Origin of the sequence: Stieleria neptunia, from assembly GCF_007754155.1 — a bacterium.
Taxonomy (GTDB): domain Bacteria; phylum Planctomycetota; class Planctomycetia; order Pirellulales; family Pirellulaceae; genus Stieleria; species Stieleria neptunia.
The window spans coordinates 8534095-8649437 of record NZ_CP037423.1 but is presented as its reverse complement, the minus strand read 5'-3'; the positions used below and the strand labels follow the sequence as shown (position 1 = coordinate 8649437).

Genomic DNA, 115343 nt, shown 5'->3' with positions numbered 1-115343 from the left:
TAACGATCTGTTCGATTGTCCAACGCCCCGACGGGTGTTTTCACCAACCATTCCACTGCAAGAAGAAGTCATGTCCATTCAAAAAATCATTCGTGCCGGATTGTTGCTGGCCGCGGCGATCTGCCTGCTCGATTGCCACACCGCGTCGGCCATCGGCGGCAAGCTGCTCGATCAAACCGGCTGTGCGTGTTGCCCCGTGTGCGACCATGTTTGCAAACTCGACGCCGAACAGGTCGAAGAAGAGAAGAAGTGCTTCACGGTCGAATCCAAAGCGATCTGCATTCCCCGTGTCGTCTTTCCTTGGCAGAAGGCCAAGAAAGCCGCCTGTGCGTCGTGTGACGCCTGCGACGGGCTCGGCTGCACCGCCTGCGTGCACAACGGCGCCCGCGTCCGCAAGGTCTGTGTGTTGAAGACAGAGACGTACAAGTGCCCCGCCTGCAAATACACTTGGACGGCGGAAAAGAAGGATCGCTGCGGCTGCTGCCCCGGTTCGTGTGCGGGTTCCTGCGGGGGCGGAGCGGGCTGCGATAGCGGATGTGCCGCCGCGCCGATGGCCTTGCAACCGACCAACGCAGCGGTTCTGCCGGCACCGGTCGCCGAGCCCGGCACCGATGCAGCCGTCGATGCGGCGGACTATTATCGTCAACCCGGCCAGGCTTTGCCGACACCGGCAGCGACACCGACACCGACACCGACACCGGCCCCGCCGGAACCCGTCGCCAATTGATCGCGATTCCGATTCTCCCGGCTGTTTCATGGCCTCGCCGTTGCCCGTTGGCAACGGCGAGGTTTTTTTTTTGATGAACTCAGTCGCGGGCCTGGTCATCAAGTCCCCTGAGAACGCAGGCAACGCCTACATTATTCACTTCTTTCATCCGGGATCTGTCAGGAGACCACAGCATGTCGCGAGCGTTATTGGTGATCGATGTTCAACGCGAGTACTTCGACGGAGCACTGCCGATTTCTCATCCCGCCGGACACCTCGAGCGAATTTTGGAGGTGATGGATCGAGCGGCCGAAGCGGGCGTGCCCACCGTCGTCATTCGCCACCACCAAGCCGACCCCCAGTCGCCGATTTTTCGCAAGGATTCCGAGATGTGGCAATTGCACCCCGAAGTCCAATCGCGGCCCCGTGACGTGTTGATCGACAAGCAGTTGCCCGGATCGTTTACCGGAACCAACTTGGACGCGTGGTTGAAAGAAAACGGCGTCGACACCCTCAGCATCGCCGGATACATGACCCACATGTGTTGTGACACGACCGCCCGCCAAGCCTTTCATCGCGGTTACAAGGTGGAGTTTTTGCGTGACGCGACCGGTACGTTGACGGTGGAAAACGAAGCCGGCAAGGCGACCGCCGAACAGCTGCAACAATCGATTCTCGTCGCCCAGCAGATGTTCATCAGCGAAGTGATCGGCAATGACGTCTGGAAGCAGCGCGTGGAAGGCAGCTAACGGAAGGCAGAATGATTCGGGGCAGAATGATGGGGAAGGCTGAATGATTCATGCCTCGTTCCCGGGCTCCGCCCTACGTCGTGAACGATATGTTAGCGGCAGGGCGCGAGCCCTCCGGTCTGTTGGCAAAAATGCGCAAGCCGGAGAGTTCGCGGGCTGTCGATCGAGTGGGATTGGTCGAGCCAATGGTGAGCCGCTGGCCGTCAGGCCTCGGGCGGGCGCCTGGATGCCCGGCCGCTTACGCGTCGCGGCTCACTCACCAAACCGGCATCCCGCTTGCGCCCTGCCGCTACAACCTCGTCAAAAACAGAAAAGAAATCGTTCACGGCGTAGGGCTTCGCCTGGGAACGGGGGGCGGATGCTCCGCCTCCGGTCGCAGCGTGTGTGGCGGGGGCCACAGCCGCAGTGCGTTCCAAGGCGTGGGACGTCAATTGTATCTGTGGCGGAGTTGATCGTAGCGGAAGTCGTCAACACTTTCGCAAGCCGCCGGCCCGTGTCGGCGGAGGGTCGTTTGAACCGAGCGTTTGTCCTCGCTCTCCCCATTCGGACATCGCAGCAATGCCTCGAAAAACCTGGGTCCTGAGCGATTAGCCGCTAAAATCCACGAAGAACCCGAAAACAGTGACGATTCCGTCCGATTCTAGGAACTGTTCGGATCCCGGTGTGAATCGGCGGACGAACGCCCTGTTGTCGCGGAGGCCGTCGAAGCGATTTGAGCTGCGGTCAATCGCCATCGGGGCGGGGCGACGGCGTCGGTTTTAGGTCCGCTCGTCGCAGTTTGAGCCCGGAAAAAGCGGGGTGCAACGCCGCGGAGGTGTCCGGGCTGAACCCCGACCGGGACACTGCTGTCTGTTCGCACACCGGCTCCCCTCTGCCCGGGTGCATGGTGCACGGAGCTGGCCGGAGATCAGGCCCTTGCTGGTCTGACCTCGCAAAATTATCCTACCGGGCTCAAATTTCAGGACTTTCTTTCCCCTTCACGGTCAAAACCGGACTGATGCCCAGCCCCACTCAGCGACACGTTCTCTCCGCTCTGGTCCAGAACGTTCCCGGGGTACTCGCCCATATTTCTGGGATGCTTGCCTCGCGTGGCTTCAACATCGACTCGCTCGCAGTCGGTGAAACCGAAAACAAGACGCTCTCTCGCATGACTTTTGTCGTCGTCGGTGACGATCGAGTGCTGGAGCAGGTACGCAAGCAGTTGGAGAAGATTGTCACGGTCGTCCGTGTCATCGATGTCAGCAGTCGCGATTTCGTCGAACGGGATCTTTTGCTGTTGAAGGTCCAAGCCCCCTCGGGGCCCAAGCGGGCCGAGATTCGTGAGCTGGTCGATATCTTTCGCGGACGCATCGTCGATGTCGGGCCGGAAGAGCTGATGATTGAGATCAGTGGCCGAGAGAACAAAGTCCAGGCGTTCATCGAACGCGTCCGCCCCTACGGGATCACCGAATTGGTCCGAACGGGTCGCGTCGCGATGGTGCGAAGCGATTCGGACGTCTCGATCGCTGACGAAGCCGCCAAGGCGGCCGGCTGATTTCTCCCTCGGAACTCCTTACACACCACCTTTCCAATCACCTCGAGACCATTCCACCATGGCAGCCACCATCTACTACGACAACGACGCCGATCTTTCGCACCTCAAGGGCAAGACGGTCGCGATCCTCGGCTACGGATCCCAAGGCCACGCCCAGGCTCAAAACCTGCGTGACAGCGGCGTCAATGTCATCATCGGCCAACGCCCCGGTTCGGCCAACTATGACTTGGCCGTTTCCCACGGTTTTGACCCCAAGTCGATCGCCGACGCCACCAAAGAAGCGGACGTGATCAACATTCTGCTGCCCGATGAAGTGCAGGCCGATGTCTACCGCGAATCGATTCTGCCCAATCTTTCCAAGGGCAACGTGCTGATGTGTTCGCACGGATTCAACATCCACTTCGGGCAAATCGCCCCTCCCCAAGGGATCGACACGCTGCTGGTCGCACCCAAGGGGCCCGGGCACCTGGTCCGCAGCGAGTATGAAAAAGGCGGCGGCGTCCCGGCCTTGATCGCGTTGGGCGACGACGCTTCGGAAACCACCAAGCAGATCGGTTTGGCCTATGCCAAGGGGATCGGCGGAACCCGCGGCGGTGTGATCGAAACCTCGTTCATGGAAGAAACCGAAACCGACCTGTTCGGCGAGCAAGTGGTGCTCTGCGGCGGCGTCAGCGAACTGGTCAAGGCCGGTTTTGAAACGCTCGTCGAAGCCGGTTATCAGCCCGAGATGGCGTACTTCGAGTGCATGCACGAGCTGAAGCTGATCGTCGACCTGCTGTACCAGGGCGGACTCAGCTACATGCGTTACAGCATCAGTAACACGGCCGAATATGGCGACTACGTCACCGGCCCCCGCATCATCACCGATGAAACCAAGGCCGAGATGAAACGCGTTTTGGAAGAGATTCAAAACGGCACGTTCGCCCGCAACTGGATCCTGGAAAACCGTGGCGGCGCGGCATTCTTCAAAGCCACCCGCCGACGCGAACGAGACCACGGTGTCGAGCAGATCGGTCGTGGGCTGCGAAAGATGATGTCCTGGATCGACGAAAAAGAAGTCTCCTGATCCACCCAGGACCTGGCGGGCAACGCTGTGAAGCATTTTTTCCATGTGTTTGTTGAGGTTTTAGCGGCAGGGCGCGAGCCCTCCGGTTCTTCATCTCTGCCAAAACACCGGAGGGCTCGCGCCCTGCCGCTAAAAATGCTTCACAGCGTTGCCTGACGGGGTTCCTCCATCTGGCGATGACAACGGCTCGGGTTTCCTGACAGCAGGGGACCCGAGCTTTTTTGATGCCGTCGGATTGCTCTCGCAATGACCGGCGAGAATCCGCACAATGGGACCGCTCTCGTTCGCTCCCTCGTTCGCCTCGGCTTCCCGCCGGACTCCCGCACCATGTCAGCATCCACCCTCGCAGCAACGCGTCTGCCATCGGTTTCGGACATCACCCAACTGCAAATCGACACCGTCGCCGCCTGGCACCGGGGGCCGATCGAGAATCCGTATGACGGATTCAAGCAGCTGGTTTGCAAGCAGCACGAATACAACTATCGGCTTTGGCACCAAGAGGACATCGCCCGCAGCCCGACCGCCGATGATGTCAAAATCGCCGCGGTGAAACGGGCGATCGACACGCTGAATCAACAGCGAAACGACATGATCGAAAAGCTGGATGATGCGATCACCGAACTGCTGGGCACCTTGCATGTCCGCCCCGCCGACGGCGCGCCGATCAACACCGAGACCGCCGGCAGCGCGATCGATCGTTTGTCGATCATGTCGCTGCGGCTGTATCACTACCGCGAGCAACTCGATCGCGACGACGCCGATGCCAGTCACCGTGCGATGGTCGCCGCGCGAATCGATCTGTGCCAACAACAGCACACGGATCTTTCCAATTCGCTGCAAGCATTACTGGTCGACATCTTCGACGGCAAGAAGCAGCACAAGACGTATCGTCAAATGAAAATGTACAACGATCCGTCGCTCAACCCGGAAATCTACCAGTCGTAGGCAGCGACCATCCGCCCCGGGGCCGATCGCCGATTCACACCGTCGACGGGTCGCCGGAGGGTTCGGTCTGTGGGTTCGCGGGCAGGATCACTGCGCCGTCGCGGAACTTTCCGGTCGGCCGGGGTTTGTTGTTCGGCGTGCCGTTGATCCGCTGGTTTGGTGGGACGACGACGCCGCAACTGACGACAAACTGAATCGCTTCGTCGATCGTCATGTCGATGTCGATCGTATCACTGCGGCGGACCGTGACGGTGAACCCCGTCATCGGCATCGGGCTGGTCGGCATCAGCACGCTCATCATTTCCTCACCCGTGGCGTCATGCAACTGGCGGACGCTGTTGCCGGTGACGAATCCCAGCGACCAAATGCCTTTGCTGGGGTATTGAACCGCGACGACGTTGTTGAACTCGATTTCACGTTCGCTGAACGCAAAATCGGTGACTTGTTTCACGCTGCCGTAGACCTTGTTGACGAAGGGAATCCGCAGGATCGCCCCGTCGAAGCCGCGGAAAAACCAGCGACCGAGTCGAAATGTGAACAGGCGTCCCATGAAATACAGGACGGTCAAGAACACGATCAGAAAGACGGGGACGACATACTTGCGCTGCATCCAGGAGATCTGGATGTAGCGATGCCAGTAGGCGTTCGCCGAGACCAGCGGTTTTGCATCGATCCCGAACTGGTCCGCGTTCTCGTTCACCGTGTCGACGATTTCTTTGGGCAAGTAACGCCGCCCGGTCGGATCCGGGACGTACTTGCTGTAGCCGAACAGCGTGTAGGTGCTGAAGCCGCCCCCCGGTTCGGGCACCGCCCCTTCCGGGACCGTGCTCAGGGTGCCGTCAAAATATTCTGCGCCCCAGACCAGTCCCTCTTGGACGACCCACTCGGTCGGCCTCAGGACGTACGTTTCGATCGTTTTCCACGCCCAGATCAGGACCAGAATGGTCAACAGTGGCGGCAGCACGACCCCCAGGCCGCGAACCAAGATGTTTCGCACGCTCACCGTTCGAGAAGCATGAAGGTTATCGTCGTGATCGGTCACAGCGGGTGTGGTTGAGTCAGGCAAAGCAATCGAAAAGGGTTGTGAGTAGAACTGTACGCTACGGGGTCAAGTCTGGATTGGAATTCCGTTGGCGGCCATCAGACACGGCGGCCGATAACCCTCACAGTACGCACAATCGGCATGTTCGCAAGAATCATCGCATTGAAAAACCCGACTTCCAGCCCGCAACACCTTCGTCAGGCTTTGAAAGTGCCGAAACCCCGCGAACTGCCAGCAACAGTGCGCTTCGGCCCGCCGGTGGAATTCTTTGTGGTCAATTCGTCGAAAACTCGACACTCGGTCATCCCGAGCAGGCGCGTGCAACGACCGCGACGGTCACGCGGCGCGCCCCGGCTTGCTTGAGCACCCTGGCGATCTCTCCCGCCGTGGCGCCCGTTGTCATCACGTCGTCGACCAACAGCACGTGTTTTCCGGCCAGCGACCGCCGCCGCCAGGTTCGACAGCGCGGCCGCCAGACGCGAAACGCGCCGCGCACGTTCGCGATCCGCTCCTTTTCGCCCAGCCAGGCCTGTTTGTTGATTTTCCGTGTCGTCGCCAACAGCTCCGCGTAGGCGACGTCCGGCCAGCCCTGGCGGAGGACGCCGGTGACCGATCGGGCCAGGACACGGCTGCCACCGGCCCCACGCTGAATGCGACGCCACAGATGCGACGGGACGGGGGTGATCAAGTCGGGGAGATCCGCTGCCGTTTCACCGGTGGCATCGGATGGCGGTTGGATGACGTCGCGAATTCGACGGGCCAATCGTCGTCCCAACGCGTCGGCGAGCGAAATCTGGCTGCCATACTTCGCCGCCACGACCGCACTGCGCACCAGCCCATCGTAGCTCCACAAGGCGACACAGCCGTCAAAGGCGTGGGTTTCTCGTTTGCAACGCAGGCAGCGGTCCAGCGGAGGGGCTTGGTGAGCTTGGGGATCCGCCGAATCCAGGGTGAAAGGGTGGGCCCCCGGCAGGACGGATCCCGCCGGTCCTGCCCCGGGGTGCCCGCATCGCAGGCAAGCGGATCGCATCCGTGCTTCGCTCGACTCGAGTTGGGGGCGGCAATCGGCACAAAAGTCTCGCTCGGGCGCGATGCAGGCGTCGCACAAGCGACAGGTCGACGGCAGGACGAGTTCCAAGGCTTGCCGCCCCAATTGGGCCCCGAAACGGACGCCCCGTTCGACGATCCGCCGCGATCGGGCGTCCGGGGCGGCGTTCGGAGGGGAACTGTCTGTACCCATTTTCAGGCAGGGGCAAAAAAAATGATTTCTTTTCGCGCGAACCTTTCGTTGGGGGCCCGCTCTGTACGATCAACTACCACAGGTCGGTGAGTTTTCACTGGCTTTTGGGGTCGACGTGCGTTACCGTTAACGCAGGTCGGCAGACCCTCCACCAGCGGCATGTTAATGCATCCGCAGCATCTCGTTCCCGTCGGGCGAAATGTTTGGTCGGTCCGCCCTTTGAATTTTATTCTTTGCTCCACGCCGCACCACGAACGGTGCCGGGAGGTTTGAAATGCGTATCAATCAAATCATCGCAGCTGTCACACGTAGCCTGAATTTTGCAGGTGTCCGTGAGATTCTGAGCGCCGATGCATTTGCACACGCAGCAGACCTCCAGCTCTGTATGGCGTGTGTATCGCCCGGGATCGGGATGTATTCGGGACCACAACGATTGCTGATGCAAGATCAGCCCCGTTGCGGCCATCCGAGTCATCCGACCTCCCACGCTTGGCTAGCCAGCGTTGTCCAGACGGCCGTCGGTAAACGGAAACGTTTACCGCTCACCGTCCGGCGACTGGGACTTGCCGAACGTGGCTCCGCCGCTCTGCGACAGAGAGGCTGAGGTTTGGAAGCCTGTCGAGGCAGGTCTCCCAATCCCACCGCGAATGCCAAGCCGATGGTGCGTGCCGAAACAGGCGTCGATGCGACGCAGGTTTCCACCCCCAGGCAGCTTCGGAGATGTGTTTGACGTTCTGACCTGAAATCCACCGATTTCAAGTCTTTGCCCGTTCTCGATCGACACGCCAATTGGCCTGTTTCGAGAAGCAAGTGCATCGATCCGATTCGGAATCGAGACGTTTGGCAGTCGCGACTGATACATCCAAGCCGATCGCGTGAACACGGCCTGCTCCGGCAGCCCACCTCACACGCTCAGCCTCGCCTTACCCCGACGATCAACCTGGCTTGATCACCTTGCCGCGACCGCGGAGCGCTGCGATACAGCGCGACGCAACAACGCGGCGATCAAGTCGACACCCGAAGACGCTGATTTTCCCCGTGCGGAATCAAACCGCCACACCGGTCAGCTTTCGGAAGGAACCGAGCGATGAACCTCACCACTGAAACCCTGTTTGATCTCCGAGAGCTGACGGTCGCTGAACTGGTCGTTCGCGCCCAGGGCGGCGATCGCGATGCCTTCGGCGAATTGTTTGACCGATACCGATCCGCGATCGTCGCCGGTGCGATGAGCCGGGTTCGCAACGCGGACGAAGCCGACGAGCTTGCCCAAGACGTCTTCATCCAGGCGATGCAAAAGATCGACCAACTGCGTGTGCCCGAAGCGTTCGGTGGTTGGTTGCGACAGATCGTGCACCGCATGGCCATCAATCGCGTGACCCGCAATCGATCGGCCATCGCCTGCGATCCGGAAACCCTGGAAGCGACGTGCGTCAGCGAAGACGCTCCCGACCGAGTGGCCGAGCATCGTGAACAAGCCGAAGCGGTTCGAAACAGCATCGACCGTCTCGGCGCACTGGATCAAGAAACGTTGACCGCGTTCTACTTGAACGGTCAAACCTTGATCGAGATGAGCGACGCGTTCCAAGCCCCGATCGGAACGATCAAGCGGCGATTGCACGTCGCGCGAAAGCGACTGGCCAAGGAGATGGACTTGCTGGGCGCGGCCGTTTGAGGGGCCGTTCAGCATGAGGCGTCCGCTTCTCCGAGTACGACGGCCCTTCCGGGCCGTCGGCTGAACGGGGACAACCCGGAAGGGATGTCCTACAGAATTGATCGGAATGAACGTACGACGGCCCTTCCGGGCCGTCGCCTGAACTCATCGGTTCAGCCGATGGCTGAACCGATGGCTGAACCGATGGCTGAACCGATGGCTGAACGGGGACAACCCGGAAGGGATGTCCTACAGAATTGATCGAAATGAACGGACGACGGCCCTTCCGGGGCGTCGTCCGGAGGACTCCCCTCGACGACCTCGTTCGCACGCGTTTTTTTCAGTCCAGTTCGCGTTGATTCAGTTCGTCGCGCAACTTGGCCGCCAACTCATATTGTTCTTGCTCGACCGCGGCGGTCAGTTTTTCACGCAGCGTCTGGCCGACTTCATATTCGCTCCGCAGCGTTTCCCGCAATTCGACCAGGCGGACGACCAATTCGTCCTCTTCGAAGTGCTCGTCGGCTTCGTGTTTTTCGAAGAATTGTCGGATCGTTTCCAGGCCGGCGTTGATCGCCATCACCGCGTCTTCGCCCGACTCCTCCTCTTCCAAGGCGCCCAACGCGGCCGCTTGCGTGCGATGGAACAGCACGAACGGTCGATACTGCTCGTGCGATCGTGACCATTCCTCGTCCGGGCTGACCCGCTCGCTGACATCCATCAGCCGCAAGGTGTGATCGGCATCCATCACGGCGCGGTTGTAATACTGCAACCGCAACCAGCAGATGCGGCGGTGGTAGAACTGCATGAACTCCCGATCGACCTCCATGCACTGATCTTCGTCCAACTCCATTTCGGGGTCTTCCAAGACCGCTTCCTGCAGGTATTCCAGATAGGTCGGATGCCCCTCGACCACGGTGCCGTCGGGGCGGCCGGTCGTCTCAAGCTGCAGGACACCCATGTCGACTCGCATCTGGATCACATCGCGTCCGTCGTTTCCTTTCACCATGCGGACATTCAACGTGTGCGGGTTGAATTCCCATTCCTTGAGTAGATCGTCTAGATGCATCGTTCGTTTCATCGGTCTCTTCTGAATCGGCAAGCTGTGCTTGGATGGATCAGCCAGGCCCGCCCTGCAATTGGAGTATAGCACCGGACTTGTCGCGGTCGAATGACCAGCCGTGTCAGGCCCGGCGCAGATAACTCTATCAGCGTCAGGGAAACAAGCCGACCAGGGCAGACGTCTCATTTCGCGACAAGCATTCCAGGATGAGTTACCGAAGCACGGTCGAAAATTGCCAGCAATGGCAATTTCGTCCCGTGGTGGTACAGAAAAGTTCGACTTTTTTCAGCGGATTTTCTAAAGTTCGCCGGCGTTTCGGATTGGTTGACGCGTTTTAGACTGGTGATTGGCACACGGTTTGTACTCCGTTTCCGCTAACGAATCGTTTCAGACCCCATAGATCAAGGAAGTAAGCTCATGTTGGTTCTCAGTCGCAAAGTCGGTGAAAAGTTGATGGTCGGCGATGACATTGTTCTGACCGTCAATCGAATCTCGGGAAACCGAGTCGCCATCGGCATCGAAGCGCCCCGGAACGTCCGAATCGTGCGAGGCGAGTTGCAAAAAAATCAAGTCGCCCCTTCCGGATCCACCCCCAACACCGCGCCGATGGGCGAAGCAGCGATCGCCGTTGCTAGCAAAGCTGAGGCGTGAGGGGTGTCGGTTCCGTGCGGTGTGTGTCTGCGCCGGATCACGTGCGTCGGCGCCGGATCGCGTGCGTCCGCAACCGGGGTTATCGGCCCAGGTGGACCCCGAGTTTGCTGACCGTGATGCGGCCGTCGAAGCAATGTTGGACGTCACGTCCTTGTTCGCGCGGCCTGTCGTGAAAATCCAGCTGGAATCGAACGCGTCCCCCCGGCTCGATCGTTCCCGTTCGATCGATGGGGCAACGATCGACCTCGCATTCGATGATGTCTGGTCGCTGATCCGCGTCGGGAATCACGGCGGGCAGGTTGACGTTCCAAAGCGGCGGCGGATCGCCGTCAGACGGATTGTCCACTGCCGCACGAAAAAAGGCTCCAATCGTCGGTTCCAGCCAAGTCGGCGTGTGGTCCCAGGTGCGCGGAACATCGGGCCGGCGATAATGCGACGCCGCCAGCGCCGGAATCCCCAACAGACTTGCCTCGCGGGCTGCGGCGAAGGTGCCGCTGACCATCAGGTTCACCCCCAGATTCGCCCCGGCATTGATTCCTGAAAACACGAGTTGCGGTTTGAAATCCATCGCGTAGTGGGCGACCCGGATGCAATCGACCGGCGTCCCGTCGACGCTGTACCAGTTCTCGCGAACCGTGGTGACGTTCAGCGGCCGCGTGGTCACGATGCTGTGCCCGCACTCGCTGCGACAACGGTCCGGCGCAACGGCGACGATTTCGACGTCTTCGTTTGGCCGGTGGACCTGGATCGCATGGCGGACACTCTGATCCAGGGCCTGCAGTCCCGGCGCATCGATGCCGTCATCGTTGGTCAATAGGATCTTCAGCATTTCGTCGCGATGATGGCGTCCAGTTCCTGTCGCAGCCGCGGCAGGATCTCGTCGTAACCGAACGCACCCAGGGCTTCGGTGCCCCGTTTCAGATTCACCTTGGCCGGGCCGCACCACAGACCCAGGTCGGCATCATCGGTCTCGCCGGGGCCGTTGACGCGACACCCCATCACCGCGATCGTGATGTCGTGGTCTTTGGCGTACTCGGTCATTTCCTTGACGCTTTGCGCCAGATCGATAAAGGCTTCGTTCTCCACGCGTGAGCAGCTCGGGCAACTGATGATGTTCAGCGATTTTTCGTTCAGCTTGACCACCGTGCGGACGCGTCCGGCATAGATGTCGGCAACAATCTCGCGTCCCGCCGCGATCTCTTCGGGTTTGCGATCGTTGGGAAGGGTCAGTGAGACTCGAACGGTGTCCCCGATGCCCTGGCCGATCAACTGTTCGAACGCGATCCGTGTCTTGATGATCCCCTCGGGCGGCATCCCGGCTTCGGTGACGCCCAGGTGCAACGGAATTTCGGGCCGCCGTTGGGCGAAGCGCCGATTGCCCTCGATGACCTGCTGCGGATCGCTATCTTTCAGCGAGACGACGTAGCGGTGGAAGCCCAGCGAGTCGACGAAGTCGCAGTGTTCCAACGCGCTTTCGAGCATCGGCGTGATCGAGTCTGACGGATCGTACTTGGCTTTTTTGTCGGGGTCGACGCTGCCGCAGTTGACTCCGATCCGGATCGCGCAGTCGTGTCGTTGGGCCTGCTCGATGATGAACTGCACCTTGTCTTGCCAGGGCTTGTCGCGCTGGTGGTGGTAAAGGTGCCCGGGGTTGTAACGAATCTTGTCGACAAAGGGCGCGACCTTTTCCGCCAGCCGAAAATTCTCTTGCAAGTCGACGGCCAGGTTGGCCTTGGTTTGCGTTCGGATCTCGGCCAACGCTGCGGCGTCTTTGTCGCTGTCGACCGCAATCCGCACGACGCCCGCACCGGCCTCGCGATAGGCTTCCGCCTGAGCGACGGTGGCGTCGATGTCTTGGGTCTTGGTCGCGGTCATGCTCTGCACGGCGATCGGATTGCCATCGCCGACGACAAGATCGCCGATCGCGACCGCTCGAGTTGGATTTCGCTGAATTGCCATAGGAACTTTGTGGGGGTGAATGGGGGGCGGGGCGTTCCGCCTGCGCCTTCCGAATGGCCCGCCGGCAGGAAACCGTCGTCGCTGGTGGGCAGCAACCGGCCTTCCTTTCGGTGATTCGGCCCTGGGATTGTACGCCCAGGGGTACTGAGACGGGAACCGGCGAGCAGTGTAATCCAGCACCAATCGCAATTGGCGAGACGCGTCACTCCAGTCGGTTGGTCCAACTTCGGCGTTGAAGGGGCCCGCGTTCGATAGGACCATTAGGACAGATGGGCCCCATACGTCCTATGTGTCCAGTCGAGCAACAAAGACTGACAACTGATGTCACGGCGGGTGCATCGACCGAAGTGAATTCGGCTGGAGGTCATCGCTGAGGAAACGCTCGCAGCGTCTTGATCTCGTGCGACCCATCGTGTGATCCGCAGACGCATGACTCCCCCGTCACTCGCGTCGTGTGGTCCGAGCGCGCTTTATCGGGATCGCAACGACTCGTACAACGCTTCGTAACGTTCGATCATCTGGCGGTTGGAAAACTCGGCCGCGACGTGCTGCTGATTCGCTGAGCCGATCGTCTGGCGTAACTTTGGGGAACGAAAGAAGGCGTCGGCCAGGCGTGCCATTGCGACATCGTCACCCGGTGGGAACCCCTGAGATTGGCCGCGTTGTGTGGATGCGTCACCGAGCAGTTCGATGCTGCCTTCGACGCGGCTGCAGACGGTCACACAGCCGGCGGCCATCGCCTCAAGGACGATGTTGGGCATGCCTTCGTAATGGCTCGGCAGCAACAGCATCGTGGCGGCTTTCAGGAACGGTGCGACGTCGTTTTGCCAGGGCAGAATCTGGACGCGGTCTTCACCGATCTCGGCTGCCCATTGCGACAGCGCTTCTCGCAGCGGACCGTCACCGATCATCACCAGACGCCGGTCGTTGGCGTCACCGAACAGCTCGTTGAACTGTTGTTGAATCAACTCGATCCCTTTCTGATGATGCAGTCGGCCGATGAACACCGCGACTTGGCTTTCACTCGGCCAACCGATCTGGGACCAGTCCAAAGGCACGGCGTCGCGATAGGTCGGCACATCGACGCCGTTGGAGATGACCGAACACGAATGAGGGTTGACGGACAGTTGCTCGATCGCAAACGAACGGACTTGTTGGCTGACGCAGACGAGGTGACTCATGCGGCGGATCGCTTGGGATTCCAGGGTCAAGCGAACGCGTTTGGCTTCGGCGACGCGGAGTCCGCCGACCACGTGCTGCACGCCGGCACGCTTGGCCGCCAGGGTTCCCAGGCAGTTGGCGTGGAAGAGAAAGGTTTGGCAAACATCCGGCGGATCGGCGCTGATCCGCCGTGACAGCCAGCGTGTTGCCGAGACCATGCGACTCCAATGATCGAAGCCGCCGAATTCAACGGTCACGTTCTCTTCGGCTAAACGATCGACCAGTCGACGTCGGTCCGGCAATGGTTCTGAACCGATGGAGAGGACGCGGGTGCGGTGTCCGCGGTGTTGCATCCCGATAGCCAATTCGGTTAACGCTTTCTCGGCGCCGCCGACGTTCAACTCGGTGATGATAAAATCAACTTTCATGGGATGCGCTACGCATTGGAATCGGTCTTGGTTTTTCCGTCAGATTGCATGTAAGGTCCCTGCAATCGTCTCAATCACCCGTTGGCGCGAAACTTGATCGACTGGAACGTCAAATCAAACCCAACTCCATCGGATCGATGGGCGAAGTTGTTGGCAGTACACCGCTGTTCGATTCCGCTCGCAACTTCAGGGCGAGCCTGTAGCAATAGGTAAAGAGATGCTCACTCCATCTAGCTGGTCTGTCGCACCAAGCTTAACGATCGAGTCCGTTCACGGACTGAAAGAAACGTTGGTCGTGGGGCCTAGCGGCATTTGGCCATCGACATCATCGGCTGCTTCCCGCGATGGCTCGCGTGGCCATTCGGGAAACGTCGCCGATTCGGCCGGCGAACCTCCCGCCCCGAACGGCCCCAGCGGTCGCCAGGGCCCCGGCCGGGAAAACTGAGTTTCGCCACTGGTTGGCTATCGACTCCCCCGCGGGCGACTCTCCGTCGTCCGTCACCGCTGAGTCCTCGGGGCACCCGACCGGTGCTTGGACCAATTCAGGAAGGTTGAGCCTGGTGCCGAACGATCCGAGCGGTCTCAACTGACGCCGCCGGTCTGCGCAACTGGTGTTGCCCTGCGGGTTCAATCGCGCGTTCAAGGGTGCGTTCAATCGTGGCGACATGCTTGCTCGCCCGGAGTCTTTTGATTCGGCTGGGGCGTTCCGCTCCGGCCATTCGGCGTCCGCTTTGTAACGGCGACGTAATAAATGGGGCGAATTGTCGTCACCGCGGCGTGGCATCATCGATCGTAAACCGTTAACCTATCACGGGTTTGGGGCTTCCAGGCCGAGAGGTCTCCGATTTGACGGCGTGGTGAAATTTGCCATGCTTTTCGCCACAGACTAGCCGAAAACATCGGGTGGGTCGGTGCGTTCGAAGCGATCAGGTGTCGCTGCTGGCCGGCCAACCCTACCACCCGGCGTTCGTCGCCCGAGAGCAATTGTTGATGAGCACTGCTACGCCGCACCAGCAAGATTCAAAAGACAAGTCCGATTCCGAGCAGAAACGGTCGCGTGTCCCGCACGCGGCCAAGCTTTACCACAACCTTGTTCCCGCCTACCAAGCGTTCTGGCCGGCCGTGGCGGGGAAGAACATTCGTGCCGAAGTCGGCGCCATGCAGCTGGCAAACGACGCCAAGGTTCTGGAGGTCGGTGTCGGCACCGGGCTCTCGTTGGCGAGCTATCCCAGACACATTCGTTTGACGGGCATTGATCTGTCCGAATCGATGCTGGCCGAAGCCCAGACGCTGATCGACAGGAAGGGTTGGGACCACATCACGGTTCAACCGATGAATGCCGAAGAATTGGAGTTCGACGACGACCAATTTGACGTGGTGACGTCGTTCCACACCGTCAGCGTCGTGTCCAATCCCGCCAAGATGATGCGTGAGCTGGTCCGCGTTTGTCGACCCGGCGGGCAGATTCTGATCATCAATCACTTCCGCAGTGATAATCCCATCATCGCCCGGGTGGTCGATTCGGCCGGCAACGTCACCAAGCGACTCGGCTGGCGAACGGATTTGGAGCTGGAGGAGGTGTTGCGCGAATTGCCCATCCGCATCGACCAACGCTACAAGCCCAACCCGTTTTCATTCTTCACCATCATGAAAGCGACGGCGAAACCGGATCGGGTTTAGGGGCGGGGCTTGGGGGCGTAGGGCATGCTGTGCATGCCATCTGTCACGCACAGCGTGACCCACCGCTGCTGTCACGCACAGCGTGACCTACCGCTGCTGTCACGCACAGCGTGACCTACCGCTGTTGTCACGCACAGCGTGACCTACTCGGATTTCTCGAGGTACTCGGCGTAGACCTTGGCGATGTCGCCCATGTAGTTTCGCGGCGAGTCTTCGGCGGCGAGGGTGAGGTGTTGCTTGGCCGTTGCGTCATCGCCCAGGGCGTCGGCGTAAAGCCCCAGGTAGAAGTGGCCATAGAACTTGGCCGACTTGGCCGCGGTTGTTCCGGGCGTGAACGAATTCATGCGCTGTTTGACCGGTTCGGGGTCGCCGCTGCGAAGCATCTCTAAAACCTCCGCCATCGGTGCCCTGGAATCGTTCGGTGCCGGCAGCAGTAACTGCTGTGCCTTTTCGGGAGATTCGTTTTTGGCGACGCACAGAAAATGCCACGCCGCGTTTTCAACGTCGTGCGGATTCACTTCGCGGTGGATTTCGAACAGTTCGGCGCCCGCTTTGAATTTTCCGTCGAAGTAAAACGCGATCCCCAGTTGCCACAAATAGGGGCGGTCGTCGGGGCGTTTGGCCAAGTAGCCTTCAAACATCTCGATCGCGCGTTTCGCTTCGCCGCAGCGCAGCAGCGTATCGCCGGCGACGCGTTGAAACTCAACTGACGCCGGTGCCTTGGCCAGTTTGTCGGCTGCGGCGAGCGCCGTCTTGTAGTCCTGTCGGTCGAGGGCCTGGCGTGCTTCGGCGGCCCATCGCTGGTTCTCCACGATCGATTGGCTGTCCTGGCCGGATTGACCTGGGCAAGGGGCGGGGACGCAGAACGAGAGACAGAGCGAAAGGCAGAGCGAAAGGCAGGCCAAAGAGACGATTCGAGGTGGAGTCATCGGTGTGCCGTTGGATGGTTATTTGGCGACCACTTCCAGCAGTTCGATGGCTGGTTCGCCGTCGCAGTAGATCAGCGCGGTTCGTCCATAAACAGTTTCACCTTCTTCGGCATGGAGTAGGCCTGCCAGGGCCGGGCCCGCTTGGATCTGCCACAACTCGCAGAGTTGGACTTCCCGCAGCACGTTGTGTTCGATCAAGACGCGCCCCAGCGGTGTCTGTCGTGCTTCGATGCGTTCCCAGACTTTGGGGTCGAGTGCGGCGACGTTCAGGCGAACGATTCCATACTGAACGACTTTGCCGGTCTCGTGAGTCTTGAGCGTGATTTCGCGGACGTACCAATCACCGTGGTCGTCGGTGTAGCGGTGATGTCGATGGACGACGACGTCGACCTTTTCGCCGTGGTGCGATTCGACGGTCACGGTCATGTGCGAATGGTGATTGACCAGTTCGTCATAGGGCGCCGGCAACCGTAGCGTCGACGTGCATTGCCCCCACTGGGAGAACCCCGTTTCGGGCTCGTAGAACTCCGCCAATAGCGTTTCGATTTTTACGTCGGCGTCGTCTTTAGAAAGCCCTACAACCATTTTTCCGCTCGGGGAACTCTTGAATGTTGAAAGTGGTGATTCTTGAATCCGTCGATTCAAACCGCGGGTGCGGCAACGCCGAGTGCGACCACGTTGGGGGTCTTGATTTCGGGGCGTTCGAGCACGGTATCGACGAGGAAGTACATCAAACGCCGCAAGGCGTCGGGTTCCAGCGTGTCGGCGACCTGTTCGGCTCGTTGTTGATGTTTATCAACCAGGCGAAACGCGGTTTCAAACACGCCCGCTTTTTCGTACAGCCGGCGCACCGCGGTCAAACGCTCGCCGTCGCTCAATTCGCAATCGGCGCGTGCAAGCCCCAGTAACTCTTGTTGTTCTTGGTCGCCCAGCGATTCCAGGGCCAGGGCCCACAGCAACGTCGGTCGTCCGCCGAAGATGTCGCCGCCGGCGGAGAGTTTGTTGTCGTCGTCGCCGGCAAAGTCACCGAGGTCGTTGAGGATTTGGAAGGCGACGCCGAGGTTGCGGCTGAACGTTCGGATCGCTTCGCGGTACTGGTCCGCTTTTCCGTCGGCGTCATCGCCACAGCCCAACCGAACGCCACTGAATAGCGCGGCTTCGAACGCCGGAGAGGTTTTCAGCGAATAGATTTTCAACGCATCCAACGGCGTCAATCGGCGGTCGGTGCCGTCGCGCCAGAGCAATTCGGCGCCTTGGCCTTCGCCGAGTCGCATGTGCGCTGCGGCAAGGCAATCCATCACATCGATTTGGGCGCTGGCACTGGTGTCGCCCATCGCGGCGCGGTCGCTGATCAGCCGATATCCCATGCCGACCAGAAAGTCACCGACGTTGATCGCCGTGGGCACTCCGAACGTCTTGTGCAGGGAGGGTTGGCCGTAACGATAGGCGTCATCGTCTTCGATGTCGTCGTGGACCAGACTTGCTTTGTGAAAGGTTTCGATGCTGAGGGCAGCCCGGCGGACGGCGTTGGGGAGTTTGGAGATCGCACGTGCGGCGTCGCTGCCGGTGCAATCGCCGCCCGTCATCGCATCGTAGGCTGCCAGGGTGATAAACGGCCGTGAATGCTTACCGCCACGAGCCAAGAAATCGTAGGCGATGTGTTCGGTGGCTTCGATCGCGTCCATCGCCGCCACACTTTGTGCACTCAGATCCCCCGTCCCGAACGGCGCCTTGCCACGCAGTCGCGGTGCGATGGTGTCGAGCGTCTCGGGCGCGAATAAATCGCCCGCGGCCCGCATCAGGTGGACGTAACTGCGCGTCTCTTGTTTGGCCGGCGAGTAGGGCGTGCGAATCATCTGGTCGACCCACGCTTCGTCGACCTTGGTGTTGCGGCAATCGCTGCTCAACAACGGGACGGCCATGCAGGGGATTCCCGCCAACAAGACCTTGTCGATTGCTTTTTCCAAAACGTTCAAACAGGCCACGCCGACCACCGCATCGACGTACCCTCCGACGATGATTTTCATCACCACCGGAGAACCTTCGGCGACCAGCACGCGGTAGCCCATCTCTTCGGCCAGTCCGCGGAAATCGGCGATGCTGCAGGCCCCGCACTCTTTGCAGTTCATGCCGAACTCGTCGTATTCCGCCGGACAGCCCTCGGCGTGTTTCAGGCAATGGGGCAGCAGGAACAACCGTCGTTCCGGCGGAACCCCTTCCAGGGCATGACGCCAAAACGAGGTGCTGATCATCACCATCACCCAGCCGACCAGGGATTCGGGTAAATCAGCCTCTTGGAGTGTCCGCCGGGCGACTTGTTCCAATTCATCCTTGGTCATCGGAACGCTGCGGTCCAATCGGTCGGCGACCTGTTCGCAGCGGGCGCGCAGACTCTCACGCAACTCCAGCGTTTCGGGGACCTCCTTCAGATGACTCGTCTTCCGCCGCTTACTGCGTGAGACGGTTCCGGCGTCCGGTGACGCAGGGTCCGAGGGAGATTGGGTGACGGTTTGGCTGGCAGGGGTATCGGTGGGGCTGAATCCGGTCGACAAACCGATTACCTCGGGCAAGAAATGGTGCGGAAATCTAAGGTGGGTTCACTGTAGCCTGAGGCCGGAAATCCGGTCGTCATCGAGGCCAATTCGGGTCGTGTTCTTCATCAATCGCACGGAGGAATTTCCCCAGTGCGGCGGCGGTGAAAATCAGCGGATACAAGCGTTCATGGTACCAGAGCTTGGCAAAGTAAAATCCAATCGGCCAAGCCACTTGATGCCGCCGATCCTCGACGCTCTGCATCAAGAATTCAACCCCGCGTAGTATAGCCGCCAGCAAGGCATCGTTCACAGCGGCAGGGCAGACAGCGGCAGAACATTCTAGCCGTTGTTCTGTTAACCCGGCATTTGCCCGATCGGATCGCTGATTCGACGACACGTTTCCAGATTGCGGCATCTCAGGTTGCGGCGAAGACGACTCGGTTTGATCGCGTGTCCGTAGAATGACCGTCGCCAGGGCTTCAACCGCCAACGCGGTTTCTTCCACGCTGCTTTGCAGATCGTCGGGAATCTCGGGCGCGATCGAGGCGTACTGGGGATCGGATTCGATCAGTTCGCGAATTTTTTCCGCCACCGAAGGCCCCCCGCCCCAGCCGCCGTCCGTGTTTTGGGCGTTGAGGAGAAAGTCGCAGGCCGCCGCTTCCGGGCGGGTGCCGATTCCGCCTGCGATCAGGACTTTCGCCGTCCCGTAGATCGGATTGGACTCGTCATCGCGGTCTTGGTTGCCGAACCAGAGCGGCATCCAGGAGCCGTCGGGTTGCTGCTGACGCCACAGAAAACGAATCGCCTTGCGCTCGGGACGCTCAAAGTCCGCGCGGCTCGGTCCCGCCCCCCGAGAGTCTGTGGGGCGACAGGGGATCGATTTCAAGGCCCGCAGGGCGTGCGCGGTCAGGTCGGTGCTGCTGCGATCGAAGGGCAGTTTTCCCCAGCCACGGCAAAACGTCGGCCAGCCGCCGTTTCGATTTTGCAGCCGGATCAGCCAACGGCCGCCTCGGATCATCGCGGCGTGCATTTGAGTCTGACGGTTTTCGTCGGCGTGGGGACGCATCAGGCCGAGCGCCAAGATGGCCGCCGGCGTGTCATCGCTGTCGGGTACCGCCCCGCTCAAATCGGTCCATCCCCAGCCGCCCGGTTCGGCGCCGGTAAACGGATGTCGCGTCAAGTGCTGGCAACCCAAGTGCCAATCGGCCAAGCGTTCGCTGTACCAGCGGCCGTCATCGTCCGGGTCGCAACAGAGCGCGTGAATCGACAACGATGTCGCCCAGGTCGCCAGGTTGGTGTCGATCGGCCAGCATCCGCCGTCGAGCATCGACTGTTTCAGGGAACGCAGCCCGTTGCGAACCACTGGCAAGTCACATCGTCCCGTAGCGGCCAGACTCATCACGACAAACGCCGTCAACGGAGTCGCTTCTAAGTAGCCTCCGCTGGCCGGCTGCATTTTCTCAAGCACTGAAAGGGTTCGCTGGATGCTCAGTGACCGAATCAGGCGAATCGGGGCAAACGCGCGGCGGCCGAGGAAGTGACGGGCTTGGCCGATCGCGACCAGCGCGGGGATCGCGTAACTGACCACCGGCATCTGCAGGAAGCGATACATCGATTGTGGAAACACGGCCGCTTCGAACGGCAGGGCTGCGACGTCGTCCCATGAAATCAACCCGGCGATCGCCATGTTGTTCATGATCGGCACCACGAACGTCTTGTCCGTGCCGTAGCGGCGGCGAAGTCCGTCCAGTCCTCCCGCGCGGTCGATGTACCGCTGCAGTTTCTCGATCGCCGTCGACGGCAGCGGTGGTTGGCCGACTTTTTCCGCCAGCGTCGAAGCCGACAGCACCAGATAGCTGGTCGCGATGTTCGAGTGGCTGCGGTCGGTGTCGCCGAAGCCGCCATCGGTGTTTTGTTGGCGTTGTAAATACCCCATCCCCTGCCCGATCAGCGATCGCAGCGATTCCCGCTCCTGGGGTTGCGTTGGTTCGCTGTGCTGGAGGGCCGCCGCCATCGCGCTGACGGCCGTCGCCGTGCTCAGGGCGCTGGCGGCCAATTCGCCGGTCCAGTGTCCGGCGTCGGTTTGGGCCTGGAGCAATTCGCCGCGAACTTGGTCGAGCGTTTGCCTACATTTCCGGCGCGTCGCATCGATGGCGTCGGAGGGGGGAGGCATCGTAGTCAAATCGATCGGGGCCCAAGAAGTGTCAGGGGGGAGAGGCTGTGCCGGCGCGGCGGTGGGGCGTGTCAACAAGCGGGTGGTGGAGGCGGGGCGTCGGGGGCGCAGCACCAGTATAACGGTCGGGCCATGGCACGAGATCAGGCCGGCGACAGCATCGTCGGCGACCATTGATCGGTTATTTCGTAACTGGTACGCTCGGTTCCAGCAGGCAAGGACCAGCAGGCATCGATTTGTACGCACGCGAAACCCGACCGACCAGACCGACCCCACCCCAGCAAACACGTGATCGCTCCCAATCTCGCTTCTGAATTGCCCGACGACCAGCGAATCGTCATCACCGGAATCGGATTGACCGCCCCCAACGGAAATGATTGGGACAGCTTTCGGGAAGCGTTGCTTGAAAAACGTAGCGGCGTCAAACCGTACGAAATCCGCTACTTCGGCAAGACACTGGCGGGGATCTGCGATTTCGAAACCACCCGCTATCAATCCAAAAAAGACCTCCGTCGCGGGACACGCGCCGGCAGCGTCGGCGTTTATGCCGCCAACGAGGCGATCAAGCATGCCGGAATCGATTGGGAAAACACCGACAAGTCTCGCGTCGGCATCTATGTCGGCGTGACCGAACACGGGAACGTGGAAACCGAGAATGAGATCTATGTGATCAAGGGGTTCGACTACGACACCAGTTGCTGGTCGCACCATCACAACCCCCGAACGGTTGCCAACAACCCGGCCGGCGAGATCGCGTTGAATTTGAAAATCACCGGTCCGCACTACACGATCGGCGCAGCCTGTGCGGCCGGAAACGCGGGGATCATTCAAGGTGCCCAGATGCTGCGTCTGGGCGAATGTGATTTGGCGATCGCCGGTGGCACCAGTGAAAGCATTCACACGTTCGGGATTTTCGCCAGTTTCAACAGCCAAAACGCATTGGCCAGCCACGAGGACCCCGCCAAAGCCTCGCGGCCGTTTGACGTCGACCGCAGCGGCATCGTGGTCGCCGAGGGCGGCTGCCTGTACACGCTCGAACGGCTCAGCGATGCGAAAAAACGCGGCGCGGAGATTTACGGCGAACTGGTCGGGTATGCGATGAACACCGACGCGACCGATTTCGTCTTGCCCAACCCCGAGCGTCAGGCACAGTGTGTCCAAATGGCCCTGGATCGAGCCGGATTGCAGCCCGACCAGATCGACATCGTCAGCACGCACGCGACCGGGACTTCCAGCGGCGACGCCCAGGAATGCTCCGCGCTGCGGTCGGTCTTTGGCGATTGTGAGACTGTCCGGATCAACAACACCAAGAGCTACATCGGACATGCGATGGGCGCCGCCGGAGCCCTGGAGCTGGCCGGAAATCTCGCCTCCTTCCGCGATTCCGTCGTCCACCCGACGATCAATGTCGACACGCTCGACGAGGACTGTCGGCTTCCGGGGCTGGTGCTCAACGAAGTCCAGGAAACCCGAAAAGTCGACTACATCCTGAACAATTCGTTCGGAATGCTCGGAATCAACTCCGTCGTGATCATCGGCCGAATCTAATGGGGGGATCGGGGTGAGGCGAGGCACCAACGGTTGCTGAATCCCACTAACTCGTTCCAGGGCTCCGCCTTGGAACGCGAGGTCGGTGTGGCTCTCGCCACACGCGGTTCACGCTCGAGAGGCGGGAGCCTCCGAGTTTCCAACTCGTTCCAGGGCTCCGCCTTGGAACGCGAGGCGGGTGTGGCTCTCGCCACACGCGGTTCACGCTTCGGAGGCGGGATTCCGACTCGTTCCAGGGCTCCGCCTTGGAACGCGAGGCGGGTGTGGCTCTCGCCACACGCGGTTCATGCTCCGGAGGCGGGGGCCTCCGAGCGCATTGTGTCCCCAGGCGGAACCTGGGAACAAGTGGCAGTTGATCGCATCGCCCGCCAGCCTCTCCGGTCCGGGCAGAGCGAAAATCAAACAGCGACAAAAAACCTGGGTTTCGGGCACTTCGAAATTTGATTGCCAGGCGGTAAGATGATCGGCCCGGCAATTTCTGTTTCGCCCCGTTTCTTTCCAAATCCCAGATAGCAATGACGCCTGCTGAAATCCGCGACGAAATCCTGGACATTCTCGAAGACATTTCGCCGGACGAAGACCTGGACGATTTGAAAGACGAGGTGGCGTTCCGGGAGCAGTTGGAACTCGATAGCATGGACTTTTTGGACATCGTCATGGAGCTGCGCAAGCGGCACCGTGTCCAGATTCCCGAGGAGGAGTACGGGGAGCTGGCCAGTATGGCGTCCACGGTGGCGTATCTTGAACCGAAGATGCGTGACATCGTCAAAACCTGATCCTGCGGTCCGTCGACTCGAGACGCGTCGAATCATCCGTGACCGACCCAAACGCAGAAAAGAACAGCATCGACCACTACGACACGATCATCATCGGCGCCGGGATGAGTGGCTTGGCTGCCGGGATCCGTCTGGCGCACTATGACCAGCGTGTCTGTATTCTCGAGCGTCACTACACCATCGGCGGTCTGAATTCGTTCTACCGCATGGGCGGACGCGACTACGACGTCGGTCTGCACGCGATGACCAACTTTGCCAAACGCGGGACCAAGAAAGGTCCGCTGGCCAAGCTGATTCGCCAGTTGCGTTTCCGCTGGGACGACTTCAAGCTCGCCGAGCAGATCGGTTCGTCGATCCGGTTCCCCGGCGTTTCGCTCGATTTCAGCAACGATATCGGGTTGCTGGAAAACGAGATCGCCGAGCGGTTTCCCGGCCAGGTCGATGGCTTCCGGTCGTTGTGTGATTCGCTGTTGGATTATTCCGACATGGACGGGGCTGATCAGCGTTTCATGCGATCGGCGCGGGAGGTGATGGCCGAGCACATCAGCGAGCCGTTGTTGATCGAGATGTTGCTCTGTCCGCTGATGTGGTACGGCAACGCCCGTGAGAACGACATGGACTTTGGTCAGTTCTGCATCATGTTCCGGGCCTGTTATCTGGAAGGGTTCGGGCGTCCGTTCAAGGGCGTGCGGGTGATCTTGAAAAACCTGGTCCGCAAGTTTCGTGGGCTCGGCGGTGAATTGAAGCTCCGCAGCGGCGTGTCCAAGATCCATGTCGACGGCGGTCGTGCCGTCGGTGTCGTCTTGGATGATGGGACGGAATTGACGGCAACGCGCATCCTGTCGTCGGCCGGCAATGTCGAGACCATGCGGATGTGCGACGACATCACCGAAGTCGACGTCGCGCGTGCGGGAAAGCTGTCATTTATCGAATCGATTTCGATTCTGGATCGGATGCCGCAATCGTTCGGGTTTGATCGCACCATCGTCTTTTACAACGACAGCGAGGCGTTTCATTGGAAGCGCCCGGACGACGAACTCTGTGACCCGCGGACCGGCGTGATCTGTTCGCCGAACAATTACATCTACGAAGACGACGAGGGTGATTTGCCCGACGGCGTGTTGCGGATCACGACGCTCGCCAATCACGATCGCTGGTGCGAGTTGCCTGAGGCGAAGTACCAGGCCGAAAAAGTGCGACAGTATGATTCGGCGGTCGCGTCCTCGGTGCGTTTCATGCCGGATTTTCGCCAGTACGTTGTCGACACCGACGTGTTCACGCCCAAGACGATCCGTCGCTTCACCTGGCATGACAACGGCGCCGTCTACGGGGCGCCGACCAAACAGCTCGATGGCACCACGCATCTGCCGAACGTCTTCTTGTGCGGCACCGACCAAGGGTTCGTCGGCATCGTCGGCGCCATCGTCAGCGGCATCAGCATGGCCAATCGGCACTGCCTGCAGCCCTATTAGTCTCTCTCCCTCTGGGAGAGACGGCGTTTTCGCAGCAAGCAAACGCCAGAGAGGGCCGGAGCTTTGAAAGTTTTAGCGTTTTCCGCTACGATCAAATCCGTCACTTACACGTTCGACGTCCCACGCAGCGGCAGTGGGCGGCTAACCCGGATATTGCATCCGCTGAGTGGTTGACTGTGATTTTGGACTGAGTTACGGCGGCGTTGCCTATTATGGCCGATTTTCGCTGCAATTGATTGGCTTTGGGCAGAGGCCCCCCACCCCCAGAGGACAAAATTGTCGCTGGGTGATGAATCGCGATGCGATGGGGGTAGCTAGTCGCTACGACAAAGACGCGTCAGCACCTGATTGAACAGCGGTTCCCAGGGGCAGTGGCTGCAGAGATGAAAGATCACACGACGGCAAGTCACACGCACGCGTGCTGCAATTTTCAATAGACGCAATCGAATTGTGTCCACGCGTAGACGACTATGTTTCGTTCCACTCAGGCCCAGGCGACGCACCCCATCGAGTAGAACGTAAGCAAATGATGAAAGCATCACGCGGAACTGATTGGCAATAAAACGGGTGCAACTGGTGCGATCAGCGAACAGGCAAAGCTGTTGTTCTTTGATCCGATTCTCCATCTCGCCACGCATGCAGTAGTGCTCTCGATAAAACTTCTCCGGGTCAAAGGCGACAGAACACCATGTTCCTGGAGTCTTAACTTGCAACGGTTGCCTTTTGCCGTTGACCATCGGTCGATGGTAGGTCGTGTCGACAATGCCATCACTTGAGAAACGGTTTGTTACGACGAAGCGAGGATTGGGGCCTTTGCCAGTGTACTCTGCTTTGCCGACCACCCAGCGATGGCGGTCCCAAGTCCTGCCGGTGCGATAGCGAAACCATTTGAAGCAGGCTTGTTTCCCACCCCGGTGTGATCGAAGGATTCTTGCCCGTGTCATTTCGCAAGCAATTTCCTTGACTAAAACCTTATTCTTGGGCAAACCAAAGATGTAGTGGACATCGTTTTTGTCGCACCAACGCATCAGGCGTTCGATCGCAAAGCCTCCGTCACCACGAAGGGTAATTTTGACCTGAGGCCATCGTTTGCGGATCCTTGCGACGAGTAATTTTGTGATCCCGCGTGCGTGGTGTGCATCACCGAGATTGGCCGTACGAAGATAAGAGACGAGAAGTTGGTCGCCGCAAAATACGTACAGCGGTTGGAAGCAGTAACTGTCGTAGTAGGCATTGAAAGCCCTTCTTTCTTGCTCGCCGTGTACCTTGTCGTCCGTTGCGTCTAGATCGAGCGTGATTTCACCAGGCGGGGTGTCGAAGCTGTCAAGGAAAATATCAACGAGGATCTTGCTGAGCTCGAAGAGTTCTTTTTTGCCGATTCGATTTTCAAATCGCGAATGCGTCGAGGGACTTGCCAGAGTGGGATCTTCATCGTCGTCCGCCCCGGCATTGATTCGAGGGGTCCGTCCGGCGGCGACTTGAAAGGCGGCATCGTTGCGAAGATGCTGTTGATCGTTTGCATCTTCGTATCCTGCAGCGATCGCAAAGATTCGACTGATGAGGATTTCCGCTTGCGAATGCTTGGTGTGAAACGGATCACGTGGGTCGTCGATGGCTTGGTCAATCCGCTCGATCAAATTGAGCTTTTTGTCGACTTCACGAAGCAGGACGAGGCCTCCGTCGGAGGTGAGCGATCCGCCGTTGAAATCCACCTCAACGGCCTGCCTGCGGAGGCGTTTCAATGCGGGACGTTTTCGATTACGCTTTGTCATTGCCGAAAGCCTTGGTTTCGTGTTCTGTGAAGTGTCGTAACTCCAATAGATACACGAACTAAGGCTTTCGCGCTATAGGGGGAATCGTATCAGCGGATGCAATATCCGGGCTAACCCGGATATTGCATCCGCTGAGTGGTTGACTGTGATTTTGGACTGAGTTACGGCGGCGTTGCCTATTATGGCCGATTTTCGCTGCAATTGATTGGCTTTGGGCAGAGGCCCCCCACCCCCAGAGGACAAAATTGTCGCTGGGTGATGAATCGCGATGCGATGGGGGTAGCTAGTCGCTACGACAAAGACGCGTCAGCACCTGATTGAACAGCGGTTCCCAGGGGCAGTGGCTGCAGAGATGAAAGATCACACGACGGCAAGTCACACGCACGCGTGCTGCAATTTTCAATAGACGCAATCGAATTGTGTCCACGCGTAGACGACTATGTTTCGTTCCACTCAGGCCCAGGCGACGCACCCCATCGAGTAGAACGTAAGCAAATGATGAAAGCATCACGCGGAACTGATTGGCAATAAAACGGGTGCAACTGGTGCGATCAGCGAACAGGCAAAGCTGTTGTTCTTTGATCCGATTCTCCATCTCGCCACGCATGCAGTAGTGCTCTCGATAAAACTTCTCCGGGTCAAAGGCGACAGAACACCATGTTCCTGGAGTCTTAACTTGCAACGGTTGCCTTTTGCCGTTGACCATCGGTCGATGGTAGGTCGTGTCGACAATGCCATCACTTGAGAAACGGTTTGTTACGACGAAGCGAGGATTGGGGCCTTTGCCAGTGTACTCTGCTTTGCCGACCACCCAGCGATGGCGGTCCCAAGTCCTGCCGGTGCGATAGCGAAACCATTTGAAGCAGGCTTGTTTCCCACCCCGGTGTGATCGAAGGATTCTTGCCCGTGTCATTTCGCAAGCAATTTCCTTGACTAAAACCTTATTTTTGGGCAAACCAAAGATGTAGTGGACATCGTTTTTGTCGCACCAACGCATCAGGCGTTCGATCGCAAAGCCTCCGTCACCACGAAGGGTAATTTTGACCTGAGGCCATCGTTTGCGGATCCTTGCGACGAGTAATTTTGTGATCCCGCGTGCGTGGTGTGCATCACCGAGATTGGCCGCACGAAGATAAGAGACGAGAAGTTGGTCGCCGCAAAATACGTACAGCGGTTGGAAGCAGTAACTGTCGTAGTAGGCATTGAAAGCCCTTCTTTCTTGCTCGCCGTGTACCTTGTCGTCCGTTGCGTCTAGATCGAGCGTGATTTCACCAGGCGGGGTGTCGAAGCTGTCAAGGAAAATGTCAACGAGGATCTTGCTGAGCTCGAAGAGTTCTTTTTTGCCGATTCGATTTTCAAATCGCGAATGCGTCGAGGGACTTGCCAGAGTGGGATCTTCATCGTCGTCCGCCCCGGCATTGATTCGAGGGGTCCGTCCGGCGGCGACTTGAAAGGCGGCATCGTTGCGAAGATGCTGTTGATCGTTTGCATCTTCGTATCCTGCAGCGATCGCAAAGATTCGACTGATGAGGATTTCCGCTTGCGAATGCTTGGTGTGAAACGGATCACGTGGGTCGTCGATGGCTTGGTCAATCCGCTCGATCAAATTGAGCTTTTTGTCGACTTCACGAAGCAGGACGAGGCCTCCGTCGGAGGTGAGCGATCCGCCGTTGAAATCCACTTCAACGGCCTGCCTGCGGAGGCGTTTCAATGCGGGACGTTTTCGATTACGCTTTGTCATTGCCGAAAGCCTTGGTTTCGTGTTCTGTGAAGTGTCGTAACTCCAATAGATACACGAACTAAGGCTTTCGCGCTATAGGGGGAATCGTATCAGCGGATGCAATATCCGGGCTAAAGCCTGCACACCAACACGCTTGCCTGTGCCATGCGGGTCGCGCACCCTGATTTTTAGATCTGAAATCTGGGGCGGGTGGGCCTATAAAAAAAGACCCGGCTGAAAAAGCCGGGTCTTCTCATGGCGCTGGTCGGGTGCCTGCGGCCTAGCTGTTGGTGATCGCAGCTTGGGCGGCGGCCAAGCGGGCGATCGGCACGCGGAACGGGCTGCAGCTGACGTAGTTCAGTCCCACTCGGTGGCAGAACTCGACGCTGCTCGGATCGCCGCCGTGTTCGCCGCAGATGCCGATCTTCAGGGCCTTCTTGGCGGAGCGGCCTTTGGTGACGCCCAGTTCGACCAGTTGTCCGACACCGGTTTGATCCAGGGATTGGAACGGGTCGACATCCAAGATTTCTTGCTCCAGGTAATCGGGCAGGAATCCGCCGATGTCGTCGCGGCTGTAGCCGAACGCCATCTGGGTCAAGTCGTTGGTGCCGAAGCTGAAGAAGTCGGCGTGCTCGGCGATCTCGTCGGCCGTCAAGCAGGCGCGGGGGATTTCGATCATGGTGCCGATCGAGATGTCCAGGTCGCCCTCGAACTTCTTCGCCGCGACCGTCTTGGCGATCGTCTCTTCGACCTTCCCTCGCAGCAGGGCGAGTTCTTTGTAGGTTCCGACCAGCGGGATCATGATCTCGGGGTGAGCCTTGATCTTTTTCTTGCCGCAGTTGATCGCCGCTTCGGTGATCGCTTGGACCTGCATCTCCAGGACTTCGGGGTAGGTGATGCTCAATCGGCATCCCCGGTGTCCGAGCATCGGGTTGGCTTCGTGCAGCGCTTCGATGCGTTTTTTGATGTCGGATGCTTTGACGCCGAGTTCCGCGGCCATCTCTTTTTGAGCGGCCGTTTCGTGGGGCAGGAACTCGTGCAACGGCGGGTCAAGCAAGCGGATCGTCACGGGCAATCCGGCCATCGCTTTGAAGATGCCTTCAAAGTCTTTGCGTTGGAACGGCAGCAGCTTGGCCAGTGCCTGGCGGCGATCTTTTTCTTCTTCGGCCAGAATCATCGATCGCATGTGGATGATGCGATCCGGCTCGAAGAACATGTGCTCGGTGCGGCACAGTCCGATGCCCTCGGCACCGAAGTCACGGGCTCGCTTGCTGTCGGCGGGTGAATCCGCGTTGGTGCGAACGGCCAGCGTTCGGTACTCGTCGGCCCATTTCATCAGCTTGGCGAAATCACCGGACAGCTTGGGCTCCTGTGTTTCCACGGCACCGAGCATGACTTCACCGGTGGTTCCGTCCAGGCTGATCACGTCGTTGACGCCCAGGGTCTGGCCGTGGACCTTCAGACGTTTCTTCTTTTCATCGATCTCGACGTCGGAGGCACCTGCGACACAGCATTTGCCCCAGCCTCGAGCGACGACGGCTGCGTGGCTGGTTGCACCGCCGGTGCTGGTCAGAATGCCGACCGCGGCGCTCATGCCATCGACGTCTTCGGGGCTGGTCTCGCGACGAACCAGGATGATGTCTTCGCCGGCGTCTTTCCGTTCGCGGGCCTCTTCGGCCGTGAAGGCGGGTTTGCCGACGGCGGCACCCGGCGATGCGTTGATGCCCTTGCAAAGCACTTCGGCGGCGTTGCGGGCGGTGGTTTTGAAGCTCGGCAGCAGCAGCTGCGTCAGCGCGTTCGGGTCGACCCGCATGACGGCTTCTTTTTGATCGATCAGCTCTTCTTTGACCAGATCGCAGGCGATTTTGACCGCGGCGATGCCGGTTCGTTTGCCGGTTCGCGTCTGCAGCATGTACAGCGTGCCACGTTCGATCGTGAACTCGATGTCCTGCATTTCGGCGTAGTGATTTTCCAGCGTCTTCTTGACCTCAAGCAGTTCCTTGTGGATCGCGCGGTTCCACTTCGGCATTTCGGCGACCGGTTGCGGGGTGCGGATCCCCGCGACCACGTCTTCACCCTGAGCATTGATCAGGAATTCGCCGTAAAACTTGTTCCCGCCGGTGTTGGGGTTCCGTGTGAACGCGACGCCGGTGCCCGAATCGTCGCCCATGTTCCCATAGACCATCGATTGGACGTTGACGGCGGTTCCGAGCAGGTGGCGGATCCCTTCGATCTCGCGGTACTTGACCGCCCGATCGGTGTTCCAGGAGCCGAAGACGGCTTCGATCGACAGTTCCAGTTGTGCGACCGGGTCCTGTGGGAACATCTCGCCGGTGTGCTCTTTGTAGACTTCTTTGTAAGCCTCGCAGAGTTCTTTCAGGCCCTCGGCCGGCACTTCCGTGTCGTCGCTGACGTTGTACTTTTTCTTGATTTTGTCGAACGCGATTTCGAACTGGTGGTGGTCCATCCCCATCACGACGTCGCCGAACATGTTGATCAGGCGGCGATAGGCGTCGTAGGCGAAACGTTCGTTTTTCGTCGCCTTGGCCAGCCCTTCGGTGGAGATGTCGTTGAGGCCCAAGTTCAGGATGGTGTTCATCATCCCGGGCATGCTGACCGCCGCGCCGGAGCGGACGCTGACCAGCAGCGGGTTGGAGTCGTCGCCGAACTTCTTGTCGAGTTCTTTTTCGAGTTTTTTGATCGCTTTGCCGACCTCGTCCATCAGGCCCGACGGCAATTGCTTGCCGGCCTTGTAGTACTGGTCACAAACTTCGGTGGTGATCGTAAACCCGGGGGGGACCGGAAGTCCGATCGAGGTCATTTCGGCGAGGTTCAGTCCTTTTCCGCCGAGTAGAGCTTTGGGTTTGCCTTTGCCTTCGGTTTTTGATTTACCGAAGTAATAGACCATCTTGTTCGCCATGGTTGTTCTCTATCGAAACCGTCTCAGAAGGGGCGTGAGCAGGCGGTGGGTTCGTCGCTATCCGTCGTCAAAACAAGGACTTACGTCTATCGGCGCCGCTTTAGCTCGTGGAGAATTTAGGAGTCACTCGGGAGTCATCGGGGGCGTGGTGGCTCGGCATGGTGACGCCGCGAATCGCCTGTGCGATTCGCCTGGGAGGCCCGATCTGTTTCACCTCGATTCGGCCAAGCGGGCGTAAATCTATTTGCGACAAGCGGTTTGGTCAATGAGAGGGGCACCAGGAACCTGGAGAGGGCCGCGGTTTCTTTCGACCGTTGGGACAACTGGCGGGATGATGGGGGCAAAACGATGGGGCAAAACGATGGGGCAAAACGATGGGGGCAAAACGATGGGGGCAAAACGATGGGGGCAAAACGATGGGGGCAAAACGATGGGGGCAAAACGATGGGGGCAGAACGATGGGGGCAGAACGATGGGGGCAGAACGATGGGGGCAGAACGATGGGGGCAGAACGATGGGGGCAGAACGATGGGGTGGGAGAATGATGGGGTGGCAGAATGATGGGGTGGCAGGTGCGCCGGGATAAAACCGGTTTGGAATAGGAATTGAAAGTGTTCTACGAAAAAGGTTTAGCCTACCATTTCGGCCTCCAGCGGAGGTGCGACCGCGGTAACAACGTCGTGCTGAGCGTCCGCCCCGGAGGGAAACGCAGGCCAGAAATTGAGCTCCGAAATCAATGTAGTCTCGTGTGTCGACCTTGTCTGCCTATGGGGAAGACAACATCCGGTGCGTCGTTATCTCTGGCGAGACGCAACGGAACACGGCGGAGTCTGAGAACCTGTGCATGCGTGGATATTCCAAACACGAGAACCGGGAGATCCCAACAGTTCCTTGGTCCGCCCACGGGCGAACACAAGGACGGTCAGTTAACCTCTCCGAGGGTACGGCTGACATGAACGCTGATGGGAAGTCGGATGAGTCCGTAGTACCGCTGACTCAGGCGAACAAAACTACGACCGTAGCGGCGGAGTCTGATGAGGGAAGGGATCTCACTGAAGGGAAGTATTGCCGAATTGTTACCGATGCTCCGAACTCAGAGTCGGGCCAAGCATCAATTAGAGCAACACGGGAAATCACGACGGGTAGCAACGTTCTGCGCTGTGATCGTTTGACCCAACGGAGGAGCCGTATGAGGTAGTTCTTCATGTACGGATCTGTGCGGGGGGCGGCTGGCAACAGCCGTCCCTACCGCGACAATGATGGGGTGGCAGAATGATGGGTGGGAGAATGCTGGGTGGGAGAATGCTGGGTGGGAGAATGCTGGGTGGGAGAATGCTGGGTGGGAGAATGCTGGGGGTGGCGGTTGGCTGATCTTGGCATTGTTTTGCCCCCATTGTTTTGCCACTTTCTCCACCCCAAACCCGGTTGCTCCGGGCGTGTCGTACGAATCGGGCTCGGCGAGATCCGCTTGCGTCCCTACAATTCGCGTCTTTCCCCGAGTCACTCCACTTTGCCCGCCGACCGATCGTGACAAAGCCAGCCAGCCAACTTCGCGTTTACAACACGCTGACGAAAACCAAACAGCCGTTCGAGCCGATCGCGCCGCCCGCGGTCGGGATCTATTTGTGTGGTCCGACCGTTTATGCCGAATCCCACATCGGTCACATGGTCGGCCCCGTCATTTTTGACACCGTCAAACGCTACTTGCGGTACAGCGGCTACCAGCCGACTTGGGTCGTCAACATCACCGATGTCGATGACAAACTGATCAACAAGAGCAAGGAGCGGGAGTTGCCGGTTTCTCAGATCGCCACGGAAATGACCGCCGACTACATGGCCAACCTCCGCGAGCTGGGCGTCAACCAAATCGACTACATGCCGCGGGCGACCGACCACATGCCCCAAATTATCTCGTTCATCGAGCAGCTGATCGAAAAAGATCACGCCTACGAGGTCGATGGCGACGTGTTCTTCGATGTGGTCAAAGACCCCAACTACGGCCAGCTCTCCAACCGCAGCGTCGATGACCAGCAGGGCGAGGGCGGCGGTGCAGCGGCAAAAAAACGCTCCGCCGGCGATTTTGCACTCTGGAAATCCGCCAAACCCGGTGAAATCTCCTGGGACAGCCCCTGGGGCCGCGGCCGACCCGGCTGGCACATCGAATGCTCGGCGATGAGCCACGAAATCCTCGGCAAAACCTTCGACATCCACGGCGGCGGGTTGGACCTGATGTTCCCGCACCACGAAAACGAACTGGCCCAAAGCGGCTGCTGTCACGACGCCCCGATGGTCAAGTACTGGATGCACAACGGCCTGATGCGTTCCGAAGGCAAAGGCAAACTGGGTGGCAAGGGCGATCGCGAAGAGTCGGCCGAAGAAGCGGCCGCGGGAAAGATCAGCCGTTCCAAGGGCGACGGCGGTCTGAGTGCCCTGATCCGGCGCCACACCGGAACCCGGATTCGGTTCTTTCTGCTGCGAACCCACTATCGCAGCACCATCCTGTATAGCGAAGAAGGGCTGGAGGAAGCCGGCGCGGCGCTGGAGGGTTTTTATCGGCTGTTTGATCGGTTCCATGAGATCTCGGGCCTCTCCTTCTACGGCGACGGCGATCTGAAACCGGCCAAAACACGTGCCGGCGGCGAGTTCGATCCCGGAAAGGATGCCTTGCTCGGGCAGGTGCACCAGATCCGGGAAAAGTTCATCACCGCGATGGACGACGACTTCAACACCGGGGCCGCCATCAGCGTGCTGTTCGATGGGTTGCGGCTGCTGAATCGATTCATCGATGAAAAATCACTCGCCGCCGGGGCGGATGCGTCCTCGCCCCAAGTCGTCTCGCTGATCGCCGCCATGCGATCGCTGAAAGAACTGACCAACGTGTTGGGCTTGTTCGACAAGCCGCCGGTCGCCGGCGGAGGTGATGAAGTCGCACAAGAGTTGCTCGACAAAACGATCCACCTGTTGATCGATCTTCGCAAGGAAGCCCGAGAACGCAAGGACTACGCGACCGGTGATGCCATCCGCAATCGACTCGGCGAACTCGGCGTGGCCCTGTTGGACAAGAAAGAAGGCACCAGCTGGGAACTGACCTCATGAGTTCGCGGGCGGCGGTCAAACTGGGCGGCGCCGCGGCCAGCCAAACGCCCGTCACGATTCTGGGCATCGACCCCGGACTGAACACGACCGGGTACGGTGTCATTCGCGTCAGCCGGGGGCAATTCCAGTTGATCGAAGCCGGGATCGTCCGCAGCAAAGCCAAAGCGTCGATCGAAGAGCGGCTGCTGGAGATTCATACCGGCGTCACGGAGGTCTTGCAGCAGCACCGGCCGGATTTTCTCGCGCTCGAACAACTCTTCTCCCACTACTCGCGGCCCAAGACGGCCATTCTGATGGGGCACGCGCGGGGCGTGATCTGTTTGGCCGCGGGCACCGCCGGCATTCCTGTCAAAAGCTTCGAACCGACGAAGGTCAAGAAAGTGATGACGGGCAATGGGCACGCCCCGAAGCATCAGATTCAATTGGCGGTAAAACTGCAATTGAACCTGTCCGAAGTCCCCGAGCCGGCCGACGTGGCCGACGCCTTGGCGATCGCCGTCTGCGGTTTTCACCTCAGCCACAACCCGCTGTTGGCATGAGCGACTCGGGTTACCATACCTCGTTCCAAGGTACCTCGTTCCAAGGCTCCGCCTTGGAACGCAAGGCCGGTGTGGCTCCCGCCGCACGCGGTATGCGGCCCGGAGGCGGGAGCCTCCGAGACATCCCGTTCCCAGGCGGCCCCTGGGAACGAGAACTTCATTGCCCCCTTTTAACTGGCACACCTCGTGATTCTGAACATCGCCGGAAAACTGACGCAAGTGACCGAGACATCGATCGCGATCGAGTCGGCACCTTTCGAGTACGAGGTCTTGGTCGGCGACTACACCCGCCGGCAGTTGCAATCCAAGGTCGGTCAGTCGATCCGATTGCACACGATGGATTACATCGAAGGCAACGCCCAGGGTGGCGGCCGGTTGACGCCGCGGCTGGTCGGGTTTGCGACCGAGCCCGAACGCCAGTTCTTTGACCTGTTTTGCAGCGTGGACGGCGTCGGCGTGAAGAAGGCGCTCCGCGCGATGGTCCGGCCGGTCAAAGAGCTTGCGGTGATGATCGAACAGCAAGACGCCAAGGGGTTGTCGGCGCTGCCGGGGATCGGGCCGGCGACCAGCGAGCGGATCATCGCCAAATTGAGGCGAAAGATGCCGCGATTTGCGTTGATGGTCGACCAGGCCGGCCCGGCGGGCGAGGCCGACTCGGAAAGCAACCACGTCGTCAGCGAAACCTTCGACGCCTTGATCACACTCGGCCATGCCGAAGCCGAAGCGAGGCGATTGATCGATGAAGCGTTGGCGACCAAGAAGAAGTTCAAGGACACCGAAGCGCTGCTCACGGCGATCTATCAGAAGTCCGTTTAACGACCCTCGTTGGACCTTCGTTCCCGGGCTCCGCCTGGGAACGGGATGTCCCGGAAGGCTCCGCCTTCGGGCCGGCGTCTGTGTGAGGCGGAGCCACACCTACCTTGCGTTCCCAGGCGGAGCCTTGGAACGAGATGAGGGCTCGCGCCCTGCCGCTAACAAATCGTTCGCGGCGTAGGGCTCCGCCTGGGAACGAGGTGAGGCCTACTTGGCGACTTCGGTGAACGCGGTTTCGCGGAGCACGGTGACTTTGATTTCGCCGGGGTACAGCAGTTCGCGTTCGAAAGCTTTGGCGATGTCGTGGCAGACGACCGCGGCTTGTTCGTCGCTGGTGGTCGTGCTGTCGATGATCACACGCAGTTCGCGTCCGGCGCTGATCGCGTAGGCTTCACGAACGCCGTCGAACCGTCGCGCGATCGACTCGAGTTCTTCCATGCGTTTGATGTAGCGTTCCAGTGATTCGCGCCGCGCACCCGGTCGACTGGCGCTGCAGGCGTCCGCGGTCGCGACGACCATCGTGTAGGGGTGTTCGACGACGATTTCATCGTGATGTCCCAGCGCCGCGTGAACGACTTCGGGACCTTCGTTGTGGCGCCGCAGCAGGTCCGCTCCGATCTTCGGGTGGCCGCCTTCGAGTTCGTGGTCGGCTGCTTTTCCGATGTCGTGAAGCAATCCGCAGCGGCGGGCCAAGTCGCCGCGCATGCCCAGCATCTCGGCGATCATCCCGGACAGGAACGCCACTTCGACACTGTGCCGCAACACGTTTTGGCTGTATGAGGTTCGAAAGTGCAATCGGCCGAGCATTTCGATCAGCCGGTCGCTCAGCCCCGGGACGTCGACTTCATCGGCCGCCTCACGTCCTTTTTGAACGATCAGTTCATTGATCTGTTGTTTGGTTTCTTCGACGACCTCTTCGATCTTTGACGGATGGATGCGGCCATCGGTGATCAGGTTGGCCAGGGAGCGACGGGCGATTTCGCGGCGAACCGGATCGAACCCGCTGACGATCACCACGCCCGGGGTGTCGTCGATGATCACGTCGATGCCGGTCGCTTTTTCAAACGCGCGGATGTTGCGGCCTTCGCGGCCGATGATCCGGCCCTTCATGTCGTCGGTCGGGACGTCGACCGTGCTGGTCGTCGAGTCGGCGGTGAAGGCCGAGGCGTAGCGCTGGATCGCGGTCAGCAGCATTTCGCGGCTTTGTTCTTTGATCGTCTCGTTGATCTGCTTCTTTTTCCTCAGCAACAGTTTGCCGCGTTCGTGTTCCAATTCGTCGTCGAGCGCCTTCATCAATTGCTCGGCGGCTTCGGCACGGGTCATCCCGGAGACCGCTTCGAGGACTTTTTTTTGCTTGTGTTCGAGCGTTTTCAACTCGTCGCGCTGCTCGGCGAGTGATTTGAGCCCCGCGTCCAACCGTTGTTGGCTGTTTTCCAGACCGCGTTGTTGTTTGCGTAGGTCCGCTTCCTGGTTTTCCAGTTGTTCGGCTCGGCGATCGAGCGTCTGTTCGCGGCTCAGTTGCAGACGCCGAGCTTCGGTCAGTTCCGCCTCGCCCCTGGTTTTGATTTCCAGTGCTTCCTCCTTGGCCTCCAGCAAGATCTGCGTCTTCAGCGCCTCGGCCTCGCGATTCGCTTCGTCCATCAATTTGTCGGCTTTTTCCGCCAGACGAATTTTGTAGGCGGCGGCTTTCCAGCGTTGATACCCCATCATCAACACTGCACCGGCGAGGACTCCGGCGAGTGAATACAGAAAGAAAAAGTCGTCGAGGAATGAAGCGAGGGGCAGGACGTGGGGCAAGGGAGCCTCGGATAGCATATGAATTGCGCAGTCGCGTGGCGGAATCGCGCTCGTGCAGTTGCGCTCAGGTGGATGGAGGAGACCGGTCGACGAGGTGACGATCGCGGGTGAAAACTCGGCGACGGTTCGAGGAAGATCCTACCAAATTTCCTTTCGTCGTGGGGGGGCGGTTTGGCAACCACACCGGTTGTGATCGCCGGCCGTGATTTTGCGGCGGAGTCGCCGGGGGTCCCCCTGAATCGGATTGTTTTTTACAACTACTGCCCCGCCTGGACGCACCGCGTGACCGGCATTTTCCATCCCACGGTTCCATGACCATTCCACCTCCCTGGCAGAATCTTCGCGACGCGATCGAATCGGTGTGGCCGGTGTCTCGCTATCGGGATGTGGGCGTCGTGGTCGGTTGCAGCGGGGGTGCCGACAGCGTCGCGCTGCTGCGCGGTCTGGTCGAATCGGTCCGCCATCCCGCCGCCGCCGCGCCGCCGGGCTTCATCGTCGCCGCCCATTTCAATCACCAATTCCGTGGCCGCGAGTCAGATGCCGATGCCGACTTTGTGCGTCAATTGACCGAGCAACTCGCGGTGCCCCTGGAAATCCAGTGCGGCCAGGCGGCGGAGCAAGACGAGCAGTCCGCGCGGAATCATCGCCGCGAGTTTTTTCACGCCGTCATGCGGCGACACGGCGCCCGCTACCTGGCCCTCGGGCATTCCCGCGACGACAACGTCGAAACCGTCCTGTATCGGTTGATGCGCGGAACCGGCCCGCTGGGGATGGCCGGGATCGCGCCCTTTCGTCCCTTTTCGGACGATCCCTCCGGCAGCGATTTTGTGATCGCGCGACCGATGCTTGACCTCGGCCGCGACCAGATTCGCGAAGCCCTGCGGTCGATCGATGCCCCCTGGCGGGAAGATGCTTCGAACCAATCCAACGCCTATCGGCGGAACTGGATTCGCAACGAATTGGTGCCGGCCATGCAATCCCAGTTCCCCCAAGCCGTGCCCGCGATCGCGCGGGCGATCCAGGGCCAACGCCAATGGCGGGACGCCTTGCAGCCGGTCATCGATCGCTGGTTGGCGGCGGTTCAGATTCAAGAAAAACCGCTCACGCTGCGACGTTTGGATCGAATCGGCCGCGAGGCGGAAACGGATCCCACCGCGACTCCACTCGGCGATCAAGCCGTCGCGGTCGAGGCGCTGCGGCGGTGTTGGCAACGATCGGGATGGCCGCTCCGGGACATGGGCCAGTTTCATTGGACGCGGGTGTTCGAAATGCTCGCCGGCCGCGGCCCCGACGCCTGGACATTGCCCGGTGCCATCGAAATCCGCCGCGATTCGTGGGCGGTCACCCTGGTCCGCCGCGACGGGTGATCTGCGGACGAAATATCCAGCGGAATCGAAGTGTTGACTGATTACAGTGGGATAGGCTTCCAGCCTGTCGATACTTCAACGACAGGCTGGAAGCCTATCCCACTTTTCCGCCGACCACTGTTAGACTATCGGCCCAACGAGCAGTGCCAGTATTCCATCCAGACCGAACTCAAATGAAGACGAATCTATTCCTGTCGTGTGTCATCATGGCCGTGGCCCTTTCGCCGACGGTCGCCGCCGAGCCGAACGACGCGGACGTGGTGATCTATGGAGGCACTTCGGCAGCCGTGACCGCCGCGGTTCAGGTCAAACAGATGGGCAAGTCGGTCGTCATCGTTTGCCCCGACCAGCACCTCGGGGGCCTGTCCAGCGGCGGACTGGGATGGACCGACACGGGGAAAAAAGAAGTCATTGGCGGATTGGCTCGTGACTTTTATCACCGGATTTATCTGGAATACCAAAAACCGGAAGCCTGGAAATGGCAGTCCCAGGACAGTTACGGCAACAAGGGACAGGGCAATCGCGCGATCGACGGCGAAAATCGGACGCAATGGATTTTTGAGCCCCACGTCGCCGAAAAAGTCTTCGAAGACTACGTCAGTGAATACAACATTCCGGTGCACCGCGACCGTTGGCTCGACCGCCAATCAGGCGTCGAAGTGGCGGACGGCAAGATCGTCTCGATCCGCATGCTCAACGGGGAAACCTATCGCGCCAAAGTGTTTTTGGACGCCACGTATGAAGGGGATCTGCTGGCCGCCGCCGGCGTCCCGTATCACGTCGGCCGCGAGTCCGGTGCACAGTACGGCGAAAACTGGAACGGGGTGCAAACCGGTGTGTTGCACCACCAGCATCACTTCGGCAATCTGCCGCCGATCAGCCCCTACCACACGCCCGGAGACCCCAGCAGCGGAGTCCTGCCGCGGATCAGCACCGATCCGCCCGGTGAAAAAGGTGCCGCAGACCATCGGGTTCAAGCCTATTGCTTTCGAATGTGCTTGACCGATCATCCCGACAACCGCGTCCCGTTTACCAAACCCGACGGTTACGACCCGTCACAGTACGAGTTGCTCGCGCGGATTTATCAGGCCGGTTGGGATCAGACGTTTCGCAAATTTGATCCGATCCCGAATCGCAAGACCGACACGAACAATCACGGTCCGATGAGCACCGACAACATCGGATTCAACTACGACTATCCCGACGCCTCCTACGAGCGCCGCCGCGAAATCATTCGCGAGCACGAAACGTATCAAAAAGGTTGGCTCTATTTTCACGTCACCGACCCGCGTGTTCCCGAAGAGGTTCGCACGGAGATGCAATCGTGGGGCTTGGCCGCGGATGAATTCACCGACAACGGCAATTGGCCGCACCAGATCTATGTCCGCGAAGCGCGGCGAATGATCGGCCAGTACGTGATGACGGAAAACGAGTTGCAAAAACGACGTGCGACGCCGAAGCCGGTCGGAATGGGGTCGTATTCGATCGATTCGCACAACGTCCAACGCTACATCAAACCCGACGGGGCGGTTCAAAACGAAGGTGATATCGGTGTGTCGACCGGCGGGCCCTACCAGATCTCCTATGACTCCCTGATCCCGAAGCGATCCGATTGCACCAACCTGCTCGTGCCGGTCTGCGTCTCCAGTTCGCACATCGCGTTCGGCTCGATTCGGATGGAACCCGTCTTCATGATTCTCGGTCAAAGTGCGGCGACGGCGGCCGTGCTGGCGATTGAAAATGGCACCACCGTCCAGGACGTCGGCTACGAAGCGTTGGAAAAACGGCTCGCAGCCGATGGTCAGGTGCTGCAATACGAGGGCGGCGGTGGCAGCGGCGCGGCACTCCGTCCCAGCGACTTCTCCGGGATCGTGCTGGACAACGTCACGGCCAAACTGGACGGTTCGTGGCGACCCAGCCAAGCCAATCATCCGCATTTCCTAGCCGGTTATTTGCACGACAACAATGCACAAAACGGTGAATCGACGGCGACGTTTGAAGTCGATTTGGATGCCGGGACCTATGAGGTGCAAATCGCGTATCCGCCGAATAACAATCGGGCAACCAATGTTCCGGTCCGGATCACGCATGCAGCTGGGACCGAATCGGTGACGTTAAATCAGCGAAACAAGCCGTCGGTCAAAGACGCATTCGCACCACTGGGCCGATACCAATTTGGCACCGGCGGGCCGGCCCGCGTCGTGATCGGAAACCAAGCCACCGACGGTTACGTGGTTGTCGATGCGGTTCGGTTCGTGCCGGTAAAAAACGACGAATGATCGCCAGGTGCTCCGCGAGAATGGGCGATTGCAAATTGCAAATTGATCATTTCAAAATGCCAATTTGAGATCATGCGGTGCCAAAGCCGGGGAAGATCAGCGATGTCAATCGACGTCGTCACACAAAATCCCGAAGTGGCTTGTTCCGTTCCCTCATCAATAGCAAATTTGCAATGTTCATTTGTAAGCGCCCGAGGAAACCATTCTTGGCGCGTGGCGTAGGCTGGTGGGTTTTCACTCACGTAACCAGGAGGTTTCCATGGTTCGCTTGCCAGACCCCGCCGTTCGCCAACGTTGGTCGCGGCTGATCCAACTTCACGAACAGTCCGATCTTGCGGTCTCCGACTTTTGCGATTTGCACGGAGTCTCCACCGCATCGTTTTATCGATGGCGACAAAGGCTGCAGGGCGACGCAGATCAGAGCGACGCGTTTCTTGCCGTGCAAATCGAACAGCCGCGCCCCCAAATTGGCGGCACCACTGTCCGCTTTCCCTGTGGCACGCAGATCGAGCTTGATTGCTGCGACGCCAACAGCTTGATGATCATCGTCGACCGGTTGGCACCACAACCAAGCGAGTTGCAGCAATGATCGCACTACCAACCACTGGCGGCATTTTTCTCTACGCCAAGCCGACCGACATGCGAAAGAGTTTTTCGGGCCTGGCCGGCATCGTGCGAAACGAGCTAGGCAAAACGCCAAACGACGGAAGCTTGTTCCTGTTTATCAATCGACGCCAGGACAAACTCAAAGCTCTCTATTGGGACCGCGATGGAATGGCGGTGTGGTACAAAAGTCTGGAGCAAGGCACCTTTGAAAGAATCAGGCAAGATGGCGAGGCGAGCGTCAAGCTCGACGCAGCCGACTTGGCGATGCTGCTTGGTGGAATCTCAATCGAAAATGCCAAGAGACGTAAACGGCTCAAGGCAGCGTAAGCTGCCGCGGAAGCAGTGACGACGGACCACACTTGGGAGCAAGTTTTCTTCGGCGAAGAAAACTTGCTTTTTTTCTTGCCCAGACGGTGATTTGCTATTGCGCGATTTCGAGAAGCTTTTAGTCTTCTGTACATGGACAAGCTCAAGCAACTTCAACGCGAAATCGAAGCCCTGCGTGCGAAAAACAGCACGCTTGAGTCCGTCAATGAATCGCTTGCTGCCACCAATGCGTCACTCACCAACAAAGTCGATTCACTCGCTGTAAACAACCAATCGCTTGCTACCACCAACGAGTCTCTCGTCCAAGACGCCAAGTCACTCGCTGCGGCCAAAGAGGACCTTGAATCGAAGAACGAGGACTTACGAAAGCAACTCTCCAAAAAGCAAGACGAACTCGACGCTTTGATCCGTCGCATCTTTGGCCGCCAGAGCGAACGCTTTGAAGACGACGACCAGCTGAAGTTCGAATTCGCCAGTCAAGCAGAAATCGACGACGCTCGTGAAGGCATCAAGCAGGCGATCGAAGAAAATGATCGAGCCGGCAAACGCAACAAGCCGCCCAAGCGACGCAAGCGTGAAGAGCGTTTTCCCGACAGCCTGCCGCGCAAGGAAGTGATTGTCGACTTAAGCGACGAAGAAAAAGAAGGCTTGGTGCGGATCGGAGAAGACGTGGTCGAATCGGCACACTTCACCCGGGGTGCGGCCTATATCATTCGAAAGATCTTCCCCAAGTACGTTCACCCGGAGGATCCCCGCGCCGGTATTTTGCAGGCCCCACGCCCCGCGGCGCTGATTCAAGGCGATCGCTACGACACCTCATTCGCTGCCTCGGTCATTGCCAATCGACTTGGCTACCATCTGCCGATCTATCGTCAAGAGGACATGTTCGCCGAGTGCGGCCTTTACCTTTCACGCAGTACGCTACTAAACCTTCAAGAAGCTGCCGAACGCGTGCTCCGGCCGTTCGTGCAGTGGCTTGCTGACTTGGTTCGCACCGACAGCTGCATCGGAAGTGACGACACGTCGATCCGCTTACTGTTGCCGCAAGACATTCCCGAAGCACGCGAGGACGATCCGAAGGGTCGGCGTGCTGCGGAAGTTTTTGCAGCAGCCAAGTCGAAAGGGCTCAAAAGCATCACGGCAAAGATGTGGGCCTACCGAGGCGTTCATATTCCAATCAACGTGTTTGACTTTACGGTCAGTCGTCACCGTGATGGGCCGGACCAATTTTTAGTCGATAGCGAGTATACGGGAACTCTATTGGGAGACTGCTACGGAGCGAACACGGGGATTTACATACGATCAAACGGATTGATCGTTCATGCCGCTTGCGCGGCCCATGCGCGTCGGAAGGTGGAAGCTGCGCTAGACAATCACGCGGAGCATGCAAAGCATTTACTTGGATTGTTTCGATTGATTTATGATGTCGAAGACGAAGCTCGAGAGTTGTCGCCAGCAGAACGCTTGACACTTCGGCAAAAGCAATCGGCTCCCCTTTGGGGCCAGATGCGCGAGTACCTCCAGATGAAGATGATGGACGTGCTGAGTAGTGACAAGATCAGCGATGCGCGAAGTTACATCTTGAATCAATGGCAAGGACTGACGGCTCACCTTGAAGACGGGGAAATCCCGATCGACAACAACTCATGCGAGCAGCTGATGAAGCAAGTAGCACTGGGTCGCAAGAACTGGCTTTTTCTTGGCAGTCTTGCATCGGGTTATCGTACGGCGACATTGATGACGGTCGTCAGCAGCGCGATACGAAACGACCTGGATGTGGCGGCGTACTTGGAAGACGTACTCGACCAGCTTCTCGCAGGCAGTCGCGACTATGCCGCGCTGCGTCCTGACGCATGGGGGACAGCGCATCCGGAGTCGATCCGGGCCCACCGTAAGCGTTCTATCTTCCCATGTTGACGGGAGCGGTAGCGTGGTGGGTTTCTTTCCACTTTTGGAGAAACCCATGGCACGATTGCCCGACCCACAGCTCGCCCGGCAATGGCGAGAGCGACTCGATCGATTTGAGCACTCTGAATTGACTGTCGCAAAATTCTGCGAAGTCGAAGGATACTCGGCGGCCTCCTTCTATCAGTGGCGGCGAAAGCTCCGCGACGAAAAGTCTCCCGGTGACCCGGCATTCATCCCCGTACAGTTCGATGCCAGCGAGCTTTCATGCGCAGCCCGGCGAGGCTTCGAAATCGACTTGCCCGGTGGGGCGACCGTCAAAGTGCCGCCGGATGCGACCACCGTCGAGAGACGCGAGCTGATCGCCGATATCGTCCAAGCGACTGCGGTCGAGGTAACGCTGTGATCGCAATCTCACCAACGACACGCATTTTCGTCTGCACCGACGCGACCGACATGCGAAAAGGATTCTGCGGTTTGTCGGGCCTCGTCAAAGCACACTTCCAGATCGACCTGTTCTCTGGTCACTTGTTTGTTTTCTTCAATCGCAGGCGTGACTACGTCAAGGTCTTGGCCTGGGACAAAGACGGTCTTTCTATCTGGTCGAAGCGACTCGAGCGTGGAACCTTTGAGAAGCTGACGCGAAGTTCCGACGGTGACTTGGAGATCGATTCGGCGGAACTAATCATGATGCTTCGCGGTGTGCAGATCGAAGGAACGCAGCGAAGGAAACGCTACTCGATTGACACAGCCAAAGTGGCGTAGCGGCAAGCGAAAAGAACTCCAAGAAATTGCAAACGCAAGGTGGTCATCTGCCTTGCGTTTTTTGTTGATCGCGCTAAAACAACCGTATGACTGAGCCGGAGAATCAAGACGACTTGCAGAGCCTCCGGCGGTTCAATGATGAGTTGGTCGAAACGGTTCAGTCACAACAGAAGACGATCGCACAACTTCGCGAAGAACTGAACCTGTACCGTCGCAAACTGTTTGGTCAATCCTCCGAGCGGCATGCCGAAGACGATTCGCAGTTGCATCTGTTCGATCTCGGCGAGTCGGTCAATGAAGGCGATGATGACGAGCAGGATCCGCCGAAGTCTCGCAAGAAGCGACGCCGTAAGAAGAAGTCCGAAAAACTACCGGCTCACTTGAGACGCAAGATCATCGAGGCGGACGTCTCGTCCAAAGAGCGAATGTGTTCTTGCTGTGGCGAAGAGATGCCCATCATTGGCACGGACATCAGCGAGCGGCTCGATCTGATTCCGGCGGAACTCTTCGTTTGGGAAATCCGTCGTCATAAGCGTGCCTGTGGCAAGTGCAGAGAGTCGATCGCGCAGGTTCCCGCCGGCAGCGAGCCCGGTGGACCGACCACGCCGGTTGCCGGCAGTGATTATGGCTTTGGCGTTTACACGCAAATCATCACCAACAAGTTTGCCGACCATTTGCCACTGTATCGAGGTGAAGATATCTTCGCCCGCGCAGGCGTGATGATCCCGAGAAACACGCAGTTTGGGATGCTTGTGAACATCGCGGCACTCGTCGCACCGCTGATCGCCTTGATGAAATCGCGAATCGTTTCGGGCCGCGTACTGGGCGTCGATGACACGTCGGTGCGGCTGCAAGATCCTGCCTTGCCCGGCAAGATGCGAACGGCTCGCTTCTGGCTGTATCGTGGCCGCGAAGACCATCCGTACAACGTGTTCGACTTTACCGAGAGTCGTGGGCGCGACGGTCCGGCGGGATTCTTGAAGGATTTTCACGGCCACGCGGTGGTCGACGCCTATGGAGTTCACGAGGGAGTCTACCTGGGGAAACACGATCAGATCTTTGCCGCGTGTTGTAACTGTCACGCTCGGAGGAAGTTCGTCGAAGCAAAGCCGAACGATCCGGTGGCCGCTGCGCGTGCGCTTGCGATGTACCGAGGACTTTATGACGTCGAGGATCGCGCAAAGCAGTGTAGTGCCGACGAGCGTCTTGAGCTTCGCCAGCTTGAATCGGCCCCGTTGATGAACCAACTCCATGACTGGTTGATCGAGAAGAGCAGCGATCCGCGAGTGTTGCCCAAGAGTTCGCTTGGCAAGGCCGTCAGGTACTCGCTGAATCAGTGGGACGAGTTAACGGTGTTTCTAGGCGATGGAGCGATTCCGTTTGACAACAACCAAACAGAGAACGAGCTTCGGAGCCTGACGATCGGTCGTCAGAACTGGTTGTTCGTCGGCTCCAATCGCGGTGGCGAAGTAGCCGCTGCGATGTACAGCTTGGTATCATCGGCGGCGCGGCATCATCTCGATGCTTGGGCTTACGTGGACGATTGCCTTCGCAAGCTTGCCGGTGGCTCGACGGACTACGAAGCGTTGCTTCCGGATGTTTGGCGAGGCCGCCATCCCGAGAGCATTCGAGTGTATCGTGATGCCGAGCAGGCGTCGCGACGATTGACAACTCAGCAACGCCGCGTGCGTCGGCGCGAAGCCAAGGTGGCGTGATGTCGGACTTGACCGAGCGAATCCAATTGACGCGTGAACATCGCGACTTGATCCTGAAGTACGGCTACGTGTCAGGCCGTTTGGAGGCGTCGCTTCGTCGTTGGCCGAAGGATCAACTGCTTCGCCGAGTTGGGATGACTCGGGTGGAACTGCACCTGCTGATCGGCGACCTGAGCCACTCGTGCGTCAAGGGCAAAGCGGGTTCCGATGTTGAAGCGGTCGCTGACCTGTGCGACCACCTGGAGTACGCCCAACGCACCGGGGATGGCGATCTCGACATTCTATGGTGACATCAGATCGGCTCCCTGCCATTTGAACCGCCCAAGTGGAAGATGCGTCGGCGTGCAAAGCTATCGCCAGCTTCGTGAATCGACTGGCCGTAGTTGATCAGCGATGGCAAAGCGGCAGCGTCTTGATCTCCCGTGGCACATGGCAGATCGAAGAACGCCTGGCCGACATGACTTGCGAGGTGTGATCAAGCGGCTCTTTTTCTTTCAGCAAAAGATCGAATCCGTTGACCGCACTTCGCGCGATTGCTTGGGAGTCGAGCGGAAACAGAACTCAGAGACATCCCAACGAGATCAAAACGCAGTATCCGCGGCAGCGCCGATGACCTGCGTGCTGGAGACGTTTGAAGCTGCCGCGGTAGCATCGGTTAGGCCACAAACACAAAGCGTGATTTTGGACTGCAGTGGCGATCAAGGTCTCCGGCGTTTTTGCGTTGGTCACGAATCCCGAAATGTTGATACGCCGACACCGCCACCGCGGTCAATTCGCCACAATGGCCCGATGGATCTTCGGATTGGTGAAAAGCAGTCGCCGGCCGCCCGAGCCACGAAGCGACACCTGGGCAGATAGAACGCTTACCCCACCGGCAAAAGGAGCGTGAAGCTGACAACATCCGTCGAGAGCGAGATCGGCTTCGCCGCCGCCTCGCCCGCCTGGATCAGTAGCTGGCACTGCAAGGCAGTATTCAGGACTGTCTTTCGATAAAAGGAAAACCGACGCAGGACACACCTCGCGCGTCACGAGGGAGTCACGCGCCTGCTAAGCCCGCGTTGGGCCCCATGAGACAAGACGCTTGTCCCGGCGGATCGCGGATCATCTACGGCCAGTGGATCCAAGAATCGGGCGATAGCTCTTTCCCTGAAACATGGCCACGGCGTCGCCCCGCTGGCCCACCTAACCCATGGTGCTCCTGGGCGCTTACGTTCATTTTGCAATTTGCAATGAGTGCTCCGCGAGAATGGGCGATTGCAAATTGCAAATTGATCATTTCAAAATGCCAATTTGAGATCATGCGGTGCCAAAGCCGGGGAACATCAGCGATGTCAATCGACGTCGTCACGCAAAAGCCCGAAGTGGCTCGTTCCGTTCCCTCATCAATAGCAAATTTGCAATGTTCATTTTGCAATTTGCAATGAAGGCTCCGCGAGAATGGGCGATTGTAAATTGCAAATTGATCATTTCAAAATGCCAATTTGAGATCATGCGGTGCCAAAGCCGGGGAAGATCAGCAATGTCAATCGACGTCGTCACACAAAATCCCGAAGCTGCTCGTTCCGTTCCCTCATCAATAGAAAATTTGCAATGTTCATTTTGCAATTTGCAATATCAAGGCCTCAGTCCCGCCTGGTCCGCGGCGTCTTCGAGGAAGTAGTTGATGTCGGCGTGCTTGTCCGCGTGCAGGATCTCGTAGGCGTGGGCTGCGCTGCGGGCATGGTAGAGTTGCTCGACGAGGTTGGCATCGCGGGTGATGGCCGTCGCGAAGGCGGAGAGCACCTGCAGGTGGCGGCTGCGTTCCAGTTCCGGTGTTGCCAGCAGCAACACGGCGTGGACGCGACGGTCGTCGAACGTGTCAAATTGCAGTCCTTCCGCGCTCAACCCCAAAACGCCACGGATCTCGTCGCCTTCGCCATCGTCCAGGATCGCGTGGGGGATCATCAGTCCTTGTCCCAAGTAGGTCGACAGCTCGGCATCACGGGCCAGCACGCGTGCAATAAAATCTTCCTGTGGGAGTTGCATCTTGGAGGTCGCATAAAGCTGTGACGCGAGTTGTCGAATGGTCGCTTCGCGATCGCCTCCGGTCAGCCCGATCGTAATCCGCTGCTCCTGCAGGAAGTCCAGTAGCCGGGGGCGGTCTTTGTGGTCTTCGCCCGATCGGACAAGTGCGAATCGTGTTGCACTCGGTCCGAGCAGCTGGTTGATCGCCAGTGCTGACAGTCCGACCGTGTTGACGACCGTTCGGACCTCGTCGCTGAATCCCGAGTTTTCACCCGTCACCAGCAGGATCAGGCCGACCGCGACGCCGCCGTGTGGCAGCAGTGCGATGCCGAGGTAGCCGCGGACGTTGTCGGTCACCCCGGACAACGACATCGCGGAAAAGGCGCTGACGCATTTGCCGATCAATCTCGCGGTGAAATACAGTCCGACCAATGCGGCCGCGCTGGGAACCAAGCCGAAATCCAGTCGCATGCCGGCAAACGTAAAGAACAGGGCGAACAGCGCGCCGCCGATGGTTTGCAAGTAGGCTTCGCCCGAACGCACCAGGTCGTGCTGGAAATTGGTCAGCACGATGCCCGCGAAGGTGCATGCCAGGATTCCTCCGGAAGTGCCGAAACCGGCCGCCAGTCCCCATGAACCCAGCACCGCGGCGACGATCGTCGGCCCCAAAAACGCCGGGCTGACAACCGTGCGCGTCAAAATGATCGCGATCAGCGCACAGCCGCCGCCGATGACCAGTGTCACCCCAAACTGAACGAACACACTTTGCAACGAGTGTGTCCAGCCGGCCTGATCGCCCAAGAACGTGGTGATGAAGACGAACACGGCGACGGCGACCATGTCAATCAAGCCGATCGCAGCGAGCAAGGTGCGGGTGAGGATGCCCCGTGCCCGAGCTTCTTGAATCACCAAGACCGTTGTTCCCGGTGCCCCCGCGATCGCGATCGCCGCCAACAGCAGTGCCGGCTGAGTGGTCATCACGTCGCCGCCAGGGACCAGTGGCCCGGCAAAATAAAGCAAGGCACCGACCAATACCGGCGTGATCAACGTCTCGCACAGCAATAACAGCCCGATGCGTTTGCCGGTGTTGCGTAGACTGGCAAAATAGAGCGTTGCCCCCACCGTGAATGCAATGAACCCCAGCACGAAGTGCATGTAGGGCAAAAAGCGATCCAGGGCTTTGGGATCCACCCCCGTGTCCATGCCCGGCAGGGCGATCCAGCGGAGCAGAATGCCCGTCGCGATCCATCCTGTCACCTTCGGCAGTCGGAGGAGGGCGAACAGTTCGCCGCCGATGATTCCGGTCACCAAGACCGTTGCCATATTCAGCAGCGGATCTTCCAGGTGAAGGTTTACCGAAGCGTGAAACATTTGAGGTGTCCTCGCCGATGTAGTTCAGGACGGACGCCCGCCAACAGTAAGAAAAGCCGATCAATCAACAAACAAAGTTTTGATGGCACCGCATGTTTCACAGCAGGTGGATCCTTTCGCGGCATCGCCGATTCAGCCGCCGATTCAGTCTCGGTGCGACACTACTTTAAAGCCTTCGGGTGTCAACCGATACCGTACTACGTCGGCACGGATCCGGCGGTCTCGTTCACGTTTCCCCCCCTCGGGAGTCGAATGGTGGCGGATGGATCCGGTGCCCGATTAGATTGGTAGACGGTCCCTTGCGTTGCCAGCGATCGAATCGAAACGGAGGACGGCGGGGCATGGCGATTACCATCAAACCAACTGAAATCGCAGACATCGACGCGATCTTCGCTCTGCGAAATGACCCCGATGTGCTGCGACATCAGTACCAGCCCCGGAAAGGCGAGACGCCCGCGTCGTTCGAAAAAAAACTGGCCGGTCAGCCCAATGTCCTGGGCATCTCCTTTCGTTGCACGTCGATCTTTGACGACGGCGTTTTGGTCGGGCACGTGATGCAGCATTTTGGTCCGGGGGCGGAGGGAAGACGCCGTTCCTGTGACTGTGGATGGAACCTTGCCAAGTCGCATTGGGGCCAGGGGGTGATGCCCCGGGCGCTCACTCAATTGTTCGCCCAGCTGTTTGACGAAGATCCCAAGCTGGTCGTTTTCGCGTCGTGCTTTGAATCCAATCATCGTTCGCGCAGGGTGATCGAAAAACTGGGGTTTCAGCCTGACCGAATGCACTGGATGGTTTGGTTGACCCATCTGGTTCGCAGCCATGGGCGACGGATCGAACAATATCGGCTGGATCGGCTACGGTATCGCAGGGCGGTTGAGCGAATGGCCCCGCCGAACGAGTCTCAAGGATGAGCACATCGTCTATGCTCCCAGCTTGCGCGTTCTTAGAAACCCTGGGTGTGGCAAGCAAGGTGCGTACCCCACTTGATCCCCAACGGTTCCAGCATTGGCGAACACGATCCGCGAGAATGAGTATCCCGGAGGGATACCAGCGAGTAGCCGGAGGTCAGCGCAGCGACACCTCCGGGAAGCGCGTCCCGCAATCCCCTCGACCCCGGACGGGGTCGCAGCGAATCCATCCGCCGGCGGCGGTGCGGCAGTCTGCGTTCGTAAAGGATTTGATTGGTGAGCTTGAGTGTGCGGGCTGGCCGGGAACGAGGGCGCCGACGTCATTTGCTTCGACACCCTTCGGGGGCGCGTCTGACGGGGGACCGGATGTCCGGAGGTGTCGCTTCGCTCACCTCCGGCTACTGGCTTGGACCCCGTCGGGGTCCTGCCGCACACTTTGGCGTCGAAGGTGGTGGCGGAACGGCGCGAGCCTTTTGGGGCCAGCCGAAGGTGCGCAAACGCAAACAAGAGGGCTTGATCGCGTCCTTGCTGTAACGCAAAAAAAGCGGAGCCGGTTCACGGCTCCGCTTTTCGCAGGTTTCAATTTGGGCCCGATCGATCCCGATCGAGCCTTCGCGGGCTGGATCAGCCGCCGGTCGGGAACAGTGGGCCTTCGCCGCTTCCCAGGCCACCCTTCAGGTCGCCTTCTTGGGACGGCATGCTGCCGGTTTCGGCGGCTTCGGCTTCCGCTGCGGCGCGTTCTTGCTCTTCGCCCCAGTCCACTCGTTTGAGCGACAGGCCGATCTTCCGCTCGTCGGTGTCGACACGCAGCACCTTGACTTCGATCTCGTCGCCGACCTTGACGACTTCTTCGGGGTTCTCGACCTTGTGCTCGGCCAGCTCGCTGATGTGCAGCAAGCCTTCCAAGCCGTCTTCGAGACCGATGAAGACACCGAAGTTGGTGATCTTGGTGACGTTGCCTTTGACCAGTTGGCCGGGCTGATACTTGTCCGGAATGTCGCCGTCCCAGGGGTCGTTATCGAGCTGTTTGAGTCCCAGTGCGATCCGGCGACGTTGTTCGTCGACGCTCAGCACGCGGCATTGCAGCTCTTGGCCTTTTTCCAGCAGTTCGCTGGGGTGACCGATCTTGCGGGTCCAGGACATGTCGCTGACGTGCAGCAGCCCGTCGATGCCTTCTTCCAATTCGATGAAGGCACCGTAGTTGGTCAGGTTGCGGACCTTGCCGGTCACGTCGGTACCCTCGGGGTAACGTTCCAGGACGTCGTCCCAGGGGTTCTTTTGGGTTTGCTTCATGCCCAGCGACAATTGTTGGCCTTCCGGGTCGACGCCCAAGATCTTGACTTCGATCTTGTCGCCGATGTTGACCAGTTCGCTGGGGTGGTTGACCCGTTTGGTCCAGCTCATTTCGCTGATGTGCACCAGGCCTTCGATGCCCGGTTCCAGTTTGACGAACGCACCGTAGCTCATCACGTTGACGACTTCGCCGTCGTGGTTGGAATCGACCGGGTACTTCTCTTCGATGTTTTCCCACGGGTTGCGATCTTTCTGCTTCAGTCCGAGCGCGATCTTTTGTTTTTCGCGATCGATGTGCAGCACCTTGACTTCGATTTCTTGGTCGATCGACACCATTTCGGTGGGGTGCGAGATTCGTTCCCAGGCCATGTCGGTGATGTGCAGCAGGCCGTCGATTCCGCCCAGGTCGACGAACGCACCGAAGTCGGCGATGTTCTTGACGATCCCCTTGCGGATCTGGCCGACCTCGAGTTCTTGCATCAAGTACGCGCGGTCTTCTTCGCGTTGGTTTTCGATCAGCGAGCGTCGGCTGATGACGATGTTGCGACGGGTGTCGTCGATCTTCAGCACTTCGGCTTGGATCACGCGGCCGATGAAATCGCCGATGTCGCCGGGGCGTCGGATGTCGACTTGGCTGCCCGGCAAGAAGACGTTGACGCCGATGTCGACCAGCAAACCGCCTTTGATCTTTCGGATCACGGTACCGGTGACGACCTGGCCTTCGCCGATCTTCTTGATGATGTGTTCCCACTCGATGATCTTTTCCGCTTTGCTCTTGCTCAGCGCGATCATGCCGTAGGGGTCGTCGGCGGCTCCGTAGTTGTCTTCCATTTCCTCGATGAGGACCTGGACCATGTCGCCGACGGCGGGTTTCGCTTCGTCGGGGCCCCATTCGTTCAGGTTGACCGTGCCTTCGCTCTTGAAGCCGACATCGATCAGGGCCCATTCGTCGTTGATCTCGACGATTTTGCCGTCAACGATTCGCCCTTGGGCGTAATCTTGCTGCTCGGCGTGCTGCAGGAAATCGAGCAGCCAATCCTCCGTCTCCTCCTCTGGCGCCATCACGGCCAGATCGTTGAGCATGTCGTCGTCTTCGAGGGAACGGATCAGATTGCGGTTGACCATGAATTTTTCCGATTCGGAATCCGTCAATGAGTCCAGGAGATGCCGGCGTTCCGAACGTGCTGGTCCGGTGGGAAGGCGGCGAAACTCACGCCGTGGCAAAAGACTCTTCTGCCGTCAAACGTCCCGCAAGTGAAAGGCGGTCTGGGATTCGCGGGCGACAGATTCGTGGGTTGGAGGAATGAAATAACATCCGCTGCGGACGCCGCCCCTAATTGATGAAGGTCACGACGCATGCTGGTGATCAAAGCTGGCGAACAGCCCGTGGTTCACGGGCGCACGGTCACTCGCACCAGGCGCAGGGTCGGGCAACATGCCCGAAATATGGTAGCGCGGAAGATTACCAGACCCCGGGGACCCCCACAACAGCATTTTTCGGTATTCCCGGGCGTTCTGCCGAGATCCCGGGCGGCAGGCCCGTGGCGATCAGCCTTCGGCGATGTTCACGAACACCTTCAACGCGTCCTTGTCTTCCACCAGCAATCGCATCATTTCGTCGTAGTGGTCCATGCCGTCGACCGGATGCGTCAGGATTTTGTCCAGCACCCCGGGGAACATCATGTCGCCGAGCGCCAGGTCTCGGATGCCGCTTTCGAAGTGGGTGCGGTTGGCGTTGACGCTGCCCAACAGCAGTTTGTTGCCGAGCACCCAGTTCAGGTTGACGCTGTCGGAGGGGATTTCGATGTTTTCGTCGCCCCCGGTGATGCTGGTCCAAACGACCACGCCGTTGTGGCCGACGTATTGCATCGCGTCAAAGGCGAGCTTGCTGCTGCCTGTCGCGTCGACAATCAGGTCCGGTTTGCCCGTTTGCGCCGCGAGCTCTTCGACCGTTTTTTCACGTGTGCTGACGTAGGTCGCTTCCATCCCGGTGACAATTTCGCTCTTTAGGTTTGGCGCTTCACCTCGCGCGATCGTGTAAACCTCTAAACCGCGAAGCCGCAGGATCAGCGTCGTCAGCAATCCGATTTGCCCCGATCCGAGCACGTAGGCCAGTTTGGGCCGCCAGACCTTCATGCGGTGCTGAGCCTCATAGGCTTGCTGGACCGCTTTGGCGGCACAGCTCATCGGTTCTTGCAGCACGTGCAAGTGTTTGAGCCCCTCGGGAACACGGACGATGTACTCCTCTTCGTCGGCGAACTTTTCCGTCATGAAGCCGTGCCGCAAGTTGATGCCACGCTCGTAGTACGTCTCCTCGCTGGTCATGTCGTTCGTCCCGATCACGTCATAGATCGAGCTGCCGGGACGGCGAACCGTCGCGGTCACGTAGTCGCCCGGTTTGACGCGACGCACGTTGGGGCCGACCGCCTCGACGATTCCGAAGGACTCGTGGCCGATCACCAGGTAGTCATCGCCCTGGGGCGCATTGCCGTACAACGCCTCGTTGATCTCGCGGTCGGTGGCGTCCACCCCGACCTTCAGCGTTTTGACAAGCACCCCTTTCCCGTCGGGGAATTGCTCCAGGGATGGTTCTTCGATTTCGGTCAGGTGAACGCTATTGGGGGTGCCCGGGGTAACCGCGACAGCTTTCATCGTTTTTGGCTCGGGGGGAGAGTCATTCGTCAAGTTGTGGGCCGTCGGCAGGAAGGTGGCCTTCGGCGGACGCGGAATCGTACCAATCGGACGGATCGGTGTTCAGGGGGCGCGGGGCATCGGTGTCAGACGCTCAGCAGACGAAAATCCTCCTGACGATTCCGGTGGTGCGCTGAGGCGACCACCGGCTACTTGCTGCAACCCCTCTCGGCAACGCTGTGAAGCATTTTTTAGCGGCAGGGCGCAAGCGGGCTGTCGTTTTAGTCGGGATCTGCTGAGTTTAGTCGGGATCTGCTGAGTCAATGGTGAGCCGCTGGCCGTAAGGCCTCGGGCAGCCTTGCAGTGCCCGGCCGCTTACGCGTCGCGGCTCACGAAAACGACAGCCCGCAAGCCCTCCGGTGTTTTGGCAAAGATGAAGGACCGGAGGGCTCGCGCCCTGCCGCTAAAACCTCAAGAAACACATGGGAAAATGCTTCACAGCACTACCCTTTCGGGGTGGTGCCTGCACCGCAGGCGGATTGGGCCCGCCGTTTCGCGGCGTGGCGGCAGGCTAACGGCGTGGACGTTGCCGTTGACGCGGTGCTGGGGAGATTCTGACTTTCTTTTTTAGCAACGATGGTTGTCAAAAATCGGTTGTGCTGTAACAGTAGGGGTGTCGTGTTTCTGTTTTCCCCTCCCTCGAAAAGGCCCCGCGATGAAATCTGAGCCGCACCCGGAAAGCGGACCGATCCGCTCGGTCGATCGCGAATTGTTGCTGGCGATGCGCAGCGGCGAGCTGATCGGAATTGGGGAGTTGACGGAAAAACTGGACGTCACGGCGACCGCCGTTCGGCAGCGGATCGAGCGGTTGCTCGCTCGCGGGCTGATCGAACGCGAAAAGGTCGTCGCCGGCCGCGGTCGGCCCACGTATCGCTATCGGATCACCGACCAAGGCAAGCGGATCAATACGGCGGATTCAACCGAGTTGGCCGAAGCGATGTGGCAGGAAATGCTGTCGATCGAGGACCGTGAGTTGAGAAGCCGGATGCTCAGCAGCGTGGCGACTCGGCTCGGTCGCGAATACGCGGCTCAGCTTGACGAGAACGCGCCGCTGGAAGAACGCATGCGAGTTTTGTCGCGGTTGCTGTCGTCGCGTCGCGTGGTCAGCGATGTGAATTCGGCGGGCGACCTGCCGGTTTTGGACATCAACGCCTGTCCCTACCCGACGTTGGCCGACGGCAGCGAAGACCACACGATGTGTCACCTGGAGGAACAGGTCCTCTCGGAAGCACTTGGCAAACCGGTACAGCTCAGTCAGTGTCGTCTCGATGGCGACTCGTGTTGCCAGTTTTCACCCGCTGCGAACGTCACCTCCGACGGCACCACGACCTGACCCCAGTATTACACAAGCATTCAATCACCCTTCACCACCCACCATTGCAACGATAGACATGACTCACGTTCTGAAAATTGAAGACCTGCACGTGTCGGTCGGCGACAAACCGATCCTCCGGGGCGTCAACCTGACCCTCAATCACGGCGAAACCCATGCGCTGATGGGCCCCAACGGCAGCGGCAAAAGCACGCTGGGTTTGGCGATCATGGGGCACCCCGGATACGAAGTCACGTCCGGTTCGATCACGCTCGATGGGAAAGACGTGTTGGAGATGGCACCCGACGAGCGGGCTCGCGCGGGGATCTTCATGGCGTTCCAACGGCCGATGGCGATCCCCGGTGTGAAGATGGCGGACTTCTTGCGTCACGCGACCACCAATGTTCGTCGTCCCGATCGAAAAGAAGGCGAGGAGCTGATTCCGATGCGTGAGTTCCGCAAGGAGCTTCGCGAAAAGATGGAACATTTGCGGATGGACAGCGAGTTTGCCCGCCGCTACGTCAACGACGGTTTCTCCGGCGGCGAAATGAAACGCGCCGAGATCCTGCAACTGGCGATGTTGCAACCCAAGTTCGCGGTCTTGGATGAAACCGATTCGGGCCTGGATGCGGACGCCGTCCGATTGGCCAGCGAGTCGATCGCGGACATCGGCCACCAGAAAATGGGACTGCTGATCATCACCCACCACGACAAATTGCTCGAGCACAATCCGCCGGAATTCACGCACGTCATGCTGGGTGGGCGGTTGGTCGAAACCGGTGGCAAAGAACTCGCCGAAGAGCTGCATCAACACGGCTACGACCGGATCCGAAAGGCCTATCCGGATGCCGAAGCGTTGAACCAAAAATTGCTGGCCGAGGAAGCCGAAGAAGCGCTGGCTTGATTGAAGGCGGGCACTGACCAAGAAGACCCGGCACCCTGAAACTTACGAATCACTACCATCTCCATTTTGGAGCATTGATATGTCAACCGACGCACCTGCCGAACCCAAGTCCGAAATCGGCGAAATCAACAAGTACAATTTTCGCACCGAGACCACCGGCGTCTTCAAGGCAAAAAAGGGGATCAATCGGGAAATCGTCAACCAGATCTCCGATATCAAGAACGAACCGGATTGGATGCGAGAGTTCCGGCTCCGGTCTCTCGATATCTTTGAATCCAAGCCGATGCCCAAGTGGGGCGGTTCGATCGATATCGATTTCCAGGACATCTTTTATTATCTCAAGCCGACCGATCACCAGGGAAAGACCTGGGATGACGTGCCGCAGGAGATCAAGGACACGTTCGACAAGCTGGGGATTCCGGAAGCGGAAAAGAAGTTCTTGGCCGGCGTGAAAGCTCAATTCGAAAGCGAGGTCGTTTACGGATCGCTGGAAGAGGACTTGGCGAAGAAAGGGGTGATCTTTACCGATACCGACACCGCGGTTCGGGAACATCCCGAGCTGCTGCGTGAGTACTTCGGCAAGATCATTCCGCCGGAAGACAACAAATTCGCCGCGCTCAACAGTGCGGTCTGGTCCGGCGGGTCGTTCATCTACATCCCCAAGGGCGTCTCGATTGATTTTCCGCTGCAGGCCTATTTCCGGATCAATGCGGAGAGCATGGGGCAGTTCGAGCGCACGCTGATCTTGGTCGATGAAGGTGCCAACGTGCACTATGTCGAAGGCTGCACGGCGCCGATGTACAGCACCGAGTCGTTGCACAGTGCGGTCGTCGAGGTCGTCGTCAAACGCAACGCACGTTGTCGTTACACGACCATCCAGAACTGGGCCAACAACATTTACAACCTGGTCACCAAACGGGCCTACGCCTACGGCGACGCGACGATGGAATGGGTCGACGGCAACTTGGGCAGCAAGTTGACGATGAAGTACCCCGCGGTGCACATGATGGAGCCCGGTGCACGTGGCGAGATCCTGTCGATTGCGTTCTCCAGCGCCGGTCAACACCAAGACGCCGGTGCAAAATTGGTGCACGAAGCGCCCAACACGACCGGTCAAATCATCAGCAAGAGCATCAGCAAGAACGGCGGACGCAGCAGCTACCGCGGTCTGGTTTCGGTGCATCCCGGTGCCCACAACAGCAAGAACAACGTCGTCTGTGACGCGCTGATCTTGGACGCGGAAAGCCGCAGCGACACCTACCCGTACATCGAGGTGAGTGAGCAGGATGTTCAGATCGGTCACGAGGCCAGTGTGTCTCGGATCGGTGAAGAGCAGATGTTCTACTTGCTCTCGCGGGGACTGACTGAGCAGGAAGCGAGCACGATGATCGTCAACGGATTCATCGAGCCCTTGGTCAAGGAGCTGCCGATGGAATATGCGATCGAAATGAACCGGCTGATCCAACTGCAAATGGAAGGCAGCGTCGGATAGCGTCGGCGCGGGATAGGCTTCCAGGCTCGTCATCCCCGCAACGTGGGATAGGCTTCCAGCCTGTCTTGACCTCGTTCCCAGGCTCCCGCCTGGGAACGCTCTGAACCGCAGGCTCCGCCTGCACCCCAATAAGCACCTCGGGCCGGCAGCCAAGTCGCCCCCATTGAATCAATACCAAGCAAACGAATTTCCATGTCACAAACCATCACACACGCTTTTGATGCCGCCGGGTTTGACGCCTTGCTTGCCAGCCAGTCCGAGCCGGATTGGTTGACGACGTTGCGTCGCGAAGCGTTTGAACACGCCGAGGCGATGAGTTGGCCCGAGCGTCGCCACGAAGAGTGGATTCGAACCGACATCCGCACCTTCCAGCTCGGCAAATTTGGGTTGCCCGTGCTGGATCCGGCCGACTGTGATCTGGCCGAAACCGAGCGGCTGCACCAGTTGGTCGAAGGTGTCGCGTTGGGCGGCCGGATCGAGACCGTCGACGGTTGCATCACGAAGGAGTCGCTGGATGAAGATTTGGCGGCCAAGGGTGTCGTCTTCGGCAGCCTTTCAAAATTGGCCCAGTCGCACCCCGAACTCGTTCGTCCGTACTTGTTCACGGCCTTTGATTCCGATCACGACAAATTTGCCGCGCTGCATGCGGCGTTCATGTCCGGCGGGCAGTTCCTGTACGTGCCCCGCGGTGTGGTCGTCGATCGTCCGCTGCACATCGGGTCGATTTTGACCGACGGCGGCACCGACACGACGCACACGCTGGTGGTCCTGGAGGATGGTGCCGAAGCCACCTTGCTGCACGAGTCCAACAGCACCGACGCGGGTGGTGCCGGGCTGCATCTGGGGTCGATCGAGTTGGTGCAGAAACCGGGATCGAACCTTCGTTACGTCAATCTGCAGGAGTGGGGGCACAAGACCTACCATTTCGCCCAGCAAAAAGCGGTGGTCGACCGCGATTGCTCGCTGCAGTGGACGATCGCGGCGATGGGATCGTCGCTTTCCAAAGTCAACCAGTCGGTCGATCTGGTCGGTGCGGGGGCCCACAGCCAAGTCAACGGCGTGATGTTCACCGAAGGCCGCCAGCATCTGGCCTACCACACCCTGCAGCACCACAAGGCGGAGAGCTGCCGAAGCGATTTCCTGTACAAGGCGGCCCAGCAGGACAAGAGTCGCACCGTCTGGCGGGGGATGATCAAGGTCGATCCGGCGGCCCAAAAGACCGACGGGTACCAGCGAAATGACAATCTGGTGCTGTCCAACCACGCCCGGGCGGATTCCATCCCGGGATTGGAGATCGAAGCGGACGATGTCCGTTGCACCCACGGCAGCACGACGTCCAAAGTCGACGAGGATCAAATCTTCTATGCCCGTTGCCGCGGTTTTACTCGAAAGGAAGCAACCCGTATGATTGTGACCGGGTTCTTTCAGCAGATTTTCGACCGGATCACGATCGAAAGCGTGCGAGAAGCCCTCGGAGCGGCCATCGCCCGACAAGTCCGAGAATACGAATAAGAATTTAGTTTCAAGTTTCAAGTTCCGTGTTTCATGTTCCAGCATGAGACCCCACAGATTGAAACCTGAAACTTGAAACCTGAAACTTGGAACCTAAAACCCGAAACCTAAATCGCCCGGAAAGAAGACATGGCACTTGCCGAAGACAAGGTTCGCGAATCGCTCAAGCAGGTGATCGATCCCGAGTTATACGTTAACATTGTGGACCTGGGGCTGATCTATGTCGTCGCGATCGGCGACGAGAAGGAAGACGGGCGTCACGACGTGACGATCGAGATGACGATGACCAGTCCGATGTGTCCCGCGGGGCCACAATTGGTTGCCGGGACGAAAGCGGCTGCCGAGGAACTTGAGGAAGTGGATGCGTGTGAAGTCAAGGTTGTGATGGAACCGGCGTGGTCGCCGGACCGGATGACGGACGAAGCACGTGATCATTTGGGCATTTTTTAAGGGATTGTGACTTGAAGGTTTTCGTCGGAGAATACATCTGCGGCGGCGGCGTCGCGGATCAGGCGATCGACCAGATCCCGCCTTCTTTGCGGAAGGAAGGGGAGGCGATGCTTCGCGCTTTGGTGGAAGACCTTTCGGCGTTCTCTGAAACGACGGTCATCCTCGAAGACCGTTTCGAAGTTTCGGTCAACGCCACGCAGACCGTTGCCTTTGATGCCGAGCGTCCGCTCTGGGCGCAGTGGGTTGCCGCCGCCAAGGATTGTGACGCGGCCTTGATCATCGCGCCGGAAAGTGACGGCTTGCTGGCCAAGGGGGTGGCATCGTTGCGCAGCAGTGGCGTCGAGGTGATCGCCGGCAGCGGTGATTTTCTTCGCGTGGCCAGCGATAAACTGCTGACCGCCCAGGTGTTGCACAGTTCCGGTGTCGCGCATCCGCCCTACATCGCCGTCGGTGACGAACGGATGGTGGGCGTGGTGGCCGGCTGCGATCGATTTGTCGTCAAACCGCGCGACGGTTGCGGCACGCTCGCGATCGCGACCTTCGACGATTTTCGCGAAGCCCGCAAAACACTCAATAAAAGTTTGCTAATGCAAGGCTGGGTCCCCGGCCGCAGCATCTCAATCTCACTGCTTTCCTCTGGCAACTACCAGACGTTCCTGCCGGCGGTGTCCCAACAGATCAGCGACGGGATGTGTGAGTACGTCGGCGGTTGCGGACCGCTGAACAACAACGCCCAGCGGCGTGCCACCGCGTTGGCCGCCAGAGCGATCGCCGCGATGCCGCCGACCGCGCGCGGCTTCGTCGGCCTGGATTTGATCTTGGGCGAAACGCCCAGCGACGACTACATCATCGAAATCAATCCCCGGCTGACGACTTCATACGTCGGTTTGCGGGAGATGATTCATGGCAATCTCGCCGCGCGACTGTTCGACATCGAAACCGGGCCGGTCAGTTGCAAGGCCAGCGTGAACTCGGTCCATTGGACGGCCGACGGCAGAGTGAAAATCGACTCGCCGCAGACGGTGTGATTTGTGGGATAGGCTTCCAGGCTTGTCGCTGCTGAAATGACGAGCCTGGAAGCCTATCCCACTCGTTCTTTCTCGCTCCCGCGCAATCCATGTCGAATCTCCCTCCCGCTTCGGACGCTGTGACGCTGGGCGTCGACATCGGCGGCGCGAACCTGAAATACGCCGACACGCAAGGCCACGTGTCGTCGGTCGAGTTTCCGCTTTGGATGCGTCCAGATGATCTCGCCGGCCAACTCAAAAGCGACTTCGCCGCCTACCCCGATTCCTCACGCGTGGTGGTGACAATGACCGGCGAGCTGGCGGATTGTTTTCTCGATCGTTGCGTCGGCGTGCAACACATCGTCGATCAGGTCTGTCGGGCGGCGAAGCAATGCGGCTGGTCGTCGCCCGAGTTTTATGCCGTCGATGGGCAATTTCATTCGGCGGCGTGGGCCATGGAGCACGTCGACCTGGTAGCCGCAGCCAATTGGCATGCGCTGGCACATTGGGTCGCCCGGCGATTTGCACCGCAGTTGTCCGGCGGCGGGTTGCTGGTCGATATCGGGTCCACGACCACCGATCTGATTCCGCTCGGTGACGGTAGGATTGCAACCCCCAGCCGGACCGATTTTGAGCGGTTGTCCGAAGGATCACTCGTTTACCTTGGCGGCGGGCGAACCCCGGTCTGTGCGTTGGTCGATCACCTGGATTGGCAGGGGCGTCCCGTTGCGGTGATGCGTGAAGTGTTTGCCACGATGGATGACGTGCGATTGCTGTTGGGATACCAACCTAGCGACGCGTCGGATTGCCGCAGCGCCGATGGCAAACCACGCGACGCCTTTCATGCCGCCAACCGAATCGCACGCATGATCGGACTGGACCACCGAACCGTTGACTTGGAAACCGCGAAACGATTGGCAAAGCAAGTCCACGATCAGGCGCGAACCCTGGTAGCCGAGGCGATTGCGGCGTTGGGCGGCCACGGCCCACTGGTCGTCAGCGGGCACTGCAGCGATTTGCTGCCCACCGACATCGACAGCCGCCAACGGATTTCACTTCCGGCGACGTTGGGTGAGGCGGTCTCGCGGTGCGCACCCGCCTTTGCGGTCGCCCACCTTGTGGGATAGGCTTCTAGCCTGTCCATCCAAACCCGACTGCCCGCGCGGACCCTGCCGACGTGATTCCGCGGACCGCCGCCACCTTTTCCACTGCCTCCAACATCCATGCGACGTGTCATCAAAATCGGCGGGAGTCTGTTGTTGCGAGACGCGCTCTCGGATTCGATTCAGGCATGGGCCGTGAGACAACCGCCCGCACAAACGATCGGGATTGTCGGTGGCGGTGAATTGATCGATGCGGTGCGTCGTTTGGATGCTGCCTTCCCCAGCCCATCGAGCTGGCTGCATTGGCAATGTGTCGGACTGCTGCGGACGACGTTCGAGTGGTTGGCCCCGCAACTGAGCGGCTGGCACATTGAATCGACCCCCGAGCAATTTGAGCGACTGAGACGTTTTCCCGAGTGTCACCACCATCTGGTCGCGGTCGATGCGTTTTATCATGCCGCGACACCGTCGCCCTTGCCCGAAGATTGGACGACGACGACCGACGCGATCGCGGGTTGGTTGTCCATTTTGATCGGTGCCGATGAGCTGGTGCTGCTAAAATCCTGTGACGTCGACACGTCGCGTTCGCTGTCCGAATTGGCCCGGCAAGGGGTTGTCGATGCCGCTCTGCCGATGCTGGCCGACCGGTTGCCGCCGGTTCGCTTTGTCAACCTTGCCGCCGAGGCCGATCGATGACGGCAATTCTGGGTCTGTCCGCTTTCTATCACGATTCCGCCGCGGTCCTTTTGATCGATGGCGAGATCATTGCCGCGGCACAGGAAGAACGTTTCACTCGCAAAAAGCATGACGCCGCGTTTCCCGTCCACGCGATCGAGTTTTGTTTACAGCAGGCCGGGATCAACGCCGACGACTTGGACCATGTCGGTTTCTACGAAAAGCCGCTGTTGAAATTCGACCGACTGTTGGAGACGTATCTGTCGTTCGCGCCGCAGGGATTTCGTTCGTTTTGGAAAGCGATGCCCGCGTGGATGACGGAGAAGCTGCATCTGAGACGTGAGATCCGGCGCGGCCTGGGCAACGAGTTCAAACGCCGCATCGCGTTCTGTCAGCACCACCAGTCTCACGCCGCCAGCGCGTTCTTTCCATCGCCCTTTGATCAGGCCGCGATCCTGACGATGGACGGCGTCGGTGAATGGGCCACGACCACGATGGGCATCGGACGGGGAAACAAGATCCAGCTGACCGATGAAATCCGCTTCCCCCACTCGCTTGGATTGCTGTACTCCGCGTTCACGTACTACTGCGGTTTTCGAGTCAATTCCGGCGAATACAAATTGATGGGACTGGCGCCCTACGGGCAACCGAAGTACGCCGACGTGATCAAGGATCGGCTGCTGACGATTCATGATGACGGTTCGTTCCACTTGAATCTCGACTACTTCGGCTACTGTCAGTCCTTGCGAATGACCACGCCCAAGTTTCATCGATTGTTCGGGCGGCCTCCGCGGCAGCGAGACAGCGAGATCGAGGATCTGGATCGTGATTTGGCCGCTTCGGTGCAAGTCGTGACCGAAGAGATCGTTTTGCGTTCGGCACGGCATCTGTACGAAAAAACAAAGTCCACCAACTTGTGCTTGGCCGGTGGCGTCGCGCTCAACTGTGTCGCCAATGGACGCGTGCTTCGCGAAGGCCCCTTCGATTCGATCTGGATCCAACCGGCCGCGGGTGACGCCGGCGGCGCGTTGGGTGTCGCCCAATTCATCTGGCATCAATTGCTCGACAAGCAGCGGCAAGCGGCCGCAAGCGACTCGCAAGGCGGCAGCCTGCTCGGGCCGGCGTCGTCGAGCGATCAGGTGCAGTCGGCGCTCGATCGGCAGGATGCGGTCTATGAAGTGATCTCCGATCCCGCCGAACTCGATCGACGGACGGCCGCGCTGTTGGCCGAGGGGCTGGTGGTGGGACGGTATGCCGGTCGTGCGGAATTCGGCCCGCGGGCGCTGGGCAACCGCAGTATCCTCGGTGACCCACGCTGCAGCGACATGCAGTCGACGATGAATTTGAAGATCAAGTTTCGTGAATCGTTCCGGCCTTTCGCGCCCGCCGTTCTGCTCGATCACGTCGGCGACTATTTTGAGTTGGCCGAGGGTCAGACCAGCCCGTACATGTTGGTGGTCTGTCAAACGAAATCCGACGCGCTGCCGGCAGTCACCCACGTCGACGGATCGGCCCGAGTGCAAACTGTTGACAAGGAAAAGAATCCGCGATTCGAGGCCTTGCTGACGGAGTTCTACCGCCAAACCGGATGCCCCGTACTGATCAACACCAGTTTCAACGTCCGCGGCGAACCGATCGTCGGATCGCCGGACGACGCGTATCGATGCTTTATGAAGACACACATGGATGCGCTGGTGGTCGAGGATTGTTTATTGGTGAAGGATCGGCAGGGCGGTGGGAAGACAGAATGATAAGGGCAAGACAATAGCGGCAGAACGATGGAGGCAAAACGAAGGAGGCAAAACGATGGGGGCAGAACGATGATGTGGCAGAACGATGATGTGGCAGAACGATGATGTGGCAGAACGATGATGTGGCAGAATGATGATGTGGCCTCTGGGGGGCACAGGTCTTATTAAAATCTATCGCTCTGCACCGCACCGCTCCCTGTCTCCTTGTCTCCTTGTCTCCCCTCCCCCCGTATCATTCTGCCATCCCTTCTTCCGCGCCCTCTCCCGACCTAAAAGACGACTCAACACGGCCATGAAACCACCGACAGCCTCCCAGCAACGCTATTTCGGAATCGCCATCGCGGCGGCGTTATCGATGTTGGCTTGGATCGCTTGGCGTGCGGTCGCATCGCCATTGCTGTCCGGCGGATTGGTTGCCGCGGCGTTGCTCGTCGCGTTGGTGTATTATCTCGTCCCGGCGTCCCAGCCGAAATGGATGGCCTTTTTCCACGCGATCACGTTTCCGATCCGCTGGACCGCCACGATGCTGGTGTTGGCGATCGTCTATTATGGAGTGGTCACGCCGGTCTCGATTTGGTTCCGCGTGACGGGGAAATCGATCCGCAAGAACGCGTCCGATTCCAAAACGAATTGGCGGTCGATCGACTTGCCGTCCGATCCGCAATCCTATTTCCGAACCTTTTGATCCCGCGATGACGACACCCGACAAGCCCTCCGAAAAACCTGAAGACGAAGTCACCGAGTCCTTCGACTCGATGGCCGATGGGGCGGATCCCGGGATTTTCCGGGAGTTCGTTTGGTTCGTGAAGTACAACAAGAAATGGTGGCTGACGCCGATTCTGGTCGTGCTGTTGCTGCTCGTCGTGTTGGCCTTCGTCACCAGCTCGCCCGCCGCCCCGTTCATCTACACGCTATTTTGAGTCCGCGTCTTCGTCCAGGACGTCGCCGACGATCTCCTGCCATCGCTTGGCAATTTTCTTGTACTGGGCGTATTTGAGCTCAGCACTCTGGGCTTGCACCTTCGACTGTAACACTTGGGACTTCATATCGGATAATTCGGCGCCTGTCGTGGTGCCTGACGTATAAAGTTTTTCGGTGATGGCCAGTTTTCCTGTCGCTTTTTCAAGCAGGGATTGTTTTGAGCGAAGCTCGGTTTCCAACTGTTCCATCACGTCGGTGAGATAGTCCTTTTTGAGCTCAAGGCGAAATCGAACAGTCGCTTGTCCCGATTTAAAACCTGAGATGGCTCGACTAGCGTTGGCTCTCTCCTCAACCGGGACCCTCGCTGATTCAAGTATTTGCTTATAAGGGTCGATCTTCTTTTGCATAGATCGAAATTCTGCGACCAGCTCCCTTGCTTTGTCGAGCCGGCCGTAGGTGTCTTCGAATGACGCGACACCGGCGGTGACGGTCGATACCGAAGTGTTACCGAGCGGATTTGCAACGATCGTTTTCGGAGCCTCGTTTGTTCGAAGAGACGCTTCCGCTTTTGGGATCAACGTCAACAGCGGACGCGCCTTCCCGGGGCGGAGGATGTCGGCGTCGCGATAGTTTTTTGCGATCTTTTCTTCCGCTGCACGGACGGTCAGTCCGGCGATTTCGATCGGGTCGACCAGCGGCATCGCGATCGCGCCGTCCGAGCCGACGGCCAAAGGAAAGCCGGTGACCAGACGGCCCGAATCGAGCAACGTGACTTTTGGCGGACTCGGGCCCTGTTTGGCGGACTCAAACGGCAGGACACCCGGCAGATACACTGCGACGATGTCACCGATGCCGATGACGTCAAAGAGTTGCTCTTCGGCCGGAGTCTTCGCTTTCCAATCCGCCGATTGGCCGGACAGTAGGTCTTCGACTTTGCGATCGATAATTCGGTCCTTAATCACTTCACGGCTCTCGAGCGTTTCTTCCGCCCGGCGCAGCTTTTCTCGCATTTCCTGAATCTGATTGCGCTGAGCCGTCTGTCTAGCCTCGAAACTCTGTTGGATCAGAGACTTGACCTTTGATTTCAACTCCGACTTGGCGTCCGAGCCCTCTGCCGAGCTTCTGTATTGTGCCGCAATGGCCTCCGCGTCTCCAAGGAGTTTGAGATGGTCTTCGTCGGCCAAGGCATGGAGCGAGCCGCCAATGAGGAAACACAAAAAGACTGTCACTACGTATCGCATCGAAATTCTCCAGCTGGGTCGGTCATTCGGAGTCAGGGGGCCAACCGGCACATCCAGCCGGGAACATCGGGATTGAATTCGCTGATCGGTCGTGGTTGTTCTTCGACGATCCGACGCAGCACGCCGTAACAACTGTCCGATGTATACGGCGGACTCCCGGTACACATGGCGTACAGAACGCTTCCCAAACTGAACAGATCCGTTCGATGATCGATGGAATCTCCGCGAGCTTGTTCCGGCGACATGTATTCCGGTGTTCCGGCCAACGTTCCGCTGCGGGTCAAGTCGTGTTTCTGGAACGGGCAAATTCAACTCGACTGCTGGCGGGCATTGCGAAGCGGTAGAATACACGCAGTGAGTTGGGGAATCTGTCAGCAGAATCGGCGATTTCGAGACAAAAAGGCAGAATCATGCGGGGCAGAAGGATGGAGGACGGGATGATGGGGGCAAAACAATGGGGGCAAAACGATGACGAACCCATTCGCCATACCGGGGATCGACTGCCTCTCCATGATTCTGCCCCGAATCATTCTGCCATCACTCTGAGAGGTCGGCCAGGACGCGCGTTGGCATGACGAACTTGATTGCTATTTCAATCCCAGTCCGCTGCCGCGTTTGTCGAGGGCTCCCTTGACGCCCAACTGGCGTGGGTCGCGGGCGATTTTGTCGCTGAAGATCCGAACGTCGTCCAGGATCGGGCGAATCTTGGCGGTCGCCAGTTCGACGTTTTCAATGGTGCGTCGGATCTGCCAATAGATGTCTTCGTCATCGAGCAATCGGCGGATCGTTCCGTTGCTGTTGTTCAATCCGGCGCCGAACCGTTCCACTTCCAACAAAGTACGGTCCAGGTTGGCCAGGTTCTTGAGGACTTGGACGACCAGTTCGTCACTGTTTTCAGCGATCGGATCGGTGATTTTTTCGACATTCACGATCGCCCGCTCGGCGGATTCGATGGTGTTGCGGACGGTGTCGATGGTTTGGTCGACGTTCTGCACCGTTTTCTCCGCCGCGACGCCGACGTTCTCAAACCGCTGTCCGACGCGTTCAAAACTTTCAAAGGTTCGTTGGGTCGACTGCAGCGTGGTTTGGGCTTCGGTCAGCACGAGCGGAAGTTCGCGAAGCGCTTCGGCCAGACTGTCGCGGAGTTCGGGGTTGCCGATCACATTGCGAATGTCGCGCATCGCGCCCTGGAATTCGATCAGCGCGTTGCGGGCGTCTTGCGCGACGTCGCCAAATTGCCCCTCGGCGTTCTGGACCACACCGTCGGCATTCTGGACCAGTTGGTTGACGTTGTCACCGACCGATTGCAACGACCCGCTGGCCGACTGGACCGCCTCCAGCGTTTCACGGACTTCGTCTTCCAAATTGAACACCAAACTGAAGGGGTCGGACGCGGGTGTTCCGTAGGAGATTAACTGTTCGTGGGTGTACGTTTCGCCGCGAATCGTCTGCAACCGTCCTTTATGGACCGCCAGCAATTCGTCTTCGGTTCCTTTGACGAACTCCAGTTTCGCGTCCCCGGTGATGATCGATTTCGTTTTGATTTTGGGGAGGTACTCATGGGTCAAGTTGTTTTGGTATTTGGGATCGATCCCGATGGTCAGCAAGACATCGTTCTCGCGCAGTTCTTTGTCGATGACGCGTCCGATTTCAACGCCACGCAACAGCACCGGCGAGTTGGAGTTGATGCCCTCGGCGGTCGGGAATTGAACCAATAGTCGGACTTCACCGGTCAACACGCGTGGCACGGCGCCGAACAAGAACGTCAGGATGATTCCGATCCCGATGGCGGCGATGACCAGCACGCCGACGCCGAATTTCAGTCTGCTATCGTCCATGATTAACCCGTTATCTCCATCAGACGCTGGCCGGCTTCGCCGCGAACGAATTGACGCACCCGATCGTCGTCGCATTGATCCAGCCCGGCGGGCGGACCATCGTAGAGCACCTGGGGTTCGCCTTTGGCCAGTCTTGCCCGCGGGTAAAACATCAACACGCGGTCGGACACCTTTTGGGCCGTTCGCATGTCATGCGTGACGATCACACTGGTGACCGGATAGCGTTGTCGCACGTCCAACATCAGTTCGTTGATCACGTCGCTCATGATCGGATCCAGTCCCGTTGTCGGTTCATCGTAGACGACCAATTCGGGCTGTAAGATGATCGCGCGGGCAATGCCGACGCGTTTTCGCATCCCGCCACTCAATTCGCTCGGACGTTTCGAAATCACCGTCGGTGGCAATCCGACTTCTTGAAGATGTTTCAACACCCGTTCGTGAATCTCGTCCTCATCGGCGGTGGTCGATTGCCGCATCGGAAACGCGACGTTGTCAAAGATCGTCATGCTGTCGAACAACGCCGCGTTTTGAAACACGAAACCGAATCGTCGGCGGACGTCGCTGAGCGCAGCCGGCGACAGTGTCGAGAGGTCTTGCCCGTCAAATTGGATCGTGCCGCGAGTCGGTGGGATCAGCCCGACGATCGTTTTCATGAACACGGTTTTTCCGCAACCGCTTTCTCCGATCACCGCGACCGTCTCTCCGGATTCGATCGAAACGCTAATGTCTTTCAAGATTTTTTGGCCGTGAAAATCGACATGCAACTGCTGCACGTCGATCAGATGCTTCACCGCAGAATCACTCATAGGATGTTCGCTCCCGCGGGGTACATGGCGAAATAGATTTTGTCCAAGATGATGTTCAAGAACAAATCGATGGCCAAGATCATCACGAACGAATACACGAATGCTTGCGTCGCCGCTTTGCCGACGCCCTCGGCGCCCGGTTTGCAATGAAAGCCTTGGTAGCAACTGATCACTGCGATCATCCCGCCAAAGAAGACGCTCTTGAACACGCCGCTGAACAAATCGAATCCGACCACGCCGTCACGCGAGTGTGTCAGATAGGCCGCATGATCGATTTCCAGCACCATGACGCTGTAAAAGTAGCCGCCGACAATCCCCATGAAATCCGCCATGATCGTGAGCGCCGGAATCAAAAAGATGCAGGCCAAAAACCGAGGCACCACCAAGTAGTGAATCGGATCGGCACCCATCGTCGTCAGCGCGTCGATTTGTTCGGTCACACGCATCGTCCCCAACACCGCCGCCATCGCGCTGCCGACCCGACCGGCCAACATCGTCGCCGCCAACACCGGACCCAGCTCCCGGACCAGCGAGGTGTTGATCACCACACCCAGATGGCTTTCCAACCCGATCGCGTGAAACTGGTAATAGCTTTGGACGGCCAACACCATCCCGATGAACGTCCCGGTCAACGCCACCACCGGCAGACTGAGCACGCCGATTTGATAGAAATTGATCAGCAGGGTTCCACGCTGCGGTAGCCGTGTGAAAATCCAAACCACCATCTGCCAGGCGAACATCGCGATATCGCCAACCGTGGCAACGCCATCGACCACCGCCGCACCCCACTGAACCACCCAGGCGTAAAGCATGTCCCGAATCGTGACCGACCCGTTCTCGGGCCGTCGTGGCGCTGGATCGTTTTGTGTGGAAACCGAAAGCGACATCAACTGGGGCGGCGAAAGTTTGGGGCGGCGGAGCGTCGAAGCGCAGCTACACAAACAAGTTTATCGGCAAGGTTGACTTTGCGGATGAGTGAAAATGTGCGGGGGTCTGCCCGCCTGGCGGGCATTCAGGCAGAGATAGGACCAATGCGACCGATAGGACCCATAAGTCGTATGTGTCCCATTGGTCTTATTTCCCCTCTTGCCTCCACCGACCCCCAGGGGCGAGACCGACCCCGTAAACCGATCCGCGTTCCCCCAACACTCCGCCTACGTCAAACGCCGAAATCCCATTACAATCCCGCTTCGCATTCGCTCCGAAAAACCCGTTTCAGCTTCCCATGACAACGATGTCTGACTCCGCTGCCCCGTTTCGTGCCGCCCCCGCCAGCCCCAAATTTCCGGCTCTGGAAGAGCAAATGCTGGAGTTTTGGCAGCAAAACGACGTCTACAAGCAATCGCTGCAGCGCCGCGCCGATGCACCTCCTTTTGTGTTCTTTGAGGGTCCCCCGACGGCGAACGGGATGCCGCACCCGGGCCACTGTCTGACCCGCGCGATCAAGGACGTCTTTCCCCGCTACAAGACCATGCGGGGCTATCGTTGCGAGCGAAAAGCGGGCTGGGACACGCACGGGCTGCCCGTCGAAGTCGAGGTCGGCAAAGAGCTGGGGATCCACAGCAAAGAGGAAATCGAGGCCTATGGTGTCGAGCCCTTCATCCAAAAATGCCAGCAATCGGTTTGGCGTTACATGCAGGAGTGGCAGCGATTGACCGAACGACTGGGATTCTGGGTCGATCTCGAACAGGCCTACGTGACCTATCACCAGAGTTACGTCGAGAGTGTTTGGTGGAGTCTGAAGAATCTGTTCGATCGCGGGCTGCTCTACCAAGGCCACAAGATCGTCTGGTGGTGGGCTCAGGGTGGCACAGCCCTGTCCGCGGGCGAGGTCGGTCAGGGCTATCGGGAAGTCGCCGATCCGAGTGTTTACGTCAAATTCCCCCTGGTGGACGATGCCTCGCGCAGTCTGTTGGTCTGGACCACGACCCCGTGGACGTTGCCCAGCAACATGTACGCCGCCGTTCATCCAGAACTGGACTACTCGTTGGTCAAGCACGGCGAAACCGGCGAAGAGTTTTATCTGGCGTCGGCGCTGGTCGACAAAATCGCGGACAAAGCGAAGTGCGAATTCGAGCTGTTGGAAACGTGTCGTGGCACCGATCTGATCGGTCTGCGCTACACGCCGCCGTTTGACGGCTACCTGAAATCGACCGGCGACCCGACCGGAACGCTGCGGTCGCCCAGCGGTGACGCCCAAACGGAGCACCACTACTGGCGCGTCGTCGCGGCCGACTTTGTCACCACCGACAGCGGTTCGGGGATCGTCCATCAAGCGGCGGCGTTCGGCGAAGTCGACTATGAAGTCTATGACGAACAGCGACGACGGTTTGTCGAGGGCGAGCAACCCGAATTGCTCTGTGCGGTCGGCCCAGACGGAAAATTCAATGAAGCGGTGCCCGAAGCATTCCTCGGCGTCTGGGTCAAAGACGCCGACAAGGCTCTCTCACGCGACCTCAAAGAACGCGGGTTGATGTTCTTGCAGGAACAGTACCTGCACGATTACCCGTTCTGTTGGCGGGCCGATCAAGACCCGCTGATCCAATACCCGCGCCAAAGCTGGTTCATCCGCACGACCAAGTTCCGCGACTTGATGCTGAAAAACAATTCGCAGATCGGCTGGCAACCCGAACACATTCGTGACGGGCGATTCGGGAATTTTCTGGAATCGAACGTCGACTGGGCGCTGTCGCGTGAACGTTACTGGGGCACGCCGCTGCCGATCTGGGTGTGCGAAGAAACCGGGCGCATGGAAGCGGTCGGCGATTATGAGGAATTGCTGGCCAAGCCGGGGGTCCAAGGCACCGAAGTCTGGTTGGACGCCAAAGCGGCCAATCCGGAATTGGTCGACGATCTGCGGGTCCACAAACCGTACATCGACGAAGTCACGTATGATTCGCCCTTCGCCGATGGCAAACGGATGCGGCGGGTCAGCGAGGTCATCGATTGTTGGTACGACAGCGGTGCGATGCCGTTCGCCCAATGGGGGTGGCCGCACACCGGTGACCAGCAATTCCAATCGCAATTCCCCGCCGACTTCATCAGCGAAGCGATCGACCAGACCCGTGGTTGGTTCTACAGCCAATTGGCGATTGCGACGATGCTGTTCGGCGAAGGGGCATCGGTCGCCGAACCGGGCTCCGAAGCGGAAACACCGAAGGTCAAAGATCTCGACTATCCGCTGCCGTTCCGCAACTGCATCGTGCTCGGGTTGATGCTCTCCCAATGGTGGGAGCATGAAGACGACGAGAAAAAGAAAACGATCCTGTTGGAAGAGTCCGAGACCAAGCAGCATGCCGGCAAGAAATTCAACAAACAAGTCGGCAAGATGTCCAAGAGTCTGCGGAATTACCGCAGCCCCGAAGAGATCTTTGACCGCTACGGTGCGGACGCGTTGCGGTGGTACCTGTTTGCCAATCAGGCGCCCTGGAACTCGATCATCTATGCCGAGCAGTCGATCAAGGATTCGATCCCCGAGTTCTTGCTCCGCCTGTGGAACACGTTCAGCTTCTTCACCATCTATGCCGAGATCGACGGGTTCGATCCGCGTGACGCCGTCGCGGCCGACGATCAATTGACGCCGGCGTCGCTGGCATCGGCGCCGAAATACCGGCCGGCATCGGAGCGGAGCGAGATCGATCGTTGGATTCTGTCGGAACTCAACCAGGCGACCGCCAAAGTGATCGACCGCATGGACGCCTTGGATAACTACAACGCCTGCCAAGCCATCTCTTCGCTCTTGGACGGGTTGAGTAACTGGTACGTCCGCCGCAGCCGCGATCGGTTTTGGGCCGCCGACAAGGATTCGCAAGAGAAACACGACGCCTATTGGACGCTGTATGAAACGCTGTTGGAACTGGTCAAGCTGGCCGCTCCGTTCACGCCGTTTCTGGCCGATACCCTTTGGCAACGGTTGACCGAACCCTTCGGCGACAAGACGTTGTGCAGCGTTCACCTGTGTGATTTTCCCGAGGTCGACGCCGAGCGGATCGATACCGATCTGTCCGATTCGATGCGTCTGTTGCGCGAGATCGCTTCGCTGGGACGCGCCGCGCGGGCGAGTGAGAAACTGAAGGTGCGTTTGCCGTTGTCCGAAGTCACGGTGATTCTGACCGATGATTCCCAGATCGCGTGGCTGCAAAACCACGATGCCCTGGTGCGTGAAGAATTAAACGTCAAAGCGGTTCACTACACGACCGAAGGCGACCAGTACGTCCAATACACGGTTGTTCCGAACTTCAAACGACTCGGCCCGAAAGTCGGCAAGCAAGTGCCGGCGGTCAAGAAGGCACTCGCCGATGCCGACGGAAACGAATTGTTGAACCAGTTGCAAGCCGACGGTGTTGTGAAGCTCCAGCTCGGTGACAACGTGATCGAATTGGATGGGGACGACATCGAAGTCCGCTTGCAGGCCAAAGAGGGCTGGGCGGCGGCTCAGGGGCTCGGTTCCGTTGTCGTGTTGCACACCAAAGTCACGCCGGAGTTGCAGCGTGAAGGGATCGCCAACGATCTGATTCGCGGCATCCAGAATCAACGCAAAGCGATCGATTGCCAGTACACCGATCGGATCCGCGTCGCGATCGATTCAGCCAGCGACGAGGTGACCCAAGCGATTGAGGAACACCGATCGAACATCTGCAACGAAACGCTGGCCGACTCGCTGGAGATCGGCACGATCGAGGGCGTCGATTCGGCGGCGTCGGAGCACGGCGGCGTGTTCGTCGCCAAGGCGAGCGCGTCATGAGCGGCGAGACGACCAAACTGCCGATCGCCGTGTTTCTAAGCGGCGGCGGCAGGACGCTGGAAAACCTGTTGCGGCATCGCGACGAGCACGGCCTGCCGATCGATGTCCGGTTGGTGATCAGCAGTCGCGGCGGCGTCCGCGGTGTCGAGATCGCCAAGGTCGATGGCATCGAGACCCAGGTGATTCGCAAATGTGATCATGATGATGCGAGTTACAGTGACGCGATGTTCGACCCGGTTCGCCGCTGCGGCGCGAAGTACGTCGTGATGGCAGGGTTTTTGAAACACGTGTTGATCCCCGACGATTTCGAAAACCGCGTGATCAACATTCACCCGTCGCTGTTGCCGGCGTTCGGGGGCCAAGGCATGTATGGTCACAATGTCCACGCAGCCGCGATCAAGCGCGGCGTGACGATCAGCGGTTGCACCGTGCACTTTGTCGACAACCAGTACGACCACGGCCCGATCATCCTGCAGCGTGCCTGCGACGTGCTCCCCGATGACACACCCGACACGCTCGCCGCCCGAGTTTTTGAGCAAGAATGCGACGCCCTGCCGGCGGCGCTGCGGACGTTGAGCTGAGATGACGTCCGGTCACGCGGTGCGTGACGTCTGGCAAGCTGGAAGCTCACCCCACTTCAACCTCGTTCCAAGGCTCTGCCTTGGAACGTAAGGCCGGTGTGGCTCCCGCCACATGCCCGCGGCAGCCAGGAGGCGGGAGCCTCCGAGACAGTGTGTTCCCAGGTGGAGCCTGGGAACAAGGCTGGTGAGATGACGTGAGGCAAGCTGGAAGCTTACCCCACGTTGCTACCCTTCCATGGCGAATTGCAGTCTTGGATCGTCCAGACCCAGCCGCTTCATTTTTTTGTAGAGCGTGGTGCGATTGATTTCCAAGGCGTCGGCCGTTGCCGCTCGGTTCCAATTGTGGCGGCGGAGCGAATGCAGGATGATCTCGCGTTCGGGGCCTTCGAGTGCTTCGCGTAGACTCTTGTTTTGATAACTGGCCGGTGTCATCGCGAAGGGTTTGAGCGTGTTTTCGCCAGCGGTCTGTGGGATCGCCGATGCCAGCGGATCTGCCACGCGGCCCAAGATCTCCGGCGGCAAATCTTCCAGTGTCAGCACGTTCTCGCGAGACAGCAGCACCGCACGCTCGACGACGTTTTGCAATTGTCGAACGTTGCCGGGCCAACGATACGCTTGCAGGGTGGCCATGGCGTGTTGATCAAAGCCTTCGATCTCCCGGTCGCACGTCTCAGCGGCTTCGCGGAGGAAGTGATCGACCAGCAAAGGAATGTCGCCGACGCGCTCTCGCAGCGAGGGCAGCACGATGTTGACGACGTTGATCCGGTAGTACAAATCTTGTCGGAACGAGCCTTCGGTCACCGCGCGGGAGAGGTCTTCGTTGGTCGCCAGGATCACCCGCGTATCGACCGAGTGTGTTTGCGTGCCGCCGAGTTGTTCGAACTGAAATTCCTGAAGCACTCGCAGCAGTTTGACCTGCATCGCCGCGGTCGCGGTTCCGATTTCGTCCAGAAACAAGGTGCCCTTGTCGGCCAATTGAAACTTGCCGACTCGGTCGCCGCTGGCGCCGGTAAACGCACCTTTGACGTGGCCGAATAATTCGCTCTCGAGCAGATTGTCCGGTAGTGCCCCGCAGGCGACTTCGACGAACGGTTTGCCACGACGTGCACTGCGTTCGTGGATGGCACGGGCGATCATGCTTTTGCCGGTCCCATTTTCGCCGGTGATCAAGATCGATGCCCTGGCATCGGCCACGCTATCGATCACGTCGAAGATTTTCATCATCCGATAGTCGTGGCTGAGAATGTTCTCCAGCCCGCTTCGGCTATCGAGTCGCTGGCGGAGCTTTTGGTTCTCCAACGTGATGTCTCGTTGGGAAACCGCGCGGCTGATCGCCAGATTCAACTCGTCGTCGATCAGCGGCTTGGTCAATAAGTCGAACGCGCCGGCTTTGATCGCTTCGATCGCCGTGTCGGGCGTCGCGTAACCGGTCATCACCAGCACCGTGGTTTCCGGGTGCTTTTGCCGCGTGTGGTGGATCAGCTCGAACCCGTCTTCGTCACGCAGGCGAAGGTCCGTGATCACCAGGTCGAAACGATGTTCGGCCTGGCTCGCTTTGGCGCCGTTTAGACAATCCGCCACGTGGACCGTGTGTCCAATTTCCCGCAGCCATTCGGCCATCGACTGGACCAAGTGCCAATCATCGTCGACGAGCAAAATGGAGGCGGATTCATTCATGTCGGGCGTGGGGATCGTGCGAGGAATCGGGGCCGAGCGCGACAGCAGACGCGTTCTCTCTCACGTTTTCCTACGTTGCCGTTAGCGTCCGAGCAAAATCCAAATCGTGTGTTTCGCTGTGCCCTCCCCCCAGTCTTACTGCTGTTTTTGCAAATGTGCGCCCATTTTGGGGGGTTGGGCTAGGGGGATATGCGAAATATTCTCATATTAGACCCACACTTCAGTCGCAAATACGCCATTTTTAGGAGAGTCCGCTCCCAGGCGTCAGCTGGAGCGATTTGGAATCAAATCAGAAGCACGTAGGATCGCAATGTCGTTAAAAACGCTGGTCGTCGATGACCATGAAGCAGCTCGTCTCGGGCTCATGGAGTTACTGGTCGGGACGGCGGTTAGCGTCGCGCAAATGGTTCCCGACGGCGAGAGCGCGTTGCGGCATCTGGATGAAGACCGATTCGACGCGGTGCTGATCGATGTCCAGATGAAGAAGATGGACGGATTGACGCTGTTGATGTCGATACGCCAGTCGCATCCCGACTTGCCGGTCGTCTTGATCAGCGCGTACGACTACCCCGTTTATCTTGCCCGAGCGGTTGCCAACGGGGCTCATGATTACGTGCTCAAGAGTGATTCGGCAACCAAGATCGAACAGACGCTCAGCCATGCGTGCGAAAACGGATCGGCGTATCCGGGTGGCCGTCTGGACAACGTTCGCAAAAAGATGTCCGAGACGATTCGCTCGCAACAGCTTCCACCGGAATTGCCGGTGACGTCTCGCGAGGCCCAGGTGCTGCGTCACATCGCGTTCGGACTGAGCAACCGTGAGATCGCCAAGTCATTGGGGATCAGTGTCGAGACCGTCAAGGAACACGTGCAGAACATTTTGCGCAAGACCGGGGCCTCGGATCGCACCGACGTTGCGGTCCGGGCCGTTCGGTTAGGGCTGGTCGACTAGTGCTTTGTCAGCTTTCAATTTTCGAGCCTGCGTTTGTCGAGCGGAAAAGGGGTCAGGTACCAAAAACCAAATGGCCCGCAGGGTGCTTCGCATTTTTGGTACCTGACCCCTTTTCCGCGGTACCCTAAGAATAAAAGTTGACGCAGCACTAGTGCTTCAATAGACGTCGCGGACGTAGCGTTTTTCCTTGCTCAGCTTTGCGACATAGTCGGCGGCGGCTTGGTCGGAGAGTCCGCCTTCGGATGCGATGATCGATTTGAGCGTGCGATCGACGTCGACGGCCATTCGGCTGGCGTCACCGCAAACATAGAAGTGCGCTCCCGATTGCAGCCAGCTCCAGAGTTCGGCGGCGTTTTGTTTCATGCGATCTTGGACGTAAACTTTTTCCGTCCCGTCGCGACTGAAGGCCGTGTCCAGCCGGGTCAACAATCCGGTGTCGAGATACGACTGCAATTCCTGCTGGTACAAGAAGTCCGTGGCGGCATGTTGGTCGCCGAAGAACAACCAATTCTTGCCCGTCGCCTTGGTCGCATCGCGTTCTTGCAGGAACGCCAAAAATGGAGCGATGCCGGTACCTGGACCGACCATGATCATCGGCTTGGCGGGATCCGCAGGGACGGTGAACCCGCCGTGATTGGCTTGTGTGAATACGCGGAGGGTGGCACCGGGTTCCAAGCGATCGGCGAGCATGGTGCTGGCGGCGCCCTTTCGCAATCGACCGTTTCGATCGTAGGTGACTTTGCCAACGGTCAGGTGAACCTGGTTGCCGACGCACGCCTGGCTGCTGGCGATCGAATACAGTCGGGGGTTCAAGGGCGAAAGCGTTTCCAGAAACTCGGTGGCACTGATCGGCACATCGCCCGCCAACTGCAGGACATCCAAAACGTCAAAACCGTCCGGTGCGCCTTCTTCCAGCATTTGTGACAGTTGCGTTTTGGTCGCCGGATCGGAAACACGGCTGAGTGCCAGTTCCAGTAACTCGTCACTGGGGTCTTTCAGGCAGAACTCTTCGCCGAGCGCGTTGGCGAGTGATTTGGGGTCTCCCGCCGGTGTGACGGTCAACAGATTGGGATCGGCGCCGATGGCATGGACGATGGCTTCGACCAGTTCGTTGCAATTGGTCGGGTAGATTCCCAGCGCGTCACCGACTTCGTATTGGATGCCTGAATCACCCAGATCGATGGCGATGTGACGGGTGTCTTTGGCCGAGCCTTCACCGTTGAGCGGCCGCGACTCGATCAACTTGGCGTCGTACGGTGTTTTGCGTGTGTAGCCCTGTTGTGACGTCCCGTTGGCCGCGGCGCCACCTGCGGGTTTGCCCGCTGGTGCTGCGGTGTCACCGGATTCCTTCAGCACCTTCTTGATCATCTTGGACGTTTCTTTGCCGCCGGGACTGCAGAGCGTCAGGTTGGTTTCTTCTCCCGATGCGATGGCTTCACTGTAGGATTTGCAGAGGTAGCCGCAGGAGCCGCAATCCAGTTGTGCCATCGCCGCCATCAGGCGTCGTTCGACGGGCCTGCCTTCGGCCAACTCCATGCGATCGACGATCGGCAGCGAGTCGTCGTGCCAGGGAAAGTCTTCCTCTTCTTCTTTTTCCGGTTCCATCACCCCCGGCAAGGCATCGGCCGACAGTCCGGCGGCGTTCATCACGGCCGAGGCGTCGCCGCCGGGTTGCATGCCCATCATGCCGGAGAAAAATCCGTTCAGCCAGGCACGTTGTTCGTCGTTGAAAGGTGCCGATTCTGGAATAAAGCTGGTTGTCATGGCAGTCAAAGGGGGGAAGGAGTCGAATCTTCTTTGGATGTCAGTGGAATGCGGTTCAAACCAAGGCTCGGGCGAGGGATTTCAATTCGTCATCGGAGGATCGGGCGGTGAATTCAACAAACGTCTCGCCGTCGCGCCGTTGATCCAGGTAGCCGCCGATGATGGCGGAGATCAAATCGGGCATATCTTCGAAAGCGATCGATTCAAAGATCAGCCGAGCGATCCCCTGGCGGTCGCCCCAGCCGCCTCCCAGGTGCACGTGGTACCCGTCGACCATGTCGTCGCCTTTTTCGACTTTGCAGCCCAGCAAGCCGATGTCACCGATGTAGTGCTGGGCACAACTGTGGTGGCATCCGGTCAAGTGGATGTTGATCGGGCTGTCCAGTTTGAATTGGGATTCAAGATGTTCGGCCAGCGCCATCGCCTGGGTTTTGGTTTCGGCCGCGGCGTATTTGCAGCCTCCGCTACCGGTGCAGGCAACCAGCCCCGCTCGAAAGCTGCTCGCTTCGTATCCGAGTCCCAGTTCCGTCAGTCGTTCTTTAACGGCGTCGGTGTCGGCATCGGAAAGGTTGGGGATCAGCAGGTTTTGCCAAACCGTCAAACGGATCTCACCGTTCCCGTACTCGTCGGCAATTTGCGCCAGCCCGCGAGCCTGGTCGCTGGTGATCCGCCCGACCGGCAAGACGACACCGACGTAGTTTTTGTTCGCTTGGGCTTGCGGGTGAAACCCGATGTGGGCCAGACGATTTTCGGCGACCGATCGGGTCAATTTGGATTCGTCGAAACGGCCGAGCGTCCGACCGAGTTGTTCTTCGACGGCGGCGACAAATTTTTCGAACCCCCAATCGTCCAACACGTACTTCAGTCGCGCTTTCTTGCGATCGGTGCGATCACCGGATTTGACGAACACGCGAACGATGGCGCCGGCGACGGCAAGGCATTGGTCGGGGCGTAGCAGGACTCCGGTGGGACGGGCGAAATCTTTGTGCCCGGTGATGCCGCCGAGTGTGAGTTGAAAGTACACGCCGGCAGGGAAGTCGGCCGTCGCGTGTTGTTCGTCGATGCGGACCGCGTGAAAGCCGATGTCGTTGGTGTCATCCAAGGCGCTGATGGTGCCACCGCCGTCAAAGGCGATGTTGAATTTCCGCGGCAGCCCATACATTTCTCGACTGTTCAAGATGTAATGGTGCATCCGCTTGGCCAACGGGATCGTCTCGATCAATTCGCACGTGTCGATGCCCGAAAGCGGACTTGCCGTGCAGTTGCGGATGTTGTCGCCGCCGGAACCCAGGCTGACGATATCCAATTCGCGCAACCCATACAGAATGTTCATCGCTTGATCGGCGGGGATCTCGCGGTATTGCAGGTTGGCCCGCGTCGTCACGTCCAAATAGCCGCCGGCCGATCGATCGGCCAGGTCGGCCAGACCGGCCAGTTGCCAGCCCCGCAGCGATCCGCCCGGAATCCGCATGCGGCACATGTAGCTGTTTTGTGCCGGCGCGACGTAGAATAGTCCGTGGAATTTTTGCAGGAACACGTCGGTCCCTTTGGGAAACTCGCCGGCATCGCTGCGGGCCTGCATCTCGTCCCAGATGTCCAGCGGGTTCTTCTCTTTCTTGGCGAGTTCTTCCTTGCAGAGCGTTTTTCCGGCCGACTCGGTTTCTTGCTGGGCGATCAACGCGATCTTTTCGGGGCCGATCGGCAGCGTCGTCGTCGTTTTGCTGCCGACGGTGATCGATGCATCGCCGCCACAGCTGCTGCCGTTGCTGATGACCGGCAATCCGCTGACGGCGCGCGCCACATCCGCACCGAACGCGAATCCGGAAAGAAATTGTTTTTGTTCCTCGGTGAACGCTTTATCGTTGGACATGGTCAGACGGTGTCGTTGGTCAGTGGAAGTGATGGCGGATTAGGCTTTGCGGATCGCCACGGCGCAGTCCTTGAAACTCGGTTGCCGTGAATGGGGATCGAAATGCCGCAGTGTCAGTTCATTGATGATGTCATAGTGCATCGGGATGAACGCTTGATTTCGCTGGACGGTGGGCGTGACCATCGCGGTGACGAAGACTTCGCCCCGTCGTGAACGCACCGAAACGGTGTCGCCGTTGTGAACGCCGATCAAACTGGCGTCGGTCGGATGGATTTCGACATACGGCCGCTCGGGGTAAAGCTTTCGCAGAACCTTGCTCTTGCTGGTCCGTGTTTGCGTGTGCCACTGGCTGACCGTGCCGCGTCCGGACATCAACAGAATCGGGAATGCTTGGTCCGGCGGTTCGGGCATCGGCGTGATGTTGTCAACGATCAACCGTGCCTTGGCGTCCGGGTGGCAAAACGATCCGTCGGCGAACAGTCGACGTTCTTGGGGCGGCGTCTGCTGCGCCGCCGCGTCCTCACGCGACCACGGCCACTGGATGCCGCCGCATTGATCAAGCTGTCGATAGCCGTCGATTCCGGTGATGTCGCAGGGACGGCCTGCGCTGGCCGCTTGCATTGTTTCGAACACGGCTTCGGGGTGTGTCCAATCGGCAAACATGTCTTCGACGCCCCAGTAGGCTGCGACGGCGCGAAAGATCTGGAAATCCGCCAGCGCTTCGCCGGGGGCTTTGCGGACTTTCTTGAGCAGCCCATAGCGCCGTTCGCTGTTGATGAACGTGCCTTCCTTTTCGCCCCAACCCGCGGCCGGCAACACCAGATCGGCCAGCCGCGCGGTCTCGGTGGATGCGTACATGTCTTGCACCACCAGAAAATCGAGCTTGTCGAGCAAGACTTTGAAGTCGCCTCGGTCGATCCAGCTATGTGCCGGGTTGGTGGCGATCACCCACAGCCCTTTGATTTCGTCGTTGCGGATGCCCTCGACGATTCGGTCGTAGGACCAGCCGGTTTCTGTGGGGATGGTGTCCACGTCGATACCGAGGATGCTTGCGACGCGCGCGCGATCTTCGGGCGATTCGAATTTGTGGTGACCGAACAGGTTGGTCGTGTTGCTCCACAATCGCGACCCCATCGCGTTGCACTGTCCGGTGATGCTGTTGGCACCGGTTCCCGGGCGCCCGATGTTTCCGGTGATCAAGGCGATGTTGATCATCGCCTGGGCGGTTCGAGTCCCCTCGTAGCTTTGGTTGACGCCCATCGTCCACCACAACGACGCCGCCTTCGCCTGACCGATCGTTTCGGCGGCGCGGCGGATCTCGTCGGCGGAGATGCCGGCAGCGGGGCCGACGGCGTCGGGGGTGAACGCCGCGACGTGGGAAGCCAGTTCATCGTATCCGGTCGTGTGTGCCGCGATGAATTCGTGGTCGACCAAATCCGATGCAATCAGGTGCTGGGTGATCGCATACAGAATGGCCAGATCGTTCTTGGGACGCAGTTGCACATGCTGTGTCGCGGCCATCGCCGTTTCGGTCCGGCGGGGATCCAGCACAATGATCTCGGGTGAGTTCGGATTGCGGAGCACGCGTTCCCACATGATCGGGTGCCCGATGCAGGGATTGGCGCCGACAAACACCAGACAATCGCTCTGTTGGAAATCGTCATAGGTGTACGGTGGTGCGTCGAATCCGAACGATTCCTTGTACGCGGTCACGGCGGTTGCCATGCATTGCCGCGTGTTGCCGTCGCCGTGCAGCATTCCCATCCCGAACTTTGCCAGCGCGCCGAGAAACGCCATCTCTTCACAAGGGATTTGCCCCGTGCTGAGGAACGCGACCGAATCGTTGCCGTGTTCGGATTGAATGGCTTTCAAACGCTCGGTAAACGTCGTCAGTGCGGTGTCCCAGTCGACGCGTTTGAGTTCGCCATTGGCATCGCGCAGCAACGGGTGGGTCGCTCGGTCATCGGCGTCGAGCACCTCCAGGGCTTCCCACCCCTTGGGGCAAGCCATGCCCAGGTTGACCGGGTAATCGGTTTCGGGGGTCAAACCTACGGCTTGTCCGTCGCGGACGTGAAGACGCAATCCGCAACCGGTGGCGCAATAGCCGCATGCGGCCACGGTGGTTGTTTCGGCACGCAACGACTCGGGCGTCATCCCCAGCCCATGGTCGCCCGGGTTGAGCAGCAGTTCACGGGTCATCTTGCCCGTGCGAGCCTGCAGCAGCTGGGGAAGCTCAAAGGACCGCGGGCGACGCTCGTCGTTGATTTGGGTCAATGATTTGGTGGATCCGATGCTCATCGCGGTGGTCTCTTAAAGTGTGCCCGGCATGCGGTCGTAAACAACGCTTTGGAAATACAGCAGGCGTTCCAGGTTTTCGCCGGCGATCCAGACCGCGGCAGACAGCGCGGCACAGACCGCGCCGGCCATGGGCAACCACGGGCACAGGACAACTGCCAATCCCGCCAGCAGCGTGGCGACGACGGCACTGAAGTTTCTCATCCGCAACGTCTCACCGAGATGCTGATGGACCAGCCGCCGAGAACGCCGGTCGTACGGATCATCGGAACCGGCAGGGGTTCGATAGAGCCGGCGTTCACGCGTCCATTTCCACCAGCCGGCAGCGGCACCGGCCAGGCACAAGAGCGCCGCGGTGATGCCGAATCCGGCAAACGCGAACACGACCGCTGCGATGATCGGGCCACAAGTCAGCGAGGTGCCGAAGAAACGCGGCAACGTTCGCGCGCCGCGCCAGGGGCGTCGTTTGGTCGCGATGTAGATCATTGCGCTGCAATACAATCCCGCCAGTCCGACCGGAATCGAAGCAGCCAGCAATGCCCGCCCGGCCCACGCGGGGATCCATTCGGTCGGAATCCACTGTTGGATCGACGTCGGGATCCAGTCCCAGACCACGGGCAGCAGGAGCAACGCGATGGCCCCGGCCAGCAGTCCCATGAACTTGCCCAACACGACGGCTTCGCGACTGAGCCAACTGGTCTTTAAACCCAAAAAGACACGCCACATGCGAAGCGGTTGGCCGAGGTGCAGCGGAGCGATCCCAAGCCCGATGTTGCCGATCGCGAATGCCGAAAGTGCGGCGGCGATCGGTACGGCGTCCGGGACGCTGATTCCCACGGCGGTCAGCACCAGCGTGGAAAGCGATTCCGCGATCAGGATGCCGACGGAAATCTGTGTCGCGACCAACATCACCGCCAACGGCCAATGGCTCTCGGCGACCTCGTCGACGTTCTCGTCCTGGGGACGTGTCCGCGCGGGATCGAGCGGTGATTCGGCAACGTAGCGCGTCGTCGGACCGGTAAGGTTTGAAGACGGCGATGAGGGAACGAGTGTTTCATGCGAAGCGGATGGACCGTTGTCGGTCGGGACGACGGTGATGCGAATCGCCTCGTTCGGACAGGACTGAACGCAGGCCGGTGCTTCGCCCACGCTCAAACGTTGATGACACATGTCGCACTTGCGAACAATGCCCAGGCGATCGCTGTATTGCGGCACCTCGTACGGGCACATCATCGTGCAGTACTTGCAACCGATGCATTGGTCATCCAAGTGGCGGACGATCCCCGTGACCGGGTCTTTGTCGTAGGCTTTGACCGGGCAACCGTTCAGGCATCCGGGGTCTTCGCAGTGGTGGCAGGCGGTGGTGACATGCTGGATCGCGGCGGCGTCGGCATAATCGGGGTCGCCGATCAGCAGCGTCCCGACCCGCCGCCATGATTCGTCCTCTTCCAATCCGTTGAGCGTGTGGCAGGCCACCACACAGGCCTTGCATCCGCTGCACGCATTCAAGTCGACTTCGAAGGCGAATTGCTCGTTCGGTCCGGGGGCCGTCGCCGGCAACAGGCTGCGATAGTATTTTTCCTGCGCCGGTGCGGTCACGGTGTCGGCCGACTCGTGATCGCTGTGCCAATCGCTGAACTGTTCAACGGCGCTGAGCTGTTGTTGCTCGTGCAGCAACTGCCCGACCAATTCGGGCTGTCGGTTGACGACGGGAAGCATAGTGCTCATTGCGTTTCTGTTCCCTTACAGCAACAAAGTCAGGATGTTCGTCATGCGATCTTCTTCGAAGAACGGGATCGCAACACCTTTACAAGGGCCGCCGCGAAAGGGACGTCCCGAGTAGACGATGTCGGGATCTTCGCTGATCGTGGCGACACCGGAGGCATAGGCGAGCCCGGGCAGACTGCCTTCCAACGGAACGTTTTGCTCGCCCTGGTACATCAGCGATTGTTCCAGGCGTTGGTACGCGCGGGACTCCAACAGGAACCGGTCCTCGGCGCATCGCCAGACCTCGTAGCCGCGGGCGATCGGAGCGGAGTCGGAACTGATCAGCACGGCCGCGGCCAGGAAGTCGTCGCCGCAGACCGGCATGCCAACTGCGACTTGCAACGATTCAGCGGACGCGCCGGCCGCACGCAGGAAACCGGGATGACTGGGAAGGTTGTCGTGGATGGTGAAACTGAGGTTGCGCCAGACCTGGCCGGGCAAGCCCATGCCCTTTTCGAAACGCACAAACGAGCTGACGTTTTGGAATCGGTCCAGCGGGCCGTAATAGCCGTGCGTGAGGTTCAGGTCATCGAATTCACCGATCGGCTGCCAGATCTCCATCACCCCGACGGTATCGTCATTGGCGTTGCCGACCCAAGCGATCACCGAAGCGATCTCACCGGAGCGGTAGATCGGAACGCACATCGCGACCGCGTCCGCTTCTCCCTCGACGGACTGTTTGATCGAGGGCAATCCCGTCTCCAGCGAAGCAGCGATCGCGCGATCGGCGACCGGGATCGAGCAGGTCGGTGGCGAACCGCTGTCGTCGATTTCCAACACGATCATGTTGGTCATAAACGAATGATTGGATGTGGCAGTGATCATAGTGTTAAATCGGGTGCGCGATTAAACGCCGACCTCTTGGGGCTCCTGTTCGGCCTGCTTTTTCGCTTCCAAGGCTTCCGCGTCGGCCTTCAACTTCTTGTGGTCTTGATCTTCAAGGAACTGAATCATGTCGCCCCGCAGGTCGTAGTACTGGGGATGATCGAGGACCTCGGCGCGGACCCGCGGCCTGTCAAACGGCATTTCGAATACTTTGCCGACGCGTGCCCGCGGACCGTTGGTCATCATCACGACCCGATCGCTCATGAACAGCGCTTCGTCGACGTCGTGCGTGATCATCAGCGTGGTGACTTTGTCGCGGACGAGGATCTCCAACAGAATCTCTTGCAGCTCCATTCGGGTGAGCGAGTCGAGCATGCCGAACGGTTCATCCAACAGCAACATTTTCGGTTTCAGGGCAAACGCCCGCGCGATCCCGACACGCTGCTGCATGCCTTGGCTGAGTGCCGAGGCGCGTGTGTGGAGGCTGCTGCCGAGCCCGACCAACGTCAGGTAATACCCGGCGATGTCGCGCCGCTGTGCTTTGCTGCCGTGTGGATAGACCTGGTTGACGCCCAGCAACACGTTTTCCAGCGCCGTCATCCACGGCATCAGGCACGGCGATTGAAAGACGACGCCGCGGTCCGGGCCCGGCCCTTCGATTTCGTGGCCGTCGATGACGATCCCGCCGTCGCTGATCGGGTTGAGTCCGGCGGTCATGGTCAACACGGTGCTCTTGCCGCAACCGGAGTGACCGAGCAAGCAAATGTACTCGCCTTTCGCCATGTTCAAATTAAATTCTTCGACAATGACCGCGGGCCCGTTGGGCGTGTCGTAGGTCTTGCCGAGACGAAACATTTCTACATAACCGGCCATGGATCCGCCTTGTGGGGTTCTGTGGTTGTTCGTGTTCGGATGGGTGGTGGTGGTCAAGCCGGCCCGGGCGACACCCGGGCGGCAGGCCGAAAACCTGGCCCACGGGGTTAACCGGCCCGTCCGCGTGGAATTCGCAGACTTCGCGGTTGCAGGTCGGGTAACTCGATCGGCGGTGCTTCGGACGACAACGCTTCGTCGTCACGCGACTTTTGCCGCACGGCGACCAGGTAATTGGTGACCGCGTTTCGTAACCCCTTGAAGGTCTCGTTGTGATTCAGCTCCGTCTTGTTTCTTGGTCGATCCAGTTCGACCGAAAACGCAGGACCCAGTGACGCATTGGGCCCCGGGTTCAGCGGGACAATCCGATCGGCCAACAAGATCGCTTCATCGACATCGTTGGTGATCAGCAAGCAAGTCTGTCGTTCTTCTTCCCAGATCTTCAGGATCTCTTCCTGCAGCACGCTGCGGGTCAAGGCGTCGAGGGCGCCCAGGGGTTCATCGAGCAACAGGACGTTGGGTTTCATGGCCAGGGTTCGTGCCAGTGACACACGTTGGCGCATCCCGCCGGACAATTCGTGCGGTCGGCGATGCACGGCGTGTGACAAGCCGACCATTTCGATAAATTTTTCGACATGGTCGTGTCGTTCGCCACGCGACCAATGTTTGAACACTCGATCGACCGACAGGGCGATGTTTCCCCGCACGGTCAGCCAGGGCAGCAGCGAGTAGTTTTGAAACACGATGCCGCGCTCTTCGCTCGGTCCCTTGATGACCTCGTTCTCCATCACGATCTCGCCGCTGTCGGGCATCTCCAGCCCGGCCAGCAACTTGGTCAGTGTCGTCTTTCCGCTGCCGGAGAAACCGACGATCGCCAGGAACTCGCCCTTGCGCAAATTCAGATTGATATTGTTCAACACTGCGTTGCGCGTGACACCACTCCCATACCCTTTGCTGACCGCCCGCATCGAGATCAACGGATCGGGCGGCGCGGGTCTGGCGATCGATTTGGATCGGGGCCGTTGGAGGACTGCGACGCTCATCGTTTTGCCGGGGCTGAAAGGATTCGAAAGACAAGAAAGGGTTGATCGTCAAACTCAGGCGATGACAGGCCGGAAGCCTGTCTCAATGGCTAGGCGGCTTGTGGGTCACCGAAACTGACCAGGTTTCGCATGAAAATCATGATCCGATCGAGCACCAGTCCGATCACACCGATGATGATCACGCTGAATGCGATGCGGGCGTAGGTCTGGCTGCTGCCGTTTTGAAACTCGTCCCAGACGAACTTGCCCAGCCCCGGGTTTTGGGCCAGCATGTCGGCGGCGATCAGGACCATCCAACCGACGCCCAGACTGATCCGCAGCCCGGCGAACATCAGCGGCAGACTGGCCGGCAGAATGATCTTGAACAGCTGTTGGCTCCAGGAAAGTTTCAGCACGCGGGCCACGTTCATGTAGTCCTTGTCGACGCTTGCCACGCCGAGCGTGGTGTTGACCAGCGTCGGCCACAGGGAACACAACGAGACCGTGATGGCGGAAATCAAAAAGGCTTTATCGAAAAAGTTGTCGCCGGGTTTGGTCCCGGAATAGGCCCAGACGATGATCAAGAACGCCAGCGGCAACCAAGCCAGTGGGCTGACCGGTTTGAAGACCTGGATGAACGGCGTCAGTGCCGCGTTGCACCAGGGGCTCATGCCGCAGAGCACGCCGATCGGGACGGCGATCAAGGTGGCGATGGCGAATCCGACGAACACGGTTTTCAGGCTGGTGACGATCTGGTCGACGAAGGTCGGGGCGCTCGAGGGACGGTAGTTTGCCGCTTGAACCGCCTTCTTCTTCAAGACCAGGGCATTGGCCAGCAGCGTTTCTTTCCGCTCGCCCGTTGCCGATTCGGCCTGCTTGCCCACCGCGTTGGCTTGGGCGAGCAACTGGACGGCTTGCAACGTTTTTTCCTGCTTGACCTTGAGGTCCTCGGCGCGCTGAGCCGAATGCATCGCGAACAGTTCTTTGCCGGCCGTCCAGGTGTCGGTCGGGCTGGGCAGCCGCATGCTGTCGGTGACCACCGTGCGGGCGGCGGCCGACCACAACATCAGGAACACGGCGACGGCCGCGACCGGCAAGACCACGAACTTGGCAATCCCTTTGAGTTGCTCTTTGACGTCTTCGCCGGCGAGCAGTCTGACGAACGGTTCCAGGGCGGGAAGCCCGGCAACGTCACAGAACTTCAGTGCTTTTCCTCTCCAATTCATACGATTCGCTACAAGGTGGTTGGGGGGTGGAGTTCGGGTTGAGTGATTCGATGCGGGGTCTGTTTCGATGGGGGATCTGTTTCGATCCGGGGTCCACGGCCGGGTCGGACGTCTGGCACCGGACCGAGACGTCCGACCCGAATGGCCGCTTCCCGAACATGCAACGGCGAGGCGGTCACCGCGCATGTACATTCCAGAAGCTTGGCCGGCGCGACCGACGTCCGTGCCACGTCGATCGCGCCGAGGGGTCTGTTACTGCTTGGCCAACGATTCGGGATCTTTGTTGCCGATCTCGAAACCATTGACGTAGCCCACCGGGTCCTTGGCGTCGTACGGGGTGCCATCAATGAACTCTGTCGTGACGTCTCGATAGCCGTCGTAGTCCTCCGCGGGGAAGTCTTCGGCAGACGCCTTGCCTTCGGCGACCAACATCGCCGCGGCCTTGCGATAGATTTCCGGCTTGTAGATCTCCTGGGCCGTTTCCGCGTACCAACTCGCGGGCTTGCCTTCGGTGATCTGGCCCCAGCGTCGCATCTGCGTCAAGAACCAGATGCAGTCGCTGTAGTGCGGATAGCTGGCGTAGTATTTAAAGAAGACGTTGAAGTCGGGCATCGGGCGGACGTCGGTCTCTTGAAAGACAAACGTGCCGGTCATGCTGTTGTCGATCACGTCTTCGTCCGCTCCGACGTAATCTTTTCCCGACAGAATTTTGGCGGCTTCTTGGCGGTTGACCAGGACGCCGTTTTCGTCGGTTGCGTCGAGCCATTTGCCGGCGCGGATCAAGGCCTTGATCACGGCAAGGTGGGTGTTGGGGTGTTTTTCGTCCCACTCTTTGGTCACGCCGAAGACTTTCTCGGGATTGTTCTTCCAAATGTCATAGTTGGTGGTGACCGGAACGCCGATGCCCTTGACGACGGCTTGTTGGTTCCACGGTTCGCCGACGCAATAACCGAGGATCGTTCCGGCTTCCAACGTCGCGGGCATCTGGGGCGGCGGAGTGACCGACAACAACACGTCGGCGTCGACGGTCCCTTGGATGTTTTCTTCGGTGTACATCCCCGGATGAATGCCCGCGGCGGCCAGCCAATATCGAATTTCGTAGTTGTGCGTGCTGACGGGGAAGACCATCCCCATGTTGAAATCCTTGCCCTCTTGCTTGTACGAGTCGACGATCGGCTTGAGCGAGGTCGCGGGTATCGGATGCGGCGGTGTGTCGGACTTCAACGCCGGATCATTCTCCTGCATCTGTTCCCAGATTTCATTGCTGACCGTGATCCCGTTGCCGTTGTAATCCAGGCTATAGGCGGTGATCACGTGAGCTTGGGTGCCGAATCCGATGGTCGCACCGATCGGCTGGCCGGCCAACATGTGGGCGCCGTCGAGTTGGCCGTCGATCACCCGGTCCAGCAACACTTTCCAGTTCGATTGAGCTTCGATTTCGACGTTCAATCCTTCCTCTTCGAAGTAGCCCTTCTCTTTCGCGATCACCAGCGGCGCACAGTCGGTCAGCTTGATGAAGCCGAATTTCAAGTTTGGTTTTTCGACGTCCAGGATTTCCATCACCGCGGCGCCCGCGTCGGCGTCTTCGCCCGCGGTGGTTTCGAGTTTCGCCGCGGCGGCTTCCAGGTCTTCCAATGAGATGTTGGAATCAGAACAGCCGATCTGCAACGCACCGACCAACAGGAGCGTCAGCGGGGCGAGCGCGGACGTTGGCAGATGTCGCAGGACTTGCATGGAAAGGGATCGCAAAGGCACTTGGGCAAACTCCCAGAGGAGGGTGGTGGAAAAGGTGTGGCGTTTTCCGGTGCCCCTCCACTTGGTGCGGAGAGGAGACCAGGATGACCGGACTGCTCCGTCATCCCACAGACCGAGCGAGGCACGCCACGTGCCAAAGCCGATGTCAAGATCGGCCCGGACCGACAACGTGAGGGAGGTGCGACACAGTGGCCGAGCAAGGTAAGACGATTCACCGTAAAGCCAATCCGCGTGAATTGACTTGACAACGTGCGGTGATCGTGATCTGCACCGATTGCGGGCAGTCACTCCACCCCGCTGCACAGGAATCGTGCGAGGGGATTGCAGGTCGTCCCCCGACACGTGCATCACGCGACTTTAACGATTGTCGTGGCTGTTCACGGTTCGGGAAATTCTTCACGAATCGACGTCATCGATGAGACGATAGAGCACAACATGACGGTCGGATTCGCCGGAGCCGACGCGGATGTTCACCGGGATGATGGGGCGTGATGTGCGACAGGCGGTTGCGCACTGGCTCGAATCTCTCGGGGAACTTGCCATTCCATTAGTCGTCACCTCCTCGGTGACTAACCGTTCCGTAAGGAAGGAGTCCTACGTGATGCCTCCACATCAAAACACTCGCCGGCGCACGCTCGCGTTGGCACTGCTTGCCGGCTTAACCGCCGCCCCGTCGGCGCTGGCCGAAACACCACACGGCCTGGTCGAGACGGTCGTACTGGACGCCACCGACACGCCGCAAGGCAACGTCCAATTGGTGGCCGATACACAGTACGGCAATGTCCCCTACATCGCCTTTCAGGAGGAGCCCGCGCCGTTGGAGGATGCCCCCCAAGCGGACCCGCCACAGCCCGTTCCGATGGACGAGCCGGCTCCCGCGGCGACGGTCGATGCCGCTTCGATGGCCGCGCCCGTCGTGACGAGTTGCAACTGCTGCACGACGCCGTGCTGCACCAAGGCGAAAAAAGCCGCCGCGACGGCAGCGATGAAAAGCGCCTACGCCGGTGTGTTCTACGCCAACAACTTCAGCTATCTGAACGATCCCTGCTACGACGGCCCTTCGTTCTTTGGCGATTCGCTCAAGGGCATGCTGGGCGGCAAGCTGGACATCGGTGGCGAAGCGCGGATGCGTTACCACAACGAGAACAACTTTCGCGGCCTGGGATTGACCGGCGTCGACGATTCGTTCTTCCTGACCCGCTATCGGATGTTCGCGAATCTGCGGATCAACGAGTATTTCCGCGCCTACGGCGAGTACTTGTACGCCGATTCGGGCGGCGAGACGTTCAACAACCGACCGATCGAAGAGAATCGTGGTGAAATCCAGAACCTGTTCTTGGACACCAAGCTGACCGATTCGTTGAACTTGCGTCTGGGACGACAAGAATTGCTGTTCGGCGACCAGCGGTTGATTTCACCGTTGGATTGGGCGAACACGCGACGCTCGTTCCAAGGTGTCCGCGGAACCTACAAGGGCGATGCCTGGACCGTCGACGGGTTCTTTGTCAATCCGCTCAATCGAAATGCCGCCAACGAAAGCAAGATCGACGACGCCAACGAGGACGTGGACTTCTACGGAGTCTATGCCAGCAACAGCGGAACCGCGTTGGGAACCGTGGACGCGTACTACCTGGGACTGAACAACCAGGTGCTTGATTTTGACTACCATACGCTCGGTTCACGCGTCGCCGGGTCGTCCGACGCCGGCGTGCTGTATGCCATGGAAGGCGGCGTCCAGTTCGGTTCCAACAGCCCCGGGTATGGTGACCACAGCGCCGGATTCTTTACCGGCGGCTTGGGCAAACAGTTGAGCATTTGCACCGGCTGTGGCGAGTGGAAACCGACGGTTTGGTTCTGGTATGACTGGGCGTCCGGTGGCGATGACGTTCCGGCCGCACGCGGGGACGATAGTTTCGACCACCTGTTCCCACTGGCTCACAAATACTTGGGCCTGATGGACTTGTTCGGACGTCGGAACATCAACGACGTCAACGCCCAGTTCATCACGCCGATCTTGGGTGACAAGGTCAAGTTGCTGGTCTGGTACCACCACTTTTTCCTCGATCAAGCCACGACGCCATATGGTGTCACCATGGCCCCCTTCAACCCCGCCAATGCCGCCGGGGACAAGGAACTCGGTCAGGAGATCGATCTGGTGCTGACTTGCGGAATCAACCCGCGGACGAACGTCCAAATCGGTTATTCGCACTTCCGTGCCGGCGACTACTACGACACCACGGCCGGGGTTCCGACCAACGCCGACGCCGACTTCTTCTGGACCCAGTTCCAGTGGCGGTTCTAGGCGGAGCCTGGGGACAAGATCGCAGTGGGGTAAGCATCTTGCTTGCCACCCTCGCCGGCTCCGCCGGCGAACCTGCGATGTGTCGCTTCCGACCCATTGGCTCCCAGGCGGGAGCGCGATCGGGACGTCACGCGGTGCGTGACGCAAGGCAAGCTGGAAGCTTACCCCACTCGTTCCAAGGCTCTGCCTTGGAACGCGATGGGCCGGAGGCTCTGCCTCCTGGCCAGAGGCGGAGCCTCGTCAGAAGTGCGTTCCCAGGCGGAGCCTGGGAACGAGTTGAAAGCCTATCCCACCGTTAACCGGCTTTCGCTGCCGACGCGTCGCTTTCATGGGCGGCGTCGAGCATCACGTTGCTGAGCGTCACGTAGGTGATCGTCCAGGCCTGCTTGACTTCGTCGGTGAAGGCCTCCGCGAGCCCTTGTTGGAGCGTCCAGAGCAACGCCTCGCCGACCGTCTGGTAACTCTCGTCGGGGACGCCGTACTTGACATGTCGCCGCCCCAGGTCTTGGACCGCGGGCAGGATGTCTTCCAATTTGGTCAGTGAGGTGACGGCTAGATTTAATGTCGCCATCAGCTTCTTGCCCTGCTCTTTCATGTCGCCCTTGAAGAGCGGTTTCAGAGACGGATCGAGTTCAAACAGGCGGCCATAAAACAGTTCTGCGGCTTGCTCGGAAATCGGTTTTACCTTTTCCCAAGAAGACTGAACCAAATCGATTTGTTGGGGAGTCATCAGTCGTACGCTCGTGGTTACGTGTCAAAAAAAAGGAGAGAGTGGCATCCGTGCCAGGAAAACGGTGAAGGTTGTGATGGTCAGCGATTAAAGCGGGACCCGCACCAGCACTCCGCCCATCACGTCGTCTTTGGCAAATTCGGGGTAGTCGTCGCCGCGATTGGGGTGTTCGTTGTGGCACGACCAGCAGGCCTCGGCGACGGCACGGTCGGGATAGACGGCGACGAAGTACTTTTGGTCGCCGAGTTCTTCTTCCCCGTAGAAGTTCTCTCCGGGATTGTCGCTCAGGTAATCGAGTGCCGTCTGTTCCAGCTCGGTCTTGGCCTGGTGCTGGTCATTGAGCGGCCATTTGCTGCGCAGGGCGTAGGTGAAACCAGCTTCCGGGTTCTCGTCGACCAACTCGGCGCCCATGCGGAACATCTGCGCCGGCAACGGAATCGAGTTCTCGGTGTCTTCCCAGTATTCGAACGCTTTGACGGGGGCGTCTTGCTTGTTCAGATTCGTCACGACGTGCGTCGCGTAGACGGTCCGGTCGGCCATCATCACCGCATGCACGCCATCGGCAAATTGTTGGGGCGTGATCCCACCGGACGGTGTCGAACTCGCTTCGCTGTTGCTGCACCCCGATAGCGCCGCCAGGGGCAGCACTGCGCACACGGTCAGGGCCGCGGCGGCAAGTTGTTGGTTGCGATTCAATTTCATCATGAAAATCCTAAAGGGAACGTGGCGAAAAAAGAGAGAAAAACAGGGTCACGGTTTCTTGAGACGGGCGTCGCGTTTGGCCTGGCGCTGCAGGAACCACGCGTGCGCCATTTGCACGCTTTCAATGCGTTCGGTCGGGGCATCGCCGAAGCACGACGCGACGGATCGGGGATCGGCCAAAGCGCTGAGTGAATACTCCAGTCCGTGGCAGTGCGTGCAGACCTGTCGGGCCATCGTTTCGCTGGGTCGCAGGTTTGCGTTCTGGTCATGGTTGACCCAGATCCCGGTCTCGCCTTCGATCCGGGGCAGGTGACAGCTGGCGCAGGAAACGCCGCTGCCGACGGCGCCGCTGCCGGCCAGTTCCTCTTGCCACAGCGCCGCGTGCGCGCTGTCGCGGTAGGCCAACGAATGATCGTCCGCGTGGCACTGCAGGCAGGCCTCGGCGGCGGCGAATTGGGTGTCGAATCGATGACCGGGATGACAGGCGTTGCAGTCCAGTTGTGCATGGGCCTGGCCGGCATGCATCGGCAATCGGGCCTGGTCGGGCGTCATCGCGGGCAGCCCGACGGCCAGCCGCATCCCGTGCTTGCCGGTTTGAAAACTGGCGACCTGGCCGGCATGGCATTGCTGGCAGCTTTCCATGGCGACGGCTTCGGACCACGCCGTGTCACCGTTCCCGCCGTGGCAGTGCGTGCAGTTGACGCCCGCGCGGGCGTGGGCGGTTGTCGCCCAGTCGTCCAGCACGCGTTGGTCGACCGATTGCGTCGCGGGATGATCGGCTTGATCGATCGCCAGCGGGCGGTCGGGGCGAAAGACGCCCGAGAGCGACGCGGCGGTCGACCGCCGGGGCAACGACGCAAGCTCCAAATGATCCGGCTGGCCGTGGTGATCATCGAGATACTTTTCATAGAGCGCACGGTTGTCGTGGTAATTGTGACACCCGGCGGTGGCGCAACTGTCGTATGCCATGTCGCGGTGGCTGGGCCGCGAATCGGCGACCTCTTGATGACAGTGCCAACAGTAATCGGCCGGCAGGGTCAGCCCCATCGTCAACGTCTGTTCGGGGACGTGTTCTTGATGGCAACTCAAGCAGTTTTGCGCGTCGAGCACCGCCAGTCGTTCGGCGTTGGTCGGGTCGCGAAACTTCTTTGCCGGGTGCGTGTCCTTGGCCCGATCCAACTGTTCGCCGTGGCAACGGATGCAGGCATCTTGCATGACGTCGGATCCGCTCGGGCCGTCCGCCGAACGCCCCGGGTCATGGCAGGCGTTGCAATCCATTTCGATCTGATAGTGGCCGTGCGTCGTTTCACCGGGCAGCCAAGCGGTTTTGCTGACCGATGCGGGGGCGACCAGCCCGAAGCCGAAATAGGCGGCGATCGAGACATTGATCGCCGCCCACGTCAACCATTTTGGCGCGTGCGGAGACTGACGAAATGCGTTCCAGGCCGATCGGATTTGAATGTTCATGATCAATCGCTGAACCAATAAAAGCCGAGCACATGAAGCGCGATCAAGATCGGCAACGGCCAGGTCACCCAGAGGTGCATGCGGCTCAATCGGGGACGCCAGCGACGAATCCACATCCCCAGATTCCCCGACGCGCGACTCTCCAGGCTGCTTGTGATTCCCGCCACCGCGCCCAACGTCGCGGCGGACAAGAAACAAACCGCGAGCAAGAAATTCAGGTTGTGTCCCAGCCGCATCCCGGTGTGAAGGGCGACGCCCAGCAGCACCGCCGTCCCCAATACGCCGTGTGCGGCACGCCAGAACCCGTACGATCCCCAATGAAACCACGACAGGCGTTTGCGGAGCGAAAAGACGAGCCCCAGCAGCGTCAATCCGACCAGGGTGAATCCACTGACCTGGCGACCGAGATCACTCCGCCAAATCGATTCGACCGCTCGCCACGACGATTGCACGCTGTCGGTCAGCGGGATCGGCGGAACGACCCACCAAGCCAGACCGGCCAACAACGCCAACACGCTGGCCACCATCATGGTCCTCGCCCCGGGGACCACGACCGGTTCGGCCGTCGCGGCGCCGGCCAGCTGGCCGACCAGACCCCGACAGCTGCCGCACGCGGTCGAAGCACCGCATGCCAGCGCGATTTGTTCGACGTCTGGTTTGCCGTCGTCGATCAATTCGACGATCGTCGATTTGCTGACCGATAGACACGAACACACGATCGCGTCCGCCGGCCAATCGGTGACCGGCATCGCACCACCGGGCGACCAGGGGGATCCTGTGTTCAAGAATCGTTTGCGTTGCCAGGGCCACAGTCGCGCCCGTTTGGCGATCGCCTGTCTGACTTGTGGCAATTCATCCCAGGGGCCGACACAGGACGCGCCGACGATTCGGCCCCGTTCGGTCAACAGTTTTCGATAACCCGATTCGTCATGGTGCGTGACCACGTTGCCGCCGGCGAATTCACCGATCGTCGTGCCCAGCGTCGCGACTTGCACGCCCATCAGTTTCAGTTCCGCTGATTCGTCGGCACCGTTGAACGTGGTGTCGCCGCCGGCCAGCCGCTGTGCCAAAACATCGGCCATGCGAAAACAGGGCGCGGCAAGTCCGAAGACGTGGTCGTTGAACGAGGCGCATTCGCCGATCGCAAAAATGTCCGGATCGCTGGTCTGTAAACACGCGTTGACCTTCACTCCCCGACGCGGGCCGATTTCAAGACCCGCCGCTTCGGCCAGTTTGTCGTTGGGACGCACGCCCGCGGCGACCACCAGCAAGTCGACGTGCAGATCACTTGCGTTGGAAAACTCGATGCGTATCCCCTCGTCGACGACAGCGATCGATTCGGTGCGGCGGACCAGCTGGACATCAACGCCCAAACTCTTGATCTTGCGTTTGAGCAGTCCTGCGGCGTCGGCGTCCAGTTGTCGCGGCATCAATCCCGGTGCCATTTCGATCACGCTGACCGACAACCCCAGGTCCATCAGGATTTTGGCGGCTTCCAAACCCAACAGGCCGCCGCCGATCACGCCACCTCGACGCACGTTTCGTGACGCGCAGTAGTCGCGAATCGATTCCAGGTCGGCGATCGTGCGATAGACAAACACACCTTCGCTATCACAACCCCTGATCGGGGGCACGAAGGCGTGAGATCCGGTCGCCAAGACCAATTGGTCGTAGGGATAGAGCGACCCGTCCTGATCAAACACCATCCGTTGCTCGCGATCGATCCGCTCGATGCGACGCCCCGTCACCAATTCGATGTGATGTTTCTGGTACCAATCCCGCGGCGCCAACAACAGCTCTTCCGCCGAGCGACCCTCGAAGTAAGTGGACAAGTTGACTCGGTCATACGCCGGCAGCGGTTCGTCACCGATGACCGTGACGTCATAACCCTGGATGACACCACTGCGGACGAGGCGATCGCATAACCCAAAACCTGCCATTCCGCCGCCGACGATCACCAGCCGGGGGCGCTGTTGGGACGCAGTGTGACGCTGGGCGGTGGTGGGACCGACCTGTTGACGATTTGCGAGAGGGGCGTTCAGCGCGGTAACCATGTCCGGGGGAGGTGAAACCGGGGGAAGGAACCGTGGAGATCGACTTCGGTTGACCTCCCTGGACGGGCTTGCTGTGCCTCGCAAGGGCCGACCGAGTCACCTCCGCACGCAAGAGTTGCGCCAATCCGCACAACGGTGCAGGTTTAGCGGATCGGCGCTGATCGAATTCGACACAGTGCAAGGCGAAGGTTTTAAAAGTATCCCTTAGCGTGCAGGTTTTTATGTGAGACGCGGATCCGAGTCTGCTGGAACCAGCGCGAATCCGGTGCACGTCCGAGCCGATCTGCCTAAGTGCGCGGCAGCGGAGGATCGATCAGCGAACGATCTGCGAACGATGGTCGTGAATTCTTGCAAACTGATCTAGAAACGCGGGGGAAGATTCCGCTAGACGTGATCCTTGATCGTTCACCCGCTTGATTTTCGCACGAATCCGTCATGGAGGACTGTCGTGCAAACGATAAAAACCGCCGCCGTTGTCGTTCTGATGCTCACCGTCTTGTACGGCGGCTATGTGTCGTTGACCACTCCGCCCGAACCGCTGCCCGATGAGATCGAGGAAATCTTGGTCATTGAAGAGGCGGGCGGATCCGCCTTTGGGGCCGGCGAAGCGGTCGCCAGCGGATTGCAGCTCGACGAGCCGCCACCGGGTGTGCTGACCGCGTCCACGGAAGCCATGGTGCAACCGGCTCCGCTGCCGAGCCCGATGCCCAGTCCCCTGCCCAGCTCAACCGCCAACTCGGCGCCTGCTCCTGCAGCTCGTGCCAATTCCGGGACCTTTGGCAGTTCGTTTGCGGATTTGCCACCGAAACTGGAATCCTCGGTCGATCGCAATTCGGCCGCCGCGGCGACGATCACCAAGCTGCCCGCGGTCGATCCGGGCGCACCCGGTGTGACGCCCGGACCGGTGGATTCGTACGCTTCGACGCCCGGCGACTTTCGCCTGCCCGATCCCGACGCGGCCGCTGCGACCTTTGATCCGACGCGTGGCGCTGCGTTCAACGGCGGCCCGGCCGGATTCACGATGACCGACAACTCCCCGACGACGGCGGTCGAAACACTGGGCAATCCCCCCGCCGGCGAAAACCGTGGACTGATCAATGCGTTCAAGTCGGCCGATGCGATGTTCGTCAAGGGCCAGCTGAAAGAAGCCTTGGCCACGCTGAGCGTTTTTTACGGGATGCCAAACCTGTCGCCCGATCAACGCCAACAATTACTCAGCCGGCTTGATCCCCTGGCCCGCGAGGTGATCTATTCGCGACGGCATTTGCTCGAACCGCCGCACCGCGTGACCGCCAGCGAAACCTTGGTGGAGATCGCCGACAAGTACGAAGTGCCCTCGCAATTGCTGGCCAACATCAATCAGGTGGATGATCCGGTCACGGTGCTTCCGGGAACGGAACTGAAAATCGTCCGTGGACCGTTTCGCGCCGAAGTCGATTTGACGGGGCAACAATTGACGCTGTTCCTCGGCGATCTGTACGCCGGACGATTCGAAATTGGCGTCGGAAACGACCCGGCCCCCAAACCCGGGACCTACACCGTCCAAGAGAAACAGACCTCGCACGTGTACTATGACCGCTCCGGCGTTCCCGTTCCGGCCGGCAGCCCCGACAACCCCTACGGCAAGATGTGGTTGGACTTGGGGGGACAGATCAGCATCCACGGCAGCCCCAACACGGTGCAGCCGACCCAGGCCGGGTGCATCAGTGTCGCCGGCGACTACGCCGATGACATCTATGGGATTCTCAGCCAGGGTTCCTCTGTGACGATTCGCCGGTAACAATGCACTTTGGCACCAAACCGGGTGTTTATTGTTAGCGGTGGGGCGCGAGCCCTCCGGTCAGGACGTAGGCGACCGGACAGAACGTAGGCGGCCGGGCAGCAAGCTTGCCGGCGCCGAATCACGCAGGGAATCATGGCATGACGTACAACAAACAAGACTTGATCGATCTTCTGGGATCCGAAGCGCTCCAGCGTGGCGAATTCACGCTGGCAAGCGGCAAAAAAGCCTCTTACTACCTCGATTGTCGACGCATCACGTTGCATCCCAAGGGTGCGGGCTTGGTCGCCGCCGGGATGTTGGCGGAGATCCAGGCATCCGGTCCGCTGCCGGCCGCGGTCGGTGGGATGGCGATCGGCGCCGATCCGATCACCGCCGCGATCGTCACCGTGGCCGGACAACAAGATCTGCCGCTGAAAGGTTTCATGGTTCGCAAGGAACCGAAGGGGCACGGCATGGGCAAACAGGTCGAAGGGCCAGTGGAACCCGGCCAGGAAGTGGTGATCGTCGAAGACGTGATCACCAGCGGCGGCAGCGCGCTCAAAGCCGTCGAGGCGGCCGAAGCGTTCGGGCTCAAGGTCCGCGAAGTCATCGGGATCATCGACCGGCTGGCCGGCGGCGAAGCCGCGTTTGCGGCCCGCGGATTGAAACTCAAAACGTTGACCACCATTCGCGATTTCGGGATCGAGCCGGAATAGTGGAAACGTCGCTGCATCAACAGTTGAAACTCCACTACGCCTGTGACGCGTCACAAACCGAAGTCGTCGTCGGGCGTTATCGGATTGATGCGGTTCGAAACGATGAATTGATCGAAGTGCAATGCGCGTCCCTTTCGGCGATCAAATCCAAAATCAACGCGCTGCTGCATCGCCACACCGTCCGGGTGGTCAAACCGATCATCCTGCGAACTCGGATCGCCAAGAAGAAGACGGCGCGCGGAAAAGTGACGTCGCGACGGATGAGTCCCAAACGCGGCGACACGCTGGATCTGTTCGAAGACTTGATCTATTTCACGCGCGTGTTTCCGCATCCGAATTTGATTTTGGAATTGGCGCTGCTGCACGTGGAACAAACGCGTGTCCCCAGCCGCCGACATCGACGCCGCTGGCGCAAAGACTATCAAGTCGCCGATGTTTCACTCGAACAGATCGAATCGACGTTGGAACTTCGCAGTGCCGATGATCTCTTTGAACTGGTGGGACTGGATCGCCAGACCGAGTCGTTTACGACCGAAGACATCGCGCGGGTGACCGGCCGCCCGCGGTGGTTCGCACAAAAAATCGCGTATGTGCTCAAGCACACCCAGGCGATCGAGCCGATCGGACGCAACCGATCTGGCATTCTGTATCGCGCCGCGTAGCGGCCGTGGGGTAAGCATCTTGCTTGCCGTCCTCGCCGGCTCCGCCGGCGAACGCGTCCCCCAAGCAGAGCCCTGCGCCGTGAACGATTTTTTAGCGGCAGGGCGCGAGCCCTCCGGTGTTTTTGCAACGTTGTGGAACCGGAGGGCTCGCGCCCTGCCGCTAACACCTTGTAAAACACAGGAAAGAAATCGTTCACGGCGTAGAGCAGAGCCTGGGAACGAGACCGGTACGTCACACGGTGCGTGACGGATGGCAAGCTGGAAGCTTACCCCACGTCGCGCATGCCAATGGGGGATGACCTTGGACGGGGGCAAACCCACTTTCCGGCCGCGTCGCGGCGCTCACCTCCGGCTGACTGGCTGCTATCCCTCCGAGATCCTCAAACCCCAGCAAAATTCGGGTCTTAGGCGGGAAATGCGTATGAAATAGCTAGAAACGTCGAGTGAAAGGTGGGCTCTTTCCAACCCGTGAGCAACGTTTTGGCTTCTGACGTTCCATCGAGACCCGCCGTGATGACCGTTTTTATCGCAATCACCATCGTTTGGATCATTGTCACGCTGGTCGGTCATCTGTCATGGCTGGCCGTCGCGGCACTGTTCCACGCGATCGCAGGCGGCGACGATGCGGCGAGGAACGTTATCGATCGCGACGAGGATGTCCAGGCTGCAAACCGCGTGATCAGCCGGATGGCTGCGGCGCTGCTGATCAGTCCCGCCGAAGCGCAGAAACTCCGCACCAAGATCGACCAGCTCGGTCACGCCCCCTGGCAGAGCACTGCCCAACCGACCACATCCCATTCAGGGCCCGCATCCGATCCAGGGCTTGAGCGCCCAACCGCGGTCGTCGAAGCCACGCCCGACGACAACGTGGTCGGCGCTGCAGCCTCTGACGCCGCCGCGATTTACTCTCCGACGGCTTCGTCCGCCGATGCGATTGCGGCACACACCGAAGGCCACGGTGCGGCTGAACGCCAACCGACACTCGACGATTTTCTGGCGCCGCGTCCGACTGCCGCCGCCGCCACGCCGGTCGGCGAACCCTCCACTGCGACCGACCGACCGGTTTCATCAACGCCGACGATGCTGTCGCCACGTGCGTCGCTCGGCCAATCGCTTGCCGAATTCTTGGCGGCCCACAACATTCGATGGGGAGAGTTGATCGCGGGATTGCTGATCGTCGTCTGTTCGATCGGGCTGGTGATGAGTCTGTGGACCACGATCACGCAAATGCACCGCGTGATCCCTTCGTTGATCTTTTTGACCGGCAACACCGCGATCTTTGGCGCGGGGTTGTACACGCTGTTTCGCTGGCGGTTGCAGGATACCAGCCGGGCGACGCTTGTGATCGCGATGCTGTTGGTGCCCTTGGGCATCTTGACGGGACTGTCGACCGGAGGGATCGATGATGCGTCGGTGATGCTCAATGATCCGATCACCGTGTTGTCGATTCTGGGCGCCGCCGCAATCTACATCACGTTGATTTGGCAATCCAGTCGCGCGCTGGTCGGTTCGTCCGCGGCGCCGGCGATGACGTTGGGCGTCGCCGGTCCGGCCGCGGTGCTGCCGTTCGTTCCCGCTGCGGTACGTGTGTGGGACGTATCGGCCGGATTCGTCGCGTACGCGGGATCGTTTGCCGTCGCGGCCGCGATCACCTGGTTGATTCCGCGAAACGTGCACGGGAGACTGAAAGGCAATACGTCGTGGCGCCGCGCGCTGGTGATCGGCGTCTCCGCGTTCACCCTGGCGGTGCTTGCCGGATACGTCGCTTTCATGTTGCGGAGCTTTGATACCGGTTGGTTGGGGCTGGCCGTGTCGACGCTTCCCGGCCTGGTGTTGTTGGCGGCGGCAGCGGGATCGCTTGCGGGTGATCGTCGACGGCCGAAGCTGGCGCTCGGCGGAACGGTGATGGCGTCACTGGGGCTGTTGGCCGGCGGCACGTTGCTGATTCCGATGATGACGTCACCGGGCTGGCTTTGGACCTGGGCGGTTTCGTTTTCCGCCGCCGCTGTGTTGGCGGCGTTTGTTCTGCGAGCACCTCATTGGACGGTGATCGCAACGGCGCCCGTCTCGATGGCGTTCCTGCTCAGTTCGCCGGCCTGGGCCAATGATCTCGCCTGGTCCCAGTTTCCGGTCTGGAAGCGATTGATCGGTGGCGAACCGATGCTGGCGTCGTTGGGCATCGGTTTGGTCACGATCGGGATCGCGTTGCTGCTGCGTTCGGCAGATCAGCGCAAGGCGATGACTTTTACCGCGGCCGCCTGGCTGGCCTACGCAACCGCGAATGCCGCCTTGTTGACGGTCGCTCCGACGAGTTGGATGGGGGCGATTCCCAGCTGGGTGTTGCCCGTGCTGCTGGGGACGGCCGCCGTTGCCCTGGTCGTCGCTGCTGCTCGGATCACGTTGCCGGCCGATGCAAAGCTGGTCGCGGGAATCGGTACGGCGGTGATGTTTGCGTTCTGGTTGTCGGTGCTGAAACCGCTGGTCATCGGACAAGCGTTTCCGGGCTGGATACCCGCGATGTGGACGCTGCTGGCAACCGCGGTTGCGGGCATCGTGGCCGCCGAGATCTTGTGGAAACAAAACGCGTTGGCGCAGGCGTTTCGGGCGACGGCATCCGGGTTCCTGCTCGGTGCCGCGGCGGTTTCGATTCTGTTAGTGTTTGACGTGACGGAAGTTGACGCCGTTCACGATGCGAACACGCTCAAAGCGATCGCGGTGTCGTTTTCCTGTGTGCTCGCCTGGCTGTGGATCGGGCTGACCGATCGCAACACGTTGCATCTTTATTTTGCCCGTTGCTACCTGGTCGTAACAGCCGTCATGGTGGGGCACTATGGGTTCGATGATTCGTTGTTGACCGTAGCGGCGTGGCGCAGCGGCGAAGCGTTCTGGGCATGGTCGGGACTCGGTTGGTTGGTGGTCGCCGCGATCTCCGGCAGGGACGCCCTGATCGGAGCATTCCAAAACGTCGCGGAGGGATCACGGAGTTCATCTTTCGTCGCTCGCTTCAGTTGGTACAACTCGGCCGAACAGCCTTGGGACGTTCTGACTCGGGGGCTGGTGATTCAAACGTCAACGGTGTTGTTGGGGGTGGGGGCCGCACTGTCATTCGGATCACTGGTGGTCACCGTCGGTACGGGAACGGCCACGAGCCTGTTCAACGGATTGACACTGCCGATCGCGGTGCTCTTGGCCGGTGGGCTGGTGTTGCATTGGGGCGCCCGCGGCGAAGCGGTGTTCTTCGGCCAGCGATCGGTTTTTCCCTGTTTGCATTTGGCCAGTGGATTCGGTTGGATCGGCTGGCAGGTCGGGATTCGAATGTTGGTCGACCCGTCGGAACAACTCGTTTTGGCGACGTCCTTGGCGGCGGCGGGATGTTTTGCCATCGACTTGTTGCGACGTGAATCAGCATCCGGCGATCACGTGATGGTGTTGGGCGGTTCGACCGGCGGTGGTGTGTTGACCGCCATCGGATTGGCGTTCATCGCCGTGTCGTCGGGTTGCCTGTTGACCAGTGGTTGGGTGCCGATGGTGCAGCAAGGTATTCGGCCGGATCGGTTTGTCACGCTATCGGTTGCGGCCTGGTGGGCGACCGGCGCGATCATGTCCGGATGGCTCGGCCATCGTGATCGCTCCAGCGTGTTGGCCATTGTCTCGGCCTTGCTGGTTCCAGCGGTGGTGATTCTGTTGATGCCGTTGTGGGTGCCGGCCCAGTGGTGGGTCTGGATTCAATCCGCGGCGATCGCCAGTGGCGTGTATGCGGTCACGTTGCGATTTGTGCCATCGCGTTTACGATCCGAACCGGATCAACCGATGTTGCCACGGGCGATCGATGTGTCGCTCGTCGGCTGTGCCGCCGTCGCGTTGTCGACTGCCATCGGTTTGATCACGGGGGTCGTGTTGCGAGACGATTCGTGGATGCAGTTGCATCATCCGACGGGATGGGTGCTATCGACGATGGCGGCCTGCTGCATGCTGTTTTGGAATCGTCTTGTCGGTCCGGCACTGCGTTTGGCCGGTCCGATCTCATGGCCGATCTCGCTCAGTTTGATGTCGGGCCACATCGCGATGTGGCTGTCGCAACTCGCCGTGCCATCGATATTGCCGCATCAATGGTTACCGATGGTTTGGACGGCAGTGGCGGCGGTCTCGATTTTCGAAGTTTGTCGAGTGGCATTTGTGCGGGATTCATCCGTTCGTCTGGACCGGTGGCACGCGGGAATCTTGATCGTTGGGGCGACGCTGTTGTGTTTGTTCGACGGTTCGGTGACGCGAGATGCCACGGTCGGTTTGATCGCCAGTGTCGCCGCTGGCATTCTGGTCACGACACGGGCCGTGTTGGCTGATGGAGAGATTGGACGCGGGCGGTCGATCACGAAACGATCGACGGTGATCACTCGGTTGTTCAGTTGGTATGCGATCGCGAGCGGCTTGGTGTTTGTGTTCCAACTCGTCGAAGCGAATTCTCGATCGGAGTTTGTGCTTTGGACGATGCTGTTGACCTGGATCGCGGCCTGGGCGTTGGTCTGGCGTCTGGCCTGTCCCGACCGGGATTCGGACGAACCGGACGCGCGCCGGCGCCGTGCGATGTTGCCCGACAGCGAGACCGCGGTGCTGGTGCTGGCGGCGTTGTCATTGGAGTTGCTGGCCGTGACGATGTCAGCGGTCGACTTCGCCCCGCTGGCGGTTGTGGACGACCCCTTGCTGTGGCTGCGACTGGGGATCGGACTGGCCGTCGCGCTGTCGGTCAGTTGTCGGCCCGGACGGCCCTCGGCCGGCGAGACGGCGGTCGCGACTGTTCTCGTTTCGGCGACGCTGCTGGGCATCAGGATCGGGGTCGACCGGTTGGCCCGCAGCGAAACCTTGGTCACCGTGATGTGTTTGATCGCACCGATGACGCTGGCAGCGATCGTGTTTTCCGCCGCGGGGATTTGCCGGGCGATGAATCGGGTCGGTGCCTGGTGGACTGGCTTGATTGCCGATGGGAAGTTGTCCGCATCGATTTCGATTCAGCGGTTTGCCCGAGTGTTGACGCATGTCGCGGTGGGCACGGTGATCTTGGTCGTCGCGCTGACGAGTTACTTGTTGTTCGAATACAACTCCAGCACCCTGGTCCCGGTTGCGATCTGCGGCGTCGCCTTGTTGGCCGCTTCGCTGGGGGAATTGGCCGAGCGGACGGGGCGCGAGATCGTTCGGCATCTGGCGATGTTTGTTGCATTGACGTCGATCGCGATGTGGGCCAGTGTGAACGTGGGCGACGATCCCCATCCGATGGTTTCGCTCTCCACACGCTGGTTCGTGGGTTGGGTGTTTGTTGCGATCGGATTGTCGTTCGGCGTGCCAAAGTTGCTCGGCGCCCAGATCTTGGAACGATGGAAGAACGCGGTTCGAAGCGGATTTGCTTTGGCGATTTCGCTGGCGATGGGATCGCTGGTCGCGACGTTGGTCCAAGAAGGCGTCGTTCGTGTTGCCGGTCAATCCGACCAGTTGGTCAAGCCGCTGATGTTAGGAATGGCGGCGACGCTGGCACTGTTGAGCGTGATGTCGACGTTGGCGGGGATTTTGAGCGGATCGGGGTCTTCCTACCGCGACGCCTGGAAACTAACGGATCGGCAACGTGCCGGCTTGGTCGTGGCGGCGCAGGTGTTTGGCGGATTGACGTGGTTTCACCTGTTCCTGTGCAAGAGTCCGTTGGCGAATCTGGGGCTGCGGGCGTATTGGCCGTATGTGGTGATGACGTTGGCGTTTGCCAGCGTGGGAATCACCGAATGGGCGCGTCGTCGTGGCGATGACGTGCTGGAAAAAACGCTCAAACAAACCGCTTTGTTCTTGCCCCTGGTTCCCGTGATCGGGTTCTGGTTAAGCGGATCGTGGGTGTCGTCGCTGTTCGGCGAATCCGACGGCAGTCGATGGACCTACATCCAGGGCCGCGTGTCCTATCAAGGTTTGTTGATCGCGGCGGCCCTCTACTATGGCGTCGTGTCGTTCCTGTGGAAGAGCGGCCGGGCGCGACTGGTGTCGATCATGATCGGGAACGTGGCGTTGTGGGTGATCTTGGTGCAAACGCCGAATTGGGACTTCCTTTCGCATCCCCAGGCCTGGTTGATCCCGCCGGCGGTCTGTGTGTTGGTCGCGACCCATTTTCAACGCGAGTCGTTGGGGGCAAAGACCGCGGCCGCGATCCGTTATGCGGCGACGTTGACGATCTATGTGACCAGCACGGCGGACATGTTGGTTCAAGGGGTCGGTTCGACGATTTGGGGACCGATCGTCTTGATCGTGCTGGCACTGCTGGGGGCCGCCGCCGGTGTGGCACTGCGTGTCAAACCGTTCCTGTACTTGGGGACGACGTTTGTGTTGATCGGCGTGACCAGCATGGTTTGGCATGCCCAACAACAAATCGGTGCGGTTTGGCCGTGGTGGGTCTTCGGCATCAGCAGCGGCGTGATGTTGATGATCGGCTTGATGGCGATCGAAAAGAACAAACCCAAGCTGCGCCGCATCGCGACGGCGATGCAGCAGTGGGACGCCTAATCGATGAGCGATCCCGATTCGGCGGCGACGAGCGCTTCGTATTGGGCGATCCGTTCTTCGTCGCCCAGACGCCTCAGGTTTTCCGCCAACAGCACGTTGTCGGCGACCCGCAGAAACCGATCGTACTTGACGTTTTGCTTGGTCGGGTCCGGCTTGGGCGTGTCGGCCAGTTCACGATACCGTTTGTAATCACGATGCTTCTCGACCGCCGCGACAAACTCCGCGGCACGTGACGTCATCAATTCAACCGAAACGGGATTGAGGACATTGGCCAGTTCCGGCCACCTGCGTTTCAAATCGCCGGCGATCTTGCGTCGCAACTGTGCCGATGAAGATTCGGGGGCACGGCGTCGGGAACGTCCGCGGCGGCGTCCGTCCTCGAGTGCCTTCCAGGCGTCGACCAACCGATCGTTCCCGGTCAGGTTCAGTTGTTCGGAAAGGCCGTCGAGAATCGCCGCTTGGGTCGTTGTGGCCAGGCTGAGTACCAGGTCATACGATTCTTCGTTGGAGAGTAACTTGGAATCCCCGTCCGCGAATGTGCTGTACTGGCTCAGGAATTCCCCCGATGTTTTGATCGGCAGATCGATCGTGTCGGCGGTCAAGATCGTGTAGGCATGGGCTTCGTCAAACGAAACCACGCCATCGTGGTTGTAGTCCGGCGGATCGATCGGATCACCGGTTCGCGACCGGCCGGACAGTGCGGCCCAAAAATAGGTGCTGTATTCGACATAGCTTGCCTCGTCGACTTCCGGTGTGCAACCCGCTGCGGGACGATCATGGACGGTCGCAAAGAACGCACAGCGGCGCTGTGGAGAGAGTCCCCGATCGGGTTCTCCCGCGTTGTAGATCAGTTTGGCAAAGCCGCCGGAATGACATTGAACCATAACAGCCACCACGTCCACTCCGACCGCAAGCCCATCGAGCAGGCTGACGAATTCCCGCATCTTGATCGAAGAATTGTTCCACGTTGCGATCGTCGTGTTGTACGGGTCGTTCGAATCGGCACTCTTGTTGCCGTGGGCGGTGACGAACAGCAGCAGCCGATCGCCGGCGGTCATCGTGACGCCGACTTCGTCGAACCATTTGCGAATGTTTTCAGGTCGCGTACTGCCGCGGACCTCCGGGATGCGATGATTACGATACGACAATCCCAGCGAGGATCGACTGCCAAAAAATTCCGCCATCAATCGATTCGCTTTGGGGATCGATCGCGGATCCATCACCTGCACGTCGGGGCCGTCCGCGCTGCCGTCGGAGAAAAACACGTCGTTGTGCGTCTGATCCAGATTCGTTTCGTCCAACACCCGTTGAAAGAACAACACGTTGTTTTCCAGCGACGCTTGATTGCCCGACGGGGAGTATCCGCCGCCGATCGTTAGAAAGTAGTCGGCGGACCGCGCCAATGGTGGAGTCAGCAGTGTCAGCGCGAGCGTAAAACAAGCCAACGGAATCGCTTGAGTAGAAATTCGTCGCATCGCTCCGCCGTTTGGTGCATCGGTGAGGTTTCGAATCGGTTCATGACGGAAATCGCCAGACCGTCTTCATTGTAACCGCAATCGGTTGATGGAATTCGATTCAGCGGTCAGGTGCCGTTCCCCGACGCCGGATCCGCTTCACGGTTGAGCGGAACAAGCTGGATGGCGTTGAACATGGAATACGAACTGCCGTCCCGATGGCTGATGAACTTGATTTCGTTTCCCCGCCAAACGTCGAAGTCGAACGTCACGTATTGAACGCCTTCGGTCATCGGTTGCGAGCGGTAGCCGTGGGTGCCGTCATTTGCCGTCGCTTTTTTGCCTAGGCTTTCGCCGGCGACGTGCAATTCGATGTTGGCGTTCTGGTCGGGAGCGTCTCCGTGTGCGTAGACGTACGCCCGATAGCGTCCCGGTTCGAGATCCAGGATCGTTACCTCCAAATCCTTGCAGCGGCAATTGTCGTAGATGTAACCGTGGAAGATTCCCGATTGCCCGGCAATCCCCCAAGCTCCATCGTGTCGCGTGACTCGCAAACGCGCGGTGCTGCCACGAGTGTCACTCAAACGCATGAAATCTTTGGCCGTTGTCCCCACGCTGACGAAGTTCCAGACGTCTCCCCGCGCCCCGACGACACCATCGTAATGGTCGGCACCGGGATCATGGGCGAAGCCGATATTCAGCATGCCTGTCGGTCGCGACTGGGCCGTCGCGCCGGTGCTGCTGGCCAGCGATGCGATGATCGCAAGTCCAGCGTGTAACATGATGAAGCGTGGTTGGAAGGGAAACAACATTGCAACAACCTGTTGAGTATAGCGTCACGAGATGAAGGTCCGATCAACGATCCATGTCCCGACTCCTGTTTAAACTGCTTCCTTGATAACAAAGTGCATTCGGTCTGGCAGGGACGAAAGCTTCAAGATCAGAAAGCTTTTACATTTTGGCTCTGGCCCAACTCGTGATCGCAACCGGCGACAGCCCGCGAGCCGTCCGGTTTCCGTTGGAAAGACCGGAGGGCTCGCGCCCTGCCGCTAACAAATGCTTCTCAGCGTTGCCCGCCAGGATTTTTTCAGTGTCGTTTCAGCTTGATTCCCGAGAGGACGGGCGAGCCTTGCTTGGCGATGAATTTCAATTGCACTTCGTTGCGTATTTCTACGTCACGGAGCACCAGCGTGGACGTGACATGGTCCGCACCATCGATCGTCACGTTTTCGGCGACGCGTTTGTTTTGCAGGTGGACGTCAAAGACGCGAACACCTTGCTCGCCCGTGACGGGGGCCGCGAAGACGAGTTCGACGTCGTAGCGTTTCAATTCGGGTTCTTCCTCGCCTTCGCCGGGCGCATCGTTTTTGTCTCTCAGCGTCAGTGCCAAGCGAAGTTCCGTGATGCCCTCGGCTCCCGAAGCCGCGACCCAGGGCCGATCGGCGGCGGCGGCGGTGGACGAGTGACGCGAGAAATAGCGGGTTTCTGGATTGGTCGTCACGGACAGCGGCGGTGAATCGCCGGCGACGACGGGGTGTTCCAACCACAGCATGCCGTCTTCGTCACGGCGATCGCCGGGGGCGCCAAAGTTGATCGCCAGATTGCGAATCATTTCGCCCGACGGGGTGTCCGAGGCGCCGTTGTGCACACTCCAGGTTTCGATTGCCGGCATGTGAACGAGCGCCAATGACGTTTGATTTTGATACGCGCAGCTGCACGTGCGGGTGTAGTCGGGGGCATTCAAGACCCCGTTAGCGACGACCAGATTGGCCGTGCAACCCGATTTGAAACCGCCCAGATTTCCCGTGCCCGAATGGGTCAGCAAATCATAAAAGCCCGCGGCACCGGAGCGGAACGTCAGCAGATTCTCGCTGGCGATGATGCTGTTGCACCCGTAGGCACGGGTGATTTTCCACGGTTGCAATTGACCGGTCAGCGGATTTTCGACCAGCTTGGGTTGACCGGTTTGCAGAAAGAAGGCACCCGCGGATTCGGAGTAGGAGTTGGCGTTGGTGATGATCAAGTCGTTGTGCAAGATGCATGGTCCGGAGTACTTCAACGACGGGTCGCTCCATTTCACCGATCCGTCGTCGCCATGGTAGACCGCCATGCCCGCGGCGACTTCGTCGGCCAACCGGTCGCTGGCCTTGGCACCGGCCTGGAGCAGCAGGTCATGCTGCTCGGAATAACCGAGCCAGCTGCCGAAGATGTTGTCGTTGATTTCCCAGGTTTGCTCTCCGGTCTGAAAATCAATGGCCACGATGCGGTAGGTGTCGCTGCGTGATTGACCGCGACGCAGCAATGCGTCTTCGATTTGTTTGGGCGTGCGGTCCAGGCAATAAACTTTGCCGCCGCCGGCGACGATCCCGTTGTGCCAAAAACTGTGGCGGGCGTCGACTTTCCAAAGTTGTTTGCCACTGTGGCGATCAAAGCCGACCAGCGCGACACTGGCGGCACGATCAAAACTTTTGGATCCGAAACCGGCTTTGTTGGATTTCAGTTTCTTGTCGGAATCGAACGACAGATTGTTGCGTTGGCGGTACATCGCGAATCCGAGGCCGCCGATCAGCACGTCTTGGTAAACCCCCAGATAGCCCCATTGCTCTTGTTCGCCCGTCGCTGACATCGGAAGCTGGAAATCGTTGATCAACTCCCCCGTTGCCGGATCGAGCGCGTGGCAGACACTTCCTTCGACGATGTAGACCCGGTCTTCGGTGACGACGTAATTGGTGCCGCGAGCGTTCGCGCCGGGGATATGTACCTGGTTGTACTTCGGGTCCAGCGGCAGGTTCTCGTAGGTCTGGTCGTAGTAGACGTCAAAGGTGCCCAAGTCGGCGAAGTCGCGTTTCCAAAGCACGCGTCCGGTGTAGACGTCTCGGGCGCTCAGCGAGTTCATCCCTTGAATGAACAACCGGCCGCCGACCACTTGTTCCGGTGGGCCATGCCCGTGACGCGGCAGCACGTCCATGTTGCTGCTGCCCCCGAACCACAGCACACCCAACGGCAGCTTGACCCGGGAGTCATTGGATTTGACGGTGTTGGCGATGTCGCCGTATTGGTGGGTCCAATCGGCCGATCCGGGCAGGGCGCCGACGCGTCGCACGATCACGCCGTGTTCGCCGGTCGTGACGACGGCTTGTTCCAAATGCATCGCAACGACACGCCGTGCGATCGCATCTCGGTTGTCACGACCGAGCAGATGCATGACGCCGCCGTAGGGACGCACACATTGATAAATGGATTCGATTTCGGCTTCGTCCAGTTGCTCCGCATCCGCGACGAACACCATATTGGCGACGTAATTGGGCGGTTGGAACGAAAGGGGGTCGCTGTGGTGGATCGTGACGCGGCCATAACGGTCATCGGCGTCCAGACGCCGACGCGTCGGATCGATCGCGGTGGAATCCGAATCGACGATTGCCAGTTGCACAAAGGGCGACTCGGCCGCGAGGGCCAGCGCGGTGGGGTGGTCGCAGCGGCCGAACCAGAACGCGTATCCGGACGCATCGCCGGTGGCCAGCAACTCGCCGGCGGTTTGCCGCGCCGAGCCGGAATCGTCTATCGCGGTCCTGCGCGGCAAATCCAGTTTTGCCCGCTGCGGGTAGGTGTCGTTGTTGCTGCGGCGGCCATAGCACAGCAGGTGGCCGTCGATCGAAACGGCAAACAGTTTGCCATCGGCGACGATCAATCGCTCGATCGGTTTGTCGATCGGAATCGATTTGACGATCCTTGCGGGGCGGTTCTCGTCCGGCAATTGAATCACGCTGATCTGATTCGCCCCCGCGGCGACCAGTTGGTGGCCGGCCAAAATTAGATCGCCGCTGCCATCGGCGTTGATTTCCCAATCGAGTTTTTGATCGGCTCGGTAGGCACGGACAACGTTCTGTCTGTCTTTGGATTCCGCCGAATAGACCCTGCCGTGGTGCAGCACCGGTTCGTTAGGCATGAACGCGGTTTTGACGCCGTCGTCCAGCTTGAAGGCCCGTGTTCCTTTCTGCCGCGTGTGAACATAGAAGTGTTGGTCGTCGGCGGCGACGAAGGAACCACCGGTTCCTTTTCCACCGGCGTTCAATTCGAAGTAACGCATTTCGCCGTTGCGGCGTTCGAACACGGCCGGGACGGAGCGACCGCCCGGCACGATCAACAGCGACTCGGTTGCGACCAAGGCGCCTTGCGGTGCAACCCCGGCGAAGGACGGGGCGCTGTGCGGCTGTTTGATGTACTGGGAACCGGTGCGATCGTTGACCCAGCGGACTTCGCCCGTCTGTGCATCGAGTGCATAGAGGAAGGTGCCCATGAAGGGCCAAATGCTGGCGGCAAAGTACACGGTGTCGTCCCGCACGACCGGACCACCGCGGGCCGGCCAGGCCGAGGTCAGTCGCCGATTGCCGATCGCGTGTTGTGAATTCGGCGCGGCGTTGAATTTCCATTGCAATTTTCCGTCCGCGGCGTCAACGCAGTACAAGCAGCCGTCGTCGCTGGTGAAGTAGACGTGCCCCCGCGATCCCACCGGCGGCATGCGGACCGGGGCTTCGGTGTAAAACGTCCAAAGCTGTTGGCCGGTGTCGGTGTCCATCGCCACGACTTTGTCGCGGTCATTGAATCCCACGATCAGGCGACCGTCGATGACGATCGGTTCAAAGACCCGGTCATACGTCATCAAGTCCAGATTCAGCGGATCGTCCCAGGCCTGAGTTCGCGCAGAGAACGGTTTCTGCCACACCAGGCTCAATTCGCTGTCCAACTCGTTCGGACTGGCGGCCGAGCGGGTGGCGTCGTATCGCCACATCGGCCAGTCGTCGGCGGCCACCACCGACGCGGTCAGGATGCTGAGAAGGGCAAGGTGGGCGACGTAGTTCGCGAACCTGCGAGCGATCATGCGAATTCCAGGTGGGGTGAGTGGTGGGCACGCCATGGTCATGACGCTGGCTCTGGGTGTGCGTCCGTTGCCCCGGCATTCACACAGGGCTGGGGCGGAGAACGAAGGGAGGAAGGAGGGTTGGGGGGAGGGAATCGGAGACAGTGGGACGGGCGCCATTCTCTTGCCTGTCTCGTCTTCCCACCACCGATCTGCGGCATCTTACTACGCATCGACTTGGCAATCAGCGCGAAACCCTAAGAATGAGGGCAGCAGCGTTCCGAAATGGATCCCTTTTGACACGACAAGCGAACCCTCAGATGCATTTTTTCAGGTTAATTTTGTTCAGTGCCGTGTGTCTCACTTGGTGGCCGGTGCCGCTGCAGGCCCAGTCCAGCAACCAATCGGGCGGCGATTCTTCCACGCCGGCGGTCCGCATCGGCGATCCGCAAATCCCGATCGATCAATTGGAGATCATGGTCAAACCGATGACCAAGTCGGAACTTGAGCGTGAAGCGGACGCGTGGTTTGCTCTGCTGCGTGCCAAGGGAGG

General features: G+C 59.5%; 84 protein-coding genes (2 of these 84 only partly in view). 46 read left to right on the top strand and 38 right to left on the bottom strand.

The window, feature by feature from the left end; translation table 11 throughout:
- From Enr13x_RS30135 to Enr13x_RS30110, 6 genes are all read left to right on the top strand, one after another.
- On the top strand, positions 1 to 3 hold the 3' end of the coding sequence (locus tag Enr13x_RS30135) for an OprO/OprP family phosphate-selective porin (RefSeq protein WP_145390564.1). Its footprint begins 1563 nt before the window's first position; the window shows 3 of its 1566 coding nt (coding positions 1564-1566); the start codon falls outside the window, past its left edge; its stop codon occupies positions 1 to 3.
- Between the two features lie 67 nt (positions 4 to 70).
- Complete coding sequence (locus tag Enr13x_RS30130; RefSeq protein WP_145390563.1) at positions 71 to 727, top strand: hypothetical protein; 657 nt, start codon at positions 71 to 73, stop codon at positions 725 to 727.
- Between the two features lie 173 nt (positions 728 to 900).
- Positions 901 to 1455: a cysteine hydrolase family protein gene (locus tag Enr13x_RS30125; protein WP_145390561.1), complete on the top strand. Its 555-nt coding sequence runs from the start codon at positions 901 to 903 to the stop codon at positions 1453 to 1455.
- A 997-nt stretch (positions 1456 to 2452) separates the two neighbouring features.
- Positions 2453 to 2989 carry an acetolactate synthase small subunit gene (gene ilvN, locus Enr13x_RS30120; protein WP_095741268.1) on the top strand — a complete coding sequence of 179 codons (537 nt, stop codon included), beginning with the start codon at positions 2453 to 2455 and terminating at the stop codon, positions 2987 to 2989.
- A 58-nt stretch (positions 2990 to 3047) separates the two neighbouring features.
- The gene (ilvC, locus tag Enr13x_RS30115; RefSeq protein ID WP_145390559.1) at positions 3048 to 4055 is read left to right on the top strand and encodes a ketol-acid reductoisomerase; all 1008 of its coding nucleotides are present in this window, start codon (positions 3048 to 3050) and stop codon (positions 4053 to 4055) included.
- Positions 4056 to 4382: 327 nt separating this feature from the next.
- Positions 4383 to 5000: a DUF4254 domain-containing protein gene (locus Enr13x_RS30110; protein WP_145390557.1), complete on the top strand. Its 618-nt coding sequence runs from the start codon at positions 4383 to 4385 to the stop codon at positions 4998 to 5000.
- Between the two features lie 34 nt (positions 5001 to 5034).
- Here the strand turns inward: Enr13x_RS30110 and Enr13x_RS30105 are convergent, their stop codons facing one another.
- Both Enr13x_RS30105 and Enr13x_RS30100 read right to left on the bottom strand, forming a co-directional pair.
- Entirely contained in the window at positions 5035 to 5997 is a 963-nt protein-coding gene (locus Enr13x_RS30105) for a DUF502 domain-containing protein (protein WP_231743864.1), read from the bottom strand.
- Between the two features lie 346 nt (positions 5998 to 6343).
- On the bottom strand, positions 6344 to 7282 hold the full coding sequence (locus Enr13x_RS30100) for a ComF family protein (RefSeq protein WP_145390553.1): 939 nt from the start codon (positions 7280 to 7282) through the stop codon (positions 6344 to 6346).
- A 1087-nt stretch (positions 7283 to 8369) separates the two neighbouring features.
- On the opposite strand from Enr13x_RS30100, the gene Enr13x_RS30095 reads away from it, so the two are divergent.
- Entirely contained in the window at positions 8370 to 8954 is a 585-nt protein-coding gene (locus Enr13x_RS30095; protein WP_145390550.1) for an RNA polymerase sigma factor, read from the top strand.
- Positions 8955 to 9273: 319 nt separating this feature from the next.
- Here the strand turns inward: Enr13x_RS30095 and Enr13x_RS30090 are convergent, their stop codons facing one another.
- Entirely contained in the window at positions 9274 to 10011 is a 738-nt protein-coding gene (locus Enr13x_RS30090) for a UvrB/UvrC motif-containing protein (protein ID WP_095741262.1), read from the bottom strand.
- A 399-nt stretch (positions 10012 to 10410) separates the two neighbouring features.
- On the opposite strand from Enr13x_RS30090, the gene Enr13x_RS30085 reads away from it, so the two are divergent.
- Complete coding sequence (locus Enr13x_RS30085; RefSeq protein WP_145390549.1) at positions 10411 to 10644, top strand: carbon storage regulator; 234 nt, start codon at positions 10411 to 10413, stop codon at positions 10642 to 10644.
- 79 nt (positions 10645 to 10723) lie between these two features.
- On the opposite strand, the gene surE is transcribed toward Enr13x_RS30085, so the two are convergent.
- The 3 genes from surE to Enr13x_RS30070 form a co-directional block, all read right to left on the bottom strand.
- Positions 10724 to 11473, bottom strand: coding sequence for a 5'/3'-nucleotidase SurE (surE, locus tag Enr13x_RS30080; protein WP_145390548.1), 750 nt, complete (start codon positions 11471 to 11473; stop codon positions 10724 to 10726).
- Positions 11467 to 12603, bottom strand: coding sequence for a (E)-4-hydroxy-3-methylbut-2-enyl-diphosphate synthase (ispG, locus tag Enr13x_RS30075; RefSeq protein WP_145390546.1), 1137 nt, complete (start codon positions 12601 to 12603; stop codon positions 11467 to 11469). The genes surE and ispG overlap by 7 nt, the downstream gene beginning before the upstream one ends.
- A gap of 470 nt (positions 12604 to 13073) precedes the next feature.
- Positions 13074 to 14192, bottom strand: a complete 1119-nt coding sequence (locus tag Enr13x_RS30070) for a glycosyltransferase (RefSeq protein ID WP_145390544.1) — start codon at positions 14190 to 14192, stop codon at positions 13074 to 13076.
- Between the two features lie 930 nt (positions 14193 to 15122).
- Here Enr13x_RS30070 and Enr13x_RS30065 point away from each other — a divergent pair.
- The gene (locus tag Enr13x_RS30065; RefSeq protein ID WP_231743863.1) at positions 15123 to 15872 is read left to right on the top strand and encodes a class I SAM-dependent methyltransferase; all 750 of its coding nucleotides are present in this window, start codon (positions 15123 to 15125) and stop codon (positions 15870 to 15872) included.
- A gap of 143 nt (positions 15873 to 16015) precedes the next feature.
- On the opposite strand, the gene Enr13x_RS30060 is transcribed toward Enr13x_RS30065, so the two are convergent.
- From Enr13x_RS30060 to Enr13x_RS30045, 4 genes are all read right to left on the bottom strand, one after another.
- On the bottom strand, positions 16016 to 16801 hold the full coding sequence (locus Enr13x_RS30060; RefSeq protein WP_145390542.1) for a tetratricopeptide repeat protein: 786 nt from the start codon (positions 16799 to 16801) through the stop codon (positions 16016 to 16018).
- A gap of 18 nt (positions 16802 to 16819) precedes the next feature.
- Positions 16820 to 17386 carry a hypothetical protein gene (locus tag Enr13x_RS30055; RefSeq protein WP_145390540.1) on the bottom strand — a complete coding sequence of 189 codons (567 nt, stop codon included), beginning with the start codon at positions 17384 to 17386 and terminating at the stop codon, positions 16820 to 16822.
- Between the two features lie 56 nt (positions 17387 to 17442).
- Positions 17443 to 19353, bottom strand: a complete 1911-nt coding sequence (locus tag Enr13x_RS30050) for a polyprenyl synthetase family protein (protein WP_145390538.1) — start codon at positions 19351 to 19353, stop codon at positions 17443 to 17445.
- A gap of 76 nt (positions 19354 to 19429) precedes the next feature.
- On the bottom strand, positions 19430 to 21508 hold the full coding sequence (locus tag Enr13x_RS30045; RefSeq protein WP_145390536.1) for a prenyltransferase/squalene oxidase repeat-containing protein: 2079 nt from the start codon (positions 21506 to 21508) through the stop codon (positions 19430 to 19432).
- A gap of 288 nt (positions 21509 to 21796) precedes the next feature.
- Here Enr13x_RS30045 and Enr13x_RS30040 point away from each other — a divergent pair, with 288 nt between their 5' ends.
- From Enr13x_RS30040 to Enr13x_RS30030, 3 genes are all read left to right on the top strand, one after another.
- Positions 21797 to 23056 carry a beta-ketoacyl-[acyl-carrier-protein] synthase family protein gene (locus Enr13x_RS30040; protein WP_145390534.1) on the top strand — a complete coding sequence of 420 codons (1260 nt, stop codon included), beginning with the start codon at positions 21797 to 21799 and terminating at the stop codon, positions 23054 to 23056.
- 515 nt (positions 23057 to 23571) lie between these two features.
- On the top strand, positions 23572 to 23832 hold the full coding sequence (locus Enr13x_RS30035; RefSeq protein WP_095741252.1) for an acyl carrier protein: 261 nt from the start codon (positions 23572 to 23574) through the stop codon (positions 23830 to 23832).
- A 38-nt stretch (positions 23833 to 23870) separates the two neighbouring features.
- Positions 23871 to 25304 (top strand): phytoene desaturase family protein, encoded by a 1434-nt coding sequence (locus Enr13x_RS30030; protein ID WP_231743862.1) that lies wholly within the window; start codon positions 23871 to 23873, stop codon positions 25302 to 25304.
- Positions 25305 to 25618: 314 nt separating this feature from the next.
- Here Enr13x_RS30030 and Enr13x_RS30025 read toward each other — a convergent pair whose 3' ends face one another.
- The 3 genes from Enr13x_RS30025 to ppdK form a co-directional block, all read right to left on the bottom strand.
- Positions 25619 to 27076, bottom strand: coding sequence for an IS1380 family transposase (locus tag Enr13x_RS30025; RefSeq protein ID WP_145388089.1), 1458 nt, complete (start codon positions 27074 to 27076; stop codon positions 25619 to 25621).
- A 283-nt stretch (positions 27077 to 27359) separates the two neighbouring features.
- Complete coding sequence (locus tag Enr13x_RS30020) at positions 27360 to 28817, bottom strand: IS1380 family transposase (RefSeq protein ID WP_145384429.1); 1458 nt, start codon at positions 28815 to 28817, stop codon at positions 27360 to 27362.
- Between the two features lie 259 nt (positions 28818 to 29076).
- The gene (ppdK, locus tag Enr13x_RS30015) at positions 29077 to 31716 is read right to left on the bottom strand and encodes a pyruvate, phosphate dikinase (RefSeq protein WP_145390532.1); all 2640 of its coding nucleotides are present in this window, start codon (positions 31714 to 31716) and stop codon (positions 29077 to 29079) included.
- Between the two features lie 1527 nt (positions 31717 to 33243).
- Between ppdK and cysS the strand changes: the two genes are divergently transcribed.
- From cysS to ruvA, 3 genes are all read left to right on the top strand, one after another.
- On the top strand, positions 33244 to 34812 hold the full coding sequence (gene cysS / locus Enr13x_RS30010) for a cysteine--tRNA ligase (protein ID WP_231743861.1): 1569 nt from the start codon (positions 33244 to 33246) through the stop codon (positions 34810 to 34812).
- A 59-nt stretch (positions 34813 to 34871) separates the two neighbouring features.
- Complete coding sequence (gene ruvC, locus Enr13x_RS30005; protein WP_231744458.1) at positions 34872 to 35351, top strand: crossover junction endodeoxyribonuclease RuvC; 480 nt, start codon at positions 34872 to 34874, stop codon at positions 35349 to 35351.
- A gap of 186 nt (positions 35352 to 35537) precedes the next feature.
- On the top strand, positions 35538 to 36167 hold the full coding sequence (ruvA, locus tag Enr13x_RS30000) for a Holliday junction branch migration protein RuvA (protein WP_145390528.1): 630 nt from the start codon (positions 35538 to 35540) through the stop codon (positions 36165 to 36167).
- 204 nt (positions 36168 to 36371) lie between these two features.
- Here ruvA and rny read toward each other — a convergent pair whose 3' ends face one another.
- A complete protein-coding gene (gene rny / locus Enr13x_RS29995) occupies positions 36372 to 37961 on the bottom strand; it encodes a ribonuclease Y (protein WP_390621038.1) in 1590 nt (529 codons plus the stop codon).
- A 311-nt stretch (positions 37962 to 38272) separates the two neighbouring features.
- Between rny and tilS the strand changes: the two genes are divergently transcribed.
- The 9 genes from tilS (at position 38273) to Enr13x_RS29955 (ending at position 47215) form a co-directional block, all read left to right on the top strand.
- Positions 38273 to 39328 (top strand): tRNA lysidine(34) synthetase TilS, encoded by a 1056-nt coding sequence (tilS, locus tag Enr13x_RS29990; protein WP_145390524.1) that lies wholly within the window; start codon positions 38273 to 38275, stop codon positions 39326 to 39328.
- A gap of 173 nt (positions 39329 to 39501) precedes the next feature.
- The gene (locus tag Enr13x_RS29985; protein ID WP_145390522.1) at positions 39502 to 41607 is read left to right on the top strand and encodes an FAD-dependent oxidoreductase; all 2106 of its coding nucleotides are present in this window, start codon (positions 39502 to 39504) and stop codon (positions 41605 to 41607) included.
- A 259-nt stretch (positions 41608 to 41866) separates the two neighbouring features.
- Positions 41867 to 42196 (top strand): IS66 family insertion sequence element accessory protein TnpA, encoded by a 330-nt coding sequence (tnpA, locus tag Enr13x_RS29980; RefSeq protein WP_145389224.1) that lies wholly within the window; start codon positions 41867 to 41869, stop codon positions 42194 to 42196.
- Positions 42193 to 42540: an IS66 family insertion sequence element accessory protein TnpB gene (tnpB, locus tag Enr13x_RS29975; RefSeq protein ID WP_145389223.1), complete on the top strand. Its 348-nt coding sequence runs from the start codon at positions 42193 to 42195 to the stop codon at positions 42538 to 42540. Before tnpA (Enr13x_RS29980) ends, tnpB (Enr13x_RS29975) begins: the two co-directional genes overlap by 4 nt.
- 132 nt (positions 42541 to 42672) lie before the next feature.
- On the top strand, positions 42673 to 44457 hold the full coding sequence (gene tnpC / locus Enr13x_RS29970) for an IS66 family transposase (protein WP_145390521.1): 1785 nt from the start codon (positions 42673 to 42675) through the stop codon (positions 44455 to 44457).
- A gap of 46 nt (positions 44458 to 44503) precedes the next feature.
- Positions 44504 to 44851, top strand: coding sequence for an IS66 family insertion sequence element accessory protein TnpA (tnpA, locus tag Enr13x_RS38390; protein ID WP_197455455.1), 348 nt, complete (start codon positions 44504 to 44506; stop codon positions 44849 to 44851).
- Positions 44848 to 45210 carry an IS66 family insertion sequence element accessory protein TnpB gene (gene tnpB / locus Enr13x_RS38385; protein WP_261344157.1) on the top strand — a complete coding sequence of 121 codons (363 nt, stop codon included), beginning with the start codon at positions 44848 to 44850 and terminating at the stop codon, positions 45208 to 45210. Before tnpA (Enr13x_RS38390) ends, tnpB (Enr13x_RS38385) begins: the two co-directional genes overlap by 4 nt.
- Positions 45211 to 45296: 86 nt before the next feature.
- Positions 45297 to 46925 (top strand): IS66 family transposase, encoded by a 1629-nt coding sequence (gene tnpC / locus Enr13x_RS29960; RefSeq protein ID WP_145384478.1) that lies wholly within the window; start codon positions 45297 to 45299, stop codon positions 46923 to 46925.
- A complete protein-coding gene (locus Enr13x_RS29955) occupies positions 46925 to 47215 on the top strand; it encodes a hypothetical protein (protein ID WP_145384479.1) in 291 nt (96 codons plus the stop codon). Before tnpC (Enr13x_RS29960) ends, Enr13x_RS29955 begins: the two co-directional genes overlap by 1 nt.
- 1324 nt (positions 47216 to 48539) lie before the next feature.
- Here Enr13x_RS29955 and Enr13x_RS29950 read toward each other — a convergent pair.
- Positions 48540 to 50252: a cation:proton antiporter domain-containing protein gene (locus tag Enr13x_RS29950; protein WP_145392764.1), complete on the bottom strand. Its 1713-nt coding sequence runs from the start codon at positions 50250 to 50252 to the stop codon at positions 48540 to 48542.
- Between the two features lie 389 nt (positions 50253 to 50641).
- On the opposite strand from Enr13x_RS29950, the gene Enr13x_RS29945 reads away from it, so the two are divergent.
- Entirely contained in the window at positions 50642 to 51211 is a 570-nt protein-coding gene (locus Enr13x_RS29945) for a GNAT family N-acetyltransferase (RefSeq protein ID WP_145390519.1), read from the top strand.
- Between the two features lie 621 nt (positions 51212 to 51832).
- On the opposite strand, the gene Enr13x_RS29940 is transcribed toward Enr13x_RS29945, so the two are convergent.
- Both Enr13x_RS29940 and Enr13x_RS29935 read right to left on the bottom strand, forming a co-directional pair.
- Positions 51833 to 53626 (bottom strand): 30S ribosomal protein S1, encoded by a 1794-nt coding sequence (locus Enr13x_RS29940; protein WP_145390517.1) that lies wholly within the window; start codon positions 53624 to 53626, stop codon positions 51833 to 51835.
- A 423-nt stretch (positions 53627 to 54049) separates the two neighbouring features.
- On the bottom strand, positions 54050 to 55153 hold the full coding sequence (locus Enr13x_RS29935) for a glucose 1-dehydrogenase (RefSeq protein ID WP_145390516.1): 1104 nt from the start codon (positions 55151 to 55153) through the stop codon (positions 54050 to 54052).
- A gap of 694 nt (positions 55154 to 55847) precedes the next feature.
- Here Enr13x_RS29935 and Enr13x_RS29930 point away from each other — a divergent pair.
- The 11 genes from Enr13x_RS29930 to Enr13x_RS29880 all read left to right on the top strand — a co-directional run bounded on the left by Enr13x_RS29930 (position 55848) and on the right by Enr13x_RS29880 (position 66318).
- Complete coding sequence (locus Enr13x_RS29930) at positions 55848 to 56525, top strand: helix-turn-helix transcriptional regulator (RefSeq protein ID WP_145390514.1); 678 nt, start codon at positions 55848 to 55850, stop codon at positions 56523 to 56525.
- 58 nt (positions 56526 to 56583) lie between these two features.
- Positions 56584 to 57408, top strand: a complete 825-nt coding sequence (sufC, locus tag Enr13x_RS29925) for a Fe-S cluster assembly ATPase SufC (protein WP_145390512.1) — start codon at positions 56584 to 56586, stop codon at positions 57406 to 57408.
- A gap of 79 nt (positions 57409 to 57487) precedes the next feature.
- Positions 57488 to 58900 (top strand): Fe-S cluster assembly protein SufB, encoded by a 1413-nt coding sequence (sufB, locus tag Enr13x_RS29920; RefSeq protein ID WP_095736313.1) that lies wholly within the window; start codon positions 57488 to 57490, stop codon positions 58898 to 58900.
- Between the two features lie 192 nt (positions 58901 to 59092).
- Positions 59093 to 60412 carry a Fe-S cluster assembly protein SufD gene (gene sufD, locus Enr13x_RS29915; RefSeq protein ID WP_145390510.1) on the top strand — a complete coding sequence of 440 codons (1320 nt, stop codon included), beginning with the start codon at positions 59093 to 59095 and terminating at the stop codon, positions 60410 to 60412.
- Between the two features lie 129 nt (positions 60413 to 60541).
- Positions 60542 to 60862: a metal-sulfur cluster assembly factor gene (locus tag Enr13x_RS29910; RefSeq protein WP_145390507.1), complete on the top strand. Its 321-nt coding sequence runs from the start codon at positions 60542 to 60544 to the stop codon at positions 60860 to 60862.
- 11 nt (positions 60863 to 60873) lie between these two features.
- The gene (locus Enr13x_RS29905) at positions 60874 to 61890 is read left to right on the top strand and encodes an ATP-grasp domain-containing protein (RefSeq protein WP_145390505.1); all 1017 of its coding nucleotides are present in this window, start codon (positions 60874 to 60876) and stop codon (positions 61888 to 61890) included.
- A gap of 89 nt (positions 61891 to 61979) precedes the next feature.
- A complete protein-coding gene (locus Enr13x_RS29900; protein WP_145390504.1) occupies positions 61980 to 62996 on the top strand; it encodes a hydantoinase/oxoprolinase family protein in 1017 nt (338 codons plus the stop codon).
- A 96-nt stretch (positions 62997 to 63092) separates the two neighbouring features.
- Positions 63093 to 63668 carry an amino acid kinase family protein gene (locus Enr13x_RS29895; RefSeq protein ID WP_145390502.1) on the top strand — a complete coding sequence of 192 codons (576 nt, stop codon included), beginning with the start codon at positions 63093 to 63095 and terminating at the stop codon, positions 63666 to 63668.
- Positions 63665 to 65398 carry a carbamoyltransferase family protein gene (locus Enr13x_RS29890; protein WP_145390500.1) on the top strand — a complete coding sequence of 578 codons (1734 nt, stop codon included), beginning with the start codon at positions 63665 to 63667 and terminating at the stop codon, positions 65396 to 65398. The genes Enr13x_RS29895 and Enr13x_RS29890 overlap by 4 nt, the downstream gene beginning before the upstream one ends.
- A gap of 292 nt (positions 65399 to 65690) precedes the next feature.
- On the top strand, positions 65691 to 66083 hold the full coding sequence (locus Enr13x_RS29885) for a hypothetical protein (protein ID WP_145390498.1): 393 nt from the start codon (positions 65691 to 65693) through the stop codon (positions 66081 to 66083).
- 7 nt (positions 66084 to 66090) lie between these two features.
- Positions 66091 to 66318 carry a DUF5989 family protein gene (locus Enr13x_RS29880; protein ID WP_145390496.1) on the top strand — a complete coding sequence of 76 codons (228 nt, stop codon included), beginning with the start codon at positions 66091 to 66093 and terminating at the stop codon, positions 66316 to 66318.
- On the opposite strand, the gene Enr13x_RS29875 is transcribed toward Enr13x_RS29880, so the two are convergent.
- From Enr13x_RS29875 to Enr13x_RS29855, 4 genes are all read right to left on the bottom strand, one after another.
- Positions 66310 to 67872: a polysaccharide biosynthesis/export family protein gene (locus Enr13x_RS29875; protein ID WP_449336750.1), complete on the bottom strand. Its 1563-nt coding sequence runs from the start codon at positions 67870 to 67872 to the stop codon at positions 66310 to 66312. The two genes, Enr13x_RS29880 and Enr13x_RS29875, sit on opposite strands and share 9 nt — an antisense overlap.
- Positions 67873 to 68147: 275 nt before the next feature.
- Positions 68148 to 69398 (bottom strand): MlaD family protein, encoded by a 1251-nt coding sequence (locus Enr13x_RS29865; protein WP_145390492.1) that lies wholly within the window; start codon positions 69396 to 69398, stop codon positions 68148 to 68150.
- Positions 69399 to 69400: 2 nt separating this feature from the next.
- Positions 69401 to 70204 (bottom strand): ABC transporter ATP-binding protein, encoded by an 804-nt coding sequence (locus Enr13x_RS29860; RefSeq protein ID WP_145390490.1) that lies wholly within the window; start codon positions 70202 to 70204, stop codon positions 69401 to 69403.
- Complete coding sequence (locus tag Enr13x_RS29855) at positions 70201 to 71016, bottom strand: MlaE family ABC transporter permease (RefSeq protein WP_231743859.1); 816 nt, start codon at positions 71014 to 71016, stop codon at positions 70201 to 70203. Before Enr13x_RS29855 ends, Enr13x_RS29860 begins: the two co-directional genes overlap by 4 nt.
- Here Enr13x_RS29855 and Enr13x_RS39150 point away from each other — a divergent pair.
- From Enr13x_RS39150 to purN, 3 genes are all read left to right on the top strand, one after another.
- Positions 71015 to 71167 carry a hypothetical protein gene (locus Enr13x_RS39150; RefSeq protein WP_231743858.1) on the top strand — a complete coding sequence of 51 codons (153 nt, stop codon included), beginning with the start codon at positions 71015 to 71017 and terminating at the stop codon, positions 71165 to 71167. The genes Enr13x_RS29855 and Enr13x_RS39150 overlap by 2 nt on opposite strands.
- 271 nt (positions 71168 to 71438) lie before the next feature.
- Positions 71439 to 74948, top strand: coding sequence for an isoleucine--tRNA ligase (gene ileS / locus Enr13x_RS29850; RefSeq protein WP_145390486.1), 3510 nt, complete (start codon positions 71439 to 71441; stop codon positions 74946 to 74948).
- Positions 74945 to 75529, top strand: a complete 585-nt coding sequence (purN, locus tag Enr13x_RS29845) for a phosphoribosylglycinamide formyltransferase (RefSeq protein WP_145390484.1) — start codon at positions 74945 to 74947, stop codon at positions 75527 to 75529. The genes ileS and purN overlap by 4 nt, the downstream gene beginning before the upstream one ends.
- 225 nt (positions 75530 to 75754) lie before the next feature.
- Here the strand turns inward: purN and Enr13x_RS29840 are convergent, their stop codons facing one another.
- Positions 75755 to 77206, bottom strand: coding sequence for a sigma-54-dependent transcriptional regulator (locus Enr13x_RS29840; protein WP_145390482.1), 1452 nt, complete (start codon positions 77204 to 77206; stop codon positions 75755 to 75757).
- Between the two features lie 310 nt (positions 77207 to 77516).
- Between Enr13x_RS29840 and Enr13x_RS29835 the strand changes: the two genes are divergently transcribed.
- Positions 77517 to 78158, top strand: coding sequence for a response regulator transcription factor (locus tag Enr13x_RS29835; protein ID WP_145390480.1), 642 nt, complete (start codon positions 77517 to 77519; stop codon positions 78156 to 78158).
- A gap of 156 nt (positions 78159 to 78314) precedes the next feature.
- Here Enr13x_RS29835 and Enr13x_RS29830 read toward each other — a convergent pair whose 3' ends face one another.
- The 9 genes from Enr13x_RS29830 to Enr13x_RS29790 form a co-directional block, all read right to left on the bottom strand.
- On the bottom strand, positions 78315 to 79922 hold the full coding sequence (locus Enr13x_RS29830) for a sulfite reductase subunit alpha (RefSeq protein WP_145390478.1): 1608 nt from the start codon (positions 79920 to 79922) through the stop codon (positions 78315 to 78317).
- 55 nt (positions 79923 to 79977) lie between these two features.
- A complete protein-coding gene (locus Enr13x_RS29825) occupies positions 79978 to 81792 on the bottom strand; it encodes a NirA family protein (protein WP_145390477.1) in 1815 nt (604 codons plus the stop codon).
- Between the two features lie 39 nt (positions 81793 to 81831).
- The gene (locus tag Enr13x_RS29820; protein WP_145390476.1) at positions 81832 to 84090 is read right to left on the bottom strand and encodes a molybdopterin oxidoreductase family protein; all 2259 of its coding nucleotides are present in this window, start codon (positions 84088 to 84090) and stop codon (positions 81832 to 81834) included.
- Positions 84091 to 84102: 12 nt separating this feature from the next.
- Positions 84103 to 85815, bottom strand: coding sequence for a DmsC/YnfH family molybdoenzyme membrane anchor subunit (locus tag Enr13x_RS29815; protein WP_145390475.1), 1713 nt, complete (start codon positions 85813 to 85815; stop codon positions 84103 to 84105).
- Between the two features lie 15 nt (positions 85816 to 85830).
- The gene (locus Enr13x_RS29810; RefSeq protein ID WP_145390474.1) at positions 85831 to 86679 is read right to left on the bottom strand and encodes a hypothetical protein; all 849 of its coding nucleotides are present in this window, start codon (positions 86677 to 86679) and stop codon (positions 85831 to 85833) included.
- Between the two features lie 21 nt (positions 86680 to 86700).
- A complete protein-coding gene (locus tag Enr13x_RS29805; protein ID WP_145390473.1) occupies positions 86701 to 87552 on the bottom strand; it encodes an ABC transporter ATP-binding protein in 852 nt (283 codons plus the stop codon).
- A 107-nt stretch (positions 87553 to 87659) separates the two neighbouring features.
- Positions 87660 to 88592: an ABC transporter ATP-binding protein gene (locus tag Enr13x_RS29800; protein WP_145390472.1), complete on the bottom strand. Its 933-nt coding sequence runs from the start codon at positions 88590 to 88592 to the stop codon at positions 87660 to 87662.
- Positions 88593 to 88681: 89 nt separating this feature from the next.
- Entirely contained in the window at positions 88682 to 89797 is a 1116-nt protein-coding gene (locus Enr13x_RS29795) for an ABC transporter permease (RefSeq protein ID WP_145390471.1), read from the bottom strand.
- A gap of 252 nt (positions 89798 to 90049) precedes the next feature.
- Complete coding sequence (locus tag Enr13x_RS29790; RefSeq protein ID WP_145392762.1) at positions 90050 to 91531, bottom strand: CmpA/NrtA family ABC transporter substrate-binding protein; 1482 nt, start codon at positions 91529 to 91531, stop codon at positions 90050 to 90052.
- A gap of 622 nt (positions 91532 to 92153) precedes the next feature.
- On the opposite strand from Enr13x_RS29790, the gene Enr13x_RS29785 reads away from it, so the two are divergent.
- Positions 92154 to 93854, top strand: coding sequence for an alginate export family protein (locus tag Enr13x_RS29785; RefSeq protein ID WP_231743857.1), 1701 nt, complete (start codon positions 92154 to 92156; stop codon positions 93852 to 93854).
- 295 nt (positions 93855 to 94149) lie between these two features.
- Here Enr13x_RS29785 and Enr13x_RS29780 read toward each other — a convergent pair whose 3' ends face one another.
- From Enr13x_RS29780 to Enr13x_RS29765, 4 genes are all read right to left on the bottom strand, one after another.
- Entirely contained in the window at positions 94150 to 94584 is a 435-nt protein-coding gene (locus Enr13x_RS29780; RefSeq protein WP_145390470.1) for a globin family protein, read from the bottom strand.
- Positions 94585 to 94671: 87 nt separating this feature from the next.
- Positions 94672 to 95289, bottom strand: coding sequence for a Tll0287-like domain-containing protein (locus Enr13x_RS29775; protein WP_231743856.1), 618 nt, complete (start codon positions 95287 to 95289; stop codon positions 94672 to 94674).
- Positions 95290 to 95334: 45 nt separating this feature from the next.
- Positions 95335 to 96753 carry a cytochrome c3 family protein gene (locus Enr13x_RS29770; protein WP_145390469.1) on the bottom strand — a complete coding sequence of 473 codons (1419 nt, stop codon included), beginning with the start codon at positions 96751 to 96753 and terminating at the stop codon, positions 95335 to 95337.
- A gap of 2 nt (positions 96754 to 96755) precedes the next feature.
- Positions 96756 to 98807: an FAD-dependent oxidoreductase gene (locus tag Enr13x_RS29765; protein ID WP_145390468.1), complete on the bottom strand. Its 2052-nt coding sequence runs from the start codon at positions 98805 to 98807 to the stop codon at positions 96756 to 96758.
- Positions 98808 to 99255: 448 nt separating this feature from the next.
- On the opposite strand from Enr13x_RS29765, the gene Enr13x_RS29760 reads away from it, so the two are divergent.
- The 4 genes from Enr13x_RS29760 to Enr13x_RS29745 all read left to right on the top strand — a co-directional run bounded on the left by Enr13x_RS29760 (position 99256) and on the right by Enr13x_RS29745 (position 108478).
- Complete coding sequence (locus tag Enr13x_RS29760) at positions 99256 to 100587, top strand: L,D-transpeptidase family protein (protein WP_231743855.1); 1332 nt, start codon at positions 99256 to 99258, stop codon at positions 100585 to 100587.
- Between the two features lie 140 nt (positions 100588 to 100727).
- Entirely contained in the window at positions 100728 to 101285 is a 558-nt protein-coding gene (gene pyrE, locus Enr13x_RS29755) for an orotate phosphoribosyltransferase (RefSeq protein WP_145390467.1), read from the top strand.
- Positions 101285 to 101947, top strand: coding sequence for a hypothetical protein (locus Enr13x_RS29750; RefSeq protein WP_145390466.1), 663 nt, complete (start codon positions 101285 to 101287; stop codon positions 101945 to 101947). Before pyrE ends, Enr13x_RS29750 begins: the two co-directional genes overlap by 1 nt.
- Positions 101948 to 102457: 510 nt before the next feature.
- Positions 102458 to 108478 carry a hypothetical protein gene (locus tag Enr13x_RS29745; protein WP_145390465.1) on the top strand — a complete coding sequence of 2007 codons (6021 nt, stop codon included), beginning with the start codon at positions 102458 to 102460 and terminating at the stop codon, positions 108476 to 108478.
- On the opposite strand, the gene Enr13x_RS29740 is transcribed toward Enr13x_RS29745, so the two are convergent.
- The 3 genes from Enr13x_RS29740 to Enr13x_RS29730 all read right to left on the bottom strand — a co-directional run bounded on the left by Enr13x_RS29740 (position 108475) and on the right by Enr13x_RS29730 (position 114811).
- Positions 108475 to 109953 carry a hypothetical protein gene (locus Enr13x_RS29740; RefSeq protein WP_231743854.1) on the bottom strand — a complete coding sequence of 493 codons (1479 nt, stop codon included), beginning with the start codon at positions 109951 to 109953 and terminating at the stop codon, positions 108475 to 108477. The genes Enr13x_RS29745 and Enr13x_RS29740 overlap by 4 nt on opposite strands.
- Before the next feature lie 107 nt (positions 109954 to 110060).
- On the bottom strand, positions 110061 to 110744 hold the full coding sequence (locus Enr13x_RS29735; RefSeq protein WP_145390464.1) for a hypothetical protein: 684 nt from the start codon (positions 110742 to 110744) through the stop codon (positions 110061 to 110063).
- A gap of 275 nt (positions 110745 to 111019) precedes the next feature.
- Positions 111020 to 114811 (bottom strand): PQQ-binding-like beta-propeller repeat protein, encoded by a 3792-nt coding sequence (locus tag Enr13x_RS29730; RefSeq protein WP_197455452.1) that lies wholly within the window; start codon positions 114809 to 114811, stop codon positions 111020 to 111022.
- A 299-nt stretch (positions 114812 to 115110) separates the two neighbouring features.
- Here Enr13x_RS29730 and Enr13x_RS29725 point away from each other — a divergent pair, with 299 nt between their 5' ends.
- On the top strand, positions 115111 to 115343 hold the 5' portion of the coding sequence (locus Enr13x_RS29725) for a mechanosensitive ion channel family protein (protein WP_145390462.1). 1168 nt of this gene lie beyond the right edge of the window; 233 of the gene's 1401 nt are visible here — the first part of the coding sequence; it begins with the start codon at positions 115111 to 115113; its stop codon lies beyond the right edge, outside the window.

Bases quoted from the DNA above. Each gene is read 5' to 3' on its own strand.
- Enr13x_RS29860 (WP_145390490.1), bottom strand. From the start codon at position 70,204: ATGAGTGATTCTGCGGTGAAGCATCTGATCGACGTGCAGCAGTTGCAT.
- tilS (WP_145390524.1), top strand. From the start codon at position 38,273: ATGACCATTCCACCTCCCTGGCAGAATCTTCGCGACGCGATCGAATCG.
- tnpA (WP_145389224.1), top strand. From the start codon at position 41,867: ATGGTTCGCTTGCCAGACCCCGCCGTTCGCCAACGTTGGTCGCGGCTG.
- pyrE (WP_145390467.1), top strand. From the start codon at position 100,728: ATGACGTACAACAAACAAGACTTGATCGATCTTCTGGGATCCGAAGCG.
- surE (WP_145390548.1), bottom strand. From the start codon at position 11,473: ATGCTGAAGATCCTATTGACCAACGATGACGGCATCGATGCGCCGGGA.
- Enr13x_RS29770 (WP_145390469.1), bottom strand. From the start codon at position 96,753: ATGAACATTCAAATCCGATCGGCCTGGAACGCATTTCGTCAGTCTCCG.
- Enr13x_RS30070 (WP_145390544.1), bottom strand. From the start codon at position 14,192: ATGAAAGTTGATTTTATCATCACCGAGTTGAACGTCGGCGGCGCCGAG.
- ilvN (WP_095741268.1), top strand. From the start codon at position 2,453: ATGCCCAGCCCCACTCAGCGACACGTTCTCTCCGCTCTGGTCCAGAAC.
- Enr13x_RS29890 (WP_145390500.1), top strand. From the start codon at position 63,665: ATGACGGCAATTCTGGGTCTGTCCGCTTTCTATCACGATTCCGCCGCG.
- Enr13x_RS29935 (WP_145390516.1), bottom strand. From the start codon at position 55,153: ATGAAAGCTGTCGCGGTTACCCCGGGCACCCCCAATAGCGTTCACCTG.
- Enr13x_RS30020 (WP_145384429.1), bottom strand. From the start codon at position 28,817: ATGACAAAGCGTAATCGAAAACGTCCCGCATTGAAACGCCTCCGCAGG.
- Enr13x_RS30125 (WP_145390561.1), top strand. From the start codon at position 901: ATGTCGCGAGCGTTATTGGTGATCGATGTTCAACGCGAGTACTTCGAC.
- Enr13x_RS29930 (WP_145390514.1), top strand. From the start codon at position 55,848: ATGAAATCTGAGCCGCACCCGGAAAGCGGACCGATCCGCTCGGTCGAT.
- Enr13x_RS29835 (WP_145390480.1), top strand. From the start codon at position 77,517: ATGTCGTTAAAAACGCTGGTCGTCGATGACCATGAAGCAGCTCGTCTC.
- Enr13x_RS30100 (WP_145390553.1), bottom strand. From the start codon at position 7,282: ATGGGTACAGACAGTTCCCCTCCGAACGCCGCCCCGGACGCCCGATCG.
- Enr13x_RS29955 (WP_145384479.1), top strand. From the start codon at position 46,925: ATGTCGGACTTGACCGAGCGAATCCAATTGACGCGTGAACATCGCGAC.
- Enr13x_RS29880 (WP_145390496.1), top strand. From the start codon at position 66,091: ATGACGACACCCGACAAGCCCTCCGAAAAACCTGAAGACGAAGTCACC.
- Enr13x_RS30055 (WP_145390540.1), bottom strand. From the start codon at position 17,386: ATGGTTGTAGGGCTTTCTAAAGACGACGCCGACGTAAAAATCGAAACG.
- Enr13x_RS29795 (WP_145390471.1), bottom strand. From the start codon at position 89,797: ATGAATTGGAGAGGAAAAGCACTGAAGTTCTGTGACGTTGCCGGGCTT.
- Enr13x_RS29775 (WP_231743856.1), bottom strand. From the start codon at position 95,289: ATGATGAAATTGAATCGCAACCAACAACTTGCCGCCGCGGCCCTGACC.
- Enr13x_RS29730 (WP_197455452.1), bottom strand. From the start codon at position 114,811: ATGATCGCTCGCAGGTTCGCGAACTACGTCGCCCACCTTGCCCTTCTC.
- Enr13x_RS29910 (WP_145390507.1), top strand. From the start codon at position 60,542: ATGGCACTTGCCGAAGACAAGGTTCGCGAATCGCTCAAGCAGGTGATC.
- Enr13x_RS29945 (WP_145390519.1), top strand. From the start codon at position 50,642: ATGGCGATTACCATCAAACCAACTGAAATCGCAGACATCGACGCGATC.
- Enr13x_RS30035 (WP_095741252.1), top strand. From the start codon at position 23,572: ATGACGCCTGCTGAAATCCGCGACGAAATCCTGGACATTCTCGAAGAC.
- Enr13x_RS30060 (WP_145390542.1), bottom strand. From the start codon at position 16,801: ATGACTCCACCTCGAATCGTCTCTTTGGCCTGCCTTTCGCTCTGCCTT.
- tnpB (WP_145389223.1), top strand. From the start codon at position 42,193: ATGATCGCACTACCAACCACTGGCGGCATTTTTCTCTACGCCAAGCCG.
- Enr13x_RS29840 (WP_145390482.1), bottom strand. From the start codon at position 77,206: ATGAATGAATCCGCCTCCATTTTGCTCGTCGACGATGATTGGCACTTG.
- Enr13x_RS30045 (WP_145390536.1), bottom strand. From the start codon at position 21,508: ATGCCTCCCCCCTCCGACGCCATCGATGCGACGCGCCGGAAATGTAGG.
- Enr13x_RS29820 (WP_145390476.1), bottom strand. From the start codon at position 84,090: ATGAGCATCGGATCCACCAAATCATTGACCCAAATCAACGACGAGCGT.
- Enr13x_RS29790 (WP_145392762.1), bottom strand. From the start codon at position 91,531: ATGCAAGTCCTGCGACATCTGCCAACGTCCGCGCTCGCCCCGCTGACG.
- Enr13x_RS30130 (WP_145390563.1), top strand. From the start codon at position 71: ATGTCCATTCAAAAAATCATTCGTGCCGGATTGTTGCTGGCCGCGGCG.
- Enr13x_RS29780 (WP_145390470.1), bottom strand. From the start codon at position 94,584: ATGACTCCCCAACAAATCGATTTGGTTCAGTCTTCTTGGGAAAAGGTA.
- Enr13x_RS30095 (WP_145390550.1), top strand. From the start codon at position 8,370: ATGAACCTCACCACTGAAACCCTGTTTGATCTCCGAGAGCTGACGGTC.
- Enr13x_RS30110 (WP_145390557.1), top strand. From the start codon at position 4,383: ATGTCAGCATCCACCCTCGCAGCAACGCGTCTGCCATCGGTTTCGGAC.
- sufD (WP_145390510.1), top strand. From the start codon at position 59,093: ATGTCACAAACCATCACACACGCTTTTGATGCCGCCGGGTTTGACGCC.
- Enr13x_RS29865 (WP_145390492.1), bottom strand. From the start codon at position 69,398: ATGGACGATAGCAGACTGAAATTCGGCGTCGGCGTGCTGGTCATCGCC.
- Enr13x_RS30025 (WP_145388089.1), bottom strand. From the start codon at position 27,076: ATGACAAAGCGTAATCGAAAACGTCCCGCATTGAAACGCCTCCGCAGG.
- Enr13x_RS29825 (WP_145390477.1), bottom strand. From the start codon at position 81,792: ATGTCCAACGATAAAGCGTTCACCGAGGAACAAAAACAATTTCTTTCC.
- Enr13x_RS29810 (WP_145390474.1), bottom strand. From the start codon at position 86,679: ATGATCACTGCCACATCCAATCATTCGTTTATGACCAACATGATCGTG.
- ispG (WP_145390546.1), bottom strand. From the start codon at position 12,603: ATGGCAATTCAGCGAAATCCAACTCGAGCGGTCGCGATCGGCGATCTT.
- Enr13x_RS29830 (WP_145390478.1), bottom strand. From the start codon at position 79,922: ATGACAACCAGCTTTATTCCAGAATCGGCACCTTTCAACGACGAACAA.
- Enr13x_RS30090 (WP_095741262.1), bottom strand. From the start codon at position 10,011: ATGAAACGAACGATGCATCTAGACGATCTACTCAAGGAATGGGAATTC.
- Enr13x_RS29785 (WP_231743857.1), top strand. From the start codon at position 92,154: ATGCCTCCACATCAAAACACTCGCCGGCGCACGCTCGCGTTGGCACTG.
- sufB (WP_095736313.1), top strand. From the start codon at position 57,488: ATGTCAACCGACGCACCTGCCGAACCCAAGTCCGAAATCGGCGAAATC.
- Enr13x_RS29885 (WP_145390498.1), top strand. From the start codon at position 65,691: ATGAAACCACCGACAGCCTCCCAGCAACGCTATTTCGGAATCGCCATC.
- purN (WP_145390484.1), top strand. From the start codon at position 74,945: ATGAGCGGCGAGACGACCAAACTGCCGATCGCCGTGTTTCTAAGCGGC.
- Enr13x_RS29950 (WP_145392764.1), bottom strand. From the start codon at position 50,252: ATGGCAACGGTCTTGGTGACCGGAATCATCGGCGGCGAACTGTTCGCC.
- Enr13x_RS29900 (WP_145390504.1), top strand. From the start codon at position 61,980: ATGTCGAATCTCCCTCCCGCTTCGGACGCTGTGACGCTGGGCGTCGAC.
- Enr13x_RS39150 (WP_231743858.1), top strand. From the start codon at position 71,015: ATGTCCCGAATCGTGACCGACCCGTTCTCGGGCCGTCGTGGCGCTGGA.
- Enr13x_RS30085 (WP_145390549.1), top strand. From the start codon at position 10,411: ATGTTGGTTCTCAGTCGCAAAGTCGGTGAAAAGTTGATGGTCGGCGAT.
- Enr13x_RS29940 (WP_145390517.1), bottom strand. From the start codon at position 53,626: ATGGTCAACCGCAATCTGATCCGTTCCCTCGAAGACGACGACATGCTC.
- Enr13x_RS29765 (WP_145390468.1), bottom strand. From the start codon at position 98,807: ATGGTTACCGCGCTGAACGCCCCTCTCGCAAATCGTCAACAGGTCGGT.
- Enr13x_RS29805 (WP_145390473.1), bottom strand. From the start codon at position 87,552: ATGGCCGGTTATGTAGAAATGTTTCGTCTCGGCAAGACCTACGACACG.
- Enr13x_RS29740 (WP_231743854.1), bottom strand. From the start codon at position 109,953: ATGCGACGAATTTCTACTCAAGCGATTCCGTTGGCTTGTTTTACGCTC.
- ilvC (WP_145390559.1), top strand. From the start codon at position 3,048: ATGGCAGCCACCATCTACTACGACAACGACGCCGATCTTTCGCACCTC.
- Enr13x_RS29985 (WP_145390522.1), top strand. From the start codon at position 39,502: ATGAAGACGAATCTATTCCTGTCGTGTGTCATCATGGCCGTGGCCCTT.
- Enr13x_RS29815 (WP_145390475.1), bottom strand. From the start codon at position 85,815: ATGAGCACTATGCTTCCCGTCGTCAACCGACAGCCCGAATTGGTCGGG.
- ppdK (WP_145390532.1), bottom strand. From the start codon at position 31,716: ATGGCGAACAAGATGGTCTATTACTTCGGTAAATCAAAAACCGAAGGC.
- Enr13x_RS29735 (WP_145390464.1), bottom strand. From the start codon at position 110,744: ATGTTGTTTCCCTTCCAACCACGCTTCATCATGTTACACGCTGGACTT.
- tnpC (WP_145384478.1), top strand. From the start codon at position 45,297: ATGACTGAGCCGGAGAATCAAGACGACTTGCAGAGCCTCCGGCGGTTC.
- Enr13x_RS29800 (WP_145390472.1), bottom strand. From the start codon at position 88,592: ATGAGCGTCGCAGTCCTCCAACGGCCCCGATCCAAATCGATCGCCAGA.
- Enr13x_RS29855 (WP_231743859.1), bottom strand. From the start codon at position 71,016: ATGCTTTACGCCTGGGTGGTTCAGTGGGGTGCGGCGGTGGTCGATGGC.
- Enr13x_RS29895 (WP_145390502.1), top strand. From the start codon at position 63,093: ATGCGACGTGTCATCAAAATCGGCGGGAGTCTGTTGTTGCGAGACGCG.
- ileS (WP_145390486.1), top strand. From the start codon at position 71,439: ATGTCTGACTCCGCTGCCCCGTTTCGTGCCGCCCCCGCCAGCCCCAAA.
- sufC (WP_145390512.1), top strand. From the start codon at position 56,584: ATGACTCACGTTCTGAAAATTGAAGACCTGCACGTGTCGGTCGGCGAC.
- tnpA (WP_197455455.1), top strand. From the start codon at position 44,504: ATGGCACGATTGCCCGACCCACAGCTCGCCCGGCAATGGCGAGAGCGA.
- tnpC (WP_145390521.1), top strand. From the start codon at position 42,673: ATGGACAAGCTCAAGCAACTTCAACGCGAAATCGAAGCCCTGCGTGCG.